71 protein-coding genes (2 of these 71 only partly in view) are annotated in these 115,343 nt (G+C 67.8%); 45 read left to right on the forward strand and 26 right to left on the reverse strand.

The window, feature by feature from the left end:
* Together NR810_RS00670 and NR810_RS00675 are read right to left on the reverse strand one after the other, a co-directional pair.
* Positions 1-11,596: the 5' portion of an RHS repeat-associated core domain-containing protein gene (locus NR810_RS00670; RefSeq protein WP_257446201.1), read on the reverse strand. The gene continues 182 nt to the left of window position 1, outside the view; the window shows 11,596 of its 11,778 coding nt (coding positions 1-11,596); it begins with the start codon at positions 11,594-11,596; its stop codon lies beyond the left edge, outside the window.
* Positions 11,581-28,362 carry a CARDB domain-containing protein gene (locus tag NR810_RS00675; RefSeq protein ID WP_257446203.1) on the reverse strand — a complete coding sequence of 5,594 codons (16,782 nt, stop codon included), beginning with the start codon at positions 28,360-28,362 and terminating at the stop codon, positions 11,581-11,583. Before NR810_RS00675 ends, NR810_RS00670 begins: the two co-directional genes overlap by 16 nt.
* Before the next feature lie 140 nt (positions 28,363-28,502).
* Here NR810_RS00675 and NR810_RS00680 point away from each other — a divergent pair, with 140 nt between their 5' ends.
* A complete protein-coding gene (locus NR810_RS00680; protein ID WP_257446205.1) occupies positions 28,503-29,105 on the forward strand; it encodes a peptidylprolyl isomerase in 603 nt (200 codons plus the stop codon).
* Between the two features lie 61 nt (positions 29,106-29,166).
* On the opposite strand, the gene NR810_RS00685 is transcribed toward NR810_RS00680, so the two are convergent.
* From NR810_RS00685 to NR810_RS00695, 3 genes are read right to left on the reverse strand one after another with little or no spacing between them, the layout of a single operon-like run.
* Complete coding sequence (locus NR810_RS00685) at positions 29,167-30,219, reverse strand: prohibitin family protein (protein ID WP_257446207.1); 1,053 nt, start codon at positions 30,217-30,219, stop codon at positions 29,167-29,169.
* A 5-nt stretch (positions 30,220-30,224) separates the two neighbouring features.
* Positions 30,225-31,280 carry an SPFH domain-containing protein gene (locus tag NR810_RS00690; RefSeq protein ID WP_257446208.1) on the reverse strand — a complete coding sequence of 352 codons (1,056 nt, stop codon included), beginning with the start codon at positions 31,278-31,280 and terminating at the stop codon, positions 30,225-30,227.
* Positions 31,277-31,864 (reverse strand): hypothetical protein, encoded by a 588-nt coding sequence (locus tag NR810_RS00695; protein WP_257446210.1) that lies wholly within the window; start codon positions 31,862-31,864, stop codon positions 31,277-31,279. The genes NR810_RS00690 and NR810_RS00695 overlap by 4 nt, the downstream gene beginning before the upstream one ends.
* Positions 31,865-32,136: 272 nt before the next feature.
* Here NR810_RS00695 and NR810_RS00700 point away from each other — a divergent pair, with 272 nt between their 5' ends.
* The 3 genes from NR810_RS00700 (at position 32,137) to NR810_RS00710 (ending at position 36,917) form a co-directional block, all read left to right on the forward strand.
* Positions 32,137-32,982 carry an MBL fold metallo-hydrolase gene (locus NR810_RS00700; protein ID WP_257446212.1) on the forward strand — a complete coding sequence of 282 codons (846 nt, stop codon included), beginning with the start codon at positions 32,137-32,139 and terminating at the stop codon, positions 32,980-32,982.
* 12 nt (positions 32,983-32,994) lie between these two features.
* A complete protein-coding gene (locus tag NR810_RS00705) occupies positions 32,995-34,569 on the forward strand; it encodes a sigma-54-dependent Fis family transcriptional regulator (protein WP_257446214.1) in 1,575 nt (524 codons plus the stop codon).
* 98 nt (positions 34,570-34,667) lie between these two features.
* The gene (locus tag NR810_RS00710) at positions 34,668-36,917 is read left to right on the forward strand and encodes an ATP-binding protein (protein WP_257446217.1); all 2,250 of its coding nucleotides are present in this window, start codon (positions 34,668-34,670) and stop codon (positions 36,915-36,917) included.
* Between the two features lie 11 nt (positions 36,918-36,928).
* Here NR810_RS00710 and NR810_RS00715 read toward each other — a convergent pair whose 3' ends face one another.
* From NR810_RS00715 to NR810_RS00730, 4 genes are all read right to left on the reverse strand, one after another.
* Positions 36,929-37,828 carry a hypothetical protein gene (locus NR810_RS00715; protein ID WP_257446220.1) on the reverse strand — a complete coding sequence of 300 codons (900 nt, stop codon included), beginning with the start codon at positions 37,826-37,828 and terminating at the stop codon, positions 36,929-36,931.
* 169 nt (positions 37,829-37,997) lie between these two features.
* Positions 37,998-39,956: a serine/threonine-protein kinase gene (locus tag NR810_RS00720; protein ID WP_257446222.1), complete on the reverse strand. Its 1,959-nt coding sequence runs from the start codon at positions 39,954-39,956 to the stop codon at positions 37,998-38,000.
* Entirely contained in the window at positions 39,956-41,650 is a 1,695-nt protein-coding gene (locus NR810_RS00725) for an adenylate/guanylate cyclase domain-containing protein (protein WP_257446225.1), read from the reverse strand. The genes NR810_RS00720 and NR810_RS00725 overlap by 1 nt, the downstream gene beginning before the upstream one ends.
* A 101-nt stretch (positions 41,651-41,751) precedes the next feature.
* Entirely contained in the window at positions 41,752-42,723 is a 972-nt protein-coding gene (locus NR810_RS00730) for a hypothetical protein (protein ID WP_257446227.1), read from the reverse strand.
* Positions 42,724-42,820: 97 nt separating this feature from the next.
* Here NR810_RS00730 and truD point away from each other — a divergent pair, with 97 nt between their 5' ends.
* From truD to NR810_RS00750, 4 genes are all read left to right on the forward strand, one after another.
* Positions 42,821-44,365: a tRNA pseudouridine(13) synthase TruD gene (truD, locus tag NR810_RS00735; RefSeq protein ID WP_257446229.1), complete on the forward strand. Its 1,545-nt coding sequence runs from the start codon at positions 42,821-42,823 to the stop codon at positions 44,363-44,365.
* Positions 44,366-44,482: 117 nt separating this feature from the next.
* Positions 44,483-45,055 carry an RNA polymerase sigma factor gene (locus NR810_RS00740; RefSeq protein ID WP_257447739.1) on the forward strand — a complete coding sequence of 191 codons (573 nt, stop codon included), beginning with the start codon at positions 44,483-44,485 and terminating at the stop codon, positions 45,053-45,055.
* A complete protein-coding gene (locus tag NR810_RS00745; RefSeq protein WP_257446232.1) occupies positions 45,052-45,564 on the forward strand; it encodes a hypothetical protein in 513 nt (170 codons plus the stop codon). The genes NR810_RS00740 and NR810_RS00745 overlap by 4 nt, the downstream gene beginning before the upstream one ends.
* An 8-nt stretch (positions 45,565-45,572) precedes the next feature.
* Entirely contained in the window at positions 45,573-46,982 is a 1,410-nt protein-coding gene (locus NR810_RS00750; protein ID WP_257446233.1) for a bactofilin family protein, read from the forward strand.
* 80 nt (positions 46,983-47,062) lie between these two features.
* On the opposite strand, the gene NR810_RS00755 is transcribed toward NR810_RS00750, so the two are convergent.
* A complete protein-coding gene (locus NR810_RS00755) occupies positions 47,063-47,563 on the reverse strand; it encodes a hypothetical protein (RefSeq protein WP_257446236.1) in 501 nt (166 codons plus the stop codon).
* Positions 47,564-47,859: 296 nt separating this feature from the next.
* Here NR810_RS00755 and NR810_RS00760 point away from each other — a divergent pair, with 296 nt between their 5' ends.
* On the forward strand, positions 47,860-49,197 hold the full coding sequence (locus tag NR810_RS00760) for a 2Fe-2S iron-sulfur cluster-binding protein (RefSeq protein ID WP_257446248.1): 1,338 nt from the start codon (positions 47,860-47,862) through the stop codon (positions 49,195-49,197).
* Positions 49,194-50,681 (forward strand): FAD-dependent oxidoreductase, encoded by a 1,488-nt coding sequence (locus NR810_RS00765; RefSeq protein WP_257446250.1) that lies wholly within the window; start codon positions 49,194-49,196, stop codon positions 50,679-50,681. Before NR810_RS00760 ends, NR810_RS00765 begins: the two co-directional genes overlap by 4 nt.
* 18 nt (positions 50,682-50,699) lie before the next feature.
* Here NR810_RS00765 and NR810_RS00770 read toward each other — a convergent pair whose 3' ends face one another.
* Positions 50,700-51,545, reverse strand: coding sequence for an SDR family NAD(P)-dependent oxidoreductase (locus NR810_RS00770; RefSeq protein WP_257446252.1), 846 nt, complete (start codon positions 51,543-51,545; stop codon positions 50,700-50,702).
* Positions 51,546-51,930: 385 nt separating this feature from the next.
* On the opposite strand from NR810_RS00770, the gene NR810_RS00775 reads away from it, so the two are divergent.
* The 3 genes from NR810_RS00775 (at position 51,931) to NR810_RS00785 (ending at position 54,057) form a co-directional block, all read left to right on the forward strand.
* Positions 51,931-52,731: a trypsin-like serine peptidase gene (locus tag NR810_RS00775; RefSeq protein ID WP_257446253.1), complete on the forward strand. Its 801-nt coding sequence runs from the start codon at positions 51,931-51,933 to the stop codon at positions 52,729-52,731.
* Between the two features lie 260 nt (positions 52,732-52,991).
* On the forward strand, positions 52,992-53,450 hold the full coding sequence (locus NR810_RS00780) for a universal stress protein (protein ID WP_257446255.1): 459 nt from the start codon (positions 52,992-52,994) through the stop codon (positions 53,448-53,450).
* Positions 53,451-53,613: 163 nt separating this feature from the next.
* The gene (locus tag NR810_RS00785) at positions 53,614-54,057 is read left to right on the forward strand and encodes a hypothetical protein (RefSeq protein WP_257446257.1); all 444 of its coding nucleotides are present in this window, start codon (positions 53,614-53,616) and stop codon (positions 54,055-54,057) included.
* Between the two features lie 9 nt (positions 54,058-54,066).
* On the opposite strand, the gene NR810_RS00790 is transcribed toward NR810_RS00785, so the two are convergent.
* From NR810_RS00790 to NR810_RS00805, 4 genes are all read right to left on the reverse strand, one after another.
* Positions 54,067-55,080, reverse strand: a complete 1,014-nt coding sequence (locus tag NR810_RS00790) for an acetylserotonin O-methyltransferase (RefSeq protein ID WP_257446260.1) — start codon at positions 55,078-55,080, stop codon at positions 54,067-54,069.
* Positions 55,081-55,180: 100 nt separating this feature from the next.
* Positions 55,181-55,939, reverse strand: a complete 759-nt coding sequence (locus NR810_RS00795) for a lysophospholipid acyltransferase family protein (protein WP_257446262.1) — start codon at positions 55,937-55,939, stop codon at positions 55,181-55,183.
* 18 nt (positions 55,940-55,957) lie between these two features.
* Positions 55,958-56,746, reverse strand: a complete 789-nt coding sequence (locus NR810_RS00800; protein ID WP_257446263.1) for an exodeoxyribonuclease III — start codon at positions 56,744-56,746, stop codon at positions 55,958-55,960.
* 86 nt (positions 56,747-56,832) lie between these two features.
* Positions 56,833-57,786, reverse strand: coding sequence for an alpha/beta fold hydrolase (locus tag NR810_RS00805; RefSeq protein WP_257446265.1), 954 nt, complete (start codon positions 57,784-57,786; stop codon positions 56,833-56,835).
* Between the two features lie 131 nt (positions 57,787-57,917).
* Here NR810_RS00805 and NR810_RS00810 point away from each other — a divergent pair, with 131 nt between their 5' ends.
* Positions 57,918-58,703: a phytanoyl-CoA dioxygenase family protein gene (locus NR810_RS00810; protein ID WP_257446267.1), complete on the forward strand. Its 786-nt coding sequence runs from the start codon at positions 57,918-57,920 to the stop codon at positions 58,701-58,703.
* Positions 58,704-58,715: 12 nt separating this feature from the next.
* Here NR810_RS00810 and NR810_RS00815 read toward each other — a convergent pair whose 3' ends face one another.
* Both NR810_RS00815 and NR810_RS52545 read right to left on the reverse strand, forming a co-directional pair.
* Positions 58,716-61,055 (reverse strand): PAS domain S-box protein, encoded by a 2,340-nt coding sequence (locus tag NR810_RS00815; RefSeq protein WP_257446270.1) that lies wholly within the window; start codon positions 61,053-61,055, stop codon positions 58,716-58,718.
* 418 nt (positions 61,056-61,473) lie between these two features.
* Positions 61,474-62,412 carry a TonB C-terminal domain-containing protein gene (locus NR810_RS52545; RefSeq protein ID WP_257446272.1) on the reverse strand — a complete coding sequence of 313 codons (939 nt, stop codon included), beginning with the start codon at positions 62,410-62,412 and terminating at the stop codon, positions 61,474-61,476.
* 46 nt (positions 62,413-62,458) lie between these two features.
* Between NR810_RS52545 and NR810_RS00825 the strand changes: the two genes are divergently transcribed.
* The gene (locus NR810_RS00825) at positions 62,459-63,256 is read left to right on the forward strand and encodes a WbqC family protein (protein ID WP_257446275.1); all 798 of its coding nucleotides are present in this window, start codon (positions 62,459-62,461) and stop codon (positions 63,254-63,256) included.
* Positions 63,257-63,283: 27 nt separating this feature from the next.
* On the opposite strand, the gene NR810_RS00830 is transcribed toward NR810_RS00825, so the two are convergent.
* Positions 63,284-65,158, reverse strand: coding sequence for an ATPase (locus NR810_RS00830; protein WP_257446277.1), 1,875 nt, complete (start codon positions 65,156-65,158; stop codon positions 63,284-63,286).
* 71 nt (positions 65,159-65,229) lie between these two features.
* Here NR810_RS00830 and NR810_RS00835 point away from each other — a divergent pair, with 71 nt between their 5' ends.
* The 3 genes from NR810_RS00835 (at position 65,230) to NR810_RS00845 (ending at position 67,993) form a co-directional block, all read left to right on the forward strand.
* The gene (locus NR810_RS00835) at positions 65,230-66,891 is read left to right on the forward strand and encodes an acyl-CoA dehydrogenase family protein (protein WP_257446280.1); all 1,662 of its coding nucleotides are present in this window, start codon (positions 65,230-65,232) and stop codon (positions 66,889-66,891) included.
* A 90-nt stretch (positions 66,892-66,981) separates the two neighbouring features.
* A complete protein-coding gene (locus NR810_RS00840; RefSeq protein WP_257446283.1) occupies positions 66,982-67,602 on the forward strand; it encodes a hypothetical protein in 621 nt (206 codons plus the stop codon).
* Positions 67,589-67,993, forward strand: a complete 405-nt coding sequence (locus tag NR810_RS00845) for a hypothetical protein (RefSeq protein ID WP_257446285.1) — start codon at positions 67,589-67,591, stop codon at positions 67,991-67,993. The genes NR810_RS00840 and NR810_RS00845 overlap by 14 nt, the downstream gene beginning before the upstream one ends.
* A gap of 495 nt (positions 67,994-68,488) precedes the next feature.
* Here NR810_RS00845 and NR810_RS00850 read toward each other — a convergent pair whose 3' ends face one another.
* The 4 genes from NR810_RS00850 to sitA5 form a co-directional block, all read right to left on the reverse strand.
* Positions 68,489-69,319: a hypothetical protein gene (locus tag NR810_RS00850; RefSeq protein WP_257446289.1), complete on the reverse strand. Its 831-nt coding sequence runs from the start codon at positions 69,317-69,319 to the stop codon at positions 68,489-68,491.
* Positions 69,320-69,549: 230 nt separating this feature from the next.
* Positions 69,550-70,377, reverse strand: coding sequence for an alpha/beta hydrolase (locus tag NR810_RS00855; protein ID WP_257446292.1), 828 nt, complete (start codon positions 70,375-70,377; stop codon positions 69,550-69,552).
* A gap of 70 nt (positions 70,378-70,447) precedes the next feature.
* Complete coding sequence (locus NR810_RS00860; protein WP_257446294.1) at positions 70,448-70,807, reverse strand: DUF2019 domain-containing protein; 360 nt, start codon at positions 70,805-70,807, stop codon at positions 70,448-70,450.
* On the reverse strand, positions 70,804-72,255 hold the full coding sequence (gene sitA5, locus NR810_RS00865; protein ID WP_456062025.1) for a SitA5 family polymorphic toxin: 1,452 nt from the start codon (positions 72,253-72,255) through the stop codon (positions 70,804-70,806). Before sitA5 ends, NR810_RS00860 begins: the two co-directional genes overlap by 4 nt.
* 171 nt (positions 72,256-72,426) lie before the next feature.
* Between sitA5 and NR810_RS00870 the strand changes: the two genes are divergently transcribed.
* The 3 genes from NR810_RS00870 (at position 72,427) to NR810_RS00880 (ending at position 75,184) form a co-directional block, all read left to right on the forward strand.
* Complete coding sequence (locus tag NR810_RS00870; protein WP_257446301.1) at positions 72,427-73,386, forward strand: SPFH domain-containing protein; 960 nt, start codon at positions 72,427-72,429, stop codon at positions 73,384-73,386.
* A 7-nt stretch (positions 73,387-73,393) separates the two neighbouring features.
* Positions 73,394-74,314 (forward strand): diacylglycerol kinase catalytic domain-containing protein, encoded by a 921-nt coding sequence (locus NR810_RS00875; protein WP_257446303.1) that lies wholly within the window; start codon positions 73,394-73,396, stop codon positions 74,312-74,314.
* A 174-nt stretch (positions 74,315-74,488) separates the two neighbouring features.
* Entirely contained in the window at positions 74,489-75,184 is a 696-nt protein-coding gene (locus tag NR810_RS00880) for a hypothetical protein (protein WP_257446306.1), read from the forward strand.
* Between the two features lie 58 nt (positions 75,185-75,242).
* Here NR810_RS00880 and NR810_RS00885 read toward each other — a convergent pair whose 3' ends face one another.
* Positions 75,243-78,272 (reverse strand): error-prone DNA polymerase, encoded by a 3,030-nt coding sequence (locus NR810_RS00885; RefSeq protein ID WP_257446309.1) that lies wholly within the window; start codon positions 78,270-78,272, stop codon positions 75,243-75,245.
* A 360-nt stretch (positions 78,273-78,632) separates the two neighbouring features.
* Here NR810_RS00885 and NR810_RS00890 point away from each other — a divergent pair, with 360 nt between their 5' ends.
* Positions 78,633-79,721: a DUF3142 domain-containing protein gene (locus NR810_RS00890; RefSeq protein ID WP_257446311.1), complete on the forward strand. Its 1,089-nt coding sequence runs from the start codon at positions 78,633-78,635 to the stop codon at positions 79,719-79,721.
* Positions 79,708-81,732 (forward strand): hypothetical protein, encoded by a 2,025-nt coding sequence (locus NR810_RS00895; RefSeq protein WP_257446314.1) that lies wholly within the window; start codon positions 79,708-79,710, stop codon positions 81,730-81,732. Before NR810_RS00890 ends, NR810_RS00895 begins: the two co-directional genes overlap by 14 nt.
* Before the next feature lies 1 nt (position 81,733).
* Here NR810_RS00895 and NR810_RS51945 read toward each other — a convergent pair whose 3' ends face one another.
* From NR810_RS51945 to NR810_RS00910, 3 genes are read right to left on the reverse strand one after another with little or no spacing between them, the layout of a single operon-like run.
* Positions 81,734-82,819: a phosphotransferase family protein gene (locus NR810_RS51945; protein WP_306817757.1), complete on the reverse strand. Its 1,086-nt coding sequence runs from the start codon at positions 82,817-82,819 to the stop codon at positions 81,734-81,736.
* A gap of 17 nt (positions 82,820-82,836) precedes the next feature.
* Entirely contained in the window at positions 82,837-83,661 is an 825-nt protein-coding gene (locus NR810_RS00905) for an alpha/beta fold hydrolase (protein WP_257446317.1), read from the reverse strand.
* Between the two features lie 25 nt (positions 83,662-83,686).
* A complete protein-coding gene (locus tag NR810_RS00910) occupies positions 83,687-84,454 on the reverse strand; it encodes a glucose 1-dehydrogenase (RefSeq protein WP_257446320.1) in 768 nt (255 codons plus the stop codon).
* 181 nt (positions 84,455-84,635) lie between these two features.
* On the opposite strand from NR810_RS00910, the gene NR810_RS00915 reads away from it, so the two are divergent.
* The 22 genes from NR810_RS00915 to NR810_RS01020 form a co-directional block, all read left to right on the forward strand.
* Entirely contained in the window at positions 84,636-85,118 is a 483-nt protein-coding gene (locus NR810_RS00915; RefSeq protein ID WP_257446322.1) for an NfeD family protein, read from the forward strand.
* Positions 85,119-86,189 carry an SPFH domain-containing protein gene (locus NR810_RS00920; RefSeq protein WP_257446325.1) on the forward strand — a complete coding sequence of 357 codons (1,071 nt, stop codon included), beginning with the start codon at positions 85,119-85,121 and terminating at the stop codon, positions 86,187-86,189.
* Between the two features lie 152 nt (positions 86,190-86,341).
* Positions 86,342-86,689, forward strand: a complete 348-nt coding sequence (locus tag NR810_RS00925; protein WP_257446327.1) for a hypothetical protein — start codon at positions 86,342-86,344, stop codon at positions 86,687-86,689.
* A 182-nt stretch (positions 86,690-86,871) separates the two neighbouring features.
* Positions 86,872-88,374: an ATP-binding cassette domain-containing protein gene (locus tag NR810_RS00930; RefSeq protein ID WP_257446330.1), complete on the forward strand. Its 1,503-nt coding sequence runs from the start codon at positions 86,872-86,874 to the stop codon at positions 88,372-88,374.
* A 280-nt stretch (positions 88,375-88,654) separates the two neighbouring features.
* Positions 88,655-89,287 (forward strand): DUF4255 domain-containing protein, encoded by a 633-nt coding sequence (locus NR810_RS00935; protein WP_257446331.1) that lies wholly within the window; start codon positions 88,655-88,657, stop codon positions 89,285-89,287.
* A complete protein-coding gene (locus tag NR810_RS00940; protein WP_257446332.1) occupies positions 89,284-90,009 on the forward strand; it encodes a hypothetical protein in 726 nt (241 codons plus the stop codon). The genes NR810_RS00935 and NR810_RS00940 overlap by 4 nt, the downstream gene beginning before the upstream one ends.
* Positions 90,010-90,021: 12 nt before the next feature.
* Positions 90,022-92,298 (forward strand): phage tail sheath family protein, encoded by a 2,277-nt coding sequence (locus NR810_RS52550; RefSeq protein WP_257446335.1) that lies wholly within the window; start codon positions 90,022-90,024, stop codon positions 92,296-92,298.
* Between the two features lie 17 nt (positions 92,299-92,315).
* Positions 92,316-92,774 (forward strand): phage tail protein, encoded by a 459-nt coding sequence (locus NR810_RS00950; protein WP_257446338.1) that lies wholly within the window; start codon positions 92,316-92,318, stop codon positions 92,772-92,774.
* A gap of 35 nt (positions 92,775-92,809) precedes the next feature.
* Positions 92,810-94,321 carry a phage tail sheath protein gene (locus NR810_RS00955; RefSeq protein ID WP_257446339.1) on the forward strand — a complete coding sequence of 504 codons (1,512 nt, stop codon included), beginning with the start codon at positions 92,810-92,812 and terminating at the stop codon, positions 94,319-94,321.
* Positions 94,318-94,830 carry a phage tail protein gene (locus tag NR810_RS00960; protein WP_257446341.1) on the forward strand — a complete coding sequence of 171 codons (513 nt, stop codon included), beginning with the start codon at positions 94,318-94,320 and terminating at the stop codon, positions 94,828-94,830. Before NR810_RS00955 ends, NR810_RS00960 begins: the two co-directional genes overlap by 4 nt.
* A 4-nt stretch (positions 94,831-94,834) precedes the next feature.
* Positions 94,835-95,875, forward strand: coding sequence for a CIS tube protein (locus NR810_RS00965; protein ID WP_257446343.1), 1,041 nt, complete (start codon positions 94,835-94,837; stop codon positions 95,873-95,875).
* Between the two features lie 3 nt (positions 95,876-95,878).
* Positions 95,879-96,067 (forward strand): hypothetical protein, encoded by a 189-nt coding sequence (locus NR810_RS00970; protein ID WP_257446345.1) that lies wholly within the window; start codon positions 95,879-95,881, stop codon positions 96,065-96,067.
* 18 nt (positions 96,068-96,085) lie between these two features.
* The gene (locus tag NR810_RS00975) at positions 96,086-97,171 is read left to right on the forward strand and encodes a phage late control D family protein (RefSeq protein WP_257446347.1); all 1,086 of its coding nucleotides are present in this window, start codon (positions 96,086-96,088) and stop codon (positions 97,169-97,171) included.
* Positions 97,171-97,875, forward strand: coding sequence for a phage baseplate assembly protein V (locus NR810_RS00980; RefSeq protein WP_257446350.1), 705 nt, complete (start codon positions 97,171-97,173; stop codon positions 97,873-97,875). Before NR810_RS00975 ends, NR810_RS00980 begins: the two co-directional genes overlap by 1 nt.
* Entirely contained in the window at positions 97,869-99,482 is a 1,614-nt protein-coding gene (locus NR810_RS00985) for a hypothetical protein (protein WP_257446353.1), read from the forward strand. Before NR810_RS00980 ends, NR810_RS00985 begins: the two co-directional genes overlap by 7 nt.
* 21 nt (positions 99,483-99,503) lie before the next feature.
* The gene (locus NR810_RS00990; protein WP_257446356.1) at positions 99,504-99,896 is read left to right on the forward strand and encodes a GPW/gp25 family protein; all 393 of its coding nucleotides are present in this window, start codon (positions 99,504-99,506) and stop codon (positions 99,894-99,896) included.
* 1 nt (position 99,897) lies between these two features.
* Positions 99,898-102,297, forward strand: a complete 2,400-nt coding sequence (locus tag NR810_RS00995; protein WP_257446357.1) for a putative baseplate assembly protein — start codon at positions 99,898-99,900, stop codon at positions 102,295-102,297.
* Between the two features lies 1 nt (position 102,298).
* Positions 102,299-104,782, forward strand: a complete 2,484-nt coding sequence (locus NR810_RS01000; protein ID WP_257446359.1) for a phage tail protein — start codon at positions 102,299-102,301, stop codon at positions 104,780-104,782.
* A 3-nt stretch (positions 104,783-104,785) separates the two neighbouring features.
* Entirely contained in the window at positions 104,786-105,748 is a 963-nt protein-coding gene (locus tag NR810_RS01005) for a hypothetical protein (protein WP_257446360.1), read from the forward strand.
* A gap of 29 nt (positions 105,749-105,777) precedes the next feature.
* Positions 105,778-107,733, forward strand: coding sequence for a hypothetical protein (locus NR810_RS01010; protein WP_257446362.1), 1,956 nt, complete (start codon positions 105,778-105,780; stop codon positions 107,731-107,733).
* Positions 107,734-107,757: 24 nt separating this feature from the next.
* Positions 107,758-112,452, forward strand: a complete 4,695-nt coding sequence (locus tag NR810_RS01015; protein ID WP_257446365.1) for a hypothetical protein — start codon at positions 107,758-107,760, stop codon at positions 112,450-112,452.
* A gap of 43 nt (positions 112,453-112,495) precedes the next feature.
* Positions 112,496-115,343, forward strand: the 5' portion of a protein-coding gene (locus tag NR810_RS01020; protein WP_257446368.1) for a hypothetical protein. It continues 1,847 nt past the right edge of the window; only the first 2,848 of its 4,695 coding nucleotides appear in the window; it begins with the start codon at positions 112,496-112,498; its stop codon lies beyond the right edge, outside the window.

The following is a 115,343-nucleotide window of genomic DNA, read 5'->3' on the forward strand; positions in this document are numbered from 1 at the left end:
AACCCTGTGGCAGTTGCTTGTGAACGACGAGCGCATCGACATCGAAGTCAGCGGGATTGAAGGGCCCGCCCGTTGAATACCGCGTACCGGTTGAAAGACTGCCACGAATACCGTACTGCACATCTAGACCGAAAACCTCGCGAATCGTGTCGTCGTAGTAGCGGAGGACCCCCAGAGCGCTCTCAAGCATCTCCTCGCGCGTGGGCGGGCGTGGAGCCATGTTACGCAGGACATCGGCTTGCTCAAGTCCCTCTCGGATCGATGGCAGCCCAGCCGCATGGCGCTCCGCATTGATGACGGCCGATAGCGCCTCCATATCTGCGCCATGTCGGGCGAGCTGGTCCTCGATTTCGTCCCATTTGTTCTGGGCAAGAGTAGTGGCAACCTCATCCACATTCTGAACCCCAAACGCAGACCTTGCAGCAGCCGCTTCCTCAAGAGAGCGGAAGTGCTTCATCGATCCAAGCGCGTTAACCCCAGACATACCAGCCGACATCAATACGCCTTCTGGAGTTACCCGCCCTGTCATCCCGTATTCGGTTGCCACTCCGCCAGCAGTCTCACCAATCAGAAGGAAGCCAGCAGCCCCAGCCGTTGAAACCCCAGCAGTCTCCACCAAAAGCGGCGCTGCTGCCGGCACAGCCATCGAGATTCCGACCCCCGCCACCAACATCGTCCCCTGGAACCGGACTCGCGCGCTCCTCAACCTGTTCTCGTGGTACTTCTCGTACTCGCCCATGAAGGTGAGAAGTTGCTGGCCTTGCTGGCCGCGGAACTCACGCTCGTATGCAGTTATGGCTCCAGGCTTGTCGCGGCTCTCCACTGCCACGAATTCCTTGAGCTTGGGCTTTGGCTGAACCGTGCGTTCAATGGGACGGAGGGAGCGTGGGTCGGCCTGAGCGCTCCGTAGACCCAACGTCACAAGAGTGTCATTCCAATCTTCCGCTGCCCATCCCTTGATCTGTTCCCAACTAAAATGACCAGTCGGGTCAATAAAGCGAAGAGGGTTTACACTGCCATAAATGTATCGATGCAGGCTTGGGGCATCGTTCAACTGCCCTTCGTACAAGTCGCGGCTGATGAACCGCCCCAAGTCGCTGTCGTAGTACCGGGCGCGAGCATAGGTGAGCCCCGTCTCCGGATCGTACTGGTGCCCTGTGTAACCAAGCTTGAAGTCCGCAGCCAAAGGCGCGGTCCCACCACGGTAGCTGCCCCAGGCGTCGTACTTGCGCGAAATAGACACCGAACCAGTGTCAGACGTGACGTCGGTCACGCTGCCCAGCGAATCCGTGTGGAGAATGCGTGTGTTGGTGCCACCAGAGATTTCGCTGACTGCAAGCGGCCCCGCCGCGTAGTGATAGCGACGCTTCGCCGGTTGGCTTGTCTGTGCCGCATCCAACTCCTGGAGGACGAACTCGTCATCCAGCACATACGAAACGTTCTCGGCAGCAGTCTTCCGGCTTACCCGCTGGAGGTTCGCATCGTAATCATAGCGACCCACTTCCGTGGCGGTAGCGGGAGTGGTGCCCTCGCGCACGACCGTCAGCGTGTTCCGCACGTCCCACGCGAACGTCCGTGTGATCCCACCCTTCACCTTCGACACCAGATTGCCGTTGAGATCGTAGCCGAAGGTGATGTTGCGGGCCGCGTCTTTCACATCCGTGCTGGTCCGCAGCCAGTCCGCGCGATTGAGGGCGTACGTCACGTCGCGAGACAGACTCGAATAGCTTGCCTCGTACGCCTCGGGCCCCAGCGAGGTGACGTCCGCCGAGGACACTTCCTTCTCTCCCGTCCGGTTACCCACCGCATCCAGGCGGTAGAGGATTGCCTTGCCCTCTGGAGTTCGAGTCCCCGTCAGACGGTCCAGCTCGTCGTAGCCGTACTCCGTCCGCTCCTCGGCCCCCAGTGCCTGATCGGCCGGATTGGTCCGCAACTCCTTCAGACTGTTGCGATTGCCATTGTTGTCATAGCCATACTCGGAGCGGCCGAGGAGCGTCGCGGCGTCCCCCAGGCTGCAATCGTCATTGATCGACCCGCGCGCGGTCAGTTGCTTCGACAACCGGCCTGCATTGTCATAGCACCGCGCTTCCGTCACCCCATTATTGGGGTACGTGGTGAGCCTGAGCAATCCGTCGGGCCAGTAGAAGTACTCCGTCCTACCCAAGTCGAGGACGGCAGTCTTCAACCGATCCAACGCATCGTAGGTATAGGTGGTGGTGACGTTGTCCGCGTCACGCACCTCGGTCCGGTTACCCTTGTCGTCGTACTTGTACGTGACGACCGCGTTTTTATTGCCGTAATAGCGCGCCTGCTGCCACAGCCTGTCCAGCTTGTCGTAGTCGAACCGGGTCTGCTTCAACTCCGGTCCAGATAGCGTCTGCTTCGTTTCCTTGATGAGGGTCTGATTGCCATTCTCGTCGTACTCGAAGGACTGCGCCTCGACGTAAGGCTTCTCCCGGGTCACAGGGCTCGAGAAGGAGCGCGACACGAGGCGATTGAGCACCCCATGGATGGACGTCGTCACCTGCCCCTTCGGGTCCGTCTCGGTCTCGACGTTCCCGTTGGCGTCGTACGTCCACTTCCAGGTGAGGGTACCGGTCTCTCCGTCCGAAGTGGCCTTCGCCTCGGGGCCGGGCAGGCTGGCACGGCCGGACAGCCTCGGGTGGGCATCCAGGTGCTGGTGCTCGGCTTCTCGGAGATTGCGCTCATCGAACTCGTACGTCGTCAGGTTGCCGTTGGCATCCTGCTTCGCCACCAGGTTGCGTGCCTTGTCGTAGACGAACGTGTACTGGCCTTCGCCCGCATCCGTCACCCGGGTGAGCTTGCCCAGCTCGTCGTACTCGTACTTCGTGACGTAGTCACCGAGGCACACGGCCGTCTGGATGGCTTCGATCGACATCCCGAGGGTGTCGCCGTGCGTCAGGGTCGTACCGCCGAGTGGACGCTTCTCGCACAGCTTGTTGCCAGCCTTGTCATAGGCAGACGCCCACACATGGCCCAGCGCGTTCTCGCGCCGCACCAGGCGGTTCAGCCCGTCGAAGCTGTTGCGCTCGTCGTAGGTGACTGCCTCCGGCGTGCGTGGCCCCTTCCAGGCCACCAGATTGCCCGCCTTGTCGTACGTGTACCTCGTCGTCGCCGCATCGCTCGTGCCCGCCCCGAGCGTCTCCACCAGCTTGCGTCCGGCTCCGTCGTACAGCCACTCCTTGCGGTGGAGGTTCGCGTCGATCACCGCGACCACTTCATCCCGGTCGCTGTACTCCGTCTCCTCCTTCTGCAGCAGCGGCGAGATGCCTCGGATGGTGCGTACCACACGGCCCAGACCATCCTTCTGCTTCACCAGGGGGATGCCACGGCGGTCGGTGAGTGTCTCCCGCTGGAGGGCATCCTCGTAGAGGATGGACTGCCGATACTTCACCACCGCGGACCCGTTGACGATGTCCTCATCGTCCTGGGCCTTCAGGCGGCCGGCCTTGTCGTACCGCAACAGGGTCCGGTAACCCTTGCGATCACGCCGCTCGCGAACATTGACGGCGTCGTAGCGCGAGACCTGCGCCTTCCCCTTCGCGTCCACCACACTGAGCTCTCGCCCGAGGGCGTCCAGGTAGCGCCGGGTGGTGTTGTCGCGCGCATCCTTCTCCTCCACGGACGTCACACCATCCGGTCCCGCCTGGTCGACGTACGTCCTCGTCAGCAGGTCCAGGGTCGCCCCACTGTTCGACAGGGACTCCACCAGCCTGTCGGTGACGGGCCGGCGGAACATGTCGAAGGTGAACTCGCGACGAATCCCCCGCACGTCCACCCGTCCGATGACCGCCCCTTCCCCGTCGTATTCGAGGCTCTCCGTCGCATCCATCGGACGGCGCGTTTCCAGGAGCCGCTTCAGGGCGTCGTACGCGTACGTCGTCTTGCGATCGAGCGGATCCACCTCGGTGGTCAGGTTGCCGTTGCTGTCGTACCCACGCCGGGAGGTCAGGGACAGTGCGGGTCCCACCTCTTCGTCAGGCGTGCGCGGCAGCTTGCCGTCCCCATCGTCCACCACCACGCGGATGACGCGGTCGAGGTCATCCTTCACCGTCGTGGTGACGAAGCCCCGGGCATCCTTCACCGTGACGGTGTTCTCCGCGTCCGTGTAGCGCGTCTCGATGTGCCGCTCGCGCGGGACGAAGGAGCCATTCGCGTTCGGGTGGAGGTACTCCTCCTCCACATGCACCGGCCGATTGAGTCCGTCATACGTCGTCGTCCGTGTCAGGTGGACGGTGCTGCCCGTGCGCTTCTCGAGGACCCGCGGGTTCCCGGCGTGGTCGTACGTCTGGCGCTCCTCGCGGCCCTCGGCATCCACCGTGCTCACCAGGCGGTTGGCGAAGTCATAGGCCATCCGCGTGAGGTGGCCGTTCCCGTCCTTCTTCTTCGTGGGATTGCCCACGAGGTCGTAACGAGCCGTCAGCTCGTAACGCACCGGAAGGACCGACGCGAAGCTCGCGCCCGGCACGGAGGGAGCCTGGGTGCGAACGACCCGGTAGAGCGAGTCGAGCACGTAATCCGTCCGCTGCCCGTGGAGGTTGGTCTCGTAGACCTTGTTGCCGACGGCGTCGTAGCCGAACGTCGCCGTATCCACCTCGCTGGCCGAGCCGTTCACGCCGCCTCGTAGCCCGTACAGCGCCGCCCCTTCCAGGACGCGCACGGAGGTCCGGATCGGCCGGTCACCCCAGTCGTACGTGGTGATCGTCGTCACCCCACGGCGATCCGTCACATGCGTGCGATTGCCCGCCTTGTCATACTCATACGTGGTGACGAGCGTCTCGCGCAGCCCCTGGCCGCTCTCGCGCACATTCTTGACGCGGTTGAGCCCGTCGAGCACGTAGCGGCGCTCGAAGCTGATGCTGTCGTTCTTCTCGCTCTTGAGTTGGCCCCCCGGGTAGTAGTCGAACGTCTGGACGATGGACGGCGATGCCACGGACAGATGTGGCCCACCCGCCACCTTGGTGTTGCGCCGGGTCGTGCTCTTGACGCGATCCAACCCGTCATACGTCCACTCGGTGTAGTGCCCGAAAGTGTCCTTCTGCTCCAGCGTCAACCCTCTCTTGTTGCGGAGGAAGTTGGTCTTGAGCTCCTGGCTGTCGTTCGCATACGCCACCTGGACGGAGGGCAGACCCCAGCTGTCATACGCCGCGATCCGGGTGTGCTGGATGCGCTCACTGGCACTCGCACCTTCGATCCACGTCTCCAGCGCATCACCCGGGAGTGCTCCCTCGGGGCAGGACAACACGCCATCCACCTTGCACCAGGTCCGGTGCTGCACGATGTCGTCAAGCCCTGGCGACAGATTCTCCGCGAGCTCCAGACACGTCTTCGTGCTCGTCCGCTCCGCGCTGTCAACGGTCTGCGCGTACCGGCGGGTGCTCAGGACGAGCCCGGTCCCAGTGACCGTTCCGGTGCGCGGGTCCACGCCGTTGGAGTCCAGCTGCACCCGGGTGATGCGCCCCTCGGCGTCCATGGAGCAGACCGGCACGCTGAAAGCGGGGTCGTAGCTCCACTTCTCCACCACCTCGCTGTGCACCTTCGTCTCATCCTGGCCGTCCTTGACGGACTCGGTGGCCTCGCCATCGCCGGAAGCGGGCAGCGGAGCGAGCGCGATCCGGCGCTCGATGAGGTTGCCGAAGCCGTCATACTTGAAGGCCGTACCGCGGCTGCGGGCATCCGTCTCGGAGTCGCGGCGCATGTGGAGCGGATCCCACCTGGAGGAGGTCGTCGCCGTGAGCGCCTCGGACAGGGGCCGCTCCGTTCGTGCCACCGTGCCATCCAGGCCCATGTAGTAGCGCGTGCTCCGGGCGACCTCCGGACGCGGTCCCTTCACCTCGGTCACGAAGGCGGTGATCGGCGAGCCGAACACCTGCAGCTCTTTCCGCTCCAGGCTGTAGATGAACTCGGTGGTGGCGCCTTCCGGCTCGTTCACGTAGCGGATGCGCTCCGACTTGTTCCCGAACCTCAGGAAGTCACTCTCACCCGGGAGCCGATCCTCGGGCTGGTAGTAGACGTAGGACGTGGTGTTGTCGTTGGCATCCGTCCACGAGGCCAGATTGTTCCGCAGCTCGTCGAGCGGGCTGTCCACATAGGTGTAGGACTCCTGCCGCGGCGGTGTCTGTCCTTCCAAGGACTCGGGGCATGGGCCGTCGTAGCGCTGAGCGGCCGCGAGCATGCTCTGGGTGTTGTACAGATAGGCGATGCACACCCCGAGGTGCTCGGGGCTGGCGGAGTCCGACAGGACATTGGGAGCACTGGGGTTGAGATAGAGCTCCACTGTCGACAGCAGCGCACGCGGCACCCCGCTCACGCGCCCATAGGAGAACTGCAGGAAGCGCTTACGGCCGGGCTCGTAGACACGCCCCACCTCGTAGTCGGTACCGGGGCCCTCGTACTCGAACGTGAACTCATTGCCCGCCGGGCTCCGAACGGACAGCAACTGGTGCTTCAATCCCTGGATGGTGCTGATGACGGGACCGTAGCGGTACTCCGTTCCATTCTTCGCCCGGTAGACCAGGAGCTGCCGCGAGTCCGCCCCCGAGCCCTCCACCTCCGCGCGGAACGTGCCGTGGAAGCCATCCTGGGAGACGCACTGGGTCGGACCCGGCTTGCACTCGAAGACCTGACCCGTGCCCTCTCCGCCCACCACCATGTAGCGGGCGACATTCAGATCCGCGTCCCACGAGGGCAGCACGTAGCCGCGGTACGAGTGCGTCCAGCCCAGGCCGAGCGGACCGCCATCATGCCCACGGTTCGTGTAGCTGCGCACCAGCTGCAGCCCTGGAGCACGGCCCTGCACCTCCAGATCCACACTCTGCTTGACGAGGTGTCCGTCGACGGTGCTGACGTCCTTGACGAAGGTATGGCCCACGGGAAGCGCGCTCGCGTCCTCCACCGTGGTGATGAGCGGGATGTCCTGCGACTGGGTGCCACCCGTCCGGGCCGAGGAGAACTTCACGACGACTTGCTGGCCACTCGGATCCCCTGGGGGAACGACGACCCTGAGGGAGCCGTTCGAGGGATGATCCGGCACGGGCACACCTTCCTCGAGCTCCGAAAGGTCTACCCGGCCATCCTCCTGAACCATCACCTGGGCACCCGCGATGAGAGCCGTGCCCGACCTCACCTCGAGCCGGCCCGTCTCGTTGATGCAGAGGGGAAGCTGCGCGGGACGGAAGATGGGCTTCGGAACCCGGACGGGCGTGACATCATCCGGATCCTTGGGCGTCCGGGCCGCCGCGAAGTTGCGGACCGCCAGGACGATGCTCGCCCGGAGCTCACGGGCCGAGCTGCCGACTCCCCCGAGTTCCTTGCGCACGGAGAAGGTGTACGAGTCCCTCCTCTTCAGCTGCGTCCGGGCTTCGGACCCTATCCTGAAGTCCGGCGCATAGAACTCCACCTCCGCCTGACCATTTCCCGAGCCAACGGTCAGCTCGAGGGGAATCCGGATCGTCGCGCCCGGGGGGATGAGCAGGCGCGATGCATCCACGGGATCCCGCTCGATGACGTCCGGGGGCGGAAGCTTGAACAGCTCGGTACCGGCGATCTCCGGACGCTGGAGGATCCGGGCGTAGATGGGGAAGGTCCCGGGGTTCGTGAGGTTGAGCCGCAAGGATTGGTCATCCGGAGCGAGCTGACCGCAGGGATTGAGCGGCTCCTCCGCCCCACCCGGGCGCAAGCGTTTGACCTCGACCTCCGGCACTCCGGAGTAGAAGGCGGAGACGAAGCGGTTGTCGCAGCACACCTGCGTCTCTTCATACCCGTAGGGCTTCTTGAAGACCTGCGCGAAGAAGGCCATCTCCTGCATGCCGTTCTCCACGTCATAGGTCGGCCAGGCGACGACGTTGTCGTCCAGGTCGATCTCGCCGGTGGCTCCCGACCCCAGCGCGTAGGGAGGGGTCGTCTTGACGTCCGCCAGTTTCCTGTCCGCCGTCACCCGTCCCACGATGACGTTCGCCCTTACTTCGGGCTCGTTCCCCTTCACCCGCGTCCAGCTTCCGCTCTCGTTCCTCTGAAGAATCTCGAGGATGAAGGGCTTGGGCACGGAGGCGCCGAACACACCGCTGCTGCCAGCGGTGTCCGGCGTGGCCAGGCGGAAGGTGAACTCCTTCCCCACCAAGGAGTTGACGGTGAACGTCTGTGTCACCGTGCCGCTCTGGGCGAACACCGTGACCTTCGGTGGCGTGACCGGGATGAAGCCCACCACCACCAGGCCGGAGGTCGGCGTCACCAGGGAGAGTTGCGACTTCTGATGCTCCTGCTTCGGGTCACTGCCCAGGAACTGGACCCGCGTCACCTTCCCCGACTCCGGAATGAAGAAGCGGCTCGCGGCGTCATTCGACGACCAGGTGACGGTCTTGTTGGCGAGCACGTTGCCATACTGATCCGCCGCCTTGACCTCGAAGGGCAGGCCGATCTCGACCCCGGCCTCTCCGCTGTAGGTCCGCGTCGGGTCCGTATTGATCAACTGCGAGAGCGGTCCCGGCTTCGCCGTGAACCAGAGGGGCTCCGCGAGTCGCATGGAGCCCGTCTCCGTCGCGACCTCCGCCGTCACCGCGTTGAAGCCATGGAGCTCCTGATTGGGATCACCCGGCCAGAAGACGCCGAGACGGCCGATGTTGGTATCGGGGAAGGCTTTGACGGAGGCCCGCCCGAACCTGTTGGTCTGTACCGTCACCGTCTCGCTCTGGCTCGCATCGCCCGCCTTCTGGAACCGCGGCTTGGACAGATCCGCGGTGCGGAAGGTGACCAGGGCTCCCCGCACGGGCTGGCCGCGGGTGGTGGTGACGTACACCGCGATTTCCTTGGGAAGAGCCTCCCCCACGGTCCCCTGCTGCAGATCCGTGTCGGGCACCTTGATGATGTGACCGATGAGCCTGGTGTCGTTGGTCGAATCGGGCGCATTGGCCTCGAGGTAATCCGCGAGCTCACGATCCAACCAGGAATCGGGCGACACCACCGTCTGGCCACCGGAGATCCGGCCGGAGAGGAAGTAGCCACCCTCCCCCGTCTCAGGATCGCGGGCGATGAAGCCCGTCCCCTCCCAATCGCGGATCGTCAGGGGCTTCTGCGGAATGAGCACCTCACGGCCGTTCGCCACCTGCGTGCTCACGTCGGCGAACACCGCGGGCGGAGCCTGCAGCTTGCCCAGCTCGGTCCCCACGTTCCCCGGGTCGATCCGCAACACCGGCAGGCTGTTCTCGTAAGCCTCCTGGATCAGTGTCACGGCGGACACGGCTTCCTCGCCGGTGCCGTCGGTGAGCACCTTGGCTTCCAGGAAGGAGCCCTCGTAGCCCGAGAGGCGCAGCAGCGTGGCCCCCCGCCCTTCCACGAGCTCGAGCGGAGTCACACTGCGGAGATCCGCGTCGACCTCGAGCCCCTTCCACTCCACCTGCTGGCGGACTCCGAAGGACTCCTTGACCTCGAGCTGGTTCTCCACCAGCACCAGGCTCGCCGTGGGCCGGACCGGCACCACCCGGGTGAGGTGGGACAGCGCCTCCTCGGATTCGGTCCAGGAATTCACATAGCTGGCGGCGAGCAGGTAGAGGAAGCGCGCCGCCTCCGTGTCGAGATCCTCCAGGGACTTGGGCGTGGGCTCCACATGGCGGTCGAACGGAGCACCCAGTCCGATCGCCACCTGATTGCCAGCGATGATCTCGTTCTCCACGCGGCGCTTGGAGCCGTCGGGAAGGAGCATCTCCAGTGTCCAACGATGGCGGGTGCCCAGCCCCACCGAGCGTGTCGCCCGGGCTTTGTTCACCCCATCGATCCGGAAGGTGGCGAGCAGGTCCACCACCGAGGCAGGGGCGTTGTAGAGCCCGCCCGAGGCGAAGATGAGCTCCTTGTCCTCGTCCGTGGCGGGCTCGTAGGTGAAGACGGCGCGATGGCCCATCACCAGGTGCATGGGCAGGGTGACATCGAGCAGGAGCTCGGCCCCGTCGTGCGCGGTGATGTGCAGCCGGTGCTTGCGCTCCTCGGGCAGGAAGGTGTGCTCGGCCTGCACCGAGACGACCCGGTAGGGCAGCGCACCGGGAAGCAGCGGGAGCTCCTCCGGCTTCTTCTCCACCTTGCGCAGGACCTGCTCGTAGGTGAGGCCCGAGGAGTGCCCCTTCAGGAACTGCGTCACCTGATTGCGCCAGAACACGAGCGGCGCGCTCCCCTGCCCCTGCTGGAGATACGCCTGCGTGAGCGACTCCGCGCTGGCGCCCATGGCCGTCAGGACGTCCAGGTCCGGCTCGGTCGCGACGTATTTGGGGCCACCCGAGATGGAGGGCTCCAGCGGCACCCACTGGCGCCCGCCCCGGGACGCGCCCGCCCCTCGGTAGTCGGAAACAGGGAGATAGGCCTCGACCCAGATGTGGCTCAACCTGACGGCCATCATCTGGCCACCGGACACCACGGGCTCGAAGGGAACGCCGATGGCGCCCAGCGCGGTGAGCACCAGCTGCCTCTTGGCGTCCGTCAGCACGAAGGGCGCGCCGCCGGGAGCTGGCGCATAGAGGGCCTCCTGTTCCTCCTGGCCGAGCAGTCCGAGCAGATCCGCGATCTTGCCCTCGGACAGCTCGATGGTTCCCTCCACGAAGCGCGCGGGAGTCCCCTGCGCCCGCAGCAGCGACACCAGCAGCGCCGCGAGATCCGCATCATTGCCGCGGCCCTCCCGCAGCGTCTCCGTGGCCCCCTTGAGCGAGCCGTAGTACCAGTCGAGCCGCAGCTCGTTCCTCACGAAGTCGTAGGCGGCCTTGGCGCTCCCCAGCGCCTCGGCCTTGGTCCTGATCTCCGAGGACTGCTCCACCTCACGATCCAGGGTGGTGTCCTCCAGCTCGAAGCCAGCGGTTCCGCCGGCCAGGTACGCCGGAACGATGCTCTCGGTGGGCAACGCCCCGGGCTGGAGCCGCCCCTGCACGTAGGTGAGGTCGGCGGAGAGGACACCGGAGCCACGCCCCACGCCCCAGTCCGAGAGCCGGGTACGCAGCGAGTCCAGCTCGTCCACCGCACCAAGCCCCCTGCCCCATTGCCAGACACCGGGGAGGCGATCCCAGACGGAGCCGGTATCGCACCCCATGGAGCCACTCACCTCGGCGATGGCACGCTCCATCTCCTGGGCGCGCGTCTCGAGCCGGGTGCGCTCGGCGGCGAGCCGGGTCATCACGCCCGCCGCATTGGGAGCGGCCTGGAGCCGCGCTTCGAGCGCATCGAAGTGAATGAGCGATTCGGCGAGCCCCTGCCGCACCGCGGCGCGGGCGGCCTCCAGCTTGCCGTGCGCGGAGATGCTCCGCTGGCGCTGCTCCTCCGAGGGCAGCACGCACGACACGAGCCGGCTCAACCCACCCGGGGGCTGGCCCGCGGCGGAGCGGGCTTCCTCGAGCAGCACCGCCACCCGGGCCGACTGCTCCGCCGACACGGTGGGGGCCCGCTCGCGGCGCAGCACCGCCCGGTACGCCTCGGTGCGAGCCTGGATCTCGGCCAGCCCCGGCAACTGCGGGGAAGAACGCTGGATCCGGATGGTTCGCGGTGGCTCCGCCGCGGACGCGACGAGCGCGAACGCGAGAACGGCTGAAATTAGAGCGCGGACCAACGTGCCTCCCAATAGATGATGAGCCGATCCAGGGCGAGTCGCGTCTGGACTGGGCTGACGGTGCTCAGACCCGTGGTGACCATGGCGGCCTGATAGAGGTCGCGGAGGTTGGCCTCCGCGTCAGCCGCCGTGGCAACCGGCCGTGTCTGGACCTGATTGAGCAGATTCTCGATGGTGGTGCGGTGGACGCCGTCCGGACCCTGGCTGGGCAGTGTCTCGACGATGTCGCGGGCCTCGCTGAAGAGATCTTCCCCCGTCTTCCCGACCGTCAGGTAGCGGGTCCGGCTGCCGATCCGCCAGGGGCCCTCGGGCAGCAACACCTCCGCCCACGTGGTGGTCTCGTACTGACCCACGGCATCGGGGAGCCGCACGAAGTAGTACGGCATGGAGCGCTCGCCTCCGTTGAGCGAGTACGTCCATTCGAGCGAAGGCGCGAGCGGCTCGGTCTTGATGACGGAGAGCTGAGGAGCGAGCTGTTCGCGCACGCGGATGTCGAGCGGGCTGGTCACCGAGCTGCTCACCCTCACATCGAGCTCCATCTGGACCGCCCCGAGCGGCAGGAGCTCGGCGGGAGTCGGGTGGACCCAGGACAAGGCGCTATGGAAGGCCGTGCTCGCGCCCGTGGACGGCGTGGCCAGGCTCGGGTCGAAGCCGAAGCTGACGATCCGGCCATTGCCAAACGTATGGGTGGCAACGGCCACCTCTGCACCCCGCGCGGTGCCGTACCAGGCCGCGGGAGTCGCGCCTCCGGCTTCGGGTTGGAGCACCATTGCCTGTTCGGACGAGCTCGCCTCGAGAACGTCTTGCGAACCAAGCGGCCCCTCCCAGCCAACCACTGCTCGCGAGCTGAGAACGGAGGCGTTGGACCCGTACAGCCCCAACACCTCCCGGCAGCTGTTGAGCATCTGGAAGGAGCTGGGATTGATGGCCACCAGTCCGGCGTTGCCGGAGTGGACCCACTCCGTCACCCACTGACACACCTTCGGCTGCGGGGTGTTGGGGGCGCAGCCGCTCTCATACGCACGGGGGAACACGAGGATGATGAGGTCGAAACGTCCGGAGCGCAGCGCACCCCTGAAGTCGGCCTCCGTGGACGTCACCTGGAGGGTACCTCCGGACTTCCGCAGCTCGGTCGAGAGGTAATCCGAGAGCCGGTTGGCCTCGCTCTGCGGGGGAACGCATCTCCCCGAGCCCACCAGGGCCAGCGCCTGGTAGCTGGAGAATGGCCTCTTCTCCACCTGGATGCTGAACCGATCGACAAAGAAGGAGACCTCGACGCGCCGATGATGGCCGGCGGCATCCGACGCCTCGGCGACGAGGAGGTGCGAGCCATCGCCCCTCACCTGCGAGCCGGAAACGAAGTCCACGCCATCGAGCTTCACGGACGACGAGACCAGGTTCATGTCCGAGATGGTCACCACCGGCGTCACCGCGTCTTTGTAGCTGCCACCGTTGACGACTCCGGTGATGGCGATGCTCGGGGGCTCATCGTCGATGATGAAGGAGACGCTCACCGAGCTGGAGTTGCCCGCGTGATCGGCCGCCTCGACCACGAGCCCATGGCTGCCCTGTGCCACCACGGCCGTGCCGGGCACCCATTCCAGTCCATCGAGCAGGATGCTCTTCGTGGCGAGGTGGGAGTCCACCACCTCCACCACCGGAGTGACCGGCCCGGCGAGGACCGCACCATCGGACACCCCCATCACGGAGATGACGGGCTTGTTGCGATCCACCACGAAGTCGATGCTCTCGCTGCTCGAGTTTCCTGCCTTGTCGTGAGCCTCGACCCGGAGCCGGTGCGGGCCATCGGTTCCCACGGAAGTTCCGGGGACGAAGGGGACGCCATCGAGTGTGATGACGGCGCCGGACAGGTTGGTATCGCTCACCACCACCACGGGGGAGACGACCGAGGCATAGAACCCGCCGTGCTCCACGCCGGAGATGTCGATTCCGGGCCGCTGCGTGTCACGCACCACGGTGAAGGAGCGCGGGTTGCGCGGCTCCGGCTTGCTGCCGCCGTCGTTCCCGTCCTTGTCCACGGCGGTGAACCTGAGCAGGTGCGGGCCCTCCGAGCCGAGCGGGATCCGCGCGCGCCAGGTGCCGTTCAGCGGTGTCGTTCCCGGGACGAGGGCGAGCGCCACCGTCGTGGTGCCATCCACCAGGGCGCTCACGTTCGCGACACCGGAATGGTCATCCACCACCTGCAGGCTGACCAGGACCTCCTCCCGCACGAACATGCCGTCGGAGAGGTTGGCGGAGGTGATGACTGGCACCGAGGTGTCACCCACGCGGAAGGAGGTGGAGGACAGGCTCGTCTCCGCCGCCCCGGCCCAGGTCGCCGTGAGCGACACCGCATGGGTCCGCGGCATCAGGCCGGTGGTCGGCACCTTCAGGATGTGGGTCCAGGAAGCACCGGGCGCGAGCGTGCCCACCGGCACCCGCTCGGTTTTCACGGGAGCCGAGGACACCGACCCCTCATCCACCACGTGAACGAAGACCACCAGCGACTCGGCCGGGACCGTGCCGTCGTTCTTCACCCTGAGCTGAATCGAAGCCTCCTTGCCGGACGGAACGACGGGCGGTGAGCCGGCCGCATCCACCACGGCGACGGCGCCCTGCACATCCACCCGGCCCTCCACCACGAAGGACGTCTCGGAGGTGGCGAGCACGGAGCCGTCGAGCTGGAGCCTCGCGGTAGCCGAATAGGTGCCCGGCACCGGACGCGTGGCCAGCAAGACCACCTGCGACGCCGAAGCGCCCGGGGTGAGGGCTTGCCGCAGATCGAGGCTCAGCGTCTCGAGGACGAACCCCTCCGCGTTCTTCACCTCGAGCGCGATCACCGCACCCGAGAGCAGCGCGTTGCTCGAGAGGTTCACCACCCGGGCCATGAGGTCGACCGGCTCTCCCGAGATGTACTTGCTTCGCGAGGGAGACAGCGCGAGGGAGGCGCCCTGATCGGGGAGGATCTCCAGCAGCGCGTGGGCCGTGGAAACCACCGAGCCCGCCACCCTGGCCGTGGCCACGATCTTGTAGGTGCCGGCGAGCAATCCCAGCGCGTCGGCCGACCGGTCGAAGGACTCGCGTCCGTCAGCACCCAGGGGACTGAACAGCTCGTCCGCTCCCAGGGTCCTGACACGGGTGCCCTTGTCGTCCTCCAACGCCACCTCCACGGCCACGGAGGTGGCCGCGCCCGTGTTGACGACGGACACCGTCGCCGTGGTGGTGTCATCGGCCTGGAGCGTCCTGCGGGAGAGATGGACGCCCATGGAGATTCCCGAGTCTCCGGCGATGACGAACGGGACCCGCTCCTGGTTGTTGCCGCGATTGGACTCCTGGATGAGCTGCTCGGGATCGACCACCGCCAACAGCTCCTGGCCACCGGAGAGCCCGGAGATGTCGATGGGCACGAACGCCGCGGAGGTCGCGCCCGGCGCCAGCGTCCCGGAGAGCGTCACCGGGCGCGAGGAGCGTATCGAACCATCACTGCCCAGGACCGAGACGGTGACCTTCACGCCACTGACGGGGCTCCCACCACCATTCGTCACGGTGACGGCGGCTTGGGCGGACTCACCCACGCGAGGAATCGCCGGCTGCACCGCGGCACGGATGCTGAGATCCGGCAACCGGGTCGTATCGACGAACACGTCGATGGGCTTGGAGCCCGGGCTCTGGGTGCCCGCGAGGCTCCTGGCGATGGCCACGAGCCGGTTGGGTCCGCGATCCAGTGTCACGTGGGTGAAGGTGAACGGCACACCCCATTCGAGCCGGCTCGGTGGCAGGAGCGGCTCCGTATTCGCGGCGGTGAACTGGAGGAGGTCACCGCCAGGCGTCCACAGCAACTGGCCCGTGGAGTCAAGGGCACCGACCGGTTTCCCGTCACTGTCGCCGGTGTCGAGCTCATGGATCATGAGCTGCCCCGCGGCCTTGTACGCGACCCGGGTCGAGTCCCAGGAGAAGGTCGCGCTCGAAACGCTGCCGGAGGACGAGAGCTTTCGGAACGTCGGCGTCGGGCCCTCGGTGTCGACCAGATAGAGGCTCTTCGTGCCCGACCCGGTCATGTCCGCCTGCACCAGTATCTGGGTGCGATCAGGTGAGACCACCAGCGTGCCGTACCGCATGTCGTACTCAATGGACGAGGAGCTCAGGAGCGTGCGACGCGCGCTCGGGTCGCATGGATCAGCGGGATTCGTCTTGTCGATGTCCCATTCCAGGAGGCCGGAGACCATGCCACTGGAGATGGCGATGACCCGTTTATCCCCGCTCCAGGTCGCGCTGGCGGCCCACCCAGCACACATGAACGACGCGAGGATCCGCTCCGGCTCCACCACGGAACCCACCGCCAACACCGGGCCCGAATTCTCCTTGATGGTGGAATAGGCAACACGGGCGGAATCCGGAGACCAGGCGACCGCGGTGATGCGCTCGGGACTGGTGGCAGCCACCTTCCGCCACGTGTTCGAGGCCACTTCGCCAACGAGCAGAACAGTCTTGTCAATGGCGCCGCTGCAAAGCGCCCCCGTGGCGATACGGCAAGTCGCGGTGATGGCCACACGGGTCTTGTCCGGCGAGAGGAACGGAGTGCCGCTGAACTGCACATCGGACAGGGTGAGCACCTTGACGTCGTGGGTGGACAGGTCCTCCACTCCGATGGCCGGCGTGGATCCACTGCTCGTGGTCGAAGTGAAGCGGTACGCAATCGCGCTTCCGTCGTTCGACAGCGAGTAGTACCCCGAGGGCGTATTCTTCAACGGCAGCGCCGTGGAGACGGCTCTGGAGGCGGAACCCTCGGGAGTGACGGTTCCAGCGGAGCGGCCATTGACGAAGAGCTCCACCGTCGTATCCGGGCTCGTCAGACCCGAGATGGTGTTGACGAGAGTCGCGACGGTCACCGGGCTCCCCGCCCTGGTGGGCGAGACCAGCCGAGGTGCCTCGGGAATCTCGCTCGCCGGCGGCTTCACCTCGAACAACAACGTGTTGGAGGTCGCGGCCTCGAGCCCCCCCTCATACAACGCCACCACCGTGTAGCGGTAGAGCCCGTTGCTCAGGCCGTTCTCGGAGAACCCGGGGGGCGGGGGCACTGCCGGCAACGAGAAGCGCTTCTCCTCGGTCGAGCCACGCACACGAATGACCTCGTAGCGTTTGACGAAGGCAGCCCCATCTCCTTCCACCGCGATCTTGAAATCCACCTGGGAGGTGGAGCTCTCGTTCGCGGTCAGCCTGATGGTCGGCGGAGACTGGCGGTTCACCTTCAACGGTGCGGAGTCGGCACTGACGTTGTCGGCCGGGTATCTGGCCCTGACGAAGAGCGTGTTCTCCCCCGGAACGAGCGGCGTGGAAATCTCGAACCTGCCATCCCAGCCAACACTGCCTTCCGCCACGAGCAGGGGCTCGGGCGTCTGGCTCCGGAACACCTGGAGGGTGGCCTGCGAAGGAAGTGGGCTGGAGGGGTAGAGGGAGCCCTTCACCACCACGGAGGGAGTTGGCACCACGTCCGACGCCAGCGCATCGAGGCTTGGCGTATAGGTGGTGATGAACCCCTTCCCATCCGTGGTGAGGCCGAACGGAGAGACAGCCGTGACGGTGTATTCCCGCGTGCCGTTGGAGAGTTGCAACGGATCCAGTATCGGACGCGGACCGGTGATGAACGGGAGCGTCTCGAGTGACACCTCCGTGAGGCCCACCGTATTCGAAGAAGACGCCGGGGTGAGGTCATACGCCACGGCCTGTACCTCGAGCGGCGGAGTCAAGGTCACGGAGGTGGACGGGTCGTGATTCTTTGCGAGAAGCACCCAGAGACCACGCACCTTCACCCACAGACTGGCCCGCTGGTCACTGGCGCTACTGGCCGATGACGCGGAGATCTCCTCTACGAGCACCGCGTCGCGGAGTTGCATCTCCCAGCGCCGATGCTCTGGAGCAGTGGAGACCCAGGACGTGGACTGGTTTTCATCGTATGCGGCGGTCCCGTTTCCGGAGCCAGCGACGATCGTCTCCGCGATCGGCCTTACACCGATGAAGCCTGGCAGGTGCATGCCAGCTCGCGTGACGAAGTGGCCCACGACCTTGTCCGCCGGATTCGAATCCGTCCAGTCCACGTAGATGTCACTGCCCTGGGCCCTGAGCACGGGCACCGGAGCGATGGGGCTGGTACCCCGGAAGTAATAGGCGGAGACCGGAGCCGGGTCGACGCCGGATGCGTCGGAGGCCACGGCTCTTACTTCCACGGCGTCCGAGCTGAAGCGCTCCGAGTCGATCTCCAGGGTGAAGGGAGGGCTCTTCACGACACCCAGCCGGGTAAAGGCCGTCTCGCTCCCCGCACGCGCCTCGAACAGCACCTGGGTCACATCGAAGCCGTTCACCTTCGCTTCCAGGGCGACCTTCCCGGAGATACGCGCCATCGATGGAGGGGACACGAGTTCCGCCACCGGCGTGCGCGCATTCAGGGTGACCGACTTCGGCTCCGAGCGCTCACTCAGATTGCCGGCCCTGTCCATGGCCTGCAGCTCGTAGATGGGGGTGCCGTACGGTACATCCTTGTCGAAGTAGGTCTCCGAGGTCAGGAGGTAGTCCTCGGGCCCGGTGGGCGAGGACACGTCGGAAGGTTTGACCGGGGCGCCGTTGCGGAACAGCAGGTAGCCGGCCAGATCCTCCTCGGAATTGCGCACCCAGCTCAAGGTGACGTTCGAGCCCGAGATGGACGGAGTCCCGGAGGCCCACTGAGGACGGTTCGGCGCGACGTTGTCCACCGACACGGTGACCTTCGTCCTTGCCACGTTACCGTGGGTGTCCTCGGCCTCGAGCTGGATCGTCCACGACGAACCCTCGGTCTTGTTGGAGAGATCGATCGTCCCCAACAGCGCGTGGGAGGAGACCACCCGCGAGGATGACAGGACAGGGGTGAACGCCGTGGGCGCGGGGCCCTCACCGAGGAGGAGCCGGTACTCCTTGAAGTTCTCGACCGCGTAGGCGCTTCCCATCACCTCGACGCGACCACCGACCACCGTACCCGTGGCTGGTTTGCTGATGGAGACGACCGGCATGTTGACGTCGGCGGACTCCTCGTTGGAGGGGGCGCTCTCGAGGTTGTTCTGATCGACGGCAACCACGACGTACCGGTAGGAGCCATTCGCCGTGAGAGCATCCACGTAGGACAGGGTGGTGCCCGACAGGGTTGCCACCTCCTTGAAGCTGCCCGCGCCGGAGGCGCGCTTCAGCTTGTACTGCTTGATGCCGGAGGCATCGCTGCTTTCGGACCAGGCGAGCTCGACGCGCCGTCCCGGCTTCACGCTCACGAGGAGTTCCGGAGGCGTCGGGGGCTGGGTGTCGACGACGAACTCGAAGGGACTGCTCTGCCGGCTATTGCCCGCACGGTCGAGGACGGTGAGCCGGGCGGTATAGACGCCGTCGGCGGGAAGCACTGGCAACTCGCCCAGCACTCCCGATTCCACCGACGCAGTGCCCGAGGCGATCTCGCTGAAGAGCAACGCCCCCGTGGAAGAACCACTGGCGAGCTCCAGTGTGTAACGCTCGAGGTTGGTATCGCGCGCGGTGCCCTTGAACTTGATGGAAGATGCACCCACCTCGGCCGCGGTGAGCTGCGCGTCCGGCTTCGTGTTGTCCACGACCACGGAGATCCTGGCCTGGGCGTCGTTGCCAGCCAGATCCCTGGCCGTCCAGACGAGCGTCACCCTCCCTTCGGTGGCAAGGGACCAGGGGAACTGCACATCCCCCTCCACCGGGGAGACGAGCTTGCCTATCTCCTGGGAGCTGGCGCCGCTCTCGGCCGAGAGCATCACTTCGGAAAGATCCTCGCCAGACACACGGCCCCCCACCATCTTGGAGCCGGTGAGCTGCTCCGAGGAGAGGTACTCCCCCTCCAAGGGATAGAGGAAGGCAATCCGGGGCGGCGTCGAATCGGAGATGAAGCTCACCGGGAAGCTGGAGCTGTTGCCAGCACCATCCCAGGCGGTCAGCATGATCCGTTGATTCCCGTCCGGCAGCCCCTCGAAATGGGCCAGGGTGCTGTTCGCTGCCCGGGCCTGGTGGCCGCTGCCGATCTCCACTCCCGGTTCCGACAGACCGTAGGTCACCGCCCACTTGGTGAGATGGGGGTCGGAGACGAGGCCCACCACGTCTCCGCGCCCTGGCACGCGGCTACCCGCCATCGGTGCCGTCACCTCGAGCTTGGGCGGGGTACGATCGATCGCGAGTCGGGCGATAGCGGTCTCCGTGAGTGCACTCCCCTCCGCGGTGGCGATGAGCTTCACCTCGTAATCGCGATCGACATTGAGCCTCAGGTCGTCGAAGCGCTCCGAGGGCAGTACCTCCTTGGTGGAACTGGGCAGGGGGTCCATGAGGATCGGTCCGTAGAGCCTCTTGAGTGAGCCGTCATTGGTCTCGATCTGCAACTCCACCGTCGCGCGCTGCCGCAGCGCGATGGTGGCAACGACCGTCTTGCCCTCCTGAATGGGGGAAATGAGATCGGGCGTGAGCGAGAAACCAGCAATCACACTCCCGGGTTGCACCTGGACCTTGACCTTCGCCTCACTGATCAAACCAACCTGATCCTCGACCCTCAACACGAGGGTATGCTCACCCACCCCGAGGCCAGCGGTGCTCACCGTTCCGAGCATGCCCGTCGCGGACACCTCCGAACTGAAGGCGGTGTCGTGTCCTTCGAACAAGAGCGAGTAGCTCTTGAAGTTGACATCCGTTGCCTGCCCCGTGACCTGGATGACAGACCCCACGGAAGCCCCGGCCACTGGAGCATCGATCCGGGCCACGGGTCTGGTCGTGTCGATCACCACCTGTGTGGACTTCACGGACTGGCGGCCGCAGGCGTCGACGGCCACCGCCTGGAGCGTGTACTTCCCATCGAGCAAGACCTCCCCCCCCTTCACACTTCCATCCCAGAAGAAGCCGCCGTCGAGCCTGGTGGACTGTTCCCCAGTGGGAAGGATCTCCGAGCGATTTCCCGTCTCACTGATGGCGTATACGGTCACATTCCCAGGAGCATCCAGGGAGTAGCTCACCCGGGTCTCCTTGTGGTCGGTCCCATACGGACCCGGGTTGAAGAGGACCGGAGCCACCGTCAGCGCATCCAGGTGGATGGAATCACTCACATGGAAGATGCGAGGGCGCGGTGTCAGGCACACCGAGCCGCCACTGGCATCCCGAGCGAAGCCAGTGAGCGTATAGGAGCCCGGAGGCAGTTTCGCGGCATCCATCTTCCCGAGCGAGCCATTGATGAACGTCCATTCCGGACTCGGCTCGTGGAAGAGAGGCAGGGTCATGGCCTCATTGCTCCCGGTGGACCGTATCTCCAGCTCAGCGAACTCGAGCCACTGGTCGGAGAGGAGCCCCTTGAAGTCAAAAGTCGCCCCCTGGGTTCCGTTGGAGAGGTTCGATGCCACCGGGCAGAACTGCTCACCACTCGCGGGCACCGAGAGGGTGAACAAGGCTGGCGTCCGGTCCACGATCACCGAACTCCCATTGGGGGTGGAGACTCGCCTGTGCCGGGTTCCCCTGGCCGTCGTGCCAATGATTTCGACGAGGAACTCTCCTTCCTGGAGGTCCGCGTCCTCGGTCGGCACGTCCTTGGTCCAGAGGGTACCGGAAGGGTTCCGGGTGAGCTCGAGTGGCTTGACGCGCTTCTCCGTGGGCGTGATCAGCCACGCCTCGAGCTTCTGCCAGCCGCCCGGGACGTCGGTACTGGCCTGGACCGAGACGTCGTAGATCGCGCTCTGTGACGCACAGACGGCCGCATCCGCGCGGCGTTTGATGTTGATATCGATCTGGGTGCACTCAGGCGCGCGCTCCTCGCACAGGTCGAGCATGGTCTGCTCATCGCGAGCGCTGTCGAGCACGGTGCCGTCGGCCAGCTTCGCCACGAAACGCAACCGGTTCCGCTCCCCACACGACAGCCCCGGAAGAGGCACCTCCGCGGCCAGGCCGTCGAACCCGGGGAGGGTCCTGACCAGGCGCGAGAGACCGGTGTCCTCGTCGGTGACATAGACCTCGACGGATTGGACCGGCTTGCGGAACGTCTCGACGAGGCTGAGCGACTGCTGCGAGGAACCAGCGGCAGCCTCGAGGTCGATCAACCCGCAGACATTCAGGATGCCGGATCCCTCGACATCGCTCTTATCGATACGCTTTCCTTGGAGCGAAACCGTATAGAGACACTTCGTGAGCCCCTGGGTGGGCACTTCCGTCGTGTAGCGGAGGTTCTTGTCGATGACCACACTGCCGAGGGCGACCGGTACGCGGATCTCCGAGGTCGTGCCGCCATAGGGGATGAACTCCAGCATGGCCCCCGAGTCGAGCTCTTCATCACGCGGAATGCCACGCGCGAGCGAGGTGGTGATCGTCGCCACCTCCGCTCCGCCCTTGTAAGCCATGCAGGTGTCCACGAGCGCGCCGGGGACGAAGGGAACCTTCGTGGAGAAGACCCGCCCCGTGGCATCCGTGGCAATGATCTGAAGGTCGAAGGCACGCACCGGAAGGGTGCTCGCATCCCAGACGATCGCATCCTCCGCGAGCATCTCCACGTTCGTATAGTCAACCACCGTGGCGCCAGTCACCGGAGACGGGTAGGACACCGCGTAGGAGACGATGGGCACGCCCACGGTGTTGGCGAGCGCGAAGGCATAACGCTGGGGCTTGAAGGTGAAGCTTGAGGGATTGATGGCGGCCGTCGGGTCGGGCAAGCCCAGGTGATCCACCAGGATCTCGTTCTGCACCCTGCGGAGCAGATCGATACGCGGGATGGTCCGCCCGTCATGGATCAACGTCCCACCAGAATCGAACGTGGAAGCCTCTCCGATGCCAGTCAGGAAGAGCCGCTCGGGTACGATGACCCGGGGGCTCTCGCCCGTATTACCCGCCATATCCCTGGCGCGTATCCGGACCTGGCTCCCCCGCAGCTCCTCGGGCAGGACGGACCACATCACATCACCCGTCTTGGCGTTGAATCCATGATCGCGCTTGATCGCGACGGAATCCGTCTCGGACACCGCCTCCAGCGCTTCATCCTCCGGATGCTTCTCCTCGGTCCTCGAGGCCACCCAGACCTGCACCGAGGGGATCTCGACGGGCCTGCCTTCTGGGGGATAGGCAAGCGTCGTGGCGCTGTTGATCAAAATGGACCGCTCGTTGACCCTGGGAAGCTGCTGGCCCGGCGCGATGTGCACCACCGGGTCCTCCGTATCCACCACGAACGCCGCGCTGGCTCGCGCCGCGCTGATCAAATAGTCGCCGTCGTCGATACGCGTGTTGCCCACCTTCCCATCCCAGGTGAACTCGTGAAAACCCTTGGTCGCACGAGGAGCATCCACGAAGGTGTGCACCTGCTGACCGGTCCGGGTGTTGGTCACGACGAATTCGTCGGAGGTGGGAGACGTGACCTCATACTTCACTGTCAACCGATCCAGGATGTTGTCATTGTCCGGCGAGAAGATGACGGGATCGGCGGAGAGGTTGGCGATGGCGGAAGCGGCATCGGACCAGATGGCCTTGGTGGTCCGGGTGGCTGAGTTGCCAGCCTTGTCCGTGACGGTGAGAATTACCTCGTAGAAGCCGGGACCGGGCGGGTTCCAGGTGGCGAGCTGCCCGTCGATGACGGGTACCCGCCGCTGCGCGACCACCACCGGTTCGGAAGTCGAGCCAAGAGGCCGAACAGCGATGGCGTAGCTGTCGAAGTTCAGATCGGTGGCCGTCCCGCGGAAGGAGATGGCGGAGCTGCCGAGGGGGCGGGAAGCCTGGATCCACGCGGAGAGGTTCTCCAGATGGTGCATGGCCCAGTACGTCGACTCACCGCTCACCCTGCCATGCAGGAAGGTTCCGCGGGGAGACCACTCGAGCCCCACGTCCTTCACCCCCGGAACCCGTGCGAACTCCCTGGGAGTGCCATCGACGATGGGCTCGGTGACACCGAGCGTCACTCCTCCCGGTGGCCCCGAACCCATACTGACCACGGCATCGCCACGAGGGCTGAGTGCGAAGCTGGTCTTCGTGAACGGAGAGGTGGTGAGCTCCTTCCTCACCCCGGACTCCACATCATGGAGCACCCACTGCTCTCCTACATTCCGATAGAGCCCTCCATCAAAGAACTCCTGAGCGAAGCGGCCAATGAAGAAGGCTCTACCGCCATCAACCCAGCCCGAGTCCCTCACCAATTCCCTGTACTGGCACTCGAGAAGAGAAGACCTGGTCGGCGTAGCGAGGTCGACACTGTTCATGCAACTGAACATGGAGTCAGGATGCAAAACAGAGACAGCCACACGCCTTCCATCAGGAGACAATTGGAAGCCATTGATGACTCCCTTGTCGTAGATCGTCTCGCCACTCCTGGTGTATGAGGCACTGACCTCCGTCCTGACGGAGGCCAGCCCTTCCCGCACGTCGACGCTACGAATCTGGCGAGAAGAAGAGACGATATTGCTGGGATTCCAGACGTACCAGACCCTCTGCGAATCCGCCTGGAAACGGATGGGATCAATGACGATATATTCGGAGCTATAACTCCAGACCAGGGTAGACGGCGTCGTTTCTCCCCGGTAGATGCGCCGCAACTCGTCATGGCCCGTCGAGGGATTGTGCTGGGTGTAGGCAATGGAATTGCCATCCGGAGACACCGCGAAATCAAACAGTTCGATGTTGCAATAACCAGCGCCCGCCACACCGAGCTGAGCGAACAGTTCGGGATCTCCACCGAGAAATGGCTGGATATAGAAGCCGCAGATGCCAGTGGATTCACTTGCTCCGAAGTACACCAGGCCGCTGTCGTCCGGCATCGCCCGAACCAGATCACCCATGTCCTGGAAGAAGGAGTGGCGGCTCAGCGCCTGATTCCCGACATCGTCGATCTGGATCCCATTGGTATCGACCACCACCGTCGCCGCGCCGATCTGGTCCTGCCCATCACCCGCGCTCGCGAACACGACGAGCCGGTACTCGCCGTCCTTCACCACCCCACCCGCCTCGTCCTTTCCATCCCAGACAACCGAAACGGAGGGCGCACTGCTCTTGGGAACCTCGAACTTCCGCACCTGCGTTCCGTCCCGCGCGGTGACGACCACCTTCGAGGGACCGTGGCCCTCGGAAAGCCGGTAGAAGATCCCGGTCGACTCCTTCACCCCATCGCCATTGGGCGAGATGTAGGGCTCGGAGAGTGCAACCGCACCGGTCTGCATGAGAACCTGGCGCTCGGCCCGGTTGTTGTTGGTGCTCTGCTCCTTGAACAGGCCATCGCGATTCACGATGGCCACCAGGGTCTGCGCCCCCGAGAGACTTGAAGTGGACCAGGGGATGACAACCTTCTCCCGCGCTCCCTCCTGGACCGCCACGAGGGGGGCCTGGCCGATCAGGTTGGAACCATCCGGCCTGGGTGCTCCGCGGTAGAGGTGCACCTGGGTGGGCAGGGAGGGCTGCTCCCCCCGGTTGTAGACGGAGACGGTGACGGAGACCGCATCTCCCGCCTGGGGGAAGGAGTTGCTCGGGACGATGTCTCCCTCCGTGAGCACCAGGTCCGGAATGGAACGGGGCGTGATCTCGAGAGCCGAGATGTTGTTGTTCTCGTTGAACTCCTTCACCTGATCATCGCCATCGACCCGCACCACCAGCACGTGTGGGTCCGCGGTAGGCGGGGTGAAGTCGAAAGTGAGGACTTCCGACGCTCCCTCCGCGAGGCCATCGACCGTGGCACTTCCGATGAGCGGGCCCGTCACACTCCCCTGGAAGAGCTCGACCTTGAACTGCCCCGCCGAAGCTCCGGTGTTGCGCACCCGGACATGAATATCTGCCCGCTTCCCTTCCAACGTCGGCTGGGGATTCGTGGAGATGGCGTCCGTTCCCAGCTGGAGGTCTGGATCGTTGGACGGCTCGACCCTGAGGGTGGCCGTCACCGCGCTTCCCAGAGGACTGCCCTGGTACATGGCCTGGGCCTCCAAGGTGTAGGTGCCGGCGTGGGTCGCCACCCAGGACACCGTTCCCGGCAGCGTCTGCCCGGAGGAGATGGGTTGCAGGTCCGCTGGCAGCGTCAGCAGACGCACCCCATCCGCCGCCACCACTCGGACCTCCACCCGCCCCCCGCTCAGCCCGGTCGTTCCCGTATTGGAGACCTCGAACGCGATGGGGACGGTGGTGTTCTGTTTCGTAGTGGGGACGTTGTCGCGCAGCTCTACTCCCGGCAGCTGGAGGGCCTTCACCTGGAGGCCCACGGTGGCCTCCGCCTCCACCTTCAAGGTAGCGGTGTTGTTGTTGTCCCGAACATCCGTGGACGCGCCCGACCCCTGCCCGATACGAACCGTCAGCTCGACGGGATACGGTCCGCCCGGGATGACCACCGGGATCGACACCGGGACGTCCTTCGTCCGGGCCGCCAGATTCCCCAAGGTGATGCGGTTGAGGACCGTCCCGCCAGCGGAGATCGACACCACCACCCCGCTCGCCGCTGTGAGACCCGCATTGCCCACCAGGGCGGTCACCTGAAGCTCCTGGGGCAGATGACTCACCTTCTCCGGCGAGGCCTTCACATCCCCGGACACCACGAAGAGATCCACACCGCTCGGCGCCGGATCGACAACGAAATCCCTGGCCAGGAGGTTGTCGTCCTCACGCATCTCATCGAGGTCGTCCGAGGGGTCGACCTTCACGAACAGCTGGTTCGACCCACCATGACCGCTGGTATCGAGCAGGATCTGAACCCTGGCGATCGCCCCAGGCTCGAGCGGCGGGATCACCCGCGGAGGAGCGAAGAGAGCGTTCTTCGAGTCGGCGACCTCGACCGTTGTCCCATCGGAGACGATGAAGCCGGTGTTGCGCACCAGCACTTCCACGGTGGCCCCCGCCCCTTCCGACACGGAGCAGCCGGTGGGTCCCTCCGACACGGAGCAACCGGGGATCTCCACCTTGGAGATGGTGAGGTTGGGCACCTGCAGCAGCCGGAGCACATGGAGCACCCGTGCGGTCTGGTAGACCGAGCCCTCCCAGCTGCCATCCGCGAGCTGTTGCGCCTGGAGCGCGGCGATGATCCGCTCGCCATCCTCGGCACCGAGCTTTCCCCAGGCCACCAGGGCCAGGGCGACCTCCGCGGTCGTGCTCGGTAGATCGAGGTCGTCACGGAAGAGACCATCGATCCCCGCGTGGGCTCCCAGATAGGTGTAACTCGCTTTCACGGCCATGGAGATGGGATCCAGCTCCGAGTCCGTCCTGGGACGCCGGGCCAGGAACTGGAGCACCAGCGCGGTCGTCTCGAGCCGGCTCGGACCCCGCTCCAGGGCCGGCCAACCTCCATCACCGTTCTGATGGGCGAGCAGGTAGGACTCGATCCCCGCGAGCGTGGACTTCAAGGGCTCGCTCTCCCCGCCCCCGGTACTCGTCTCGGTCAGCGCCAGCCCGACCAGCGCGGTGTCGAGAACGGTCGCGCCATAACCGGGAGCGTAGCCTCGTCCACCCTCCCAGCGAATCCCCAGGGGGTCGGCGTCGTTCGCGAGCGAGGTGATGCCCTCGGCATCGGGGCGCCAGGCCAATGCGAGCCCCCGCAGGCGGCGTGCCCGCTCGTCGCCATCCCTGGGAGTGCGGTTGGTGAGCCAGGTCACCGCTCCATCCACCGCGTTCCGGACCCCGTCCTTGCCGTCGAAGAACGCCAGCGCGGCGAGTACCGCCTCCGTCTCGCGGACAGCCGTCTCCGGATGATCCTGCCAGTGCGCATCGGTCTTGTGATTCAGCAGGTACTGAAGACCTTGCGTCTCACCCACCCAGGAGCCCGTCGGAGCCCGATCCACTCGCTCGGTCTGCATGAAGGCGCGACCGCGCGTCAGGAAGAAGAACTGATGGGCCCAGGCGGCCCGCACCTTCTCGACATGCTCGAGCTGCTCCGCGCTGGCTTCCTTCCCTTCTTCGACCAGCAGGATGAAGGCGGCTCGCAAGTCACGAGGGGCCTTCGCCGCCGAGGGCTTCCGCTCGCCGTGCAGGGCGATGAGGTTCTTCACCTCGAGCGTGGCCGGAGTGGCGCTGATGGTGGTGCCGTCGACCGGAGGCAGGTCCGTGGCCTGGTGGGGGACCCCGCTCGCAGGTGTGAGCAGCTGGAAGGGAGGGACCTCCTCGGGCGCCATGAAGCCCATCAGGTACAGGTCGAGCGGCGAGTAGCGCCGCCGTGACTCGACGGCCGTGAAGGTCCCCTGCTCGGAGGAAGTCGCGTTCTCGTCGTCCCGCCAGTCCGAGCCATAGAGGACCGACGCGTTCGAACTCAGGAAGAAGCTCCAGTGGGCATCGTCATCACCCAGCAGGCCGAGGCTCTTCCCGACCTCTCCCGACCATTGGTGCGCCACTTCGTGGGCGAGAATCTGCAGCGCATCCTCTTTCGATGTCAGCTTGGAGGCTGGCCGAAGCGTGCCGATGTCGATGTAGCCCTTGAGCTGCCGGGGACTGTGGAAGAGGGCTCCGCTCTCATCGGGAAGGATGGGCTTCCCGATGCCCTGCACGGAGTTCCTCACCAGGGTGTGGAGACCCACGGTGTGGAATCCATCCGCGTCAGCCTCGCGCAAGACGGTGTCGAAGCCGGGGAACACCACCAGGAAGTCGTAGGAGTCCGAGTTCCGTGCGTAGAACGCCTGGGCCACCTTCCGCCGGGCATCCGCCGTCGCGGTGTATTCACCTGGCTTCACCTTCAGGACCGTGACGTTCCCCGTGTCCGCGAAGGAGAGCGACGACGCGCCCACCAGCAACAGGGCCAGGAATGCACGAACACCGAGTTGTCGGGACACGACGACCCCTTCCATGGGTGAAGCGTCCCCTATAGGAGATCTGTCAGCTACAGGACAAGCAACCCGTGACGTGACACAATCCGGCGGGTAGACCCCCGGCGCGTTCAATTGAAAGCGCCGCTTAAGATCGAAATCACATCATGAAATCCATGAAGCTCTCCCGGGGCGCCGTTTCCCTCCTGTTACTGGTTTCCGCCTGCAAGGGGTCCAGCTCCGGCGAGACACAGAAGCAGGATCCGGTCGTGGCACGAGTGGGTGACAGCACCATCACCGTCCAAGAACTCAAGACCCGGCTCGATGAACAGCCACCCGCCATTCGCGCCCGCTACACCACGGCCGAGCGGAAGAAGGAGTTTCTCGAGAACCAGATCCGCGTCGAATTGCTCGCGCAGGAGGCTCGAAAGCAGGGGCTGGACAAGGATCCCGACGTCCTGGCCTCCCTCGAGCGGCTGATGGTCCAGAAGCTCCTCCAGAAGCATGCCGCGACACTCGAGAATCAGCCCGTGAGCGAGGCGGAGCTCCAGAAGTACTACCAAGAGCATCTCTCGGACTTTGAGAATGCTGACGGCACGCTGACCTTCGACATGGTCCGCTCTCGCATCGAGGCCCGCCTCAAGATGGAGCGGCGCTCGCGGGCCGTCGACGACCTCGTCGCCAATCTCAAGAAGAGCACCCCCATCGAGATCGATGACAAGGTATTGGAGCAGCTCGACGTCCAGGGAGCTGCTTCCAAGGTGCCGTGAGGGAAGCGAGGGAAGACCCTCACCCCAGCCCTCTCCCAGAGGGAGAGGGGGCATGACACGGTCACTGCCCGCCGTTCGCCGAGCTCTGCGCGCTCTTGCTCACCGCGTACTGTGAGAGGATCTGGTTCATGTCCATCGTCTGAAGCGTGGCGCCACCGCGCCCGCTGGGCATGAAGATGATCTGCTTGCCTTGAAGTGCCTCGGCGATGCGCAGCTTCACCATCGTCCGGCCTCCCGCTCCCGCCAGCGCCTCGTTCTCCTTGGCGATGCCCTTCGACTTCGCCTCGGCCTCCTTGAGGATCGCCGTCGCCTCGTTGGTGGCCCGCACCAGCTCCGCGTCCGCCGCCAGCTTCGTCTGCTCCAGCTCGCCCTGCGCCTGGGCGATCTTCTGTGACACCGTGCCCTTGGCCGACTCCAGGTTGCGCTTGGCCTCCTCCGCCGCCGCCTGAGCCTCCGAGCGCAGCTTCTCCGCCGTCTGCTCCGCCAGCTTCTTCTCCCGAATCACCTTCTCGTACTCGGGATTGAAGCGGTGCTCCTGCAGGATCACCTGCTCCACGATGACCCCCTCGGGCGCGAGCGCCTCCTCCATCAGCTTGCGCGCGTTCTCCGCCGCCGCGAAACGCTTGTCCGCGGTGTAGAAGTCCTCCGAGCGCAGCACGTTCAACGCGTCCCGCACCAGCGCTCGTGTCGCCGGCCGCATCAGCCGGTTCTCCACGTCCAGGGTGGAGCGCCCCACCTTCTGGACCAGGTGCGGCGCCTTCGCCGGATCGATCCGCCAGGCCACCGTCACGTCCACCGCGATGTCGTTGCCGTCCACCGTCTTGAACTCGATGTCGTCGCTCCGGCCCTTCTCCTCATCCCCCTTTATCCGCATCCGCAGGTTCTGCAGCTTCGTCTCGAAGGTGTTCCAGTCCGTGGAGAACGGCGGGAAGAAGAAGTACGTCGCGCCCGGCGCGTACGTCTCCGCCTGCACGCCTCGCGAGCCCACCAGCGTGAACTTCCGCGTGAGCACGCCCACCTCGTTCGAGTCCGTCGAGTGGCACGCGCATCCCTGCACCACCGGCAGCGCCAGCAGCACGAACAGCCCCAGCATCCTCAAGTCCATGCGCGTCATGGTCTTCACATCCCCTTCACGTCGAAGCGCTTGAGCGCCGCGTTGAGATCCAGCGGATTCACCCCACCCTCCCCGTCCGTGGGCACCACGATGACCTGCGTGCCGTCCAGCACGTCCGCCATCTTCAGGCCCACCATGTTCTCGCTGCCCGCGCCGCGCAGCGCCACGTTCTCCAGCTCGATCCCCTTCGCCCTGGCCAGCTTCACCACCAGGTCGCCCTGCGCCGCCTGGGTGCGCCGGTACAGCTCCGCCTCCGAGCGAAGCTTGGCCACCTCCGCGTCTCCGCGCGCCAGCTCCACCTGCACCTTCGCCTGGCCCTCGGCGATGATCCGGTTCTTGTCCGCCTCGGCCTGCGCCGCCGCGGTCTCCGCCATGTTCTTGAAGACCGACTGGTCCTGGATCTTCCGCTGCTCGATCGCCTGCTGGTAGCGCGAGTCGTACCGGTACTGGCGCAGCAGCACGTGCGTCACCTTGATGCCCTTGGGCTCCAGCTCCGTGGTCAACAGCTTCTGCGCCTGGGCCACGGCCTTGTCGCGCCGGTCTCCCTTGTAGAAGTCATCCGCGTCCATCTCGCCCAGCGTCCGCCGCAGCACCTGCTCCGCGCGCGGAATCACCGCCGAGTCCTCGTACAGCCTCCCCGGGCCAATCTGGGTGATGACCCTGTACGGATCCTCGATGCGGTAGAGCACCGTCACATCCGCCGAGACCGTGTACCCCTCGGACGTCTGGATCCGGATGGCCCGCACCACCCGGTGGTCCGCGCCCTCGCCCACCTCGGCCGAGTTGTCCGCCATCTCCAGCAACTGCAAATCACTGGGGAACAGGTGCATGCGCTCCGCACCCGGTGTCACCCAGTGCAGGCCCGGCCCGTATACCTTCTCGCGGATGCCCTTCTCTCCACCGAGGATGACCTGCTTCACCCCCATCTGGTACGGCCGCACGTAGACGGTGCACACGTTGTACGCGAAGAGGCTCGCGAAGAACGCCACCCCCAGGGGCCACAGCACCCGCGTCCTGGGCTGCTTCAGGGCCGCGAGGATCTGCTCTCCCGATAGCTTCATGACTTCTCCTTTGAAGGTGTCTCCCCGGCCTCGAGCGCCGGGCGGTCGGACTCGTCCAACGGCCGGTAGGCCTCGAGCTGTTGCTGCTCCACGGCCATGTCCCGCACCAGCGTGGTGAGCTGCCTCCGGTAGCGGCGCTCGAAGAAGGACTGCTGCATGTCCGGCAGGAAGGGGCCAAAGAGGATGAACGCGAAGGGCAGCGGCTCGAACCAGTCCGGCACCCGCGTGAGGGCGATCGCCACCGCCGCGGCGATGCCCGCCCCCGTGTAGGCCGCGCGCGAGAGCAGATCCCCCCCTCGCCACAGGCCGTACTTGCGCCGTTGCAGCGCATGGTGCTCCCGGGCCAGCTGGAAGTAGCGCGGCAACACCACCGTGAAGACGCCTCGCTCCAGCCGATTCCAGTAGCCGGGATCCTCCGCCACCTCGGAGAAGCGATGGGTCACATCCGCCAGGGCCAGACGCGCCTCGGCCAGCAGCTGCGCCTCCACTTCGTCACTCCACTCACCGAACCCGGGCCGCCGCCGCTCGAGCCACGCCAGGACGTGCTCGGTGACCTGGGGCAGCCGGAATTGCTCGGGATACACGCTGGGGTTCCCCCTCTTGCCGCGCATATCGCGGCGCGTCGAGTCTTCCATGTGCGCCCATTGCCCCACAATGCCCGGCTGCTCCACGCGCCCCCGGGCGATCCGGATCGGATCGTCCGCTCCATCCAGGTGCGCCGGAATGGAGCATCCGACCTCTCCTACCGCCCTGGATTCCCAGCAAATCCAGCCATTTGGCGTTGGCCGCGTCCTTGCTCTGAGGGAGGAGCGAGATGGGCGGAACGGATCGCCCCAGCCTTCGAGGAGGATCGGCCATGGAAGTGCGTTTCTACGGAGTGAGGGGGAGCATCGCGGTGTCGGGGTCGCACGCGGCGCGGATCGGGGGCAACACCTCGTGCCTGGAGGTGACGAGCCAGGGGCACCGGCTCATCCTGGACGCGGGCACGGGCATCCGCGCGCTGGGCGAGGCGATGATGCGCGAGGGCGCGCCCCAGAAGGCCTCCATCTTCTTCTCGCACCTGCACTGGGACCATGTGCAGGGCTTCCCCTTCTTCACGCCGGGCTTCCTGCCCACCACGGAGCTGACGCTGTACGGCCCGGGGCCGGACGGAGGGCGGGCTCTCGAGTCGGTGCTCGCGAAGCAGATGGAGCCCCCCAACTTCCCCGTACCGCTGTCCACCATGCGCTCGCGGATGACGTTCGACGAGGTGCTTCACGGACGGACGGTGGAGGTGGGGCCCTTCAAGGTGACGCCCTTCGACGCGCCGCATCCCCAGGGGTGCCTGGCCTACCGGGTGGAGGCGGACGGCCACAGCTTCGTCTACGCCACGGACATGGAGATCGCCCTGGCCACGTTGGACCGGCGCGTGGCGCGGTGGATGGAGGGCGCGGACGCGCTGTGCCTCGACGCGCAGTACACCCCGGACGAGTACAACGGGAAGAAGGGCATCCCCAAGAAGGGCTGGGGGCACTCCACCATGGTGGACGCGGCCCAGGTGGCCTCGGCGGTGAACGCGCGCAGGCTGTTCCTCTTCCACCATGATCCGGCGCACAACGACGACATGGTGGAGAACATGGCCGAGGAGGCCCGCAACTACTTCGCCGCCGCCGAGCCGGCGCGCGAGGGCAAGCGGATCATCCTCGGAGCGGCTTGCGCGTGAGGGGAGGGGCGCATGGGCCCGCACTGCGATAGTCTCCCCTCGGGGTTCGAGCTTCCCCCCCTGCCCTTCATGGCCACTTCCTCGGATGTCAGCCAGGTCCTGCTCCCCATCGGTGGGCTCGTCGGCCGCGAGGTCGATCTCGACGCGTTCCTGCAGACATTGATGGACCGCATCGCGGTGACGATGCAGGCGGACCGGGGGACGCTGTGGTTGTTGGATGCCTCGCGGGGAGAGCTGTTCTCCCGCGCGGCGCACCTGCCCGAGGTGTCACAGATCCGCGTGAAGCTGGGTCAGGGCGTGGCCGGCTACGTGGCCGAGCACGGCGAGCCCGTCAACATGCCGGACTCCCGGGGCGAGAGCCGCTTCTTCGCGGACATCGACCGGATGACGGGCTACCGCACCACCACCATCCTGGCGGTGCCGCTGCGCGACGCGAGCGGGGCCCTCTACGGCGTGCTGCAGGTGCTCAACCGCCGGGGTGGAGGGCGCTTCACGGACGATGACGTGGAGCGGCTCATGGCCATCTCGGTGCAGGTGAGCCACGCGCTGCAGAGCACGAGCCTGTACCAGGAGTTGCAGCGGGCGAAGGAACAGCCGCACGCGCCAGTGGGCTACTTCTTCAACCGGATCATCGGAGAGTCCGAGCCCCTCAAGGTCATCTACCGGCTCATCCAGAAGGCGGCGCCGACGGATGCCACGGTGCTGCTGCGGGGCGAGAGCGGGTGTGGCAAGGAGCTGTTCGCCCGGGCGGTGCACGTCAACGGGCCCAGGCGGGACAAGCCGTTCGTGAAGGTGGACTGCGCGGCGCTGCCCGCGTCGCTGATCGAGAACGAGCTGTTCGGCCACGAGAAGGGAGCCTTCACGGGGGCGGACCACCGGGTGCCGGGCAAGTTCGAGGCGGCGGACGGCGGCACGGTGTTCATCGACGAGATCGGTGAGCTGCCGCTGCCGGTGCAGGGCAAGCTGTTGCGGGTGTTGCAGGACCGGGAGTTCGAGCGGGTGGGCGGCACGCAGACGTTGAAGGTGGACGTGCGGATCGTCGCGGCCACGAACCGGGATCTGGCGAAGATGGCGGCGGAGGGGAAGTTCCGGGAGGACCTGTACTACCGCATCAAGGTGGTGGAGCTGGTGCTGCCCCCGTTGCGTGAGCGGGGCGCGGAGGACATCGAGCGGCTGACGCGGCACTTCATCGCGGCGGCGGCGAAGCGGCACCGGCTGCCGCTGCCGAGGTTGAGCGCCGTGGCGCTGGAGCGGCTCAAGCGCTACCGCTGGCCGGGCAACGTGCGCGAGCTGGAGAACTGCATCGAGAGCGCGGTGGTGCTGTGCGAGGGGGAGATCCTCGAGGAGCACCTGCCGCTGCCGAAGGTGATCGGCGCGCCCCAGGCCCCGGTGGAAGGCAGGGACACGGCGGCCGGCTCGGAGGGCACCGGGGAGCTGCTGCCATTGGCCGAGGTGGAAAAGCGGCACATCCTAAGGGTGCTGGACTCGGTGAAGGGAAACCGGACGGCGGCGGCGAAGGTGCTGCAGATCGGCCGCAACACGCTGGGCCGGAAGCTGAAGGAGTACGGGATCGCCGACGAGGGTTGAGTCTCTCCCCTTCTCCGAGGGGGACGTGGCACGCGATCGGCCCCGCCCCCGCTCGTGCCTTGGCAGGTCCCCCCGTACGCCCTCATCCATCAGGAGACTTGTCTCCCATCCACCGGGAGCGCGCACGCGCCCCTCATCAGTCCCCGCTCCCCCCTTCTGGCCGCCACCAGGCATCCGCGCGCCGGTCGCTCTCGCTCGCCCTGGTACTGGCCACGGTGGTGGGTGTGGTGCTCACGCTCGGGCTGCTCAAGTTCGAGCAGATGGCCCGCCAGGGGCAGGAGCGACAGGCGCTCGTTCAGCAGAAGGCCCGTGCCAGCAAGCTGGCTTCCGAGCTGGAATCCCAGATTCACGCCTCCAGGCAACTCGTGAACACACTGGCCGCGCTCGTCGGCCCTCTCCGGGAGCAGCGGGAGATCGAGGAGCTGCTGCGTCGGATGCTCGCCTCCGCTCCGGAGCGTACCGCCCATGGGCTCGGGGTGTGGTTCGAGCCCGGCGAGTTCGGGTCTGGGGTGCACCTCATGGGCCCGTACGTCCACCGGAGGGAGCACGGACGAGGTGGGCCCCTGGTCCTCACCTATGAATGGTCCAACCCCGCCTACGACTATCCCCATCGCCCCTGGTACGAGCAGGCGCGGAGGCGCCAGGGCGACATCGCCATCTCCGAGCCCTACGTCGAGTCGGACCAACGCACCTACGAGACGCTGTCGCGGGCCTTCTTCGACGACCAGGGCCGGCTGAGGGGCGTGGTGACCCTGGACATCCATCTCTCCCAGTTGCAGGAGCTGGTCCGCCAGGCCAACGTCTCCGACTCGGAGATCTTCTATGTCGTCAGCCCCACCGGTGTGCTCATCGCCCACCCCCACGAGGGCTCACTCGTGGCCTGGGCCCGCGAGCACGGGAGCCCCGTGCGGAGCCTGTCCGAAATCTCCGTCGAGAACCTGCGCGCCTGGGAGCGCGAGCAGGGATTGGATCGCGGCCGGCGCAGCATCCAGGTGACTGTCTCGAATACCGGCTGGCAGGTGTTCGCCTCGACACGAGAGGCCGCGCTCTTCTCGGCCGTGCACCACCAACGGTGGCTGGTGGTGGCCATGGGCGTGGTGCTCTGGGCGGGTCTGGGCGCCAGCGGCGTGGCCATGGCCCGCTCGGAACGGGCCCGGGTCCTGGCTCGCACGCTCACCGAGCGCCAGCAGCAGGAGGAGGAGCGGCGGCAGCTGCTCGCCCAGGTCCGGCAACGCTCGGCGGAGCTCCAGGCCATCATCGAGAACATGGTCGAGGCCGTCATCGTGGCCGACGCCGATGGGAACATCACCCTCGCCAACCGTGCCGCGCTGGCGCTCTTCGGGACCACCTCGTACGAGGGAGACCGTGTGGATACGGGATACCAGGCCCTCTACCCCATCCACAGCCTGGATGGGCAGATCGTCCCCTACGATGACCTGCCCCTGCCCCGGGCCATGCGAGGCGAGCAGGTGGACGACACGGACCTCCTCATCTCCCCACCCCAGCGCAACCGGCAGCTCGCCGTACGGCTGAATGCCGCCCCCATCCGCAATGAGTCCGGCCAGGTCGTCGCCGTCGTGTCGGTGTGGCGCGACATCACCCAGGCCGTCGAGCTGGAGCGCCTCCAGGGCGACTTCGTGAGGATGGCCGCGCACGAGATGAAGACACCGTTGGCGGTGATGAAGTCCTTCGCTCAGCTCGCTTCGCGGACGGAGAAGCCAACGCCCTCCCTGCGCCGGGCGCTCGAGGGCATCAACCGTGGCGTGAACCGGATGGATCGGGTCGTCCGCACGCTGCTGGACGCCTCCCAGCTCCACCTCGGTCAGATGCGCTTCGAGAAGCAGGAGGTGAAGCTGCGCGAGCTGGTGGAGACCGCCGCCGCGCGCGTCGCCACCCTCCACCCCGGCAACCCGGTGCACGTCTGGCCAGGGCCGGACGCACGGGTACTCGGCGATCGCGCGAGGCTGGAGCAGGTGCTCACCGAGCTGTTGGACAACGCCGCGCGCTACTCACCCGAGGGGCAGCCCGTGGAGGTGGCCCTCACTCCGGACGGAGACGAGGTGGAGATCTCCATCCACGACGAAGGCATCGGCATCCCGGAGGACCGGAGACAGCGGATCTTCGATCGCTTCTACCGGGCCCACGCGGGGACCCCCTACGACCGTGGCGGCATGGGCCTGGGGCTGTACCTGTCACGGGGCATCGTCCTGCATCACGGCGGCTGGATGGAGCTGGAGAGTCAGGAGGGAGCAGGGACCCGCGTGCGCGTCCACCTGCCACGTCTGGCCGAACAGCACCCCACCCCGGAGCGGGCCGCCTTCGAGACCTTCATGCACCCGCCTCAATGAGGGGCGTTTGTTCAACCCGCGAGCACCCAGGCCGCCGCCACCGTGAGTCCTCCGGCCGCGGCGAACAGCCTCCACGCCCGGCGCACCAGCACCGTGCCCGTCCCCTCGCCTTCGTTTCCCAGCAGCACCATCGCCGGCCCGCCCTGCTTCCCTCGCAGCTCGTACACCCCCGGCACCGGACCCTTGCGCAACTCCCCCACCACCAAGCACTCCTCGCCGAGCTTCCCCACCCGCTCGTACGACAGCGCCTCCTCCACCGCCTGCCCCTCCGCCGGCACCTCCGTGCCCGTCTCCGCCAGCGGCTTCCCCATCTGGCAACGGCGGATCCGGACCGGCGCCAGCAGCAGCTTCGGAGAGAAGCACACCGCCGCCTCCGCCCGCTCCCCCCGCACCAGCAACACCGGCGCGTACGCCCGCTCCACCGACAGCAGCGGGCCCTTGCTCCCGTCCGGCATGACGCCTCGCAGCTCCGCCTCGTAGAAGGCGCACACCACCCCGCCCGGCGACGTCACCTGATCGCTCGACGCCAGCCGCCCGCGGTAGACGCCCCACCCTGGCGAGCGTCCCTCGCGCAGCGCCGCCACGCCCTCGTCGAGGCTCCGAGGTGCCTCGGCCCTCAGCGTGTCCGCGCGTACCCGGATGCGCGAGCCCACCACCGCCAGCCCCGCCGCGGCCACCAGCAGCGCGAAGCCCACTCCGTCGCCCAGCACCGCGGGCGACGCCCACGTGAGGGGCCCGGCTCCGTAGCGCAGCGCGACGAGCGCGAAGACCATCGCCAGCAGCCCGAACCAGGCCAGCGGCCACCGCGGTGAGAAGGCTCGCGCGTCCTTGCGGCCGAAGGTGAACGCCGCGAGCACCAGCGCGCCCAGTCCCGCCGCGTACAGCGGGGCAAATGCCAACCGCAAGTCCATGGCTCCCCCATGCCCGGAGTCAGGACCACGGCCCGCTCTCCATGTCTCTCACGGGCGGGCCGAGCCCGGACCAAAGGTGCGGATGCCCCTCGGATTCCGCAAGGGCACACCGGTGCCGCCGTGCCGTGCACCACAGGACACGGACCTGCCCCGCGGGAGGTGCTCCTCCTCACTCCTGTTCGGTTTCCGCCACCTTGTCGTGCGCGGACTTCTTCGTCTGGACGCCCCGCACCACCAGGTCATCGAAGGTACAGGTCAGGTTGCGGCACCCCAGCGCCACCTTCGCCGAACGCCCCTGGAAGCCCTCCAGGAACTTGCGCGCGAAGGGCTCGGAGGCGCCGTTGATATAGGCCTGCACGTCCACGCCGTTCTTCTTCTTCTTCAGCTGCAGCTTCACGCGGAAGGGGCCCGAGGGAACCGGCGTCTCGTCCTGCACCAGGCTCTCCACCTCCTGAGAGCTGTTGCCCACCACTTCCTGCCCTTCCTCGTCGGTGTAGCGCCAGCTCAGCCGCATCCCCGCGTCGGGAATGGCGTAGACGGACACCTGCAGGCCGGTGGCCCGGAAGGACAGCTCGGCATAGTGCTGCGCGTCGGGCTCCTCGGCGTAGCCCCTGCCCAACGGGCTCACGCTCATCAGCGCCTCGGCGGAGAAGTCGTCACTGGAAAAGTAGCGGTGGGCCAGGAAGGCACGCGGAATCAGCTGCCCGCCATTGGCCTCATTGCCCCCCTGCATCACGTGGAGCCGTCCGTCCTTCAACGTCCACGTCCCCGCGTGGGCGTTCAGTTCCTCCTCGCCCGCCACGAAGTCCACCCCCAACCGCACCCGCCCGTCCGCCAGTTCCTCCACCGCCGAGGTCACGAGCAGATCGCCATCGGTGTTGGCCGGCCACGCCTTGTCCGCCTCCGTCAACCGCGGACCCCACGAGCCGAGGACCACCTTCTTGTCGCCGATCTGGAAGAGGCGCACCGGGCCCAGTACCTGCCTCGCCCCGGCGAAGATCACCGCCATCCCGCCCAGCACCGTGAGCACCACCCGCACCTTGCGCCAGCCCGACTTCAGCCGTCTGCGCACCGGGCTCAGCTCGGCCTCGGCCTGCTGCTGGAGCAGCCCCGGCGGCAGCGAGGTGCTCGACACGAGCGCCTCCAGCTCCCGGCACACCTCGGAGGCCTTCAGGTAGCGCGCCTCGGGCTCGTTCTCCAGCAGCCGCGCCACCACCTCGTCCACCCGCGCGTCCAGGCCCTCCACGCGCTCGGACGGCAGCTTGAAGCGCCCCACCGGCAGCTCCCCGGTGAGCATCTCGTAGAGCACCACGCCGAACGAGAACAGGTCCGCCCGCCCATCCACGTTCTTCGCGTCCCGGCGCTGCTCCGGGGCCATGTAGTTGATCGTCCCCATGGCCACCGCCGTCGCGGTGAGCTGCAGCCGGGAGTCCGGCCGGCGGATGCCCGCCAGTCCGAAGTCCGCCACCTTCACGTGCCCGCGCCCGTCCAGCAGGATGTTCTCCGGCTTCAGGTCGCGGTGGATGATGTCCTTGTCGTGCGCGCACTCGATGGCCCGCGCCACCTGCAGCGCCACGCGCAGGGCCTCGGGAGGCGACAGCTCGCGCATCACGTCGCGCAGCGAGCGCCCCTCCACGTACTCCATCACGAAGTAGTAGTGCTCTCCCGCCACCCCGCGATCGATGATCTGCACGATGTTGGGATGGTTGAGCGCCGCGAGCGCCGTGGCCTCCTTGTCGAAGCGCGTGACGAACTCGGGATCCTTCGCCAGCCGCGGCGGCAGCACCTTCACCGCCACCATGCGCCGCAGCGACTTCTGCCGCGCCAGCCACACCTCGCCCATGCCGCCCCGGCCCAGCACGCGCACCAGCTCGTAGCCCGGCAGCTCCATCGAGGTGGAGACCAACGAGCCCTCCGTCACGGGTCCGGTCATCAGCGGGGTCGGGCCCCCCACCGGCAGCGAGGGACGCACCACCGTGGCATCCACTCCGTCCACGAGGGCCACTGGCGAGCGCTCCAGTTCCCGCACCACAAAGCGGGTCCCACAGGCACACGCCAACTCGTGGCCGTCCGCGAGCCCGCTCACGTCGTGCGCACGCGCGCAGTTGGGACAGTTCTGGGTCTTCATCAGGCCTTGGAGTTGGTGATCTCCAACCCGAGCACGAGGTACGGCTGCACGCCCCTCTCCTTGCCCTTCACCTGGGTGACGGGCAGGGGCGCGACCTCGAAGCCGTTGCCGGCCTTCCTGACGGTGCTCTCGGTTGCCACCACCTCTCCCCCCTTGGCCAGTCCGCACAAGCGCGAGGCCGTGTTCACGGTATCACCGATCGCCGTGAACTCGTGGCGCTCGGTGCTGCCCATGTAGCCCACGACGGCCTGGCCGGTGTTCACGCCGATGCCCACCTCGATGGGCGGCTTGCCCGCCGCCATCCGCGAGCCGTTGAGCACCTCCACCGCGTCCTGCATCTCCAGCGCGGCGCGCAACGCGCGGGCCGGATCGTCCGGGTGCTGCGACGGCGGACCCCACACCGCCATCACGCAGTCGCCGATGAACTTGTCCAGGTTCCCCTCGTGGCGGAACACCACGCCCGCCATCAGGGTGAAGAACTCGTTGAGCATGGACACCACCTCCTGCGGAGACTCGTTCTCCGACAGGGTGGTGAAGCCGCGGATGTCCGCGAACAGGCACGTCACTTCCGCCAGCCGGCTCTGCCGCAGGTCCTCGGTCTCGCCGCGGATCACCGCCTCGGCCACCGCGCGCGACAGGAAGCGGCTGAGCTCGGCGCGGGTGATGGCCTCGGCGCGGATCTGCTCGCCCAGCGCCGCGTTCTCCAGGGCGATGGCCGCCTGCGCCGCGATGCCCGAGAGGATCGTCAGATCCTTCTCCGAGAAGGCGTTGGTCTGCTGGCGCGAGTCCAGGAACAGCACCGCCTCCAGATGGCCCTTGGACAGCAGGGGCACGGCCATGGCCGAGCGGATGCCCTGGGCCACGATGCTCTCCGAGGACGAGAAGCGCTCGTCGATGATGGCATCCGCGGTGAGCACCGCCTTGTGCGTCTCGACCACCTTCTGAAGCACGGTGTCGGACACCATCACGTTCAGCGGGCTGCCCTGCCGGTGCTTCATCGCCACCGCGGTGAACTGCCCATCCGCGACCGGCTTGAGGATGACGCCGTGGTCCGCCGCCAGCAGCTGGAAGGCCACCGAGAGGATCTGCTCGAAGAGATCGGCCTGCTTGCCCTGCTGGCTCACCTGCCGGTGGAACTCGTAGGCGATGCGCAGCTTCTCGTACTCGCGCTTGAGGGTGGCCAGCTCCTGGATCTGCTCGGCGGGCCGGAAGTTCTGCGGCGCCTGCTGATCCATCTGCGCGAGGAAGGCGGGGATGGAGTGCGACTGCGCCACCACCGTCACGCGAGGAGCGGCACGTCCCGGATTGGCCGGGGGGCTCGCGGTCACCTGCGGCTGCGCCGCCTGGGCGAACGAGCCCGTCGGATCCCCGACGTGGAAGACGAGCTTGGAGGCGCCCAGGGTGATCTCATCCCCGTCGCGCAGCCGCAGCTCCGCCACGCGCCGCCCGTTGACGAAGGTGCCGTTGGAGGAGCCCAGATCGCGCAGGATGAAGTCGCGGCCCATCCGCTCGATGCTCGCGTGCTCCTTGGAGACTTCCCGGTCCACCAGCCGCACCGTGTTGGAGGGATGGCGACCCAATGTCGTCAGATCTCCCAGCGGGAAATCCCCCGACGAACCATCCGGGAACCGCCCCTTGAGGTGCGGCCCCCGGAGGCCAGCGGACTTTGCGGATTGGGTGGAACCTTGACTCACGCGCGAGACCTCGACGGCCCGGACTCCAACGTCACCGGCGGGACACTACCAGAGGCAATGGGGCACCGGAACGGCAACGGATGCCCGCCTGGGGGGCGACCTCAGGGGACGGACACCGGACTTTCCGGGCTTACCGGAGAAACGGACGGAGGCGTGGACGGCGCCAGCATGGCGCCCAACGGGGTGGGATTCTTGAAGGCGATGCCAATGGCCGGGTAGACGGTGACCCCCCCCAGATCCCTCTGCTGGCCGAAGATGACCGGACGGCAGTCGGTGTAGCCAGCGGTGAGCTCGGCATAGACGTGGACGTACTTGTAGCCCAGGGCGAAGCCCACGCTGGCGCCGTAGAAGTGGCTGGAGATCCGGGCCGGCAGCGCGATGTCGAAGCCCGTCACGTCCTGGCCGAAGCGCGAGTAGTCCACCAGCTTCTGGTCCAGCGACGTGCGGCTGTAGATGTACTTGGGCGCCGCGTACAGCTTGAAGATGTCCCCGAAGTCCATGCTCATGTAGAGGGGGATCTCCACGTCCCAGCGCGAGAAGTCGTCAATCTCCACCAGCTCCAGCGCCTGCAGGATGGGGCTCTTGAAGAGGTGCCGGGAGACGGCGGCCCCGAGCGCCACGTCGAAGGACTTGCGCCGGTTGTCGTTCATGGGCACGTCCTCGGGGTCTCCGGCGTGCAGCAGGCGCACCTTGCCGTCGAGCCGGACGGAGCTGGTGCTCAGCCGCAACCCCAGGTCCAGGGAGTGGGACTCGAGCAGGCCAGTGCGGATCATCAGCTCGTTGCTGGTGCCCGGCGGAGCCACCGCCAGCGCCAGACCCACGCCGAGCAGCTTCTGGGCGTCCTCCTCGGCCAGGTGGTAGGGCTCGCCCGACTCGATGGTGTTCTTGATGGCCTTGCCCTGTTTGATGCCCTGGTCGATGACAGTGGCGAGCTGGCCCACCGGGGCGAAGATGCCCATGGCCCCCGACACCTGGAGCTGCCCCCGGGCGAGCGGCTTGCCCGTCTGCAGGGTGGACATCGTGGTGGCGCACCCGGTGGCGGTCAGCAGGAGGAACAGGAGGAGCGGTCTCATGGGCGATCCGGAACGTTACGCCGCCCGGTGTCCGGTTGTCAGGCCCCCGGCCAATCGCTCCTTCCTCTGAGGCGGCTCCGGCTGTTAAGGGAGCCTCGTGCGAATCAAGCAGAGACCCGAGGATTTCTCCGTCAAGGAGTCGTACCGCTTCGATGAGGTACCGAGCGGCCGCTACCGCGTCTACCTGATGGACAAGCAGAAGCTGTCCACCTTCGACGCGGCGGACCGCATCCGCGACGCCTTCGGCCTCAAGCCGGGCTCCATCTCCTATTGCGGCCTGAAGGACAAGCAGGGCCGCACCGAGCAGCTCATCGCGGTGGACGGGGCGGACGTGGACATGCAGGAGCCCGACCTGCGCCTGAAGTACCTGGGGCGCTCGGACAAGCCCCTGTCGGCCGCCAACATCACCTCCAACCGCTTCGCCGTCACCGTGCGCTCGCTGTCGGAGACGTCCGTCGGCTTCCTCAACGTGGCCGCCGCCGAGGTCAACCGCCTGGGCGTGGTGAACTACTTCGACAGCCAGCGCTTCGGCTCGCTCAAGCACGGCCAGGGCTTCATCGCCAAGGATCTCATCCGCGGCGACTTCGAGGCCGCGCTGCGCAACTACCTGGCCAAGCCCTCGGAGCTGGACCGCACCGAGGACGCCAAGGTGAAGAGCTTCTGGCGCGACAACTGGGGCCGGTGGGACGCGCGCGTGCCCTTCGAGGGCAGCAAGAAGTACCACCGCATCCTCAAGTCCCTGCGCGAGCACCCCGGCGACTACCTGCGCGCCTTCCTGCAGATCGACGCGTCCTACCGCGCCATGCTGCTCTTCACCTACCAGAGCTACCTCTGGAACGAGGGCGTGCGGCGCTACCTCCAGCTGCTGCTGCCCCGCGAGCACCTCTTCCCCCTGAAGTACCAGGCGGGCACCCTCCTCTTCTACCGCGACGCGGACCCCGAGGTGCTCCGCGTCCTGCGCGAGTCCACCTTCCCCCTGCTCGCCCCGGACACCCGCATCGAGGATCCGAAGGTGAAGGAGGCCGTGGACTGGGTGCTCGGACGCGAGAAGCTGTCCCTGGAGGATCTCCGCATCAAGGAGGCCCCGCGGATGCTCTACTTCAAGCACGAGGAGCGCCCCACCGTCGTCCTCCCCCACAAGCTCGTCATCGGCCGCGTCCAGAACGACGAGCTGAACCGGGGCGAGTACAAGGTCAACATCGCCTTCACCCTGCCCCCCGGCGCCTACGCCACGCTCGTCATCAAGCGGCTCTTCCACTTCGAGTACCAGGAGGAGAGCGCCCAGCAGATCCGCGACTCCTGGCGGGCGCCCCAGAACGAGGACCAGGATGGGGAGACGGCGGACACGGCCTATGCCCCCCGGGGTCCCCGCCGGGCCCCGGCCCCCACGCCTCCCCTCCGGGAGACCCGAGGCGCTTCGGGCGCCAGGGGCATCTCCACGGCCAGGGGGACCGCCAGGCGGAGCCCGGCTCCCGAGGCCCCCGGCGCTCCCGACAAGCGCGTGCGGACCCGGGAGGCCACCGACGCCAGGCCCACCCAGCCCCTCGGCTTCCGCGAGAGCCAGCGCCAGAAGAAGGACGCCAAGGAAAAGGCACGGCGCGAGCAGGCGGCCAAGCGCCCGGAATCACGGAAGAAGAAGTGATCGGACCCGCCGATTTCCACGGCGGTGCAATCAGGGGACCCATGCTCCGTAGACCAGGGCGTGAACGCTCTCGCCCTCAACGCAGCAGACGTCGCGGACCTCGCCCGGGCCATCGGCATGCTGGTGGCCGATGACTCCGCCGCCCCGCCCTGGAAGGCCGATGTACTGGCCGCCCGGCGCGGAGACCCCTCGGCCTTCGAGTCGCTCGTACGCAGCGTGCAGCGCCCCGTCTACGGTCTGGCGCTGCGCCTGCTCGGCAACGAGGCCGAGGCCGCCGAGGTGTCCCAGGAAGCCTTCCTGCGCGCCTACCAGAACCTGCACAAGTACGACGAGTCCCGCCCCTTCGATCTCTGGGTGATGGCCATCACCCGCAACCTGTGCCTGGACCTGCTGCGCCGGCGCACCAAGGTGAAGACGGAGGAGCTCGAGCCCATGAGCGAGGTCCTCCCCAGTGGAGAGGCGTCGCTCGAGGAGGGCGCCATCGCCCGCCAGGAGCACCAGTCGCTGGAAGCGGCCCTGGCCACCCTGTCCGCTGACGACCGGGAGGTGCTGGCGCTCTACTACGTGCAGAAGCGCACCACGAAGGAGATCGCCCAGGTCCTGGGCTGCGCGCCGGGCACCATCATGGCGCGCCTGTTCCGGGCCCGGGAGAAGCTCCGCAAGAAGATGAGCCCGGAGGAGCCGACATGATGCCCACGTCGATCGAGTGCCCGGATCTCGAGGTGCTCTTCACCGAGATGGAGTCCGGCGAGCACGGCCCCGCCATGGAGCACGCGAAGCTCTGCCCGCTGTGCACCGCCATCATCGAGGAGCACCGGCTGCTGGAGAAGGACCTGTACCGGCTGGCGGATCCGCTCCCTCCGCCGGACCTGGTGCACAAGGTGATGGCACGCGTGGCCACCGAGCCCCCTCCCCTGCGCAGCGAGCTGTGGACGGGCCTCTCCATCCTGGCGGTCTCGCTCCTGGCGGGACTCGGGGTGCTGCTCACCAGCGACAAGGCCCTGAGCGGGGCCGGCACCGGTCTGGCCCGCTTCCTGGTGGACGGCAGGGCCTTCATCGAAGCGCTGCTGAGTGGGGCCCATGCCTTGTGGAACACCGCGGCGGGCCCCGTCGCGGCCCTGCTCGCCGCCCTCCTCTTCTCCACCCTTTTCGGCATCAAGCGACTGGCCGGCAACGGCCCTACCCCCTCCGAAGCGTGAGTGTCGCCATGAAGATCTCCAAGCGCCTGCTCCTTCCCGCACTCCTCCTCGCTTCCCCCCTCGCGCTGGCCCAGACCCAGGCCCCCGCGGCCCAGGAGGCCCGCGCCCAGGACACCATCAACGTCCAGTTCCGCGGCTCCCTGCGCGATGCGATCCAGAAGATCGCCGAGGAGGGTGGCCTCAACGTGGTGGTCACCGGCGACCTGGACTCGCCCGCCGAGGTCCGCCTGAAGAACGTCGGCGCCGAGCAGGCCCTGCGCACGGTGGCCCGCGCCTACTCGCTGAAGCTGGAGCAGGACAACGGCATCTACACGCTGCGCCCCCTGACGGCCGAGGAGAAGAGCCAGGTCAGCGTGGCGGCCCCCTCCGTGCCCACGCCGCCGGTTCCGAACGTTCCGCCGGCTCCAGCCATCGCGCCGCCGGCTCCCCCGGACATCGCGGACGAGGTGGCGGAGGCGGCCGAGAACGCCGTGGACGAGGACGAGGTGAAGGAGCGCGTGCGCGAGAAGATCCGGGAGGTGCGTCGCTCCCATGGCTCGCGCGACGTGGTGGCGCGCGGACGCTCGCTGGAGGTGAATGAGGGCGAGTCGGTGGACAGCGCCGTCGTCTACGGCGGCAACCTGACGGTGAAGGGGAAGGTGGAGGACGACGCGGTCGTCTTCGGCGGCAACCTGGAGATCACCGGCCACGTGGAGGGTGACGCACACGCCTTCGGCGGCAACGTGGTGCTCGGCCCGGGCGCCGTGGTGGAAGGAGACGTCTCGTCCTTCGGCGGCGCCGTCATCAAGCAGGACGGGGCGAAGGTGGAGGGCAGCACCGAGTCCTTCGGCGGCGCCAACATCGGCCGCATGGTGGCGGGGGAGATCAAGGAGAACATCAAGGAGGCGAAGGCCTCTCGCGTCGAGCGCGAGGAGCGGAACGACAACGACTTCGCGGCCTTCCTGGTGTGGTTCGCCATGCTCTTCGGCACGGGCTTCCTGGGGCAGCTCTTCCTGCCGACGCGGATGAAGGAGCTGGGCTCGGAGATCCGGGCGCAGCCGGTGAAGAGTGGCGTGGTGGGGTTCCTGGGCGCGCTGGCGATGATCCCCATCACCGTGGTGCTCACGGTGACGCTGATCGGCATCCCGGTGGTGGTGGCGCTGTGGGTGGTGGCCTTCCTGACGACGGCGCTGGGCTTCGCTGCGGTGGCGAGTGAGCTCGGCATGAAGCTGCCGGTGATGCGCGGCCGCAAGACGCAGGCGATGGTGCTGGCCCTGGGGCTGCTGCTCCTGCTGGTGGTGGGCAACATCCCGGTGCTGGGTCCGCTGGTGCTGACGCTGGCGACGCTGGTGGCCTTCGGCGCGGTCATCCGCACCCGGTTCGGCAACCGCCCGCGGGGCATGCCCGAGCCCATCATGTCCGAGCGCGTGCCGGGCTGAGCGGCGGGACGACGTGAAGGAAGGACCCTCCGGGGGCGGCTGTGAGCGTGGGGAACGCTCCGGCCGCCCCCGAGGTGTTTTCACCGGCCCGCCGGAAGGCCCGCCCCCGCGTGGTGCTTGCGGTGCAGTCCGTACAGCGCGCCATGCGCGAACCGGTGCCCCAGCAGGAGCGCGGGGCCGATCGCCATCGCCAGGTTCGCCGGGAACGCGCACCCCACCCCGAGCCCCGTGATGGCCACGAGGAACACGAGGCAGCCCACCAGGCCGAGCCGCGCCACACGCCCGCGGCCGAACAGCACCGCCAGTCCGCACAGCAACTGCCCGAGCGCGATGGGCAACACGAAGAGCGCGGGATTCGCCGCGAAGGGCCCCTCGATGAACGACTGGAACAGCGGAACGGCCATGGGCCCGAAGCCCTCCACGTACAGCCGGGGAGCGACGAGCGCGAGCGTGAGGTTGATGATGCTCGCGATCAGGAAGACGGCGGCCACCACGAGGCGCCCCACCGTATGGGGCCACCGGGCACAGGCGGCGACCATGACGGCGGCCAGGATGAACGAGAAGAAGTAACCGGTGAGCATGAACGCCTCCGCTGTAGGAACCCCACCCTCCTCCACAGCACGGTGCATGCCAGTCCCATCGCAAGGTGAGCACGCCGCGCCTCGCGCAACTTCTGCGTAACTCCCGGAGGAACGCGCACCCAGAGGGACCCGACCCCTGGTCCTCCGAGCGGGCTGACGCACCGCGCCAGCGAGGAGAGAAGCCGGGGTTCCACGCGCCATCACCCCCGCTGTCACCTCCCCTGCCCGGGAGGCAACGCGGGATCCCGAGCGGGCTTTGACCACCCGGGCCCGCTGGGACATTGTCCGCGCACCTTATGCGACGCCTCCCAGATGCCGCCTCGCGCGGTCAGTCCATCACCATGGACCTCGAGGGCGAATCCGTGCCGGCGGTCGAGGGCGAGCCGATCGCGTGCTCGCTCGTGGCCGCCGGTGAGTCCGTGCTCGCCCGCTCCATCAAGTACCACCGCGCCCGGGGCCCCTACTGCTTCGCCGGCGCGTGCTCCCACTGCCTCATGCGCGTGGACGGCGTGCCCAACGTCTACACCTGCCGCGTGCCAGCTCGCGCGGGCATGAAGCTGGAGCGGCAGAACGCCTACCCCTCCGCCAAGGTGGACGTCTTCGAGGCGATCGACTGGTTCTTCCCCAAGGGGTTGGATCACCACGAGATGTTCGCCGGTGTGCCCGTGGCCGAGCAGGTGATGGCCAAGGTGGCGCGCCAGCTCGCGGGCCTCGGGCTGCTGCCGGCCTCGCCCGCTCCGGAGCGCATGCCCGCACAGACGCTGCGCACCCGCGTGGCGGTGGTGGGCGGTGGCGCATCGGGCCTCTCGGCGGCCCAGGTGCTGGCCGCCCGGGGCGTGCCCTTCCTCCTCTTCGAGCGCGAGGACACCCTGGGTGGCCGCTTCGTCGCGGGCGCTCCGGAGCTGGATGCCCCGAAGATGCCGGACACGAGCGCCCTGCCCCCGGGCAGCGTGCGCACGCGGGCCACCGTCATCGGCCTGTATGACGACGAGGCCGGCCGCTTCCTGGCGGTGGTGACGGAGGAGATGAGGCTCCTCAAGGTCTACGCCGAGCGCTTCCTGCTGGCGCCGGGCGGCCACCCGCCGTTGCTGCCCTTCGAGAACAATGACCTGCCGGGCGTGTACGCGGGCCGCGCGGCGAGCCTGTTGATGCGCCGCTACGGCGTGGCACCCGAGGTGGCGGCGCTCGTGGGCTGGGGCCCCGAGCTGTACGCGCTGGCGCGGCTGATGGAGGAGCACGGGACGAGGGTAGCGGCGGTGGTGGACCTGAAGGGCCCGGTGCCCCCGGGAGCACCGGCTGGAGCCACCCTGGGCCGCGAGCCCAAGGCGCACGGCCGGAGCGAGGTGAGCGGCTTCAGCTACGCGGACGCGTCGGGCCGGCGGGTGAAGGTGGACTGTGACGCGGTGCTGGTAGCGGTGGCCACGAGCCCGAGCTTCGAGCTGGCCCGCCAGGGCGGTGCGAAGGTGGAGTTCGACGAGGCGCGCGAGGTGTTCGCGGTGGTGGCGGACGCGGACGGACGCACCGCGGCACCGGACGTGTTCGTGGCAGGGGATGTGACGGGTGGGAGGAGCATGGCGGAGTCCGCGGCCTCGGGTCGGCGCGCGGCCGAGGCGCTCCTCGGAGGACTTTCATGAGCAAGACGCTGATCTGCTCCTGCGAGGACGTGACCGCCGATGACATCCGGCACGCTGTCTCGCGGGGCTTCTGTGACGTGGAGTCGGTGAAGCGCTTCACGGGTTTCGGCACGGGCATCTGCCAGGGCAAGGGTTGCCTGTCGGCGGTGGCGGCGCTGCTGGCGAAGGAGAAGGCGCAGAAGCCCGCGGGCCTGCTGCCCTTCACGCCGCGGCCACCGGAGTTCCCGACGGAGCTGTCGGTGCTGGCCTCGGCGCCGGTGGACGAGTCCCAGCCTCCGGTGGGCGGAGTGCCCCAGGAGCTGTCCGTCTTCCCGTCGGCGCTGCGGCCGGAGGCTCCGGTGCCCGCTCGCGCGAAGGTGGTCATCATCGGCGGCGGCATCATGGGCCTGGCGCTCGCGTACAACCTGTCCCTGCGCGGCGAGACGGACGTGGTGGTGCTCGAGCGCGGCTACCTGTGCGCGGGCGCGTCCGGACGCAACGGGGGCGGCGTGCGCATGCAGTGGGGCACGTCGGCCAACATCGAGCTGGCCAAGCGCTCCATCGCGTTGATGGGCCGGTTCGCGAGGGATCTGGGCATCAACGTCTGGCTGCGCCAGGGTGGCTACCTCTTCATGGCCAGGACGAAGGCCGTGGCGAAGCGCCTGGAGCAGAACGTGGCGCTGCACAACAAGCACGGGGTGCCCACGCGGCTGCTCACGGTGGACGAGGCGCGCGAGGTGGTGCCCGGCCTGTCGCTGAAGGGCACGCAGGCGGCCTCGTACAACCCGGAGGACGGGGTCATCTTCCCCTGGCCGTTCCTCTGGGGCTACGCGAACGCCTGCCGCAAGGCGGGCATCAAGGTCGAGACCTTCACGAACGTCACCGGCTTCGAGCAGTCGGATGGCCTGGTGCGCAAGGTGAAGACGGATCGCGGTGACATCGCCTGCGACACGGTGGTGCTGGCGACGGGCGCGTGGAGCCCGGAGATCGCCAGGCTCGCGGGGGTGCAACTGCCCAACGAGCCGCACCGGCACGAGATCCTCAGCACGGAGCCGCTCAAGCCCTTCTTGAGCCCGCTGGTGTCGGTGCTGGACTCGGGGCTGTACTTCAGCCAGTCCATGCGCGGGGAGATCGTCGGCGGCATGGGTGACGCGAAGGAGCCAGCGGGGCTGAACATGGGCTCGACGCTGCGCTTCGTGTCCCGCTTCTCGCAGGCGCTGCTGGAGCAGATGCCGCAGCTGGGGCACGTGAAGGTGCTGCGCCAGTGGGCGGGCTGCTACGACGTGACGCCGGACAACAACCCGGTGCTGGGCCGCACGCCGGGCCTGGAGAACATGCTTCAGCTCTCGGGCTTCGTGGGACACGGCTTCATGATGGCCCCGGCGGTGGCCGAGCGGATGGCGCAGTGGATGACCACGGGCGAGTCCGACGAGCTCTTCACGCGCTTCAACCTGCGCCGCTTCCAGGAGGGCAAGCTGGAGCGCGAGGACATGATCATCGGCTGAGCCCCGCCCCGAGGCTCCTCAAGACGCCTCGGACCCACTGGCCAGCAACACCTGCTGGCCACGGTCCTCCAGCAACGAGGTGGCCCGCCGCAGCTTCTTCGCGGCCATCAACCCCGTGGCCCGCATCAGCGGGCGCGGCATGAGCGACACCAGCCGCATCATCCACCGGTACGCCAAACCCGGGTACACCAGGGGCGAGGCATGCTCGAACCCCTCGAGCGCCTCGCGGGCACACTGGACCGCGGAGATGCTCATCCACGACGGCGGGTGTGCGAGCGCCTCGCCTTCAGCCACCGGCCCGGGCTCCACCCGCGTCACCACCACGCCGGTGCCGGCCAGCTCCAACCGCAGTGACTCCGAGAACCCCTCGAGGAAGTGCCGGGTCCCCGCGTAGACGGCCATGCCCGGGATGTACAGCCGTCCACCCCCCGAGCCGATGTTGAGGATGCCGCCGCGCCCGCGCTCCACCATGCGCCGCAGCAACCGGTGCGTGAGCAGCATGGGCGCCGACACATTGGCCCGCAGCATCTGGTGGATGCGCGGCCAGCGCTGCTGCTCGTAGAGGCCGTACTCCCCCTGATCGGCGTTGTTCACCAGCACGTCCACGTGGATGAGGTGGCGGTGCAACGAGTCCAGGAGCGCATCCACCTCGTCCGGATGCGACAGGTCGCACTTCTCCACCGCCACGCCCAGGGTGGGGTTTCTCTCGAGCAGCTCGTCCCGCAGCTCCTCCAGCGGCTCCCTCTCGGATGCGACCAGCACCAGGGTCCGGGCCCTGCGGGCGAGCTGGCGTGCGATCTCCCGGCCAATGACCGAGCAGGCCCCCGTGATGAGCACGGTGCCGGAATCGATGGGTGGGCGCATGGGCTCCTCTCCTCCTTGCCCTGACAAAAGAGAAACCTAGCCACCTCTCCCACCCTCCACAGGACTTGCCGGGTCGAAAGCCCTCCGGGCCACCCCTCCCTGGGAGCATCACCGATTGTCCAGTTTCGCTACGGTTTCCAGGAATCCAGCTGTTCTGATTGAGGACAGTCGCCGCCCCCGCATAAGGTGCGGAGCCGACTCGGGTTTTCTCCCAGTCTGTGCAATCCGTTTACATCTGCCATCCAGAGACGGGAGCGTGCATGCTCCAACCGGGGAGCGGGTGGGGCGCCGTCTTCAGAGGGAAGAACGGCCGCGCGGGCATCTGGCACGGGACGTGCCACAGGGCTTCGTCCGCGCATCCCCGCGCATGGAGACCCCCCCACTTATGAACCTGAAGATTGCTCGTGCGTTCCTGGTCGTCGGTCTGACGGGCTGTGGTGTTGCCGAGCTGCCTCCGGACGTACCGGACGCGGAGTCCGTTGGCTCCGCGGAGTCCCCGGTCATCGTGAGCTCGGTGAACTGGAGCAGCGTCACGTCGCTGAGCTCCACCAGCACCGAGCGGACGCGCTCCAAGGCGGTGGGCTATCTGTCGATTCCCGCCGTGGGCAGCCGCTGCACCGCGTGGCTGGTGGCCAATGACAAGGTGGTGACCAACAACCACTGCATCGGCAGCAGTTCGCAGGCGGCGGGCGCCAGGGTGTCCTTCAACTACGAGGACGGCGTCGCCTCGGCCAACCGCATCTGGTACGACTGCTCCACCTTCGTGAAGACGTGGACGGCCGAGGACATGACGGTCATCCAGTGCAAGGCCGTCAACGGCACCCTCCCCGGCCAGGTGTACGGCAAGCTGACGGTGGCCAGCGGCAACGCCACCAACGGCTCGGCCATGTACGTCGTCCACCAGAACTGCGACTACAACGCCACCCCGAGCTGCACGCCGACGAAGAAGTACTCGCCGGGCTCGGTCCTCAACACCAACTGGAGCAGCAACGAGCTGTCCTACAACGCGGACACGCTGGGCGGCTCGTCGGGCTCGCCGGTGCTGGGCGGCGCGGGCTCCACCTACGCGCACCAGGTGATCGGCCTGCACCACGTGGGCGTCGGCTCCAACTACAGCAGCAGCGCCTACAACGCGGGCGTCGAGGCCTCCGCCATCAAGGCCCGCCTCGCGGAGATCGGCCTGTAGTCCCGGGTCTCCCCCACGCTCGAAGCACGGGAACGGCGGCTCCTCTCGGGGGCCGCCGTTTCGCTTTTCCCCCTCCCCGTGCCTGCCCCTCCGGGCAGGACTCCGTCGGACGCAAGGCTTGCGCTCCCTCCCCACCTCTCGGAAGAGTTTGCACGCGGACATCCCCCTTCACATGCGGCTCCCCTGGCACGCTTCTTCCAGCCATCTAAGGAGCAAAGCCCACCCCACTCCGGGGTCCGGGCGGCAACGGAGGGATTACGATGCCCACGCCTTCTCGCATCCTCGTGCCCGTGGACCTGATGGAGGGTTCGCGCACCATCATCGACTACGCAATCCAGCTCGCCCGGCCGTTCAACGCCTCCCTGGAGCTGCTGCACACCTGGGAGCCGCCCCAGTACGTGGCGCCGGATCTCCTGGTCGCCGCGCCGGGCTGGAGCCCCCAGTCGCTGGAGAAGACGGCGCTCGATGCGGCGCGCAAGGAGCTGGAGGCGCTCGTCAAGGAGCTCCAGTCGTCCGTGCCCATCACCCATCGGCTGGAGGTGGGTGAGCCGGGCGCGGCCATCCTCCGGGTCGCCGAGTCGGGCGGGTTCGACCTGATCGTCATGGGGACGCACGGCCGCCGGGGCCTGCCGAGGCTGCTGCTGGGGAGCGTGGCCCAGAAGGTCATCGCCCGGGCGCACTGCCCCGTCCTCACGCTGCACGTGCCCGAGGAGAAGTGAGCCGGGGGGCGCGGTGGCCACGCGCCCCCTCGCCCCCTCACCGCGCGTCTCATCCGGCGAGATGACCACATAGATTCCGGTCGGAAACGGTCCGGGCTAAGCTCCGGGCCCGTACCGCCGGGCCCTCCCCGAAGACAGGGCCCGGCCGACACGAGGGGTCGCGATGCCAGTCCCACAGAACGTCCAGACGGATTACGGAATCCGCATCCACTGTCCCGGGTACATCACCCCCGCGGAGGCGCGCGCCTGGTTCGAGGACATCAAGCACAAGGTGCTCACGCTCGAGGGCAAGCCTTTCGGGATGCTGGCGGATGCGCGCACCCAGAAGGCCAACCCTCCGGAGACCCAGGAGATCGTCAAGGAGTCGATGGTCTGGCTGCGCGGTCACGGCATGGAGCGCTCCGTCGTGGTGCTCGACAGCACGGTGGCGCTCATCCAGATCCTGCGTCTGGCGAAGACCTCGGGCGTGTACGCGTACGAGCGCTACCTGGATGCCTCCAAGGACCCCGACTGGGAGCGCAGGTCCCTGGATTGGATCATCCGGGCCATTGATCCGGATCTGCCGGTGCCGGCGCCCGTGCAGGTGCAGCCGCGCACGGTGCGCTGACCCGCCGTCTCAGGCGATGACGCCCTCGACGATGCACAGCGGCGAGGGCGTGGGGATGACGCGCGACACCTTCAGTCCGGCGGCGGCGAACATCTCCTGGAAGTCCCGCTCGGTGCGCTCGCGGCCACGCGAGGACGAGAGCATCAGCAGATCGACGATCTTCCCAGGGCTGGGCTCGTTGCCCGGAGAGATGACCACGTCGATGGCCAGCACGCGCCCGTGGGCCGGCAGGGCCTGGCGCACGCTCTTCATGATGGACACGCACTCGTCGTCGTCCCAGTCGTGGAGGACGCGCTTGACGAGGTAGGCGTCGGCGCCGGCGGGGACGGACTTGAAGAAGTCGCCCACCACGGTGTCACACCGATCCGCCACGCCCTCGGCCGCGAGCACGGTGGAGCCCTTCAGCACGTAGTCGAGATCGAACAGGGTGCCCTGGAGCGAGGGATTGCGCTTGAGGATCTCGGCGATGAAGCCACCGTGGCCGCCGCCCACGTCCACCACCCGCTGGCATCCGGAGAAGTCATAGGCGCTGGCGATGGGGGCGTTCTCCAGCGCGGTGAAGCCCGTCACGCCGTTGTCGAAGACTTCGGCGGCCTCGCGGTTCTTCGCCAGGTAGTCGAAGAACATCTCCCCGAGGTTGTGCTCCAGCGCGTTCTTGCCCGTGCGCAGCGTGTAGAGCATCTCCCCGGCGGCATCCCAGAAGGCGGGGTGGGCCAGCATGAGGAGGGCATCGCGCATGGAGCCGGCCACGTCCGTGCACAGCGGCTCGGCCAGCGGGGTGAGGCCGAAGCGGCCCTGCTCGTCCTCGGAGAAGATGCCCAGGCTGGCCAGGGCCCGGAGCGCCCGGTGCAGCGAGCGCGGGTGCGTCTCCGAGCGCAGCGCGAGCTCCTCGAGCGGCTTGGGGCCGTCACGCAGCATGTCCGCGATGCGCAGCTTCGCCACCGTCGTGAGAGAGGCTGTCACCAGGTAGCCCATACCGAGCTGGGCCAGGACGGCTTGGGGGGGAATCTGGGGGATATCCATGGGGGAATTTCCTATACTGCACGAAAATTGAACCCCCACTGGATAACAGAGACAAGGACCTGCTGTCCAGTAGCCCTGCACAATGAGTGCGTATGCGGAATTACTCCTCGCCGGGAGCCTTCCCCTCGACGCCGGTGAGCGGCATCAACGAGGCCCGGAGGGCGAGGATCTGCTCCCGGGCCATGGCCTTGAGCCGCTCCAGGTCCGCGAGCGTCATGCCCTTGGTGGAGATGGGCGTGCCCACCGTCACCAGGGCGCGAGACGTGGCGAAGCGCCACGAGTGCTTGGGCAGCGCCCGGCGCGTCCCGCTCACCGCCATGGGGAGCACGTCCGCCCCCGTCTCGATGGCCAGCCGGAAGGCGCCGTCCTTGAAGGGGAGCAGATCCTCCGTCTTCGAGCGCGTGCCCTCGGGGAAGATCATCACCGGCATGCCCTTGTCCAGCCAGCGGGCACAGATGGCCATGGCCTCCTGGGCGGAGTCCTTCTCGCCCCGGCGCACGGGGATGTCGCCGGCCAGCCACATGCTCCAGCCCACCACGGGAATCTTGAAGAGCGAGGCCTTGCCCAGCCACTTCATCTCCCAGGGCAGGAAGGAGATGAGGAACGGATCCGCGTTGGACTCGTGGTTGCTCACCACCACCGTGCGGCCCGCGGGGCGCACCGGCTTGCCGTGCACGGCGAACTTCCAGAAGGGGTTGAGCCTGGCCGCGGTGACGCCGATGAGCCGGAAGGCGCGCCCCGTCACGACCTTGCGCCGATCGAAGGGCCAGGTGACGACCAGCGGCGCCTGGATGCAGAAGCCCGTCAACGCCACCAGGCCGGTTTCCAGCCACGCATACATGGAGAGCAGTGCGTTCATGAGGTCCCTCCGGACGTATCAGCGGCGGACCTTGGGGTCCAGATCCACGCTCACCGGGCAATGGTCCGAGCCGAGAATCTGGCAATGGATGCCGGCGCGCTTCACATAGGGCATGGCCCCGGGCGAGGCCAGCACGTAGTCCAGGCGCCACCCCACGTTGCGCTCGCGCACCCCGAAGCGCTGGCTCCACCAGCTGTAGTGCCCCCCACCCTTCTCGAAGTGGCGGAAGGTGTCCACCCAGCCGGAGCGGATCCACCGGTCGAGCTCCGCGCGCTCCTCGGGCAGGAAGCCGCTCGTCTCCCGGTTGTCCTTGGGCCGGGCCAGATCGATCTCCTGGTGCGCGGTGTTGAAGTCCCCCATCACCAGGATGCGCTCGCCGTCGCGCAGGCCCTTCTCCAGCAACTTGAAGAGGCGCCGGTAGAAGGCCAGCTTGAACGGCACCCGGCTGTTGTCCCGCTCCTTGCCGTTGCCGTTGGGGAAGTAGCAGTTGACGACGGTCAGGCGTCCGAAGCGGGCCACCTGCAGCCGGCCCTCGGCGTCCATCTCCGGCACGCCCAGCAGCGTCTCCACGGAGTCCGGAACCTTGCGCGCGAAGAGCCCCACCCCGCTGTAGCCGAGGCGCTGCGCCGACACGAAATGGGAGGCACGCCAGCCCTCGGGAGCGCGCACCTCCTCCGGGAGCTGTGACTCGAGCGCTCGTACCTCCTGCACGCCCACCACATCGGCCTTCTCGGCCGCCAGCCAGGTCAGGAAACCCTTCTTGTGGGCCGATCTCAGCCCGTTCACGTTCCAGGAGACGATCCGCACGGTACCGATCTCATTGCCTGACCGGCGCGCGCGGGTCCAGTCCCGCTACGCGCCGGTTGGGTGACAACGAGGCGCACGGAAGGACTTCACGGCGTGTGCGCCGGATAGGCCGGGCCCACGCCACAGGACTGGCGGAAGGCACGCAGGGCCTCGGCGATCTCCGTGCCCGCCTCCACCAGGCCCGCGTGGCCCGCGTCCTCCACCAGCACCCACTCCGCGGCCGGGAGCCGCTCGCGCATCCGCGTCATCTCGAGCAGGGGCACCAACAGGTCGTTCTTCGCGGCGATGATCTGCACGGGCACCCGGAGCAGGGGCAGCACGTCCCAGGAGGGCGGGGCCTCCACCAGACCGCGCATCATCAACCAGAAGGCCTGGGGATCCATCCGGCGCAGGGCCAGCATGAACTCCTGGATGTCCGCGCGAGGAGCGCGGGCCCGCAGCAGCCCCGTGGCACGCCCGAACGGGTACGTCAGCCGCGAGGAGAGCAGCTCGTGGACGAGCGGCGCCACGTGGGGCACCAGGGGCGTCAGGCTCCGGAAGGCGCGGGCCAGGGAGCCTTGCCCGCCCGGCAGGGGGAGGAACCAGGCGCTTGGATCCGGCGTGGAGGGGCTGCCGCCGATGAGCGTCACGGCGGACACCAGCTCCGGCCGGCGCCGGTACAGCTCCAGCACCACGCGCACGCCCATGGAGAAGGCCACGTGGTGCGGCGGGCGCCCGTCACCGCGGACCATCATCTCCTCGGTGACGCGCTCGAGGTCATCCACCTGGACGCGCATCGAGTAGTCCCCCAGGACGGACACGTGGCTCCGGCCATGGCCCCGGTAATCCCAGTGCACCACGCGGTGGTCCTGCTCCAGGTCCGCGACGATGTACCGCCAGAAGTTCTCCGACGTGCCGATGCCGTTGGTGAGCAGCACCGTCGGCCGGGAGGCGAGCGCCGACTCCGCCTCACCCTCCGGGGCATTGCCCACATGCGTGTGGTACGCGACGCGAGTGCCATCGGGGGCGGAGACGAAGCGGGTGAGACGGCGGTAGGGCATGTCCCGCCCACCATTCGGCCGGCCTCCCGCCAATGCAACCCCCGGCGTTCACTATTCGGTGCCCCTGGAGTGCCCGCCATGGTTGTTTGTCGTTCCATGACGCCGACGAAGGCCACGTACGCGAGGTGAGCATGCTGACCGTGGACGCGGAGACATTCGACATCGCGGGTCCGCTGGCGCACTACGCCGAGCACGGCTATGCGCGCCTGGGGCGGCTGCTGGACGCGGAGGGCCTGGAGGCGCTGCGCGAGCGGGCGGACGATCTCATGTTGGGCCGGGTGAGCTACCCGGGCTTCTTCTGGCAGATGGACGCGCCCACGGGCCGGTACGAGGACACGCCCCTGGGGCTCGGCTGGCAGGGCCCCTCGCTGGACTACCGCAAGCTGGAGAAGCTGGAGAAGGATCCGCGCTTCCTCGCGTGGATGGAGAACCCGCTCTTCGAGCGCATCGCCCGGACGCTCATCCCCGGGGACATCTGCCTCTACCGGGCCATCCTCTTCCACAAGGGCCAGCGCGGCGGGAGCGAGCTGCCCTGGCACCAGGATGGGGGTAAGCTGTGGGGCCTCACGAAGGATCCCGAGCTGCAACTGTGGACCGCGCTCGACGACGCGCCGTTGGACGGAGGTTGCGTGGAGGTGGTGCCGGGGAGCCACCGCTGGGGCCTGTCCACGCCGCTCGGGGGCGTGGTGCCGCCGGATCAGGTGGCGGCGCGCGGAGCGGATGGACGGAAGGTCCCGCTGCCGGTGGAGGCCGGCGAGGTGCTGCTGCTGCACAACTACGTCTGGCACCGCTCGAGCCCGAGCCGCACGGGGAGCCGTCGACGGGGCTTCTCGGCCTGCTACATGAGCGCGGACACGCGGTGCGTGCGCAAGAAGAAGGCCCCGCGCGACTTCTTCCCGCTCTTCCGCTCCCGCTGAGGGAGCGGCGCCCTACCCCGCCTTCAACCGGGCCTTGTGGTACGCCGGGAGGCTGATGCGGAAGGTGCTGCCCTTGCCCAGCTCGCTGGAGGCGGAGATCTCCCCGCCGAAGCCGGTGATGATGCCGTGGCAGATGGAGAGGCCGAGCCCCGTGCCCACACCCACTGGCTTGGTGGTGAAGAACGGATCGAAGATGCGGCTGAGCACCTCGGGGGGCATGCCGCAGCCGGTGTCCTTCACCTCGATGATGGCGTGATCGTTCTCGGTGCGCAGGCTGACGCGGATCTCGTTCTTGTCCGGCTGGCCGGGGGCGATGGCGTGGGCGGCGTTGATGAGCAGGTTGAGGACGACCTGGCAGTACCGGGCCTCGCTGCCCTCCACGAGCGGCACGTCGGACACGTCCTTCACCAGGGTGGCGCGGTGGCGCAGCTCGCCGCGGGCGAGCGACAACGCGGAGCCGATGACGCGGGTGAGGTCCACCGAGGTGGGCTGCTCCTCGTCGCCTCGCGAGAAGGTCTTGAGGTCCTGGACGATGAGCCGCACGCGGTTGACGCCCTCGTTCGTCTCCTCCAGCACCTCCTCCAGCTCGTCCAGACGGCCCGTGGGCAGCTCCGCGGACAGCGCGTGCAGCTCCTCGGTGAGGAAGGACAGGTTGGAGATGACGAACGCGAGCGGGTTGTTGATCTCGTGCGCCACGCCCGCGGCGAGCGTCCCCACCGAGGCCAGCCGGTCGGCGACGACGAGGCGCGCTTGAATCTGCTTGCGCTCGGTCAGGTCGCGGGCGGTCACCAGGGTGGCGGGCTGGCCGGCGAAGACGAGCCGCAGGCTGCTGATCTCCGCCGTCACCACGCTGCCGTCCGGAGGCTGGAAGCGGATCTCCCGCACCCGGTGGCCCCCGCGGCCGGCCATGCCATCGAGCGTGCTGGCGGCGACGGCGCGATCCTCCGGGTGGACGAAGTCCAGCAGCGAGCGGCCCACCAGCTCGTTGGCCTGCAGGCGCAGGAAGGCGCACGCGGAGGGGTTGACGTAGAGCAGCGGCCCGCCGCGGTGGACGAAGATGGCCTCGGGCGAGCCCTCGATGAGGGCGCGGAAGCTCTCCTCGGAGCGGCGCAGCGCGCCCTCGGCGGCCTTGCGCTCGGTGATGTCGAAGGACACGCACCCGAGGAAGCGCCGGCCGGAGCTGTCGCGGGCGATGAACCGGTAGGTGAGGAAGTGACGCGGCTCGCCGTCCGGAGTGGGGATCATGCTCTCGGAGACGGTGGGCTGGCCGGAGCGGAAGGCCTGCTCATCCTGCTCGCGCAGGTGGACGACCGTCTCCGGCGGCATGAGCTGCTCGTCGGGGATGGCGCTCACGTCCATGCCCGTCGTCAGCCCGAAGAAGCGCCGGAAGGGCTCGTTGACGAAGACGCGTCGGCCCGACTCGTCCTTCATGTAGGCCAGGGCCGGGTTGTTGTTGAGGAAGGAGTCGAAGAGGTGCTGACTCTCCTGGAGGGCGGTGACGATGGAGGCCACCTCCGTCATCAGGGCCTGCTTCGCCGCGTGCTCGGCGGCGTTGCCCATGGCGGCCCCGAGCAGGCCCGCCATCAGCTCCATGGTGCGATCGTCCGAGTCGACGAAGGCGTAGGGCACCTGCGAGGCGATGCTCAACAACCCCACCGTCTGGTTGTCGCGCTTGAGGGGCACGTTGAGCATGGAGCGGATGCCCATGTTGCGCGACACGTTCTTGTTGACGCGCGGGTCGCGCTCGGTGTCGTCGGTGCGCATCACGTCGCCGCTGAGCACGCTGGCGCCGGCCATGGTGCTGCGGATGGGCAGCCGCACGCCCTGCACGTGCGAGTAGAAGCCGAGGCAGATGCGGAAATACATGTCCTCGCCTTCGATGAGGCCCACGGCGGCGCCGCCCGCGCCACAGAGGATCATCGCCCGCTCGGCGATGAGCCGCATCACCACGTCGAGGTCCAACCCGGCCAGGGCGATGTCGTTCTGCGTCTGGATGATGGCGGCCAGACGTTCGATCTCCCCGCGAGCGGACTCCTCGTGGGACTGCCGGCGCATGTACGCGTAGCTGCGGCGCTCGAGCAGCTCGATGCGGGCGCGCACGTCGGCGGCGTGGAAGGGGGCGACGAGGTAGTCGTCGACGCCGAACTCCAGCAGGGAGGAGATCTCCTCGTCCGAGGTGCTGGGCGCCATGCCCAGCACGATGACTTCGGCGGCGCGGATCTGCGCGCGCAGCTGGTTGAACCACTCGGACTTTTCACGGACCAGCTCGGACCCGACGACCAGCGCATCCACCAGGGAGATGGTGGCGGCGGTCACTTCGGGGCCCGCGGCGACCACCACATCGTGACCCATCCGGGTGAGCTCGGCCCCGATGGGGTGGTCACCGTCGCGACTGAGAAGGAGGAAGCGCATGGAGGGCGGGAGTGGGCTCTTTGGGAGGCAGAAGATTGCTAGATCGGGGCCCTTGCGGTCCACCAGGAGCCCCCGGATTCTGTAAGAACCGTTCTCCTGATGGATGGGAGCCTACTCCTCTTCGTTCCTCCTGGGGGAGAGGGAGGAGGAGGAAGAGGGCTGCCCTGGCCGGTCGTGCCACCAGCGAACGACCCGGCCTTATAAATGCCATGTGTAGGACGTTCCCGTGACGTTCACGAGCGCTGGGGTGGTCGCGATGACCCGGGTCGGAAACACTCCCCCTGGAATTGGAGAGAGGGAGTATTCCACCTGACGTCTGTTCAGGCAGGCGAGCAGCCGCGCGGCCCCTGCGCCGCCCCTACTCCGCGGAGACCAGCTTGACGCGCTTGGGGTTGAACTTGGGGATGGCCTTGCGGTCGACCAGGTCCACGACGTCGAACCGGAGCGGCGGGAGGGTGGGAGGAGGCTCGAAGGAGAAGCGGAAGACGCTGCTGAGGGAGTCGCGGTGCCCCACCAGGTCCCGAGGAGGAACCGGGAGGGACTCGGCGGCGGAGCGCAGGTCGGCGAGCACCTCCTGGTCCATGCTGGGGTCGCAGGAGGGGTAGACGACGGAGGCCTGGAGGAGCCTGCCGGAGGGAGCCTGGACGAGGCGGACCTCGACCTCACAGGTGCGGCCCGACTTGCGCCGCGAGGAGGTCCCGGTGGCGCGCCAGGCGGCGAGCAACACGTCCTGAAGCTCGCCGAAGTAACCGTGCACGAAGCCCCTGTGCACCTTCTGCTGGGCGACGAGCTCACGCAGCGCCGCATCGGGAGACTTGGGGGCGGGGGCGTGCAGCCGGGTCCCCACGGGGCCAGTCCCCGGCTCCTCCGACGCGGCTCCCGGAGCGACCTGTGCCGAGGCATTGGGGAGCATGCGCGGAAGCAGGGAGCCGCTGCGAACGGGGAAATCGGACGCCGGAGCCCCGGGAGCGGAGGGCACATCCGAAGCCAGGGGCGCGGAGGCGCCGGGCGCAGCGGGAGTCTCCGGAGCCTGGGACGCCTGGGGAGCCACCGGAGCGGACTGGGAGCCCGGCGCGCGCCGGGTCCGCTTCCTGGAGGGCGCGGGAGGAGGAGCGGGGGCCTGGGCCGTGGGGGCGGAGGGCCGGGTCACCTCGTGGAACTCCAGCTCGACGACGGTCCTGGCCGGAACCGGCGCGGGGGGAGGCGCCTCGCGGAGCCACAGGAAGAGGAAGACGTGAAGCAGGACGCTCGCCGCGACGGCAAGGGCGAATGGCAGGCGGGAGCGGGAGCGGGACACACCTCATCTTCCGACGATTCGGAAGCGCGGGCTACAGTGACGAACCGTGAGCGAGCACGCGGGCGTCCTGGTCGCCGAGCAACCACACTACCTGCCGTGGCTGGACTTCTACGAGCAGGTGGCGAGAGCGGACACACTGCTGGTGCTGGACAACGTGCAGTGGCTGAGGAGGGGGTGGCAGCGGAGGGCACGAGTGGCCCTGCCACCGGGGGCTCCCCTGCCCGCTCCTACGGAGCCGGCGTTCCAGTGGCTGACGATTCCACTGGAGGGAGCGCACCGGGACACGAGGATCTCCGAGCTGGCGGTGGACACGGGACAACCGTGGACACGGAAGCACCTGGCGACGCTGACGATGCTGTACGGGAAGAGACCCTACTTCCGGAGCCAGGTGCTGCCGAGGCTGGAGGGCTTCTACGCGGAGGCGGAGAGGGAGGGGGGACCGGGCTCACTGCTGCGCACGCTGCTGGCGAGCATGGCGCTCTTCTACGAGCCGCTGGGGCTGAAGCCGCGAGTGGAGCTGGCCTCACCGTTGGACCGGTCGCACCCGGACAAGACGGGGAGACTGGTGGCGTACTGCACGCAACTGGGGATGGACACGTACTACTCGGCGGTGGGCTCGCTGTACCTGAAGCCGGGCCCGTTCCGGGAGGCGGGGGTGAAGCTGCTGTGGCAGAAGTTCCGCTACCCGGCGTACGACCAGGGCCGGAAGGGGGAGCGCTTCGTGGTGGGGCTGTCGATCGTGGACGTCCTGTCGAACGTCCACGTGGACGAGGTGCGCAAGTGGCTGGAGCCGTCCCCGTGGGGGCCCTTCGCGAAATCCCCTCTCCCTCTGGGAGAGGGTTAGGGTGAGGGTCTTCCCCCACCCCGCGCCTCACTTCCCCTTGTCGAACCGGACGAAATAACTCCGGACGGCGGAATCGATGAGGTCCTGGTCCAGCTGGGGCTGCATGCCGCGGTAGTGGGCCATGTCGATCATCTGATCGAGCAAGTCACGAGGTTGGCAGGCGGCGAAGCGGCGGCCGACGGGCTTGTAATGGGTGTCGATGAGGTACTGGACCATGTCGGCGTCGTAGGGGACGCCGCGCTTGGAGCACATGACCTCGAAGATCTGATGGAACAGCTCCTCATCGGGGGGCTGGACCTCGAGCTTGTAGCGGACGCGGCGGAGGAAGGCGTCGTCGACGAGATCACTGGGCTCGAGGTTGGTGGAGAAGGCGGCGAAGACGTCGAAGGGGACCTGGACCTTCTTGCCGGTGTGGAGCGTGAGCATGTCGATGTCGCTCTCGAGGGGAACGATCCACCGGTTGAGGAGGTCCTTGGGGGAGACCTTCTGACGGCCGAAGTCGTCGATGAGGAGCATCCCGTTGATGGCCTTCATCTGGAAGGGAGCCTCGTAGTACTTGACCTCTGGGGAGTACACGAGGTCGAGCATCTCGAGGGTGAGCTCACCGCCGACGACGACGAGGGGCCTGCGGCAGCGGACCCAGCGCCGGTCATAGGGCTGGGAGTTGTCGTCCTCCTCGACGGGCTTGTGGAGGTTGCTGTCGTAGATGCGGACGACGAAGTCGTCGATGAGGATGGCGTGGGGGATGAAGATGTCCCCGTCGAAGCAGTTGACCATGCCCTGGCAGATGGCCGTCTTTCCGTTGCCTGGGGGGCCGTAGAAGAAGATGGCGCGGCCGGAGTTCATGGCGGGGCCGATGCCATCGAAGATGTAGTCGCGGATGATGAGGTCGCCGAACTTGTCCAGCATCCGCTGGCGGGTGATGCGGTTGCCGCGGACGGTCTGCTTCTTCACGGCGTCGACCCACTCCTGGAGGGAGATGGGAGCGGGGCCGTTGTAGCGGTTGCGATCGAGGATCTGCCGCAGCACGTCGGTGGCGAACGTGGTGAGCTGGTAGATCATCGTGGACTTGCCGACGCCGGAGCCACCGCCGCCGCGGATGTCGATGTACTTCTGGCGACGAAGCCCTTCGAGGATGTCCTCGATGACGGAGGAAGGCAGCTTGAGGCGGTTGGCGATGTCCATGCCCCGCATCTCGCCGGCGAAGAAGATGGCCTTGAGGACGAGCTCCTCGACCATGGTGGCGGTGAGGCCCGTCTCCTCGAGCGAGCGGGGCTGGGAGGGCCAGAAGCGGGAGCCCTGGGGCGCGCCCCCTCCATCGGCGACGGCGGAACGGCGCTGGGTGCCGGTCATCCGGGGGGGGCCCGAGGCGCCGGGGGCGGGACGGCGCAGCTCGGCGGGGACGGGAGGCAGCTCCGCGGTGGGAACGGGCGGGGCCGACGCGCGGCGCATCTCGGCGGGGACGGAGGGCAGATCGATGCTCGGCACGGGCGGAGCCGCGCGGCGAGGCTGCGGCTCGACGATGACGGAGGGCAGTTCCCCACTGTTGGGAACGGGCGGGGCCGGGCGGCGCTGCTCGGAGGGCACGGGAGGCAGCTGCTCGGTGGGGAGCTGGGCGATGCGGCGGCGCTCCTCGGGAGAGGGATTGCGGCGCTCGAGGAAGGGACTGGGACCGACGGGACGGCGCTCGGGGGGAGCGCCCTGGGCCGGGGGCCGGGAGGGACCGCCGGGAGCCGCGGGGTTGGGCCCGGTGGAAGCCCGGGGCCGGGGTGGAGAGGCCAGCACGTTCGGACCGGAGGCCGCGGGGGTCTCCCGGGGCGTGACGGTGCGGCTCGTATCGGTCTGGAACTCGGGGGGCTCGAATCCGGGGGGAGTCGCCCCCGGCCTCCGCTGCTCGGCCATGCTTGCTCCGGGTTGAATGGGCCGAGTGTAGCAGGCTCCTCCGGTGCTGGCTCGGTGCTAGCTTGACGGGCATGAGCTTCTTCCAGGAACCGCCGAGGCTTGGGAACCAGTATGACGATGACGCCCTGCTCCGGAGCTATCTCGCCCGGGTACTGCCGCGGGACATGCGGGCCGGGTTGGAGAACGAGTTCCGCGAGCTGGGCGAGCTGGGAGGCAGGTACTTCTACGAGTTCCAGCAGAGGGACCGGCTGAACGAGCCGGCGCTGACGCAATGGGACGCGTGGGGCCACCGGGTGGACCACATCGAGGTATCACCGCTGTGGAAGGAAGCGGAGGCGCTGGCGGCGAGACGGGGCCTGGTGGCGGTGGCCTACGAGCAGAAGAACGGCGAGCTCTCGCGCATCCACCAGTTCGCGCTGAACTACCTGGTGCAGCCGTCACTGGACGTCTACTCGTGCCCGCTGGCGATGACGGACGGGGCGGCGCGGACGCTGCTGTCGCTGGGGAACCCGGAGCTGATCGACCGCGCCCTGCCCCACCTGACGTCGAGGAAGCCCGAGTCGTTCTGGACGTCGGGACAGTGGATGACGGAGCGGACGGGCGGCTCGGACGTGGGGCTGACGCAGACGCAGGCACGGAAGTCGCCCGAGGGCTGGCGACTGTACGGGACGAAGTGGTTCACCTCGGCGACGACGGCGCAGATGGCGCTGACGCTGGGGAGGCCGGAGGGGAACGGACCCGGGGGCAAGGGGCTGGCGATCTTCTACGTGGAGACGCGGAATCCGGACGGGAGTCTGAATGGAATCCAGATCAACCGGCTGAAGGACAAGCTGGGAACGAGGAAGGTGCCGACGGCGGAGTTGACGCTGGACGGGACGCTGGCCACGCCGGTGGCGGGGCTGACGGACGGCATCCGGAACATGGCGTGGATGCTGAACGTGACGCGGACGTGGAACGCGATGGGCGCCGCGTGGAGCATGAGGAGGGCGCTGGCGCTGGCGAGGGACTACGCGAGCAAGCGGGTGCAGTTCGGAGCGCGGCTGTCGGAGAAGCCGCTGCACGTGGACACACTGGCGGGGCTGGAGGCGGAGTTCCACGGAGGCTTCCTGCTGGCGTTCCGGGCGGCGGAGCTGCTGGGGAAGCTGGAGGCGAAGACGGCGACGGAGGAGGAGCTGCTGTTGCAGCGGCTGGTGACGCCGTTGGCGAAGCTGACGACGGGACGGCAGGTGGTGCACGTAACGTCGGAGGCGGTGGAGAGCTTCGGCGGAGCGGGCTACGTGGAGGACACGGGGGTGCCGAGGGTGCTGGCGGACGCGCAGGTGCTGTCCATCTGGGAGGGGACGACGAACGTGCTCTCGCTGGACACGCTGAGGGCGATGGCGAAGGGGGGCGCGCTGGAGGCGCTGTACACGGACGCGGAGCGGAGGCTGGGCACGGCGAAGGACGCGGGCCTGCGGCCGTGCGTGGCGGCGGCGCAGGATGCGCTGGAGAAGGCGCGGTCGTGGGTGATGAAGGCGATGGAGAACCCGGCGGAGGTGGAGGCCGGAGCACGGCGGTTCTCCCTGACGCTCGGCCGAACCTACGAACTGGCACTGCTGGTGGAGCACGCGCAGTGGTGCCTGGACAACGGGCACGGCCCGAGGACCCTGGCGGCGGCGCGGCGGCTCATGCGCAACGGCGTGGACCAGCTCGCCGACATGGATTTGGACGACTCGCGGCTGCTCGTTTCGTAACCTACAGAGGACATCCCATGTACACGTGTATCGGCACGCACTACAATCCAAACTCACTTCAGCACAGTAGAAGCCCAGCAGACTAAGCCCATGAAAACAAACGGGATTTCGTCCGCGCTCTGGAATGCATTCATAAGCGTCAACGGCGTCGCAGTTGGACTGATTGGCCTGGCAATTGCACTGGTCGCATGGGCCTGGAAGCCAGAAACAGAAATAAAGCTCTCAATTGCCATTGCAGTAACCATTCTCTCCGGCTTGGCATTGCTCTTTGCCATTCTAACCAAAGCACTGATCGACACAAACAAAGAACTCAACAACACCACACAAAACCTAATCGAAACAATAAAAAACCAAAAGCAACAAATTCCTCGAGCAATACTTTGCAAGAAAATCGAGACCACCAAGGGTGTCCATCAAACCATAATCCTTCTGGAAGCATCCGACCTCTTTCTCGGGGGGATGGCAGTATCGTTTAGCTACGTCGATCAAGATGGCTTCGAGCGACTGATTGGCCATGGGTATATATCAGTAATACAAGACGACAAACGCATTCAAGCAACACTGACGAACCTTCTCCCTGGGCAAGACGACATCGCCAATAAGCTTCTACAAAACAACAGACAAACACTGGATACTCTTCGCACAAAACCCTATCTCAGCCATCCATTCCTCACCCAAATCACTCAAGGACCAACCAATGCAAACACCTAACAAAGACAACGCACGTTCCTTCCCTGCAACCGTCGCGGCAGTGCTGGATGAATACACAGTCGTCATAAACCGAGGCTTGATAGATGGCGTAAAGCAGGGGCAAAGATTCTTGATCTACACTCTCGCATCTGAAACTCTTCTAGATCCAGAGACAAACGAACCATTGGGCCGGCTTGAAATCGTCAAAGGCACTGGAACGGTCATTCATGCACAAGAAAAAATGTCGACCATTAGATCGGAGAAACAAGGACAAAGCGAACGCAAAGTAGTGCGTCGTAACAGTCCATGGATTGGCATGCTGGGAAGTGCTGAGGAGGAAACCATTTATGTACCAGGAGCACCTTTGAGTTTTGACAATCCAAGATCTGGAGATCTGGCTAAGCCGATCTAGCCAATCATAATCTACAATGACATCGGGGAGGTACAGCTCCATGAATAGAAACGCCGGACAGAGGAAGCCCTGCGCAGTTCGCATGCACTCCCCAGCATTGCTCCAGACCAGAGAGACGTGGGCACTCTGCCCTCGGATACGCGCCGCTACGGGCAGGCCTGGACAGGAGACACTGCGGTCGTCATCCATACAACGAAATCCGCTACCCACAAGGAGGCAAACTCCCCTTCTGCGGCGTTGTCACACGTATGATGGCTTGAACAAGCTACCCGACTCATCCCCAGGCATCGTCATCACCCGAGATGATTACGGCACCATGCATGGCTGTCTCGGTCTTTCACTGAACCAGATCCAGCTCGTTTCTTTTGAGGACAGGAATTGAACCCCATGTCCCTTGGCTGCCAGTGGAGAGACATCCCTGGAGGACCATGACGACTATCGATGGACGGGAAGTGACGGGGAGCACGGTGCGGTGAGCCTCGTGCTCCCGGCGGCTCAGCGCTGGCAGTAGGACGGCATGGTGCTCGGGAGCCCACCCGCGTAGGGGGATGGGACGGTGCCGAAGGGATGGGCTTGGAGGAACTGCCAGACCGCCGCACGCGCGTCCGTTGGGATGGTATGCCCCCTGCCGTGGTTGCACAGCATGGCGAACTGGGACTTGGACTTCAGATCGTTGTAGTAGTTCTGGCTCACCGTTTGGAAATTGATGACGACCTGGTCGGATGGTCCGCCGTGGAAGATCATGGCGGCGAACTTGTTCGTTGGATCCTGGGTCGGGATGGTGGAGGTCCTTCCACCCGAGTAGGTCGCCACGCTCGCGATGTATCCAGAGCGGCGGTAGCTCATGTGCGTGGTGTTCAGACCTCCCGCGCTCATACCCATGCTATGGATGCGGCGCACATCGATGCCGACCTTCTGGATGGCACATGCCAGGACTTCGTCCGCCACGCGGAAGTCATCATCGCGTGACGTAGACGAGACATAGAACCAGGGGAAGGTCCCCGCGGCGGGATCACGTGCTGGCGCCGCGACGATACCGCCCATGGCCTTGATGGCTTCGATTTGCGTCGTGCCAATGCCCGTGCTGGCCTCCGTCGGCTGGCTGCCCGTGCCGTGCCAGTAGAAGACGAGCGGACCATCCAACGTCCTGGCCGCATCCGACATCCAGATGCGAACGGAACGGGCCGGGATGCCCGCCGGCCGGAAGGTCAGCGTCCCCTCCTGGAACTCGGGACAGGGGCCGGTAGGCGTTGGAATGAAGGCGGGCGAGGGCTGGGCCAGGCTGGCGCTCGTATCCGACAGCGTCTCAGAATGTATGTCTTCCACGCCACTCCACTCGTTCCCTTGTTCACCGCCACATGCGGAAACGGTCACGACGAGCGCGGCAGCAAGAACTCTCTTCATGGCAAACGACCTCCGGGTGGGACAGCGGTCAATGCGGAGGCAGCATATGAACACTCCTTGGCCCGAATAGAAAGCAAAACGGAATTAACGTAAAAATCGAGCAATACCGGTATGTCTCAGGGTGAACTCTGGGACTTGTGGTTTCAATCTGTTTACAGCACTCCGTCTCGAGCGAACTCCGTCAGCTCATGGAGAGTCTCGGGCAGGCCGAGGATGTCATTGTGGCGCCTGCCTTCAACGAGACGCACAGTGACGTTCGGAAACAGGGTTCCCATCCGCCGCCCCATGTCCGTGGGGATGATCTCATCCCGAGTCCCGTGGACGATGAGCACCGGCAGCTTCAGCCCGGGGGCTTTGGACGCACTGTCGAACCGGTCCCTCGCGAGCAGCCTCACAGGCAGCCATGGGAAGACCTTCGCCGCCATGTCCACGATCGAGGTGTACGGCGTGATGAGCACCAGCCGCACGCCGTGACCCCGTTTCGCCATCTCGACCGCCACGCCCGACCCGAGCGACTGTCCCTGGAGCACCGTGCGCTCCCGAGGCACTCCCAGTTCCCGGTACAGGTGCGCCAACGCGGTCTCCGCCGCGGCGTAGGCGCCCTCCTCGGAAGGCCCCTGCTCCGCTGCGAGCCCGTAGCCCGGGAACTCCACCGCGTAGAAGCCAAGTCCCGCCTCCTGGTAGCGCCGCGCCAGCCACTCCGTGTCCGCGAGCTGCTCGCCATTGCCATGGAAGTGCACCACGGTGGGCGCTCCTTCGGGCGCGGGCATGTGGAAGGCGTAGGCCGTCGAGCCCTCCGGTCCGGGAATCCGCAGGAGCGAGGCCCCGGGCAGCTCCGGTTCACGGGCCCCTGGCGGCGCCGGGAACAGCAGGTGCCGCTGATTCAGGAACACCAGGACGCACAGGCCCACGTATCCGATGACCAGCGTCACCAACAGCATCAACAGCATCCGCCTGGCTCTCCGAAGAAGACGATCCATGACGGCACCTTAGCGTCACACGCGTCTACGAGACAGAACCGGGCGGAGAGCCATCCGCCTCGGCCTGAGGTCACTCTTCGGCGGGATCCAAGGCCCAGGTCCCCTCTTCCCACCGCTTCAAGGCCTCTGATGCCTCAAAGGCCGCCAATCCTTCGCCGTTTGCTATCTCTTGCAAGACGGCCCTGGCCTCTGATGTCCGATGACGGAGCAGGTAGACGGCGGCCATTCCCCGCACATCCATTCGCGAATGAGTGAACAATCTGACGAGTGCATCCCGCCCCACGTCCCCATGCGCACGCAGCATCTTGAACGCGGCGACCCGCTGTTTGGCGTGCCTGTTGCCAGTTCTGGCATCCCCTCGGAAAATAGCATCTGTCTGTTCTGCTGTGTGGTAGGCAAACTTCTCCACCAGATCGTCCAACGTCTTCATCGGACCCTCCAAATGCCTCTCCTGATTTTATCGATGGCTTCCAGCCCAAACTGCCGCTGAGCCTCGTATGGCTGAGTGGAAATCCATTTCCGCACCGTCAATTTGTCGGAGCCGGTGACTCCTTCGCGAATTGACGAATAGAAGGCGCTCACGTCTCCGTGCAATCCCTCTTCGAGAGGGATGACATTCTCGGTGTTGTGAATCGCCTCTGGTCCAAAACGTTTGATGTTTTCCTTGTGCTGCTCGACGATGTGATGCCACCGGTTGCCCTTACCCGGCGAGCCCAACGCCTTCGTGATACCACTGTGAGAACGCCAAGCCCTGTGCCCATTGAGAAGGAGCTTGCCCCCAGTCCCGGTGGAACGCCCACCACCCCCGCCCTGAGCAGCCATCGCTACAACGTCAGACGCCAGAACGACACGGATTGTCCCCTCGGGCACGGAGACGATGATCCGCTCGATACCGGTTGTCGCATCCACCAGTCGCAAGCCCGTGTTGGCCTCTACTGCACGCAAGGATTGCCCAAAGCCCGGAAGCTTCGGGGCCTTGGAGACGAGCGCCGCGGTTTCGCCCACCGCCGCGGTCCCCACCAGGACGAGAATTCGCACACTGTTGGGACCAATGACCCGGCCGAACCGCTCACCTGCTTCGCGCAGCTCAGCGAAGGTGGAAGCCCGCGCTGCATCCTCGGAGAGCTGCGCATAGGCCTGGATCAGCTCGAAGAACTCGAACCCGAGATAGCCCCACAACAGCACGGTAAACGCGGCGGCCACACCTTTCGAGACGGGCTCGGGCGCCAGCAAGAGCGCCATGTATCCCGTGATGGCGATGCTCACGGTGGCCAGCACCCGTGTGGGGTCGAGCATGGCCCGCACTTCCGCATCCAGGCCTTCCAACGCTGGGCCCACGGCTAGAGCCAAGGCAATGGCACGCCTGTCGTCAGATTGCAGGTGAGGCCCATCGTCAAGCAGGGTGAGACAATCACCCGGAGTGCCACGCCGCTCGCAAAGCAGCCCATAGGACCGCGCCAGGTCCGGCGGCACCGCCTCTCCGCACGAGTCAACAGAGCCCGACGCCAGCCCTCGGCTCGGGAACACAGGGGCAGAGGTGGCCACACGCAGCGGCATGCCGAGCACCAGTGTCACCAACGCGGCCTTGAACTCCGATTCCCCCAACCGTACCGGCTCGAAGTCCGTGGGCAACCTGGCGAAAACACGGGCGACATTGTCGTCCTCGTCGCCGCGTGGCACCGCTGATCGGTCCCGCCGCTCCGGAGATTCTCGCAGCGCTGACGGTTGATCGCGGTTCACCGCCAGCCGTCCGCCAGTAGGAGCCCCCGTGGCACACGCGCCAAGGAGCACTAGCGCCATCAGGGCCAGCGCGCCTACTCGCGAGCGCCGCCGCTCACGTGGGAGAACCAGTAACGAGTAGGCAGGATTGCTCCTCATGCGCTGCATCCCCTGAGCCTACGCGAATCTCCCACCTCCTGGGGAAGACCCTCACCCCAGCCCTCTCCCAGAGGGAGAGGGAGCATCCACGGATCCGTTTCGTGTTGCACGAGTGTATTTTTGACACTATGTTGGTGTCCTGGAAACACCAAGATGAAGAGGGGAAGGGCCATGTCCATCCGTTACATGAAGGCGCCGCCGACGACGTACGTGATGCAGTTCAAGGACGGCCGGGTGAAGCGGGAGGGACCCGGCCTCTCCTTCTTCTACTGGGCTCCCACCACCACCGTGGTGGCCGTGCCCCTGTCCAGCTCGGACGTGCCCTTCGTCTTCAACGAGGTGACCCAGGACTTCCAGGCCGTCACCCTCCAGGGGCAGCTCACCTACCGTGTCGCGGACCCCAAGCTGCTGTCCGGTCTGCTCGACTACTCGATCAAACCCTCGGGCGAGTACGCCTCCGAGGATCCCTCGAAGCTCGAGGAGCGGCTCGTCCAGATCGCCCAGGTGCGCGCCCGCACGGTGGTGCAGTCCATGTCCTTGCGTGAGGTCCTGGTGAGCGCGGCCACCATCGAGGGCAAGGTGCTCGCGGCGCTGCGCGAGACCGAGGCGGTGCGGATGCTCGGCGTGGAGGTGCAGGGCTTCGCGCTCCTCTCGACCCGCCCCACCCCGGAGATGGCACGGGCCCTCGAAGCCGAGGCGCGCGAGGCCCTGCAACGGCGCGCGGACGAGGCCATCTACGCCCGCCGCAACGCCGCCGTGGAGCAGGAGCGGCGCATCAAGGAGAGCGAGATCGCCACCGAGCTGTCCGTGGAGGCCGGCAAGCGGCAGATCCGCGAGGCGCAGATCGCCGCGGACATCGCCGTGGAGGAGCAGCGCGCCTCCTTCATGGACCGCTGGAGCGAGAACGAGCGCAAGGCCGCCGAGGCCAAGGCCTACGCGCTGGAGAAGACGCTCGCCCCAGTGCGGACTGTGGACTGGAAGGTGCTCATGGCCGCCGCCGGCGGCGGGAGCGATCCCAAGCTCAACATCGCCCTCGCCTTCCGCGAGATGGCGGAGAACGCGCAGAAAATCGGCGAGCTGAACATGTCCCCGGACCTGCTGCGCTCGCTGCTCTCGAATTCCTCCAAGTAGGTGCGCCATGTACGAGAAGATCGTCCTCGTCACCCGGAAGACGCGGCTCGCCGAGCTGGTCGAGCGCTTCAACACGCGCTCGCAGGCGCGCTTCTACCTGGAACACGCCGGTCAGGACTTCGAGGACTACGCCCGCGAGGATGACATCTACCGGCGCTCCCTCGATGTGCTGCACAAGCACCTGGCGCTCGGCCTGCCAGTGCAGCAGGTGGACCGGGCGCTGGTGCCCACCTTCCTCTTCACCGGCAAGGAGCTGGTGGTGACGGTGGGCCAGGACGGCCTGGTGGCCAACGTGGCCAAGTACGTGGGCTCGCAGCCGCTCGTCGGCGTCAACCCGGACCCGTCGCGCTTCGACGGCGTGCTGCTGCCCTTCGGCGTGGACGCGGCGCGGGTGGCGGTGCGCCACGTGCTCGAGGAGCGCGCCCGCTTCCGCGAGGTGACGCTCGCCGAGGTGGTGCTGAGCGATGGCCAGCGGCTGCTCGGGTTCAATGACCTGTTCCTCGGAGCGCGCACCCACGTCTCGGCCCGCTACACCCTGCACTACGAACGCCGCGCCGAGTCCCAGTCCTCCAGCGGCATCATCGTCTCCACGGGAGCGGGCTCGAGCGGCTGGTTGTCCTCGGTGTTCACGTTCGCCAGAGGGCTCACGGAGGCCACGGGGGGCGAACCGGGAGAGCCGTGGCGGTTCGCCTGGGAGGACCCGCGGCTGGCCTTCGTGGTGCGCGAGCCCTTCATCAGCCGGCACTCGGCGGCCAGCATGGTGGGCGGTTTCGTCAGCGAGGAGCAGGAGTTGCAGGTGGAGTCGCGGATGCCCTCGGGCGGCGTCATCTTCAGCGATGGCGTGGAGGAGGACTTCCTCGCCTTCAACGCGGGAACCACGGCGCGAGTGCGTCCGGCCGCCCAGCGAGCCCGGCTCGTCGTCCACTGAGTCGGGCTGCTCTCGATGGAGAGGCGCTTGCGCGGCCATGTGCAGCGCCCTGCACACGCCGCCGCCACCGTGCGCAAACCGGGTGTCCTTTTCCACGTCCCACGAGAGAAGATCCATCGGGGCACTGTCATTGCAATTCATTCACGCATGGCACAAAACCCTCGTTCCCTACGGATGAAGTGGTTTTCCCTTCCGACCCTCTTCCTGGCGCTGGTCCTCGCCACACCCGAGGCCGTGCGTGCTCAGGAGCTCGGGGACGGAGCGCCTCCCGCCCCGGCCCATGTTCCGGGAACGGAGCCCGCCGCGCCGCTCCGGCTTCTCGAGGACCCCGCGTCCGCGACACCACCCCGGTACGTCAAGGAGCCGAGATCCACCGGAGCGCGCATCCTCGCGGAGTTCGGCTTGGGACTGGGAGTGCCCTTCGCCCTCAGCATCGCCACCGGGGTGGCCGTCCTCGCCTGTCAGTCCGCGGCCGAGGACTCTCGGATCGAGCGCTGCCAGATTGGCGCAGGAGTGGTGGGCTTGACCCTCGGTGCTCTCGGACTGCCGTTGGGAGTCTGGTTGGGAGGACGGTTGACGGGAGGCCGGGGGTACTTCCTCGGTGCGCTCCTGGGAGCGATCACGGGGGCGGCCGCGGGCGTCGGCGCCATCTATGGAGCCTCGCGACTCGAGAACCCCTGGGCGCCCCTGTTCTTGAGCATGCTCTTCACCGCGGTTGCCCCCCTCGTTGGCTCCGTCGTGGGGTATGAGCTTTCCGCTTCGTTCGATTCCCCGCCGCCCACGGACACGAGCGCGGGCACCGTCCGGCTGCGCCCGATGCTGGGTGCCCTGCCCGGCGGTGCGGCGATGGGGCTCACGGGTACATTCTGAGGGCAGGAAGACCCTCACCCCAGCCCTCTCCCAGAGGGAGAGGGGGCATACACGGGCTTCAGCCCGGGAGCGCGGAGGCGATCGGCTCCAGTTGCTGCACCTTCACGTTCGTCACCTTGCCCGTCTTCTCCAGCGTCCCCTGCCCCACCAGGAACAGCGCGCCGTGGATGTCCTTGCGGAACCGCGCGTACGCGTCCGGTGGCACCACCAGGTTCGCGATCCCCGTCTCGTCCTCCAGTGACAGGAAGCAGAACCCCTTCGCCGTGGGCGGCATCTGCCGGCAGATGAGCATGCCGCCCACCGCCACCCGCGCCCCCGCACGCACCCGCTCCAGCCCCGCCGCCGTCACCGCGCCGCGCTTGCGCAGCGCCGGGCGCAACAGCTCCAGCGGGTGTTTCTCCAGGGACAGGCCCACCGTCTCGAAGTCCGTGCTCACCCGCTCCGCCACGTTCATCCGCGGCAGCTCCACCTGCGTCCCGTCCATCGCCATCCCGAAGAACAGGTCCGTCTCCTCCAGCGGGCCCAGCGCCTGGATCTCCCACAGCGCGTCCCGCCGCGAGCCGCAGAGGCTCCCCAGCGCCCCCGCCAGCGCCAGCCGCGCCAGCTCGTGCCGGGGCACCCGCGTCCGCCGCGCCATCTCCCCGAGGCTCGTGAACCGTCCGTCCCGCCGCGCCGCTTCCACGCGCCGCCCCGTCGTCTCCTGGAGCCCTCGCACCATCCGCAACCCCAGCCGCAGCGCCCCGCCCTCCTCCATCGTGCAGTCCCACCCCGAGTGGTTCACGTCCACGCCCCGCACCTCCACCCCATGCCGCTGCGCGTCCCCCACCAGCGTGTGCGGTGCGTAGAAGCCCATCGGCTGCGAGTTCAACAACGCCGTCGTGAACGCCGCCGGGTAGTGGCACTTCAGCCACGACGACGCGTACGCCAGCAGCGCGAAGCTCGCCGAGTGGCTCTCCGGGAAGCCGTAGTGTGCGAAGCCTCGGAACTGGCGGAACAGCGTGTCCACGTACTCGGGCGTGTACCCCCGCGCGACTCCGCCCTCCACGAAGCGCTGATGGAAGGGCCCCAGCCGCTCCTCCGCGCGCTTGTGTGACAGCGCCCGCCGCAGCCCGTCCGCCTCCGCTGGCGTGAAGCCCGCCACCGCCATCGCCAGCTTCATCGCCTGCTCCTGGAAGAGCGGCACCCCCAGCGTCTTCTGGAGGATCTTCCGCACGTCCTCCGAGGGGTACTCCACCGGCTCCTTCCCCTCCCGCCTCCGCAGGTACGGGTGCACCATGTCTCCCACGATGGGCCCCGGACGGATGAGCGCGATCTCCACCACCAGGTCGTAGAAGCACCGCGGCTTCAGCCTCGGCAGCATGTTCATCTGCGCCCGGCTCTCGATCTGGAACACCCCGATCGAGTCCGCGTTGCACAGCATGTCGTAGACCCGGGGATCCTCCGCCGGAATCGTGGCCAGCGACAGCTCGCGCCCGTGGTGCTCCTTGATCAGCGCCAGGCACTTGGCCAGCGCCGTCAGCATCCCCAGCCCCAGCAGATCCACCTTCAGGACGCCCACCGCCTCCAGGTCGTCCTTCTCCCACTGCACCACCGTGCGGCCCTTCATCGCCGCGTTCTCCACCGGGATCATCTCCACCAGCGGCTCGCGTGTGATCACGAACCCGCCCACGTGGATGGAGAGGTGCCTCGGGAAGCTCTCGATCTCCCGCGCCAGCGCCAGCGTCTGCCGCACCCGCCGGTCCTCCTCCGACAGCCCCACCTCCTTCAGCAGCTCCGTCGACATCTCACCGCCGTGCGAGCCCGCCACCTTCGCCAGCCGATCCACCTGATCCAACGACAGCCCGAGCGACTTGCCCACCTCGCGCAGCGCCAGCCGTCCCCGGTAGCAGATGACCTCGCACACCATGCCCGCCCGGTGCCGGCCGTGCTTCTCGTAGACGTACTGCAGCACCTCCTCGCGCCGCTCGTGCTCGAAGTCCACGTCGATGTCCGGCGGCTCCTTGCGCTCCATGCTCAGGAAGCGCTCGAAGAGCAGCCCCATCCTCACCGGATCGATCGCCGTGACGCCCAGCGCGTAGCAGACCGCCGAGTTCGCCGCGCTCCCCCGCCCCTGGCAGAGGATCCCCCGCGAGCGCGCGAACCGGACGATGTCCCAGATCGCCAGGAAGTACCCCGCGAAGTCCAACGCCGCGATGAGCTTCAGCTCGTGCTCGATCTGCTTCACCACCTCGGGCGGGACTCCTCCCGGGTAGCGCACCTGGAGCCCCTGGTACGTCAGCTCTCGCAGCCAGCTCGAGGTCGTGTGCCCCTGCGGCAGGTCCTGCTCCGAGAAGTGGTAGCGCAGCCCATCCAGCGTCGCGTTGCAGCGGCTCGCGAGCTCCAGTGTGCGCTCCAGCGCCTCCGGGCAGTCCGCGAACAGCCGCGCCATCTCCTCCGGCCCCTTCAACGTCCGCTCCGCGTTGGGCAACCGCCTCGTCCCCAACTGCCCCAGCGTCGTCTTGTACCGGATGGCCGTGAGCACGTCCTGTAGCGGCTGGCGGCTCCGGTGGTGCGTGTGCACGTCGTTGTGCGCGCACAGCGGGGCTCCGAGCGCCTTCGCCAGGGCCTTCGACCGCGCCACCCTCGCCTCGTCTCCCGAGGACAGCGAGCGGCTCACGCCGACGTAGAAGCGCTCCCGGAAGGCCTCGGCCAACGGCGCCACCTGCTCCGCTGGCACCGGGAACGGCAGGAGCGCCAGGAGCCCCTGGTTGTCCTCGGCCAGCTCTCGCCAGGGCAGCCCCGCCTCCCCCTTCGGGTGCATCATCCGGCTCTTCGAAATGAGCCGGCTGAGTTTCGCGTAGCCGCTCGCGTCCTGCGCGTACAGCACCACCGGCGGCCCATCCAGCAGCGTCAGCTCGCTTGCCAGCAGGTACTTGATTCCCGCTTCCCTCGCCGCCAGGTGCGCCTTCACCGCCCCGTACAGCCCATCCCCATCCGCCAATGCCACGGCCGGCAGGCCCAGCTCGGCCGCCGCCTGGATCAGCTCCTCGGGGTGCGAGGCCCCGCGAAGAAACGAGAAGTTCGACCGGCAGACCAGCTCGGCGTACACGCTCGCCAAGCTACTGAGCGGCCGTTCAGGCGGAAGGCCCGCCCCGGTAGGTATGTTGTGTCTACCCGTTGTGTCACGTCACTTTTCAAGTGAGATCCAGCGGCTTGACCTTCTCGCGGAGTGTGCACCCGGGTTGGAACCTGGGACGTCTGATCCAGACCCTCACCCTGACCCTCTCCCAGAGGGAGAGGGGATTTACACGGGCTCCAGCCTGGAGGACGGATACCCTCACCCCAGCCCTCTCCCGGAGGGAGAGGGGGTTGCGTGTCTCCCCGCCGCGCTAGGATGGTGATGATGTTTCATGGGCGTCAGATGACCCTCCCTCGGGGGCTCCGGATACGGTTCTCTCCGGCGCGGTGGATGGGCGTGCTTCTCTTCGTGCTCGGCCTCGCCTGCTCTCGCGGCGGTGAGCTGCCGCCTCGGGCTCTCGTCCACGAGGCCTATGTCTGGCAACGCGCCTGGAGCCCGGAGCTGGTCCAGGCCGTCACCCAGGCCCCCTCGGAAATGGGGGCGCTCCGGGTGTTGGCCCGGGAACGCTCGGGGTCCGCTCGCACACCGGTGGACGTGGCGGTGGATGTGGACTCCCTGGCCCGGAGTGGCCGCGAGGTGGTCGCCGTGATGCGGGTGGACGGCACCGCGCCGCTCGAGGGCATCTCCCTCCAGGAGGTCGCCACGCATGCCCGTGCCTGGCGGGCCAGGGGCGTCCGCGTGCGCGGCGTCGAGATCGATCATGACTGTGCCACCATGGCACTGGCTGGCTACGCGGACTGGCTGGCTCGCGAACGAACGGCGCTCGGAGACCTGGCACTCTCCATCACGGCGCTCCCCACCTGGGTTTCTTCTCCCGCGCTCCCCCGCCTGGCATCCATCCCCGATGATGTCGTCCTCCAGGTGCACGCGGTGCGCGCACCAACGCTCTTCACTCCCGAGGAAGCCCGAGGCTTCGTCGAGGCCTGGTCGAAGGCCACCAGCCGCTCCTTCCACGTGGCACTCCCCACCTACCGCGTGCGTCTGCGCGATGGGACACGCCTGTCCGCGGAGCCTCGGGACGTGGCCCGGTTCCTCTCTGGGCTCCGCGAGCACCCCGTGGCGGGCGTGACGGGCGTCATCTGGTTCCGGCTCGGCCATCGCGGCGACCCCGAGGCCTGGAGCCTCCCCACGCTCGCGGCGGTGGTGCGGGGCGAAGCGCTCGACACACGTTTCTTCCCGCATCTGGTGGACGCGGGCGGGGGCACGCTGGACATCGTCCTCGAGAACACCGGCCGCGTGGATGCGGAAGCTCCCGCGCGCCTCACCCTTTCTGGAAATCTCGAGGTCCTCGACGGCGTGAGTGGCTACACCGCGCGAGGGACCTCACTCGTGGCGCGCACGCCTCCCCGCCTGCGCGTCGGCGAACGCCGGGTCATCGGCTTCGTGCGGGGATCCGAGGTGGCCATTGCCTCTCCGTAATCTGTTGGTGTGTCTGGTCGTCCTGGCGTCATTCGCTCCCGTGCGCCGCGCTCGTGCCTGCGGCCCCGACTTCCCACCCGAGCTGCTGCACAATCGGGCCGCGACACTCGCGGAGCTGCCGGATGGTCTCTTCGCGCATGAGGTCGCGCTGCTGGTGCCGAAGCCGGCGGAGGCCTTTCCCGTGGTCGAGGGCCCGAATGAGCCGGAAGGTGCCCGGGTGGGCGGTGGCACCCGTGAGACGGAGCTGTACCAGTCCGGCGCCCAGGCCTTCCATGAGAAGCGCTGGGAGGACGCCCGTGCCCGATTCCTCGAGGTGCTCGCGCTGCCCGCCGAGGAGCGCCGCCGTTTCTCTCCTTTCGCTGCCTTCATGCTGGGGCGTACGGCGGGGTCGACGCAGGAGGCCCGCCAGCGCTTCGCCGAGGTGCGAGAGCTGGTCCGCCAGGGCTTCGAGGATCCGCTGGGTCTCGCCCTGGCGAGCCTCGGCGAGGAAGCCCGGGTGCTGCTGGACGAGGGCGACGACGTGGGAGCCATCCAGCTCTACGCGGAGCAGGTGGCCCACGGAAGCACGAATGGGGTGATCTCCCTGCTGCAGGTCTCCCGGGCGCTCGCCTTTGACGAGGCGCGCCTGCGGCGGGCGCTCCAGGCTCCACTGGCGCAGCGCCTGCTCACCACCTATGCCTGGACGCGTGGGCAGGAGTTGTCGTGGACGGACCCGGAAGCAGGAACGCCCAGCCGCCTGGCCCGGCTGTTGGAGGAGCTCGCGTCCGTGCCCGGTCTGGCCGGGGCGGACCGGCTGGCGGCGGGAGCGTGGCGCGCGGGCCGCTTCGAGCTCGCCGAGCGCTTCGCCGGACAGGAGCAGACACCTCTCGCCTCCTGGGTGAAGGCGAAGCTGGCGCTGCGCCGGGGAGACAAGAGCGCGGCGGAGCAGTACCTCGCGGAGGCCGCGCGAGGCATTCCAGAGGCGGACGACTGGAGGGTCGAGGATGAGCCGCATCCGCGGCGCCCGAGAGCGCACGTGGAAGGAGAGCGAGCCGCCCTCGCGCTCATGCGTGGCGATTTCTTCCAGGCGGCGGAGCTCTCGTTGGCGAGCTGCTCCTGGCCGGACATCGCCTACGTGGCCGAGCGCGTGCTGACGGTGGACGAGCTCCAGCGGTTCGTCGCGGCCCACGCCTCCGATCCGAAGGACCGCTGCCAGGCCGAGATACGGTTCTTCCCGTGGGGTTATGAAGGCAACGGCGAAGGCCCGGGCCTGAACGAGCGCCTGCGCCTGCTGCTCGGGAAGCGCCTGATGCGGAGTGGACGTGGCCAGGAGGCCCTGGATTACTTCCGGGGCACGAAGTGGGAGGAGTTCGCGCGGCAGTACGTGGACGCGCTCGAGCGGGCCCGGGGCGCCTGGTGGGACAGCGTGACCCGGGCGCAAGCGCTCTACTCCGCGGCGAAGCTCGCGCGCGCCCACGGCATGGAGCTGATGGGCACCGAGGCCGCGCCCGACTGGTCCTGGACGTATGGGGATTTCGACGTGGGGGCCTGGCATCGGGAGGTGGATCAGCCCGATGAGAGCACCCTGGCTCGGGCCGCGCTGGGGGACATCCCGCTCACCACACAAGCCGAGCAGGAACGGTTGGCCGCCCACGGGCCGCCGCATTCTCCGCGCTTCCACTACCGCTCCACGGCGGCGGATCTGGCCGAGCAGGCCGCGGAGCAGCTCCATCCGCGCAGCCAGGCGTACGCGATGCTCCTGTGCCATGCGGCGCGGTTCGCCTCGAGCACCGAGCCAGAACGGGTCCAGCGCCTCTGGCGCACCTACGTCCAGAAGGGGGCACTCATCGAGGGCTACTGGTCGTTCGGCCAGAGCTGCCCGGAGCCGGACTTCGAGCGGCTGCGGAACCAGAAGGTCGCCCCACCGTGGAAGGCCTGGCGGCTGCGTACCGTGGTGACGGTGGGAGGAGGAATCATGCTGCTGCCCCTGGCGGGCGCTGTCCTCCTCGTGCGCCGCAAGCGCAAGGAATGACTCAGGGACGGATGCTCTCCGTCTCGATGGCCCGCGCCGCCGTCTTCGACAGGACCCGGACCCCGACGATCATCGCCGCGAAGCGCTCGTCCTTCGTCAGGCCCTGCTTGAACCGGTAGTAGATCTGCTGCGCGATCACCGACACCTTGAAGAGCGACAGCACGTAGTGGAACGCGATCCCACGCGTGTCTCGTCCGCTCTTCTCCGCGTACCGCGCCACCAGTTCCTCGCGCGTCAGGTTGCCCGGCAGCATCGTCAGCCCGAACGGGAGCGCCACCCGCTCCTGTGGATCCTTCGCCTCCGCCCAGTACGCCAGCGCCATCCCCAGGTCCGATAGCGGATCGCCAATTGTCGCCATCTCCCAGTCCAGCACCGCCCGGATGCTCGGGAACTTCTCCGGATCCAGCACCAGGTTGTCGTACTTGTAGTCGTTGTGGATCAGCGTCGGCGGCAGCTCCTTCGGGAGGTGGGCCGCCAGCCACTTCGCCACCTGCTCCATCTCGGCGATGTCGTCCGTCTTCGCCTTGCCGTAGCGCTCCGTCCACCCCGCCACCTGCCGGCCCAGGTACCCCTCCGGCTTTCCGATCTCCCCCAGCCCCGCCGCGCGCCAGTCCACCGCGTGCAGCTCGACGAGGTTGTCCACGAAGTTCTCCGACAGCTTCCGCATGAGCTCCGGCGTCAGCTCCAGTCCCTTCGGCGGCTTCGCCCGGATGATCACCCCGCGCACCCGCTCCATCACGTAGAAGGGCACGGCCATCGGTGACTCGTTCTCACCACAGAACACCAGCGGCCGGGGCACCTTCGGGTACACCGGTAGCAGCCCGCTGAGGATGCGGTACTCGCGGCCCATGTCGTGCCCGGCCTTGATCGCCTTGGCTCCGAACGGCGGCCGGCGCAGCACCAGCTCCCGGTCGCCCATCCGCAGCAGGTACGTCAGGTTCGAGTGCCCTCCCGGGAACTGCTCCACCACGAGCGGCCCCGTCAGCCCCGGCACCTTCTCGGCCAGGTACTTCTCCAGCCACGCGACGTCCAGCTCCTCTCCCGGACGCACCTCCCGCGTCCGGTCCAGCCACTCCGGCGTGCTCATTCCGCACTCCCCCTTCTTCAGCCTACCCTGCTCTGCCCCGATGACACCTCGTCCAGGAACTCCACCAGCGCGGCGTTCAACAGTTCCGGCTCCTCCACCGTCGAGGTGTGCCCACCTCGCGGCAGCTTCACCAGCCGCGAGCCCTGGATCGCTCCATGGATGCGCTCGGCCTTGGCTGGCACCGTGGCCGTGTCCTCACCGCCCACCAACACCAGCGTGGGGGTCTTCACTCGCGTCAGCTCCTCGTACACGCCGCGCCGCCGGATGACCCCGTTCACCGCTCGCCAGATGTCGCGCCGGTTCTCCTTCAACCGGCGCTCCCACTCGGCCCGCTCGGCCGCCCGCGCCGGATCCTCGAGGAACGTGCGGCCGAACATGATCGGCATCACCCGTTTCGTCACCAACCCGAGCCCCAGCCAGCGCGCGATGAAGTTGAGCAGCTTGTAGCGCGGCACGTTCTCCGCCGGCTCCGGGTCCGCCGAGGTCTCCAGCAACATCAGCGAGCGCAGCAGGTCCGGCCGCCGCGCCGCCAGCCGCATCCCCACGAAGCCACCCATGGACAGCCCCGCGAAGTGGCATGGCCCCACGCCCAGCTTCTCGATGAGTCCCACCGCGTCCGCGTACACCGTCTCCATGTCCACGGTGTCCACCTTCCACACGTCGCTCCGGCCCTGGCCACGGTGGTCGTAGGTGATGCAGCGGTAGCGGTCCTTCAGCGCCGCCACCTGCTTGTCGAACATCCGGCCGCTCCACAGCAGGCCATGGCTGAACACGATGGGCTCTCCCGAGCCTCCCGTGTCCTCGTAATACAGACGGGTACCATTGACGTCCAGGAAGGGCATGGTGCGCTCCGTGTCGAGGGGTTGCTCACATCGCCGTGGTGCCACCGTCCACGACGAGCTCCGAGCCCGTCATCAGCTTGGACTCGTCCGAGGCCAGGTACACCACCGCGTAGGCGATATCGTCAGGCTCACCGATATGGCCGAGCGGAATCATTCTCGCGAGCCGCGCCTTCCCCGCCGCCACGTCGCCTCCCTGGCTCGCGAAGCCTTCCACCATGGGCGTGTCGATGAAGGTGGGGTGCAGCGAGTTGCACCGGATGCCGTAACCCTTGCGCGCGCAGTGCAACGCCACGGACTTCGTCAGCAGGCGCACCCCGCCCTTGCTCGAGCAGTACGCCGCGAGGTTCTCCGAGCCGATCAGACCCGCCACCGAGCTGACGTTGATGATGGAGCCCTTCGCGCCGCACTTGCGCATGCCTCGGATGCCGTGCTTGCAGCCCAGGAACACCCCGTCCAGGTTCACCGCGTGGACGAGCCGCCACTCCTCCAGCGATAGGGACTCGACGTCCTTGGCCACGCCAATGCCCGCGTTGTTCACCACCACGTCCAGGCGGCCGAACGTCGCCACCACCTCGTCCACCACCCGTACCCAGTCCGCCTCCTGCGTCACGTCCAGCTTCCAGGCCCGGGCAGCCTCACCCAACGCGCCGGCCACCTCCTTCGCCCCAGCCTCGTTGCGATCCGTGATCGCCACGCGCGCGCCCTCGCGGGCCAGCATCGCCGCCGCCGCCTTGCCCAGCCCCGACGCCGCTCCCGTCACCAGCGCCACCTTGCCTTCGACTCGTCCAGCCATCACTTCACCTCTCCGTTGTGAAGACGCGCCAGCATGCCGTATCCGCCCACCCGCTGCCGCGAGGCGCCGGGAGCCTACCCCGCTCCCCCTTCACGTGGTGGAGGAATGTCCGTCACGGACAGGGGGTTGTGGCGCGCCGCGCTGGCCCGGTGGCAAGCTCTGTCCGGACAGGAGCATTCCCATGGATTTCATCCCCAGCGCCTGGCAGTTGTGGCTCCTCGCCGCGGTCCTCGCGGGAGCACTGGAGATCGCCCTCCCGGGCTTCGTGATGCTCTGGTTCTCCGTGGGAGCGCTGGCCGCCAGCCTCTCGGCGGCCCTGGGGCTGGGCATCGACTTCCAGCTCACCAGCTTCACCCTGGTGTCATTGGGCCTCTTCGGTGCCTCGCGCACCCTCTTCAAGAAGGCCTTCATGCGCACCGCCACGCAGATGAAGACGGGCGTGGAGGCCATGCTGGGCCAGGAGGCCGTGGTGACCGAGTCCCTCGTCGAGGGGCACGGGGGCACGGTGCGCATCAACGGGGAGCTCTGGACGGCGCGCTCGCTCGCGGGTCCCGTGGCGGAGGGGGAGCGCGTCATCGTCGAGCAGGTGGAAGGTCTGAAGCTATGGGTGCGGCGCCCCTCCGCCGCCCTCGAGGTTCCCTTGAAAAAGAAGGAAGGTCGCTAGATGGGTACCGCAGTCCTCTTCATCATCGCGCTGGCCGTGGGCTTCGGCCTCATCAAGGGCCTGCGCATCGTTCCGCAAGCCAAGGTAATGGTCGTGGAGCGTCTGGGGAAGTTCCACCACGTGGCGCACAGCGGCCTGAACGTCCTCATCCCGTTCCTCGACTCGCCGCGCGCCATGGAGATGCGCGTGGGCAACCGCTACACCCGCACCAACCTGGTGGACATGCGCGAGCAGGTCATGGGCTTCGAGACCGTGCAGGTCATCACCCATGACAACGTCACCATGGAGGTCGGCTCGGTCATCTACTACCAGGTCGTCGATCCGGCGAAGGCACTCTACGAGGTGGAGAACCTGGCGCTGGCGATCGAACAGCTCACCATGACGAACCTGCGCAACATCATGGGCGGGCTGACGCTGGACCAGACACTGACCAGCCGCGAGACGGTCAACACCAAGCTGCGCACGGTGCTGGACGAGGCCACCGAGAAGTGGGGCGTGAAGGTGACGCGGGTGGAGCTGCGGGAGATCGAGCCGCCCGCCGCCATCAAGGACGCGATGGCCAAGCAGATGACGGCCGAGCGCGAGCGCCGCGCGGAGGTCACCAAGGCCGAGGGAGACAAGGCCGCGGCCATTCTCTCGGCGGAGGGCGAGAAGATCTCCCGGATCCTCCGGGCCGAGGCCGAGCGCGACGCGGAAGTCGCCCGCGCCGAGGGCCGCAAGCGCGCCACGCTGCTGGACGCCGAGGCGAAGGCCGAGGCCACGCGGCTGGTGTTCGACGCCATCAACTCCGGTGGAGGAGCGACCCCCGAGGTGCTCGCGCTGCGCTACATGGAGACGCTGCAGGAGTTGGGCAAGGGCGACAACAAGATGTTCGTCCCGTACGAGGCGACGGCGGCGCTCGGCAGCATCGCGACGCTCAAGGAGGTATTCGCCCGGGAAGGAGGAGCCGACAAGACGCGTCCCACCCCCAGCGCCGCGGCCCTGAGCGCGCAGGCCCTGACGCGGACGGTGACGGCCGCGCCTCCGGCCGTGCCGGTGCGCAACCGCTCGCCCCTGCCGTCCGAGGAGTAGCACTGCGCCACCATCCCCTCTCCCCCTGGGAGAGGGACGGGGTGAGGGTCTATCGAATCCCGGGCTGGAACCTTTCCGCGAGCCCGTTGTCCGAGCGGGCACACACATAGGGAGGTCCCATGTCGGAAGCACTCATGGCAGGTGGTTGGGGGATGTATCCCACGCTCCTCGCGGGGCTGGCACTTCTGGGCACGAGCCTGCGCTACGCCACGCGTCCGGACACGCGCTACGTGCCGCTGATGCTCACGCTCGGGCTCTTCACGCTCTTCGCGGGGGGCCTGGGGTTCATCACGGGCATCATGAACCTGCTGCGCGCCTACGTCGGCCCGCTGGCCAGCGAGGGGCCCTCCGTGCTGTTCATCGGAGTCCAGGAGGCGTTGCACAACATCGCCCTGGCGCTCCTGATGACCATGGTGTCCGCGCTGGCGGCCTCGGTGGGGGCCTGGCGGCTCGCCCGGCAGGCGCGGGCGGCCGTCGCGGCCACCGTGCCCGTCCGATAATTCCCAGTCAGGGATTGCGCGGAGCCCCGTCCGTGGTTAGAACTTTCGGGCCCTGAACTCCGGGCCCTGCTCGCACACGAGGCTTCGTACTCCATTGAAGATCCACTCCTGAATCGACGGCGCTGTCTCTCAGCCAACCCCCGGGCCCCTCGTGCGTGCCCGGAACGATTCCGGAGTTCCTCGTGTCACTCGTTCGCGCCCACGGCGTTTCCTTCGCGTTCTCCGACGCCATTCCCCTCTTCTCCGAGGCGGACTTCCACCTGCCCACGGGCTGGACCGGCCTCGTCGGCTCCAACGGGGCCGGCAAGTCCACCCTGCTGCGCCTGATCTCCGGCGAGCTCCAGCCCTCGGAGGGGCACCTCCGCTTCGAGCCGCCCTCGGCCCTCGTCCACCTCTGCCCGCAGCGTGTCGAGGAGATCACCCCCGACATCACCGCGCTCGCGGAGGCGTTCGACTCACGCTCTCGGCGGATGCTGGGACAGCTCGGGTTGGATCCCACCGCGCTCGAGCGGTGGCCCACGCTCTCCCCGGGTGAACGCAAGCGCTGGCAGATTGGCGCCGCGCTCGCGCGGGAGCCGGACGTGCTGCTGCTCGACGAGCCCACCAACCACCTGGACGCCGAGGCCCGGGAGTGGCTCATCTCCGCCCTGCGCCGGTTCCGGGGAGTCGGGGTGCTCGTCTCGCACGACCGCGAGCTGCTCGAGTCCCTCACCACCGCCACGCTGCGCGTGCACGCGGGCTCGGTGCAGCTCTGGCCGGGGAGCTATTCCGCGGCCCGCGAGGCCTGGGAGTCCGAGCTGGATGCCCGGCGCACCGCGAGGCAACAGGCGCAGGACGAGCAGCGGCGCCTCCAGCAACGGCTCGTGCAGACGCGCCGTGACCAGGAGGCAGCATCCGCCGCTCGCAACACCGGCGTCCGGATGAGGAACAAGTACGACAGCGACGCGCGCGGCATGGGGGCCACGACGCTCGCGAGCTGGGCGGACGCACAGCACGGCCGCCGCGTGGCCAATACCCGCCGCGAAGTGGAGCGCGCCGCCGCCGCCGTCGAGTCCATCGAGGTGGAGAAGACGCTCGGCCGCTCCGTGTTCGTCGACTACGTCCGGCCGCCGCACGCGCTGCTGTTCAGCCTCGATCTACCCGGGCTGCGCGCGGGCGAGGTGGAGCTGTTCGGCCCGCTGCGGATCGACGTGCCACGGGACGCCCGCATCCGCATCGAGGGCCCCAATGGCGCCGGCAAGAGCACCCTGCTGCGGGCACTGCTCGACCAGGCACGGATTCCCCTGGAGCGTGTGCTGTACCTGCCACAGGACCTGAGCGCGGAAGAGTCCGAGGAAGCACTCGACTCGGTGCGCGAGCTGCCTCCCGAGGAGAAGGGCCGCGTGCTGTCGCTGGTGGCGGCGCTCGGGGTGGATCCGGATCGCCTGCTCGCCACGGAGCAACCTTCGCCCGGCGAGGCGCGCAAGCTGCTCATCGCGCGGGGGCTCGGGCAGCACGCCTGGGCGCTCGTGCTCGACGAGCCCACCAACCACCTGGATCTGCCCTCCATCGAGCGCCTGGAGGCGGCCCTGCGCGAGTACCCGGGAGCCCTGCTGCTGGTGACACACGACACGCACTTCGCGCGGCGGTGCACCTCCTCACGCTGGCAGGTGCGGGAAGGGCGCGTGGACGTCGTCTCGGATTGAGCCCGCCCGATGCTGGAAGCATGAAACCGGCGGAGCTTTCACCGACGGCCGAAAACATCACATGAGGCTGTAATCACAAATCCAACCTCATACGTACGATCACGACTTCACCAGTCCGCGAAGCCGAATGACTTCCAGGGTGACAAAATGTTTGAATCTTGAAAATCGATCTGGTTTCACGTAGGGTCCATCTGCCTTCACAAAGGACCGAAGGCCCCAGGCGAGCTGGGTCTCAACATTCCCGAGAAGTGCAAAGGCGTCTGGTTCCCAAGGGGGGGGCATGGCGAATCTCCTTGCAATTCATTCCATCGGCGAATCGCTGGTCTCCTACTTCACCACGGCCTACCAGGCCTATCAGGCGTTGCCTCCGGCTCAGAGAGTCGATCTGGATCTGAGCGCGAATCCTCAATTCACGCTGGTGTCGAGCAAGGAATTGGGAGGCGGAGCGGAATCACCGGATCCCGTCCAGAGCCGGCCGGCGCTGACACTCTATCTCTATCGTGTGACGATGAACGAGCACCTGCGCAACCAGGCCTATACGGGTCTCGTCTCGAATGCGCCTCCGCCGCTCTCGCTCGATCTGCATTACCTGTTGACCGTCTGGGCAGACAACGCCAAGGACGAGCACCGCCTGTTCACCTGGGCGATGCACGTGCTCCACAATCACCAGACGCTCAGCGCGTCGGACCTCAACGATGATGGTGGCTGGCAGCCGGAGGAGCTGATCCAACTCATTCCCGCGGAACTGAGCAACGAGGATCTCATGCGCATCTGGGATACGTTCCAGCGTCCCTACGCCCTGAGCGCCTCGTACATCGCGCGGGTCGTCCAGATCGAACCGGAGCTCGGTCCGACAGGAAAACCCGTGGTGGCCAGGCGGTTCTCCATCACCCACAAGGGAAATGGCGCGTGAGGCTGGAGTCACTCGACAGCCGCGCCCTGGCCGCCGTCCGTTTCCTCGATGGGGAGACGGAGCAGCCACTCACCCCCCCGCTCGCCGTCTCTGGCGACGGGGTGAGAGTGGTACGCAACCGGTGGGGGTTGTATGTCATCACCGAGGCTCCCGGCCTGGAGGACTACACCGCCCGCTTCGAGGCGCCGCCCGAGCCGGGGCCGGCTCCGCGCTCCTTCACCCTCTCCGTCGTCGATCCGAGCGGGCGCCACCTCCCACGCAGCTTCTCCCTCGAGCTACCGCTCGGCGTGGAGGACGCGGTGTTCGAACCGGTGGACGTGAGGATGTACCTGGCGCCCACGGCCCGGCCCTCTCCGGGCAGCGCCGTGGTGCGGCTCTCACTCACGAATGAGCAGAACGCCCCGCTCGCCGCCCGGAGGGTGCTCCGTCTCCGCGTCGACCTCCTGGACAAGCCCGCCATCAAGGGGCTCGGGCTGTCGGATGAGCGGGGAGAGGCACTGCTGCTCGTGCCACGCATTCCCATCATCCGGTGGGGCCACGAACAAGGCGAGTCCCTCAGCCATCGCATCTTCTCCGCGACCCTGGAGTCCGCCCTCGCCCCCAGCGTGGCGGGCCTGCCGGATCCGGACGTCCCAGACCAGAGCTTCACCCCGCTGCCACTAACCCTCCAGGTTGCCTCTGGCCTGGAAACCAACCGTCGGATCCCGATCCCGACTTCATAAGAGAGGGCTCACGTGCCTGAATACCTCGCACCAGCCGTCTACGTCGAAGAGACCAGCTTCCGCTCCAAGTCCATCGAAGGGGTGAGTACCAGCACCACGGGTTTCGCCGGGCCCACGCTGACCGGTCCCTCGGGTGGAACTCCGGAGCTCCTCACGAGCTTCGCGGACTTCGAGCGCACCTATGGCGGGCTCGACGACTTCGATTACAAGGCCCCCCACCCCGCGACCAACTACCTGGCGCATTCGGTCCGGGCCTATTTCGACGAGGGCGGCTCCCGCCTCTACGTCTCGCGCGTCGTCCCGCTGGACGCGGGGTTCGCGTCGGCCACCGTGGGCGGCAATACGAAGTTCACCGCTCGCTTCAAGGGAAGCGTGGGCAACGGCACCATCACCGTCCAGCCCATCAAGAGCCCCGCCACCGTCAGGGGCATGAACAATGCCCCGGCCGGGACGATCCTGATCGGCAGCGGCTCGTCGGCCGTGCTCAAGGGGACCGCGGCGGCGCCCTTCGATCTCTCCGGTCACACGACGCTCACGTTCGAGCTGGGCCAGACCAAGGAAGCCGTCTCCATCCACCTGGTCACGGACAAGGTCGAGCTGACCGCCGTCACCCCACTCGAGAAGCTGGATGCCGACACCACGCTCGACATCGTGCTCAATGGCACCCCACAGCCCGGCATCCAGCTGACCGCGGAAACGCCGCCCCAGGAGATTGTCGACACGATCAACAGCCGGCTCCAGGGCTGCTACGCGCGGCTGGACAATGGCGCGTTGATCATCGGCACGCACCTTCCCTCGCTGGTGGTGAAGAAGAACAGCGAGCTCGGCATCGTGGGGACGTTGGGGGTGGCCAAGGTCAAGAAGCTCGACGAGGTCTCCCTGCAGGAGCTCGACCGGGCCCTTCGCGGCGCGGGCATCCATGCCATCTTCCTCGATGGCAAGGTGGCGCTGCGAACCGCGGAGATGGGAACCACCGCCAGTCTCGCCTGGAAGGGCAGTGGGCCTCCGCTCGGACTGGGGGCGGGTACCGCCACTGGCGAGCCCGGCGCGCGCACCTTCATCAAGAAGGACACGGATTGGGTCGACAGCGGCGGGACGTCGGCCAGCGGCTTTCCGTCCGAGCAAGACGCGGCCGTGGGGGAGTTCGTCACGCTGCGCATCAGCACCCGGGATGGTGCCGGCCGTGAAGCGCTCTACGAGGACGTGGGATTGGATCCTCAGCACCCCCGGTGGATCGGCAGCGTCCTGTCGGAGAAGCCCACCCGGCAGCTCGAGGCCATCCAGCGGCTGTATGCCATCCAGCTCGACCCGGTAGCCACCGGGCTGACCCTGTTCAGCCAGCTCCTGGACAATGGAGAGGCCAAGAACTTCCCCCTGGCGGGAGGCAGCGACGGCTCGCCCCCTGGCGACAAGCAGTACGCGGACGCGCTCGATGTGCTGGCCAACATCGAGGACATCTCCATCGTCGCCGCCCCGGGCTCCTCGGCCTATGGCGAGAGCACCGCGCGAGCGGTGCGCAACGAGCTCATCAAGCGTGTCGAGAAGCGGCGCGCGTACCGCATCGCGGTGCTGGACACGCCCGACGCGTCGACCCACGGCCTGCTCAGCCAGGTCAGCCAGTGGCGCGGGGAGATCGACTCGAAGCACGCGGCGCTCTACTTCCCGTGGGTGGTGGTGTCCAACCCGCTGGCCCGGCCGGGCAACGATCGCATCCCCAAGGAGATCGCCCTGCCGCCCTCCGGCTTCATCTGCGGCATCTACGCGCGCAACGACGTGGAGCGCGGTGTCTTCAAGGCGCCGGCCAACGAGGTGGTGCGCAGCGCCCTCCGCTTCCAGATCGACGTCAACTTCGCGCAGCAGGAGTCGCTCAACCCGCAGGGCATCAACTGCCTGCGCTTCTTCCCGGGGCGCGGCTACCGCGTCTGGGGCGCGCGCACGGCGAGCTCGGATCCCGAGTGGAAGTACGTGAACGTCCGGCGCTACTTCAACTTCCTGGAGCGCTCCATCGACCTCGGCACGCAGTGGGCCGTCTTCGAGCCCAACGGCGAGCGGCTGTGGGCCAACATCCGCGAGACCATCGGCAGCTTCCTGGAGACGCAGTGGCGCTCGGGGGCCCTGCTCGGCAGCGACCCGAGGCAGGCCTACTTCGTCCGTTGTGACCGCAGCACCATGACCCAGGACGATCTCGACAACGGCCGGCTCATCTGCCTTGTGGGCGTGGCCGTCGTGAAGCCCGCCGAGTTCGTCATCTTCCGGATCGGCCAGAAGACCGCTGATGCCCGCAGCTAGGAGAAAGGACCACCCACATGCCGCGCAAGACTCCCTACGGTGCATTCAATTTCGTCATCAGCTTCGCCGGCGAGGACACGGCCTTCGGCGGCTTCTCGGATGTGTCGGGACTGTCCACCGAGTTCACCATGGCCGAGTACCGTGAAGGCAGCGACCAGGTGAACCACGTCCGCAAGGTGCCCGGCATCTTCAAGACGGGCGACGTCACGCTCAAGCGGGGCGTCGTCGCCTCCGCCGTCATCTGGGAGTGGATCCGCGACGTCCGGGCCCGGGGCGTGGAGGGCCGCAAGGAGTTCGTGCTCATCACGCTCCAGGACGAGACCCATACCGCGGTGCAGTCCTGGAAGCTCCTCAACGTGACACCCATGAAGTACACGGGACCGACGCTCGCGGCCAAGGGCGGGGGTGATGTCGCGATGGAGGAGCTGGTGCTCTCCGCCGAGGACATCCAGATGGGCTTCCCGAACGTGGCGTAGCCCGGGACATCACGAGGGATGGGTGAGGGTCAGGGATGAGCGGCCTCGTCTTCGAAGCCAGAGCCCGTGCGCCAGTGAGTGCGCCCGAGCGTGCGGACATCGCCTGTTTCGTGGGCTTCATCCGCCGCTCCAGCGCGCCCATCTCTCCGGAGATCCGGACATGGCTCCTGGAGAACGGGTGGAGCCAGTCCCCGCTCCTGGAGGACGTGCCAGCGCCCATCGAGCGCTGGAACGACTTCGACCGGCACTTCGACTGGGAGGGAACGTACCTGGGCGCCGCGGTCCGCTCGTTCTTCGCCCAGGGCGGGCGCAAGTGCTACGTCATCCGCATGGCCGATCCCTGGCTCGAGGGAGCCGATCGGCCAACCCGCCTCTCCTCGCTGGAGAAGTTGCTCCCCGGCACCGGGAAGCTATTTCGCGCCTCGCCCATCGACCGGAGCACCTGGCATGGGGCGGCGCACCTCTTCGGCCTGCCGGATGTGTCGTTCCTCTGCCTGCCGGACCTCGCCGCCGCGGTCGCGATGGATGGCAAGCCCCTGCCTCCTCCCATCGAGCCTCCGCGGCCCCCGGAGGTCTTCGTCGAATGTACCCAGGAGCTCCCGGCGCCCCTGGACTCATTCTTCTCCACGCGGACCGCGCCCCGGTGTGACCAGGAGGGATACGGCGCCTGGGCTCGATTCCTGGAGAGGGTGAAGGAGCTGCTGAGCAGCCGCTATCTGCGTGATGTACAGCTCGTGGCGGCCCTGCCCCTCCCCTACCCGGGTACGAGCGAGCGCGCCGGCACGCACACGTCCTTCACCGAGGAGCTCACCGAGGACAACCCCTACGCCTTCCTGCTCGCCCACGAGCACTTCGCGCGGTTCCAGAGCGCCTTCGTGCAGCTCGTCTACCCGTGGGTCCGCACGCCCGGCTCGGCCCTGTTGCCCGAGGAGCTCGAGAGCCCCGACGGTCTGCTAGCCGGCGTGCTCGCCCGCAACGCGCTCCTGAGAGGCTCGTTCCGGAGCGTGATGAACCTGGGCCTGGCGGACGTCCACGAGCTCTTTCCCGTTCTCGGCCGGGGCACGCTCTCCATGCCCCCTTCCGTGAACGGCGGACAGGCCGTGCGCCCCCTGCCGGAACGGGTGTCCGTGCTCGGACCGACTCCCGGCGGGCTCCGCGTCCTCTCCGACGTCACCACCAGCCCCCTCGAGAGCTGGCGGCAGGGCGGAGTGAACCGGCTGTTCTCCGTGCTCATCCGCGCCCTCCGGCGGGCGGGCCACAACGTCCTGTTCGAGCCCTCCCATGAGCGCACCTGGCGCGACCTGACGCAGCGGATCGAGTTCGTCCTCGTCCGGCTCTGGGAGGCGGGTGCCCTGCGCGGAACGACCGCGCGCGAGGCATTCCAGGTCCGCTGCGACCGGACCACGATGACGCAGGATGATCTGGATGCCGGCAGGCTGGTGGCGGAGGTGGTGTTCGACGCCGCGGCGGCCATCGAGCGCATCCATGTCGTCCTGACCCTGGTCGAGGGCGGCCCCATCTCGCTGCGGATGGAGGAAGAGCCATGAGCCAGCCGATCGATCCGCTCTTCACGTTCCAATTCGAGCTCGCCTTCCAGGATGAGCCGCTCGCGGGAAGCGAGGGGACGCAGACCCCTTCCCTCGCGGGTGCCTTCTCCGAGTGCACGGGCCTGGAGGCCACCATGGAGCCCAAGGTCATCAAGGCCGGCGGGTACAACTACGGGGCCCATCAACGGGTGGGGCCGGTGACGTTCGCGACGGTGGTGCTCAAGCGTGGCATCTCCCGCGATGGCAGGCTCTTCCAGTGGTTCCAGCGGGTGGCCACCGGGGATTACGGACACCGCCGCTCGGTGCAGATCCATCTCAAGCGGTGGGTCAACTCCGCTTCCAGGGAGAATCCCGTGATGAAGCAGGAGATCGTGCTCACGTGGAGGCTGGATCGGGCGCTCCCCATCAAGTTCAAGGCGGCGGACTTCAACGCCCGGGGGACCGAGGTGGGCATCGAGGAGCTGCACCTCGCCCACGAAGGGCTGACCCTCGATACGAAGGCGGGATGACACGATGATCACTCCGAAACCCGTGCCAAAGCCCGAGCCCGCGAAGCTCCTGGTCCAGGGCAGGAAGCCGATCGTGGCCCACTTCAACCCGGCCACGCTGCGGCTCACCCTGACGACCAAGCTCGGCCTGGGCAAGAAGGGCACGAAGAACGAAGGCCAGCAGGTGGTCAACGAGGGCTCGGCGAAGCTCTCGGTGGAGCTCATCTTCGACACGACGGACACGCACAAGAACGTGTGTGACCAGACCGTGGAGGTCGCGCGCCTGCTGGGCGAGAAGGAGCGGCCACCTCCGCAGACCACGTTCGACTGGGGTGCCTTCGCCTTCACCGGCATCGTGGATTCCTACCAGGAAACCCTCGACTTCTTCTCGGTGGAGGGTGTTCCGCTGCGCTCCACGGTCTCCATCACGATGACGAAGACCAAGGACATCTTCTCGCGCGGCAAACCCACGCAGGATGGCGTCGGCTGGAGTGGCGGTGAGAGCGGTGGTGGAGGTGGCGGCGGGAGCGCCAATCAGGCGGCCCAGGTCGAAGCCCCTCCGACAGGAGGCTCCACCACGGTGACCGCCACGCAAGCGGGCGCTCCCGCGGCCGGGCGAGCCATCGCGGCCATGAACGGCGAGGAGAGCATGCGCTTTCCGCGCGCGCCCACGCTCACCGTGGATGCCTCGGTGCCGCTCGCGCCTCCCGCGGCCTTCACGGTCCCGGGAGCGAGCCTCGCCGCCAACGCGAGTCTTGGCGCGAGTCTTGGCGCGGGCCTCGGTGCGACCGGAGCCAGCGCTTCCGCGGGCTTCAGCTCGTCGTTCGGTGGTGGCTCCTCCGCGGGCATCCCGGCATCCCAGGGAGCTTTCGCCGGATTGAGGGTGAGCGCCCTCGCCTCCGCCCCCACCGCGCGCCTCGACACGAGCCGCCTGGTGCGCAACGTGGAGACCTACACCCATGCCGCGGATGGCGACGCCGTCTTCGAGCTGGGCGGACGGATGAAGGATCAGGGCTCGAGCCTCGACGAGAGGAAACGGATCCGCATCCGCTTCGAGGAGGAATGAGCCATGGGAATCGTCTCGATTGGAGAAGTGGTCGGCAGTGTCGCGGGAGGACCGTCGGAACCGGAGCCGTCTCCGGCGGACGAGACGGGCGCGGAGGGAGCGCAGGCCACCCCTGACGCCTCCCACGCCGACGCCGTCGAGCGCGAGCTGCGGGTCAGGGCGTGGCGCCGGACGAGGCTCGCCGCGGACTGAGGATGGAGGACGGGAACGATGGCTGAACGCGCACTGAGCACATCGCTGGTCTACTCCGCCCACCCCACGGTGCGGATCGACGGCCGTGCTTCCGACAAGGTGAAGGCGCTCCTCCTCTCCATGCGCCTCACGGAGTCGGAGGGGGGCATGTCCTCGCTCGAGCTGCGTCTGGAGAACACGGCGCGCTTCGAGGATGGACAGATGGATCTGGCCTTCGAGGACGAGTCGATCATCCGGCTGGGGGCCTCCATCGCCATCTACTCCGGTGACGAAGCCGCCCCGCGGGAGATCTTCCGGGGGATCATCACGGGCCTGGAGGCGAGCTTCGAGGGCGCCGATGTGCCCGAGCTGATCGTGCTCGCGGAGGATGCACTCCAGCGGGCCCGGCTCGCACGGCGCACCAAGGTCTACGACGACCTCAGCATCGGCGCCCTGGCCCGGGAAGTCGCCGCCCGGTTGAACATGCGCCCCGTCATCTCCGGCTTCTCCGAGAGCCTCGGCACCCAGGTGCAGCTCAACGAGAGTGACCTGGCCTTCCTGCGGCGCCTGCTCTCCGCCCATGACGGCGACCTGCAGGTGGTGGGAGAGGAGCTCCACGTCGCCCCGCGCAAGGACGTGCGCCGGGGGGTGGTGGAGCTCGCGCTCTACAGCCAGCTCCACCGCGCACGCGTCATCGTGGACCTGGCCCACCAGGTCACCGGGGTGACGGCCACCGGGTGGAACGCGATCGCGGGCCGGCGGGTGTCGGGCCTCGGCACCGGAGAGAACCTGGGCCCCGGCTCGGGCCGGCGGGGCGCGAACGTGCTCCGCGACACACTGGGCGAGCGCACGGAGCACCTCGGGGACGTCCCCGCGACGACCGACGACGAGGCACGGGCCATCGCCACCGCGGCCTTCGATCAGCGCGCCCGCCGTTTCGTCTGCGTGGAGGGCACCGCCGAGGGCAACCCCGCCCTTCGCGTGGGCACCCACGTCTCCCTCCGGGGAATGGGCCGCCGCTACGACAACACCTACTACGTCGTGCGCGCCTGCCACCGCTACGACCTGACGCGCGGGTACGAGACCGATTTCGAGGCCGAGTGCGCCTTCCTGGGAGGTCCTTGATGCAGCCCCTGCCCGTTCCACCGCCGCTGCCCCGCCTCGGAGGCATGCATGGCACCTACCTCGGCCGCGTCATCTCCGTGAATGATCCAGAGGATCTCGCTCGCGTGCAGGTCCGCCTGGTGAGCACGCCCGAGGACACGGGGGATGCGGATGCCACCCTCTGGGCCCGTGTCGCCGTCCCCTTCGCCGGTGCAGGGCGTGGCGCCTTCCTGCTGCCCGACGTCGAGGACGAGGTGGCCCTCGTCTTCGTCAATGGAGATCCCCGCCAGCCGCTCGTGGTCGGCGGGCTCTGGAATGGCTCCGCCCGTCCTCCCGAGACGCTCGGCGGCGGCAAGCAGCGCGTGGACCGCTACACGCTCGTGAGCGCGCAGGGCAGCCGCATCGCCATCGTCGAGGAGACGCAGGGACAGGCGACCCTCACCCTGTCCACGCCCGGTGGCCAGGACGTCACCCTCACCCAGTCCGAGGGAGGCAAGCTCGTCCTCAAGGCCGCCGGCAACACGGTCACCCTGGACACGAAGGGTGTCACGGTGGAGACGCCCCTGTCCGTCAAGGTCTCCGCCAGCCGTGTCGAGGTGAGCGCCGCGCAGGTCCAGGTCAACGCGGCCATGTCCACCTTCGCCGGCATCGTCAAGTGCGACGTCCTCCAGGCCACCACCGTCGTGGCCGCGACCTACACGCCTGGAGCTGGAAACGTATGGTAGGCGACCACCCGATCCTCTTCCGCGGTCTCGACTTCGACAAGGGCAGCGGCCGGCCGATGCCGGTGCAGGACAAGCGTCCGGTGCTCGTGGAGCGCACCGACGAGGACTTCATCTCGGCGTTCCTCGGGGAGCTGGGCAGCGACGAGGGCCGCAAGCTCCTGGCCGGTACGGTGCGCAACGCGGGGCAGCGCGTGCAGGGGCTCAAGCTGTACCAGCCCGTGCACCGCTCCTTCCACCTCGCCGTCTTCGAGGCCGCGTGCGACGTCTTCGGTGAGCCGCGGCTCGATCCCGCGAAGATCGAGAGCACCGGGCTGGTGGTCCGGCGGATCAACCCCCAGACGAAGAAGACCGAGGGGTGGATGAAGCTGCGCGGTGAGGTGCACGGCTGGGTGCCCCTGGAGGATGCGCGCGAGCTCGATCGGGATCCCGATCCGGCGCGCCGGGGTGCCGCCTTCCCCGTGGGCCCGCCCCAGCTCAACGCCCTGGTGGAGAACGCGCTCGGGGCATCTCCTCCCTACGAGGAGAGCGTCTCCCTGCTCTTCGTGGCACCGCCACACGTCTGCGCCGCCGCGCAGCGCACCGTCCTGTACGGCCTGGTGCCCGTCGCCAGCTCCGAGGCCGTCTCCAACAAGGCGGCCCAGCCCCACCGGTACGACGAGCAGGAGCTGCGCGAGCTCCTGGCGCCCTACTTCTCGGATGCCGTGGGCGTGGAGCTGATGAAGGAGCTCACCGGCAAGCGCTACTCGTTCCACTACGCGGACGAGATCAACGCGGACATGGAGATCCCCGCCGCGAAGCGCCCGCTGGCCGAGAAGCAGCTCGACCAGTTCGTCGCGATGCTGCGCAAGCTGATCAGCATCTTCAACGCCTTCGATCCGAAGGAGGGCCTGCTCCCGGCCCTCAACCGGCTCCGGCTCGACTACGGCGGTACGAGCCGCCCCATGGGCACGGCGCTCGCGGAGGCCGCCGAGGTCTTCGTGCTCGAGCATTCGGACAAGGCCGACAGAAACAAGAAGACCTTCCTCATGCCCAGGAGCTGGCCACGCCTGTCGAAGGCCGACGTCGCCGACCTCGTGCGCGCCGCCTCCTCCGCTTCCCTCAACCGGCTCCAGAAGCTCCTGCCGCAGCGGGGACGCTTCGACAACGCCGATGCCCTCTACGAGGTGCGTGGATTCATCCGCGTCCGGCGCGACGACGGCTGCCCGCCCGCCATCGTCTGGAGCACGCCCAGTCCGCCCTTCGAGATCGCCCCCTGGTTCGAGAACGGCAGGCTTCCTCCCGTGCAGGTCGCCCTGCCTCCCGTCACCCGGAAGAGCGTCCGCTCGTTGCTGCCCAACGTCACATTCCAGGTGCCTCGCAACGTCTTCGACCTGCTCTCGATCAACAAGCCCAAGGACTTCCTCGAGGAGAAAGCGAAGACAGGAGATGGCGACGGGGTGGATTGGATCTGCGGATTCAACATCCCGATCATCACGCTCTGCGCCTTCATCGTGCTGAGCATCTTCCTGGCCCTGCTGAACATCATCTTCTGGTGGCTGCCCTTCATCAAAATCTGCATCCCACTGCCCCGCTCAATGCCACGCCCTCCCCAGATCCGGACTCCGTGAGGCGGCTTGGAGACGCACGTCATGACGAATCCCGCACGACCCCTGGTGGGCTTCCCGCTCCTGCCCGTTCCCGACGAGCGCGGGGAGCTTCACTTCCCGACGCTCGAGACGAGCGTGCGCCAATCCATCGAGGTCATCCTGCGCACCCGCCCGCGCGAGCAGCTCATGCGCCCCGAGTTCGGCGCGGGCCTGGAGAACTTCATCGGAGAGCCCAACGTGCTGGGGACGCGCCGGCGCATCCGCGACCTGGTGGCGGAGTCCCTGTCCCGCTGGGAGCCACGCGTCGACGTGGAGCGCATCGACGTGCTGGAGGCCGATGACGCGCCCTCTCATGTCCGGGTGGAGCTCGTCTACCGGCTGCGCCGGACGGGCGCGATCCAAGGCCTCGGGCTGACGCTGGATCTCGGAGCCTAGGATGCCCATCGTCCCTCCCCGTCTCGATGATCGGAACTTCGAGGATCTCGTCGAGGAGCTCCTCGCCCGCATTCCCGCGCACACCCCCGAGTGGACCCACGCGCGCGTGGGAGACCCGGGGCGCACGTTGCTGGAGCTGTTCGCCTGGCTGGCGGACACCGTGCTCTACCGGGCCAACCTCATCCCCGAGCGGCAGCGGCTCGCCTTCCTCAAGCTGCTCGGCATCCAGATGCGGCCGGCCACCGCCGCCACCGGCGTGGTGAGCGTGCACGCCGAGAACCCGACGCCACAGTCCACCCAGGTGCTGCTGCCGTCCACCGAGCTCAAGGGGCCCGTGTCCTTCGAGACGCGGACGGAGCTCACCGTGCTGCCCCTGTTGGCGGAGACCTATTACAAGCGGCCCCTCACCGACTCCGAGCGCAAGCAGATGGCCGGGCTGCTCCCGGGCCTGTCCCGCGTCTACGGGCTCGGCCCCCGGGAGACAGCCTCGTACTACGTCACCACGCCCCTCTTCCCCAATGGCGCCGCCGAGACGGCCGGGTTCGATCTCATCGAGCGGACCGTGGACCGCTGCCTGTGGATCGCCCTGCTCGCGCCCGAGGTGAAGAACACGCAGGACAAGGACGCGACGAAGAAGGCGGTGGAGGCCCTGCGCCATGAGCTGTCCACGGGCTCCAACGGCTCGCCCCGCCTGCTCAGCGTGGGCGTCATGCCCTCCATCGAGGTGCCCGCGCTGATGGAGGACATCGGCCCGCGCGCACGCATCCCCCACCAGTGGGAGCTCACCGGTACGGTCGATGCGAAGGGCAACCCCACCTACCACCCGCTCACGGTGTCCCACGACTCGACGCTCGGCCTCACCCGCCGCGGTGTCATCCATCTGCTCATGCCGGGCAACGGCATCGACGCGCCCCCCAACGAGGTCCGCGACGATCTGAAAGCAGGTGTCGGGGACCGTCCCCCCCGCATGGATGACGTGAACCGCGCCAGGCGCCTCGTCGCGTGGCTGCGGCTGCGGCCCACCGTGAAGCTCTCACGCCTGTCGCTGAGCTGGGTGGGCATCAACGCGGTGGAAATCGAGCAGCTCCGCACGTTCGCTCCGCTCGTCATCGGCCAGAGCGACGGCGCCGCGGACCAGGAGATGCGCCTGCCCACGGGCTCCATCGAGCGCGAGTCGTTCCAACTCGAGGTGGAGGAGCCGGGCGTGGGCTACCGGCCCTGGGCCGCCGTGGAGGATCTGGAGACGGTGGGGCGGGACGCGGCCGTCTTCCGGCTCGACGCGGAGGCGGGCACCGTCCGCTTCGGCAATGGGATGAGGGGCCGGATTCCCCCCGTGGGGATGCGCGTGCGCGCGGCCCGGATGCGCGCGGGCGGCGGTGTGGCCGGCAACCTCCCGCCGGGCACCCTCAAGAGCTTCCGCGTCAACGCCCTCACGCTCGACAAGAAGGCGCCCGGCATCACGCTGAAGGTGGAGCAGAGCCTGCCCACGCTGGGCGGACAGGACTCGGAGACACTCACCGAGGCCGAGCGGCGCATCCCGGCCACCCTGCGCCACGGCCAGCGCGCCGTCACCGCCGAGGACTACCGGTGGCTCGCCTCCGACAGCCCGGGAGCGACCCCGGGCCGCGTGGAGGTGCTGCCCCGCTTCAAGCCACACCAGCGCCGCGAGAACGTGCCCGGCGTGGTCAGCGTCATGGTGCTGCCTCCCTCCAGCGCCTTCCGCGCCCCCAATCCGCGCCCGGATCGCCCCTTCCTGGAGGCCGTCCACGCGCACCTGGACGCGCGCCGCCCGCTGGCCACCGAGCTGTACGTCATCGGCTGCGAGTACGTGCCGCTCGGCGTGGCCACCGGCATCACCGTGCGCGAGGGCTTCGGCCGCGAGACGGTGGTGAACGCCGTGCGCGAGGCCCTCTTCCGCTGGTTGTGGCCGCTGCCTCCCGGCGGGCCCAAGGGCGAGGGCTGGCCGCTCGCGCGCGCCGTGCGTGACCGGGAGCTGGAGGTGGCGATCGCCCAGGTGCCCGGCGTGGACACCATCACCGGCGTGCGCCTGTTCAGCGCCGGGACGATGGTGGGCCTCTCTCCCGCCGCGCGTCAGGCGGGCGGGGCGGCCTCGGCACGCATCGAGGTGCGCCCGGCCTCCTCGGACACACAAAAAGGCCCGTCCGGCTCCGCGCTCCCCGCGCTCACCAGCCAGGCCACCTCGAACTGGAAGCCGCTGAGCCCGGATCCGGCCATGGCCGTCGAGCTCGTCCTCCGGCACTGGCAGCTCCCCGAATTGATGGCCGTGGTCATCGACGCGGACGGCGGGCTGCCGGACGACCTGCGTGGAGCGCCGGATCCGTTCGGCGGAACGGGCCCCGGTGGAGGGGTGGCCGTGCCCGTCGTTCCCGAGGTCTGCTGACATGGACGCCAACCAACTGCGCTTCTGGATGTTGGCGGACCCGCTCCGCCAGTGGGAGCCCATCCCGGGGGCACCGTCTCCCGACGCTCTCCAGGAGACACCTCCTCCTCCCGACGTCTACCTGGACGCGAGCCGCCGCTCCGTGCGTCTGGCGAGCTCTCCCGGGGCGATCTCCTGGGACGAGACGAACAGTCAGGTGGATGCCGAGCAGCTCCTCTTCCGGACGCCGGGCACGCTCGACGCCTTCGGAACCTGGGCGTACCTGGACCCGGCCGCCAGCGCCGTCATGGCCGCGGGAGCGGGCGCCGAGCCGATCCGTCTCCTCACCTTCGATCCCAACAACCCCCTCACCCTGCCCACCGACCTGGTGCTCGGCCACGATGACGTGCTGTATGTCGCCGCGGGTGGAGGCAAGGTCCTCCTGAAGGAGCCCCGCGACCGTTGGGAGCTGACGACGGTCTCCGCGGAGGGCTTCGATGCCTGGCGGCTCGCCCCGGCTCCACAGGGTGGGGTCTTCGCCATCCCGCGTCCCACCGCCCTCTTCGTGCCCCCTGACTCCAACGACACCACGCGGGTCCAGCTCGCCCGGGTCTCCGGCCGCCCCGTGCCCCGGGAGGTGCTCCGCGAGCGCGCCCCGCCGGTCTTCCGCCCGCGGGGAGAGGAAACGGATCCTCCCAGGATGTCACTCGTCCTGGACGCGCCTCCCCTCCAGGGCGAGGTGATCGTCGGCATCGCCACCAGCCCCGAGGGCCGGGTTGCCCTGCTGAGCTGGGTGTACGACGCCACCCGTGCTGGCGCGACCCGGGATGACGCGCGGCTGCGCTTCTTCACGGGAAGCGGCCTGACGGCTCCCATCACCCTCGAGCAGGCCCGCAGGCCCTTCAGCTTCGCGTGGCTCTCGGCCGATCGCATCGCCGTGCTCCTGCGCATCGACACGGAGGCGGTCATCGCCGTGGCCTACCTGCTCGGGAAGGAAGGCCAGGCCGCTTCCCCGCTCGGAGACTACTACCCGCTCACCGAGCACGACGGCGGCCCCTTCCTGCACGGCCTGGAGTCGCCACCCCGCTACCGCGCCCTGGACGGCTCCCCCGCCCCCCTGCACCCGCTCTCGCTCCCGTCCTTCGTGACGGAAGGCTCCATGCGGAACATGGCGGGTCCCGAGGCGCCCCTGCTCGATGGCGGGAACCCCCGGGCCGTCTGGCACCGGCTCTACCTCGAGGCCAGCATCCCGCCCGGCTGCGGCATCCGCGTCTTCCTGGCCGCGACGAACACGCCCCTGCGCCCCGGGGACGACGAGGACGGCGAGCCGAGGAACTGGCACGAGCACGTCTTCGGTGACGTGGCTCCGGGGCGCGCCGCGAACCACGTCCCCCGTGGCGTGTGGTTGCCCTCCTCCTCGGAGGTGCCCTTCCACCCCGGACTGATGCCCTGCACCCCCGAGCCAGGACGCCGGGGCCTCTTCACCGCCCTCATCCAGCGCGCGGGCCTGCGCGTGCGGACGCTCCGGGGCCGCTACCTCTGGGTGAAGGTGCAGCTCGTCGGCGATGGCCGCTCCACCCCGGAGCTCTTCGCGCTCCGCGCCCATGCGCCCCGCTTCTCGTACGCCGAGCACTACCTGCCGGAGCTCTACCGGGAGCAACTCTTCGGCGAGGAGACCCACGAAGAGGGCCCGAGCACTCCAGCGGACTTCCTCGAGCGCTTCCTCGGCCTGGCCGAGGGCATCCTCACGCCCATCGAGGATCGCATCGCGAGCGCCTCGCTGCTCACGGAGCCGCGCACGGTGCCGGAGGAGTCGCTGGAGTGGCTGGCCAACTGGATTGGCTTCTCCTTCGACTCCGCCCTCCCGCGCGAGCGGCGGCGGCAGATGATGGAGGCCGCCCCGCGCATCCGCCCCTGGCGCGGCACGCTGCGCGGCCTGTCGCTCGCCCTGGATGCCCTCACGCAGGGCGCCGTGACGCAGGGCGGCCTCGTCATCGTGGAGGAGTTCCGGCTGCGCCGCACCTTCTCCACCATCCTCGGGATCGATCTGACGGACGAGGATGATCCGCTCCTGCCCGGCCTGTACCGCAGCGGCAACTCGTTCGTGGGGGACACACTCTTCCTGGGGGACGAGCAGCACAAGGAGTTCCTCGCCCTCTTCGGGGAGGACATCCCGAACACAGCCCAGGAAGAAGCGGCGGTGGAGGAGTTCTTCCGCCGGCTGGCCCACCGCGTCACGGTGCTGGTGCACCAGGGCTTCGACGCGCGGGAGTTCGGGCTCATCCAGCGCATGGCCGAGTTGGAGAGCCCCGCGCACGTGAGCCTCTCGGTGAAGCTGGCGAGCAAGCCCCTCATGGTGGGGGTGGCCTCACTCATCGGCATCGACACGTACCTGGGCCCGACACCGAAGCCAGAACCCATGCGCGTGGGACACAGCGCGCTCGGAAGCAAGAACCTGATCGAGCGCCCGCCCAGCCTCGACCCACGACTTCACGCAGGAGGTTAGCCGATGGGCTCTCCCAAGGATCCGCTGCTCGAGAACGAGGCGACCGATCGTACGTACTACGCGACCGGCGTCCTCCTGGACACCACGGACTTCGTCGCGGAGCAGTCGTACCACCGCGGCCGGCTCGCGCGGGCGCTCTCGGCCCTGCACGGGATCGGCACGGCGTCCGGCCTCTCCGTCACCTACGAGCCCCACCACAAGGTCTCACCCGATGATCCGACCGATCTGGCCAAGGCCAAGGAGGTGGGGGAGATCGTCGTCTCTCCCGGCATCGCGATCGATCCGCTGGGCCGGCTCGTGGAGGTCACCACGAAGTCCTGCATCCGGGTGAAGCGCTGGTACGAGGGCCAGGAGCCCTCGAAGCTGGTGAGGCGGCTCGATGAGCACTTCAACGTCGGGCCCTCCGCGGTCGACCTGCCCGAGGAAGGCGTCGTGGCGGACCTCTTCCTGCGCTTCCGGGTGTACGAGCGCGGCTGGACGCCGGCGATGGCCTCGGGCCTCTACGACGCGACGGACGCGGTGTCTCCCGCGCGCCTGAGGGACGGCTACGAGCTGCGGCTGGTGCCGCGCGGCGAGCAGGGCCAGAATCCGCCCTCCGTCCCCCCGAGCCCCTGGCCGCTGCCCGATGGCGGGAAGACCTGGCCCGAGCGCCCCGAGGAGAACCAGGATCCGGCGACCCGCGTCAGCGACCTGAAGAAGGCCATTCTCTCGTCCTGGCACCCGGGGCGTCCGGCCCTGCTGGACAAGCTCTGGAGCAGCAACTTCCTGCCCCATGAGCTGCGCTACGAGAACAACCTGCCGGTGGAGGATCCCGCCTGGGTGTTCCTCGCCCGGGTGGTGATCGGCGTCACCGGCAACGCCGACAGCTCCGGGCGGAGCAACCGGACGGGCGTCGTGGCCGTGGACAACGAGATGCGCCCGTTCGCCGTCACGGTGGCGGCGCTGGCGCGCTGGCTGGGCATCTAGACATCGGAAACGCAGGGAGAGTGGGTTCGATGAGCGACACAATGAATGGGCCGGCGCGCGAGAAGCTCGAACCGGCCGTGGTCAGCAAGCTCGAGACGGCGGGAATCCTCGTCCACGATGGCCGGCGGCTGCGCTCCTTCTTCTTCGACGGCCGCTTCCTGACGGCCAAGGATCTGACACGCGAGCAGACCTACTTCCTCACGCGGCAGGCGGACCTGGGCCGCAGCGGAGGGGTGGGCGTGGTGACGGGCCTGCACGTGAAGGCGGGTCCGGATCCCCGCTCGCTGGAGATCTCGGCCGGCCATGGCGTCACGCCCTCGGGCGAGGCGGTGGTCATCCCGAAAACGCTGGCCAACGTCCGGCTGGACGACATCCCGGAGATCCAACGGCTCGACGCCGCCTTCGGGCTCGCGCAGATTCCCCGCGAGACGGCGCGCAACCGCTCCGGCCTCTACATCGTGGCGCTGCGCCCCGTGGAGTACACGGCCAACCCGGTGGCCCAGTACCCCAGCACCGCGGGGGGCGCGCGCACAGCGCATGACGGCGACATCATCGAGGCCACCGCCATCACCCTCCTGCCCTACCCGGACAGCCAGGCGGGCGCGGGCTTCGAGTCGCGGCGCTCCCGGGTGGCCCATGAGATCTTCGTGCGCAACGGGGGGATGCGCCCCCCGGTGGACGCGCTCCCCATCGCCATGATCGCGCTCGACCATGGCGTCGTCCGGTGGATCGACACGTTCCTCGTGCGGCGCGAGGTGGGCTCGGAGCAGACGGACTTCCTGGGCTTCGGCCAGGCGCCGCGGGCGCTCCGCGAGGCGCATCTGCTGCAGTACCAGATGCACCTGCAGGAAGTGATTCAGGACCGGAAGCAGACCAACCGGGGCGAGCGCTTCGCCGCGAGCGACCACTTCTTCGCCCTGCCCCCCGCCGGTCCGCTGCCGGTGGCGGCCGTGGATAAGAACCTCAACGAGGTCTTCTTCCCGCCCGAGGTGGACGTGGAGCTCTCCGTCGTTCCCGAGGACGAGCTCGGCGCGCTGCTGGAGGAGAGCCTGTTCCTTTCCCCCATCGACCTGACGCGGACGGGCGAGGAGCTCTCGTCGGTCTCGGTGCTGGTGCTGGTGCCAGTGCCACGCAGGGAGATGGATCAGGCCCTCTCCACCCTCCTGCCGTCGGAGAAGACCGGGACGATGAAGCTGCGCGCCACCGCCTCGGGACTCGTGGCCAGACGCCAGCCGGGCGAGGCGCTCAGGCTCCTCTCGATCCGCAAGTCGGCCCTCCTGCCCGCCCGGGCCACCGCGCCCACCCTGGACGCTCCGCACTCCCTGACCGCCGCGGCGGAGTCGACCACCTCGTCCGCCCAGACCAACCTGGCCGATGCCTCCTGGAGCAACCTCCTCTCCAACGCCACCTCGCTCTGGTACGTCCGCCGCCGGAGCTTCCCCTACAAACCCACCGTGGTCGGCCAGGTGGTGGAGGAACAGGAGGCGCTCGATGAGGACCTCTCCAGCGCCCTCCAGGAGGCGGGGCTCCACGCGGAGTTCCTCACGCTTCCCACCCGCGCCACGTCGTTCGGCGTCGGCAAGAGCTACGACCTGCTGCGCACCCTCCTGCGGAGCCGCTCCGCCGGATACAAGCAACTCTTCGCGAGCGCCGCGGGCGAGCTCCTCCGGCAGTCGAAGCTCAACATCGACACGGTCAAGAAGCTGGAGAAGCGCTACACCTACGAAGAGCGGGGCAAGGGACTGTCGGCGCTGAACGCGGCCCTCGCCAAGAGGACCCGGACCGAGCACGCGATCCCGCTGTCGTACCTGGCCCGCTCCAAGAACAGTGTCGAGCTGGACAAGTACGTCACCCTGGCCCTCAAGGAGGGAAAGGACAGGTTCGAGAAGATCCAGGAGCTCGTCGAGAGGACCGTGAAGCAAGGCCACTCCCTGGATGAAGCCGTCGTGGAGATCCGGAAGAGCTACGACACCGCGCCCTTCTAACCCCGGACGAGGGGAAGCCCGACCATGAACACGAAACCGCTGAAGGAGTCGCTCCCCGACGAGCACATCCTCCAGGTGGAGCCCCGGCCCCGGCCGTCCGTCGACGCGGGCTGGCGCAGCCGCCCCCACCTCTACTCGGGCCGGGCCCTGTCCGCCGAGGCCCTGGCCACCGAGCAGCGCGAGCGCGCCGGCCGCCTCGCCCTGCGCGGCCAGATGGTGGCTCCCGGCGTCGTGGCCGGCCTCGAGGTCCGCCTGGAGAGTGGGATCGACAAACCCACCGGGAAGTTCGTCTACCTCTTCCAGATCGGCCCCGGCCTGGGGCTGACACACAGCGGCGAGAACGTGGTCATCCCCCGCCCCACGCGCATCCGCGTGGACCAGGTGCCGGCCTTCTGGCTGAAGGAGGGGCAGAACCCCGCCTCCTTCGACCTCAGCATCCTCCTGTCCGAGCGGACCGTGGCCGAGACGCACAAGGGGCTGGAGGCCGCCGTGCTCGTGCTGGTCCCGGTGGTGTCCCGGATGGAGGATCCCACCGTCCCCGACGCGCAGGGCCAGGTGGATCCGGACGCCTACTCCTTCGAGGACTCGCACTGGGTGGATGGCTGTATTCCGGTGCTCTTCGCCTGGCCCGAGCACTGGGGCAAGCTCGAGCGCGATCTCCGGTTTCGCAACCGCCTGGCCTGGGCGATCTTCGAACAGGAGCTCGCGCGCCAGCACCCGCGGTGCGCGCCCTGGGAGCACCTCGGCGTTCCCATCGCACTGCTCGGCTTCAACCCTCCCGACGTCATCGAGGCTCCCGCCGTGCCCCTCTTCGTGGACCGGGCCGCCGTGGTGCGCGCCGGAGGGGCGCCCCGAAGCCGGACTCCCTTCATCGAGAAGCACGGCACGCCCCTGCTCTGGCAGTCCCGCATCCAGCAGTTCTCCGAGCACCTCGCCGCCTTCACGATTTCGGAGCTCACCAGCGGCCTCGCCCTCAAGTCCTTCGCCTTCCTGCCCCCAGTGGGTGCGCTGCCCAAGGAAGCCTTCAACCCCTTCACGTGGTCGCCCCGCTTCTTCCCCGCCTCCTTCGTCCTGGATGCGGCACCCGTTCCCCTGGAGCAGCTCGACGCGGTGACGCAGGCCAGTGCGTCACTCGCTCCCCTGAACCTCTACGAGCAGGAGCGCGTGCGCGTGCTCGTCCCCGTCCCCGAGGCCCACTTCGATCCCGACCTGCTGAGGGGAGAGACCCTCGATCCCGCTTTCGATGAGACGATCAACGCCGGGCTCGCACGGCTCGGAGAGTGGCTGAAGCGGCGGCAGATCCTGCGCGGCAAGGCGAACCTGCTGCTGAACACGCTCGAAGGCGAGAAGTCGGGCCGGTTCCCGGAACCGGATCCCGCCAGGATCGAAGGAGAGACGATCGCCAACCAGGAGCCCATTCCTCCAGAGGAGGACTACGGGACGCGGGGCACCACCGTCGACGCGTACGAGCAGGCCCTGCAGAAGTGGGGGCAGGGAGATACCGGGCCGGAGAGCTCGCTGCTGGCGGGGGCCGGCACCGTGGAGGAGGTGTCCACCGAGAGTCCCGAGCCGGGTGGGTTCGCGCTGGTCACGCTGAAGAACACGGACACCCTGTCCTACGTGAGCTTCCGCGACTCCTGGCAGCAATGGGAGACCCTACCCAGTGTGGTGGACGCGGCCAAGAAGGAGAGCTTCTTGGGGTTCCGGACGGTCTGGAGCGGAGAGGAGCTCTTGATCGTCGTCCTCGTCTCCGTGCCCATCCAGGCCGAAACGCCCACCGAGCGCTCCCGGCGGGAGCTGGCCGAAACCCCGGCGGAGCCGGCGCTCTTCGACTACTTCATCCGCGTCCTCCGCCGCACCGACAACAATGTCTGGACGCCGAGCGACTCGAAACAGGTGAGGGCGACCCGCGTCCCGGTGTTCTCTCCGGTGTCCTGGGCGGCAGGGCATATCGACGTGTTCGCGGCCACGGAGACCGATACACTCTCCGATAAGAGCGACAGTGTCGTGAAGAGCTACAGCATCCAGAAGTTCACCTGGATGAAGGGCGCCGCGGAGCAGCCCGAGGTGATCGAGCTCGAGAAGAGCCTCGAGCGGGAAGTGACGGACATGGTGGCCCTCCAGAAGAAGGATGGGCGGATCGAGCTGCTCTTCCTGGCTCACGCTCACGGAGGAGCCATTCCCGAGGGTACCTTCTGGCTCCACCACCTCTCCGGCAAGCATGAGCAGAACAAAGCGGAGCTGAGCCAGATCGAGATGGAAGAGAAGACGGCGACCACGGGCACGCTCCTGTCGGCCTGTCTGACGGATGACAACCAGTTCGACGTCCTCATCTCCGGGGAGAGCGGCTTCATCCACGGGCAATACGCGAAGGAGGCGTGGACGTTCGAGCCCGTCCCCGTGGGCACGACGACCGCCGACAAGCTCAAGGTCGTGTCACGAATGGACGGACAGCTCCACGCCTTCTTGTGGAGACAGGGGTCCTCGAATCCCGAGGCCCCGACCCCCGGCCTGCTCACGTACATCCGCTTCGACGGCACCCAGTGGCACGCCCCCTGGACCCAGCAGCTTCAGCTCGAGCAGGTCGCCCAGCCGTTCAGCGTCGTCCTCGATGGAACGTCCCAGATCGACGTCTTCCTGGCCTCTCCCCAGGGGCTCCTGCACCTGAAGACACTGCCCGACAAGACGCGGGAGTTCGTGGAGAAGAACGGGCTGAGAGGGCTCGTGGCCCATACCGGGGACCAGTTGGAGCGGCTGGACGATCTCATCCGCTCCGGTTCCGCCCAGGTGCAGGCGAACACCCAGAACGTGCGCCAGCTCATGATCAGCGGCAACACGGAGGCCAGCCGGCTCGCGGCGTCCCCCATCCTGGGCGCCACCCTGGTGCAGAGCCCGCTGGCGGCCCGGACCGATATCGAGAGCTACTTCACGCGCTTCATCAAGAAGCGGATCGCGACCGGGCTCACGGCCGAGGAAGAGGACTTCACCAGCGATGACGACGCCATCGACAGCCTGCAACAGGCCGTCTCGCTCCGAAGCTCCCTGCTCGAACGGCTCGTCACGTTGTTGAGGGAGCTGGAGATCAACGTCACGGGCATCGTCGTGGCCGGAATCGCGGTCTACAGCACCAGCCCCGACATCGCGGAGCCCCGGGTCGTCCTCTTCAAGGAGAACGACAAGACGCTGAAGATCGTCCAGCGCGAGAGCATCGCCCTCGAGCTCCTGGTGGAAAAACACACCGAGCTGGAGACCGTCCTCAGACGCCTCGAGAAGGAGCCGGATGCCATCCAGTGGGCGATAACGGACAACAAGCTCCGTTGGGAGAACAACGACTCCTTCTCCACCGCGGTCCAGCACCTGGAGGACACGCTCGTCCTGCTGCGGGAGGTGGAGCGCCGCACACGCCCCAGCGCGGACGCCCTGACGAGCTACAAGGAGGCCCTCGCCAGCATCGAGCGCTCCTGGTCCGAGCTCGACAAGCGCCTGGGCACGGTGCAAGGCGAAGTGGCGGAGGCCCGCCAGGACGTCACCGTCGCACGCGCCCTGCGCGAGGAGGAGGAGGCGCGCATCACCGCCATCAACCAGCGCCGCCAGCAGGTGTACGAGCAGCACGTCCCCTTCCTCGTCTTCCAGCGCCCGCGCGAGCACGAGCTCACCCTCGACGCGCCCTCCCGCCTGCTCGACACGAGCTTCGTCGAGAACATCCTCCCCGAGGTGCTCGCCAGCACCGCGGCCGCGCCCCCGGAGCTGCTCGCCTACGTCGAGCTCATCCACGACTCGCCCCTCCGGTGGTTCACCCTCGCACCCGGGCTGCTGCGCGGGCTCGACCGCATCGAGCTCATCCACCGCACCTTCGAGTGGGCCCGGGTGCGGGCCGTCCAGCGGATTCCCGTCCGGATGCCCGTCATCGCCGGCCGCACCTCCACGAGCTTCGGCCAGGGGCTCTCCCGGCTGCTGTCGGCCCGCGAGGAGCTCGTCGCCCGCCAGCGCGGCGCCGTGGTCGGCATCGAGCCCTCCGTCTTCACCACCCGCTCCTGGCTCGAGCTGCAGCAGACGGCCCGCGCGCAGCTGTCCCTGGGTGACCTCATGGACACGGCGCACGGCCGCTCGGACGTGGGCCGCACCGCGGCGACGGAGCTGGAGCACATCTCCAAGGTGGCCACCGGCCTCTACCAGCGCTTCGGCGAGGTGCTGCCCTCCACCCGCCTGAAGTGGGCCGAGCAGATGAGCCAGTACGACACCCCCGTCAACCTCCGCGACCTCTCGCGGCTGCCGCTCTGGGAGAAGATCGAGGTCACCGACCGGAGGGAGATGCAGACGCTGGTGGACTGGCTCTTCCAGCGCGTGGTGTCCACCGAGCCCGAGGCCGTGGCGCTCATGAACGACCTGGTGCGCGTGTGCCTGCTGCTGGCCAGCCATGCGCCCGTGAACGAGTTGATCTCCGGCCACGTGACCAGACCCACCGAGGCCAGGGTGGGCGGCACCATCGAGCTGGCGGTCGAACCCACGCGCGTGCGCATCGGCATGCACGTGCTGATCCGCTCCGGAAACCAGACGGTGCAGGCGGTGGTGGAGGATCTGGCGTCCAACGTGGTGCGCGCGCGCGTGCTGTCGGCTCCTTCGGGGGCAGTGAGCCTGAAGGTGACGGACTCCGTGTACTTCTCCGAACCCGCCCGCGGTGCTGGCGCCCTCCTGCCCTACGTGGGCGTGAAGCGGTGAGGAGCACCATGCGGCCCCACCCCTGGCGAAAGAAAGGCAGCCCATGAGTACGAAACCACTGACGGGGTCGCTCCTCGGCGAGCACCTCCTCCAGGTGGAGCCGCCGCTCCGGCCCTTCGTGACCGAGGGCTGGCGCCGCCGCCCCCACCTCTATACGGGCCGCGCCCTCTCCGCCGAGTCCCTCGCCACCGAGCAACGTGAGCGCTCCGGCCGCCTCGCCCTGCGCGGACAACTCGTGGCCCCCGGCGTCGTGGCCGGCCTCGAGGTCCACCTGAAGAGCATGGAGCCCGACGAGCCCGGGCAGCCGCCCATCCCCTGCTTCCAGATCAGCCCCGGCATGGGGTTGACCCGCACGGGCGAGGACGTGCTCATTCCCCGGACGATCTGCGTCCGCGTGGATCGGGTGCCGGCCTTCTGGGCGGAGGAGGTCGCGAAGTTCTCGGGAGTCGACCTCGGCGTGCTGTCCTACGCGGACGCGAGCACCACGCACGTGGGCCTGCGAGCCGCCGTGCTCGTGCTGGTTCCCGTGGTTTCGAAGAGGGATGCTCCACCCGACGACCAGAACCCGGCCGAGTTCGACCCGGAGCTCCGGGCCCTCGACGACCACCGGCTGGTGGATGGCTGTGTTCCGGTGCTCTTCGCCTGGCCCTGCAATTGGCCCATGCCCGAGAGGGATCTCCAGTGGCGCAACCGCCTGGCCTGGACGATCTTCGAGTGCGAACGCCTGCGCCCTCACGGGGCCTGCGCTCCCTGGGAGAAGCTCGGCGTCCCCATCGCGCTGATCGGCTTCGAGCCTCCCAACCACGTTGGCGATCCCGCCACGGCCCTCTTCGTGGATCGGGCCGCCGTGGTGCGCGCTGGCGGAGCGCCCCGTAGCCGGACCCCGCTCCTCGAGAAGCACGGCACGCCCCTGCTCTGGCAGTCCCGCCTCCAGCAGTTCTCCGAGCACCTCGCCACCTTCACGGCCCAGCAGCTCACCGACGGCACCGCCCTCCAGTCCTTCGCCTTCCTGCCTCCGGTGGGCACCCTGCCCAAGCACGCCCTCAACCCGCTCAAGTGGACGCCCGGGTTCTTTCCCGCGCCCTTCTTCCTGGAGGCGGCACCCGTTCCCCTGGAGCAGCTCGACGCGGTGGCGCTCGCCAGCGCCTCGCTCGCGCCGCTGAACACCCAGGAACAGGAGCGCGTGCGGGTGCTCGTCCCCGTCCCCGAGGCGCACTTCGATCCCCGCCTGCTGTTCAGGGAATCCGTCGACATCGCCTTCGAGAAAGCCATCACCGATGCGCTCGAGGGGCTCGGCAAGTGGCTGAGACGGCGGGAGGATCTGCGCACGAAGGCGAACGTGCTGCTGAAGGCTCTCGACGGCCAGAACGCGTACCAATTCCCGTCCTATCCGAACCTGGATCCCGCCAGGGTCGATGGGGAACAGATGAGTGACGAGGTACCCGTCCCACCGGAGGGGTCATACGAAACGGACGGACAGACGGTCCCCCTGCTGGACCGGACCTTGTGGCTGTATGGCGCCTGGTCGGAGCAGGCCTCCCTGGGGTGGGACACCTACAGGGTGTCCACCGCGGCCTCCGCAGACCAGTCACAGTTCGGCATCCTCACGCGCAAGTACTGGTCCTATGGGACGTCCGAGCTGGTCCTGCGGCGCTATTCCAAAGCCACGGGCAAGTTCGCCTCCTCCGAGCCCATTTCCTATCCGAGCTCCCAGGCGGACTTCAGTCTGATCTGGCTCGGTCAGGAGCTGGTGATCGTCGTACTCGCATGGGACACGTACAAGCAGGCCGAAACCCATGTGAGCTTCCTGTACCGCAGGGACGCTCAATCGGGCTGGGAAAGGACCCCTGAGACCAGGCTGGATTTCTCCTTTCGGCAGCTCAAGCACTTCTCCGCCGTGGCCTGGGGACCCCGGCACATCGATGTGTTCGTGGCCGGGATCAACAAGATCCAGAAGGTCACCTGGATCGGCGACCCCAAGGAACCCTCTCCCTCGGTAACGATCCAGACCCTGAACATCCCCCTCGCGAGGGAGGTGACGGAGCTCGTGGCCCTCAGCCCCAGCACCGGGCGCATCGAGCTGCTCTATCTGGGACGCATGAGCGGCTCGATGAGCGAGACCTGGCTCCACCACATCTCCGCCCGCCACGCGAACAACAGCGCGACATTGACTCCCTACCCGGGGGGCTCAACGTTCCAGGTGCTCGAAACCAGGAACCTCACCGGCAAACGCCTGGCGGCATGCATCTCCGACACCAGGAACGGGCGGATCGATGTCCTCGTCATGGGACACAACGACGCCCAGACCAGCGCCGGAAGACAGATCCAGCACGGGAAGTTCGAAACCGACAAGTGGTCGATCACGCAGGAAAAGGTGAGCCAGACGAGCGGCGAGGCGATCGCGGCCGTCTCGAAAGGCGATGGGCAGGTCCATGCCTTCTGGTGGAGCATTCCCAGCAAGTACACCGGGACCGAGCCACTCCTCATGTACCGCCGGTTCGACGGCAGCCGCTGGCAGCCCGCCGAGGTCGTGTCGCGGCAGTGGCTCATCGCGAAGAGCACCTACGGCAACTACTTCAACACCCCCTTCATCGTCGACCAGCCGTTCTCCGTCCTGCTCGACGGCACCAACCCGCTCGATGTCTTCCTGGCATCCACCAGCGGTCTGCAGCACGTCAAGAAGTTCGCCGACAGCACCAAGGAGACCTTGAGGACGAAGGGCCTCAGGGGGCTCATCAAGAACGTCTCGAGCCTCTACCAGGAAGCGATCGACTTCATCGACCGGGGAACCACCCGGCTGAATCAAGAACTCCAGCACGTGCGCCAGCTCATGCTCACCAGCAGCACGGAGGCCAGCCGGCTCGCCGTCTCCGCGACGCTGGGAAGCACCC

The sequence above is a fragment of the Archangium lipolyticum genome (genome assembly GCF_024623785.1).
Taxonomy (GTDB): Bacteria; Myxococcota; Myxococcia; order Myxococcales; family Myxococcaceae; genus Archangium; species Archangium lipolyticum.

What these genes read in the sequence shown, in the direction of transcription:
- NR810_RS00915 (WP_257446322.1), top strand. Translation starts at nt 84,636, where the DNA reads ATGGATTTCATCCCCAGCGCCTGGCAGTTGTGGCTCCTCGCCGCGGTC.
- NR810_RS00985 (WP_257446353.1), top strand. Translation starts at nt 97,869, where the DNA reads ATGGTAGGCGACCACCCGATCCTCTTCCGCGGTCTCGACTTCGACAAG.
- NR810_RS00720 (WP_257446222.1), bottom strand. Translation starts at nt 39,956, where the DNA reads ATGAAGACCCAGAACTGTCCCAACTGCGCGCGTGCGCACGACGTGAGC.
- NR810_RS01005 (WP_257446360.1), top strand. Translation starts at nt 104,786, where the DNA reads ATGGGCTCTCCCAAGGATCCGCTGCTCGAGAACGAGGCGACCGATCGT.
- NR810_RS00690 (WP_257446208.1), bottom strand. Translation starts at nt 31,280, where the DNA reads ATGAAGCTATCGGGAGAGCAGATCCTCGCGGCCCTGAAGCAGCCCAGG.
- NR810_RS00990 (WP_257446356.1), top strand. Translation starts at nt 99,504, where the DNA reads ATGACGAATCCCGCACGACCCCTGGTGGGCTTCCCGCTCCTGCCCGTT.
- NR810_RS00925 (WP_257446327.1), top strand. Translation starts at nt 86,342, where the DNA reads ATGTATCCCACGCTCCTCGCGGGGCTGGCACTTCTGGGCACGAGCCTG.
- NR810_RS00685 (WP_257446207.1), bottom strand. Translation starts at nt 30,219, where the DNA reads ATGACGCGCATGGACTTGAGGATGCTGGGGCTGTTCGTGCTGCTGGCG.
- NR810_RS00815 (WP_257446270.1), bottom strand. Translation starts at nt 61,055, where the DNA reads ATGGGTCACGATGTGGTGGTCGCCGCGGGCCCCGAAGTGACCGCCGCC.
- NR810_RS00970 (WP_257446345.1), top strand. Translation starts at nt 95,879, where the DNA reads ATGGGAATCGTCTCGATTGGAGAAGTGGTCGGCAGTGTCGCGGGAGGA.
- NR810_RS00770 (WP_257446252.1), bottom strand. Translation starts at nt 51,545, where the DNA reads ATGCGCCCACCCATCGATTCCGGCACCGTGCTCATCACGGGGGCCTGC.
- NR810_RS00765 (WP_257446250.1), top strand. Translation starts at nt 49,194, where the DNA reads ATGAGCAAGACGCTGATCTGCTCCTGCGAGGACGTGACCGCCGATGAC.
- NR810_RS00840 (WP_257446283.1), top strand. Translation starts at nt 66,982, where the DNA reads ATGAAAACAAACGGGATTTCGTCCGCGCTCTGGAATGCATTCATAAGC.
- NR810_RS00785 (WP_257446257.1), top strand. Translation starts at nt 53,614, where the DNA reads ATGCCAGTCCCACAGAACGTCCAGACGGATTACGGAATCCGCATCCAC.
- NR810_RS00905 (WP_257446317.1), bottom strand. Translation starts at nt 83,661, where the DNA reads ATGCCCTTCCTGGACGTCAATGGTACCCGTCTGTATTACGAGGACACG.
- NR810_RS00775 (WP_257446253.1), top strand. Translation starts at nt 51,931, where the DNA reads ATGAACCTGAAGATTGCTCGTGCGTTCCTGGTCGTCGGTCTGACGGGC.
- NR810_RS00860 (WP_257446294.1), bottom strand. Translation starts at nt 70,807, where the DNA reads ATGAAGACGTTGGACGATCTGGTGGAGAAGTTTGCCTACCACACAGCA.
- NR810_RS00705 (WP_257446214.1), top strand. Translation starts at nt 32,995, where the DNA reads ATGGGCCCGCACTGCGATAGTCTCCCCTCGGGGTTCGAGCTTCCCCCC.
- NR810_RS00965 (WP_257446343.1), top strand. Translation starts at nt 94,835, where the DNA reads ATGATCACTCCGAAACCCGTGCCAAAGCCCGAGCCCGCGAAGCTCCTG.
- NR810_RS01015 (WP_257446365.1), top strand. Translation starts at nt 107,758, where the DNA reads ATGAACACGAAACCGCTGAAGGAGTCGCTCCCCGACGAGCACATCCTC.
- NR810_RS00760 (WP_257446248.1), top strand. Translation starts at nt 47,860, where the DNA reads ATGCGACGCCTCCCAGATGCCGCCTCGCGCGGTCAGTCCATCACCATG.
- NR810_RS00910 (WP_257446320.1), bottom strand. Translation starts at nt 84,454, where the DNA reads ATGGCTGGACGAGTCGAAGGCAAGGTGGCGCTGGTGACGGGAGCGGCG.
- NR810_RS00890 (WP_257446311.1), top strand. Translation starts at nt 78,633, where the DNA reads ATGGGCGTGCTTCTCTTCGTGCTCGGCCTCGCCTGCTCTCGCGGCGGT.
- NR810_RS00700 (WP_257446212.1), top strand. Translation starts at nt 32,137, where the DNA reads ATGGAAGTGCGTTTCTACGGAGTGAGGGGGAGCATCGCGGTGTCGGGG.
- NR810_RS01010 (WP_257446362.1), top strand. Translation starts at nt 105,778, where the DNA reads ATGAGCGACACAATGAATGGGCCGGCGCGCGAGAAGCTCGAACCGGCC.
- NR810_RS00960 (WP_257446341.1), top strand. Translation starts at nt 94,318, where the DNA reads ATGAGCCAGCCGATCGATCCGCTCTTCACGTTCCAATTCGAGCTCGCC.
- NR810_RS00680 (WP_257446205.1), top strand. Translation starts at nt 28,503, where the DNA reads ATGAAATCCATGAAGCTCTCCCGGGGCGCCGTTTCCCTCCTGTTACTG.
- NR810_RS00955 (WP_257446339.1), top strand. Translation starts at nt 92,810, where the DNA reads ATGAGCGGCCTCGTCTTCGAAGCCAGAGCCCGTGCGCCAGTGAGTGCG.
- NR810_RS00730 (WP_257446227.1), bottom strand. Translation starts at nt 42,723, where the DNA reads ATGAGACCGCTCCTCCTGTTCCTCCTGCTGACCGCCACCGGGTGCGCC.
- NR810_RS01000 (WP_257446359.1), top strand. Translation starts at nt 102,299, where the DNA reads ATGGACGCCAACCAACTGCGCTTCTGGATGTTGGCGGACCCGCTCCGC.
- NR810_RS00740 (WP_257447739.1), top strand. Translation starts at nt 44,483, where the DNA reads ATGCTGGTGGCCGATGACTCCGCCGCCCCGCCCTGGAAGGCCGATGTA.
- NR810_RS00810 (WP_257446267.1), top strand. Translation starts at nt 57,918, where the DNA reads ATGCTGACCGTGGACGCGGAGACATTCGACATCGCGGGTCCGCTGGCG.
- NR810_RS00830 (WP_257446277.1), bottom strand. Translation starts at nt 65,158, where the DNA reads ATGGCCGAGCAGCGGAGGCCGGGGGCGACTCCCCCCGGATTCGAGCCC.
- NR810_RS00780 (WP_257446255.1), top strand. Translation starts at nt 52,992, where the DNA reads ATGCCCACGCCTTCTCGCATCCTCGTGCCCGTGGACCTGATGGAGGGT.
- NR810_RS00975 (WP_257446347.1), top strand. Translation starts at nt 96,086, where the DNA reads ATGGCTGAACGCGCACTGAGCACATCGCTGGTCTACTCCGCCCACCCC.
- NR810_RS00920 (WP_257446325.1), top strand. Translation starts at nt 85,119, where the DNA reads ATGGGTACCGCAGTCCTCTTCATCATCGCGCTGGCCGTGGGCTTCGGC.
- NR810_RS00870 (WP_257446301.1), top strand. Translation starts at nt 72,427, where the DNA reads ATGTCCATCCGTTACATGAAGGCGCCGCCGACGACGTACGTGATGCAG.
- NR810_RS00995 (WP_257446357.1), top strand. Translation starts at nt 99,898, where the DNA reads ATGCCCATCGTCCCTCCCCGTCTCGATGATCGGAACTTCGAGGATCTC.
- NR810_RS00855 (WP_257446292.1), bottom strand. Translation starts at nt 70,377, where the DNA reads ATGGATCGTCTTCTTCGGAGAGCCAGGCGGATGCTGTTGATGCTGTTG.
- NR810_RS00790 (WP_257446260.1), bottom strand. Translation starts at nt 55,080, where the DNA reads ATGGATATCCCCCAGATTCCCCCCCAAGCCGTCCTGGCCCAGCTCGGT.
- NR810_RS00845 (WP_257446285.1), top strand. Translation starts at nt 67,589, where the DNA reads ATGCAAACACCTAACAAAGACAACGCACGTTCCTTCCCTGCAACCGTC.
- NR810_RS00935 (WP_257446331.1), top strand. Translation starts at nt 88,655, where the DNA reads ATGGCGAATCTCCTTGCAATTCATTCCATCGGCGAATCGCTGGTCTCC.
- NR810_RS00795 (WP_257446262.1), bottom strand. Translation starts at nt 55,939, where the DNA reads ATGAACGCACTGCTCTCCATGTATGCGTGGCTGGAAACCGGCCTGGTG.
- NR810_RS00980 (WP_257446350.1), top strand. Translation starts at nt 97,171, where the DNA reads ATGCAGCCCCTGCCCGTTCCACCGCCGCTGCCCCGCCTCGGAGGCATG.
- NR810_RS00875 (WP_257446303.1), top strand. Translation starts at nt 73,394, where the DNA reads ATGTACGAGAAGATCGTCCTCGTCACCCGGAAGACGCGGCTCGCCGAG.
- NR810_RS00805 (WP_257446265.1), bottom strand. Translation starts at nt 57,786, where the DNA reads ATGCCCTACCGCCGTCTCACCCGCTTCGTCTCCGCCCCCGATGGCACT.
- NR810_RS51945 (WP_306817757.1), bottom strand. Translation starts at nt 82,819, where the DNA reads ATGAGCACGCCGGAGTGGCTGGACCGGACGCGGGAGGTGCGTCCGGGA.
- sitA5 (WP_456062025.1), bottom strand. Translation starts at nt 72,255, where the DNA reads ATGAGGAGCAATCCTGCCTACTCGTTACTGGTTCTCCCACGTGAGCGG.
- NR810_RS00715 (WP_257446220.1), bottom strand. Translation starts at nt 37,828, where the DNA reads ATGGACTTGCGGTTGGCATTTGCCCCGCTGTACGCGGCGGGACTGGGC.
- NR810_RS00880 (WP_257446306.1), top strand. Translation starts at nt 74,489, where the DNA reads ATGAAGTGGTTTTCCCTTCCGACCCTCTTCCTGGCGCTGGTCCTCGCC.
- NR810_RS00835 (WP_257446280.1), top strand. Translation starts at nt 65,230, where the DNA reads ATGAGCTTCTTCCAGGAACCGCCGAGGCTTGGGAACCAGTATGACGAT.
- NR810_RS00950 (WP_257446338.1), top strand. Translation starts at nt 92,316, where the DNA reads ATGCCGCGCAAGACTCCCTACGGTGCATTCAATTTCGTCATCAGCTTC.
- NR810_RS00755 (WP_257446236.1), bottom strand. Translation starts at nt 47,563, where the DNA reads ATGCTCACCGGTTACTTCTTCTCGTTCATCCTGGCCGCCGTCATGGTC.
- NR810_RS00745 (WP_257446232.1), top strand. Translation starts at nt 45,052, where the DNA reads ATGATGCCCACGTCGATCGAGTGCCCGGATCTCGAGGTGCTCTTCACC.
- NR810_RS00750 (WP_257446233.1), top strand. Translation starts at nt 45,573, where the DNA reads ATGAAGATCTCCAAGCGCCTGCTCCTTCCCGCACTCCTCCTCGCTTCC.